At 66.9% G+C, this 115,343-nt stretch carries 100 protein-coding genes and 1 pseudogene (2 of these 101 cut by a window edge); 53 read left to right on the top strand and 48 right to left on the bottom strand.

What is annotated here, in order from left to right; all coding sequences use genetic code 11:
- From NS1_RS05070 to NS1_RS05045, 6 genes are all read right to left on the bottom strand, one after another.
- Positions 1-22 carry the start of an oxygenase MpaB family protein gene (locus tag NS1_RS05070; protein WP_062982080.1) on the bottom strand. The gene continues 1,220 nt to the left of window position 1, outside the view, so the window shows 22 of its 1,242 coding nt (coding positions 1-22); its start codon is at positions 20-22; its stop codon lies off the left edge, out of view.
- Between the two features lie 458 nt (positions 23-480).
- Positions 481-1,770: a PucR family transcriptional regulator gene (locus tag NS1_RS05065; protein ID WP_063816072.1), complete on the bottom strand. Its 1,290-nt coding sequence runs from the start codon at positions 1,768-1,770 to the stop codon at positions 481-483.
- Positions 1,771-2,084: 314 nt separating this feature from the next.
- Positions 2,085-3,374 (bottom strand): serine hydrolase domain-containing protein, encoded by a 1,290-nt coding sequence (locus tag NS1_RS05060; RefSeq protein WP_255284424.1) that lies wholly within the window; start codon positions 3,372-3,374, stop codon positions 2,085-2,087.
- 130 nt (positions 3,375-3,504) lie between these two features.
- A complete protein-coding gene (locus tag NS1_RS05055; protein ID WP_062982347.1) occupies positions 3,505-3,972 on the bottom strand; it encodes an SRPBCC family protein in 468 nt (155 codons plus the stop codon).
- A 388-nt stretch (positions 3,973-4,360) separates the two neighbouring features.
- On the bottom strand, positions 4,361-5,035 hold the full coding sequence (locus tag NS1_RS38840) for a hypothetical protein (RefSeq protein ID WP_062982076.1): 675 nt from the start codon (positions 5,033-5,035) through the stop codon (positions 4,361-4,363).
- Complete coding sequence (locus tag NS1_RS05045) at positions 5,032-5,589, bottom strand: hypothetical protein (RefSeq protein WP_062982074.1); 558 nt, start codon at positions 5,587-5,589, stop codon at positions 5,032-5,034. The genes NS1_RS38840 and NS1_RS05045 overlap by 4 nt, the downstream gene beginning before the upstream one ends.
- A 72-nt stretch (positions 5,590-5,661) precedes the next feature.
- Between NS1_RS05045 and NS1_RS05040 the strand changes: the two genes are divergently transcribed.
- Complete coding sequence (locus NS1_RS05040) at positions 5,662-6,924, top strand: acyl-CoA dehydrogenase family protein (RefSeq protein WP_084503503.1); 1,263 nt, start codon at positions 5,662-5,664, stop codon at positions 6,922-6,924.
- 21 nt (positions 6,925-6,945) lie between these two features.
- Here NS1_RS05040 and NS1_RS05035 read toward each other — a convergent pair whose 3' ends face one another.
- Positions 6,946-8,079 (bottom strand): helix-turn-helix domain-containing protein, encoded by a 1,134-nt coding sequence (locus NS1_RS05035; protein ID WP_062982059.1) that lies wholly within the window; start codon positions 8,077-8,079, stop codon positions 6,946-6,948.
- Positions 8,080-8,577: 498 nt separating this feature from the next.
- On the opposite strand from NS1_RS05035, the gene NS1_RS05030 reads away from it, so the two are divergent.
- The 6 genes from NS1_RS05030 to NS1_RS05010 all read left to right on the top strand — a co-directional run bounded on the left by NS1_RS05030 (position 8,578) and on the right by NS1_RS05010 (position 16,686).
- Complete coding sequence (locus NS1_RS05030; RefSeq protein ID WP_056820785.1) at positions 8,578-9,330, top strand: bestrophin-like domain; 753 nt, start codon at positions 8,578-8,580, stop codon at positions 9,328-9,330.
- Between the two features lie 773 nt (positions 9,331-10,103).
- A complete protein-coding gene (locus NS1_RS39855; RefSeq protein ID WP_157125099.1) occupies positions 10,104-10,250 on the top strand; it encodes a hypothetical protein in 147 nt (48 codons plus the stop codon).
- A gap of 260 nt (positions 10,251-10,510) precedes the next feature.
- Positions 10,511-11,932, top strand: coding sequence for a family 2B encapsulin nanocompartment shell protein (locus NS1_RS05025; protein ID WP_062982056.1), 1,422 nt, complete (start codon positions 10,511-10,513; stop codon positions 11,930-11,932).
- A gap of 4 nt (positions 11,933-11,936) precedes the next feature.
- Entirely contained in the window at positions 11,937-14,213 is a 2,277-nt protein-coding gene (locus NS1_RS05020; RefSeq protein WP_062982054.1) for a terpene synthase family protein, read from the top strand.
- Positions 14,210-15,601 carry a family 2B encapsulin nanocompartment shell protein gene (locus NS1_RS05015; RefSeq protein ID WP_062982052.1) on the top strand — a complete coding sequence of 464 codons (1,392 nt, stop codon included), beginning with the start codon at positions 14,210-14,212 and terminating at the stop codon, positions 15,599-15,601. The genes NS1_RS05020 and NS1_RS05015 overlap by 4 nt, the downstream gene beginning before the upstream one ends.
- A complete protein-coding gene (locus NS1_RS05010; RefSeq protein ID WP_084503499.1) occupies positions 15,598-16,686 on the top strand; it encodes a family 2 encapsulin nanocompartment cargo protein polyprenyl transferase in 1,089 nt (362 codons plus the stop codon). The genes NS1_RS05015 and NS1_RS05010 overlap by 4 nt, the downstream gene beginning before the upstream one ends.
- 210 nt (positions 16,687-16,896) lie before the next feature.
- On the opposite strand, the gene NS1_RS05005 is transcribed toward NS1_RS05010, so the two are convergent.
- The 3 genes from NS1_RS05005 to NS1_RS04995 form a co-directional block, all read right to left on the bottom strand.
- Entirely contained in the window at positions 16,897-17,325 is a 429-nt protein-coding gene (locus NS1_RS05005) for a YybH family protein (RefSeq protein WP_062982049.1), read from the bottom strand.
- A gap of 107 nt (positions 17,326-17,432) precedes the next feature.
- Positions 17,433-18,374 (bottom strand): RNA polymerase subunit sigma-70, encoded by a 942-nt coding sequence (locus tag NS1_RS05000; protein ID WP_218019897.1) that lies wholly within the window; start codon positions 18,372-18,374, stop codon positions 17,433-17,435.
- 83 nt (positions 18,375-18,457) lie between these two features.
- On the bottom strand, positions 18,458-19,129 hold the full coding sequence (locus tag NS1_RS04995) for a TetR/AcrR family transcriptional regulator (RefSeq protein WP_062982045.1): 672 nt from the start codon (positions 19,127-19,129) through the stop codon (positions 18,458-18,460).
- Positions 19,130-19,193: 64 nt separating this feature from the next.
- On the opposite strand from NS1_RS04995, the gene NS1_RS04990 reads away from it, so the two are divergent.
- Positions 19,194-19,496 (top strand): hypothetical protein, encoded by a 303-nt coding sequence (locus NS1_RS04990; RefSeq protein ID WP_062982043.1) that lies wholly within the window; start codon positions 19,194-19,196, stop codon positions 19,494-19,496.
- A 409-nt stretch (positions 19,497-19,905) separates the two neighbouring features.
- On the opposite strand, the gene NS1_RS41505 is transcribed toward NS1_RS04990, so the two are convergent.
- Together NS1_RS41505 and NS1_RS04980 are read right to left on the bottom strand one after the other, a co-directional pair.
- The gene (locus NS1_RS41505) at positions 19,906-20,151 is read right to left on the bottom strand and encodes a helix-turn-helix domain-containing protein (RefSeq protein WP_255284423.1); all 246 of its coding nucleotides are present in this window, start codon (positions 20,149-20,151) and stop codon (positions 19,906-19,908) included.
- Between the two features lie 24 nt (positions 20,152-20,175).
- Complete coding sequence (locus NS1_RS04980) at positions 20,176-21,144, bottom strand: RsbRD N-terminal domain-containing protein (RefSeq protein WP_255284422.1); 969 nt, start codon at positions 21,142-21,144, stop codon at positions 20,176-20,178.
- Positions 21,145-21,306: 162 nt separating this feature from the next.
- Between NS1_RS04980 and NS1_RS04975 the strand changes: the two genes are divergently transcribed.
- From NS1_RS04975 to NS1_RS04965, 3 genes are all read left to right on the top strand, one after another.
- On the top strand, positions 21,307-22,749 hold the full coding sequence (locus NS1_RS04975) for a class I adenylate-forming enzyme family protein (RefSeq protein ID WP_062982039.1): 1,443 nt from the start codon (positions 21,307-21,309) through the stop codon (positions 22,747-22,749).
- 90 nt (positions 22,750-22,839) lie between these two features.
- A complete protein-coding gene (locus NS1_RS04970) occupies positions 22,840-24,651 on the top strand; it encodes a DUF3556 domain-containing protein (protein ID WP_062982037.1) in 1,812 nt (603 codons plus the stop codon).
- Positions 24,652-24,693: 42 nt separating this feature from the next.
- Positions 24,694-26,106, top strand: a complete 1,413-nt coding sequence (locus NS1_RS04965; RefSeq protein ID WP_062982035.1) for a phytoene desaturase family protein — start codon at positions 24,694-24,696, stop codon at positions 26,104-26,106.
- 85 nt (positions 26,107-26,191) lie between these two features.
- Here NS1_RS04965 and NS1_RS04960 read toward each other — a convergent pair whose 3' ends face one another.
- Positions 26,192-26,794: a TetR/AcrR family transcriptional regulator gene (locus tag NS1_RS04960; protein WP_062982033.1), complete on the bottom strand. Its 603-nt coding sequence runs from the start codon at positions 26,792-26,794 to the stop codon at positions 26,192-26,194.
- Between the two features lie 149 nt (positions 26,795-26,943).
- On the opposite strand from NS1_RS04960, the gene NS1_RS04955 reads away from it, so the two are divergent.
- From NS1_RS04955 to NS1_RS04940, 4 genes are all read left to right on the top strand, one after another.
- The gene (locus NS1_RS04955; RefSeq protein WP_062982031.1) at positions 26,944-27,795 is read left to right on the top strand and encodes an alpha/beta fold hydrolase; all 852 of its coding nucleotides are present in this window, start codon (positions 26,944-26,946) and stop codon (positions 27,793-27,795) included.
- Positions 27,792-30,173 (top strand): beta-glucosidase family protein, encoded by a 2,382-nt coding sequence (locus tag NS1_RS04950; protein WP_062982029.1) that lies wholly within the window; start codon positions 27,792-27,794, stop codon positions 30,171-30,173. The genes NS1_RS04955 and NS1_RS04950 overlap by 4 nt, the downstream gene beginning before the upstream one ends.
- 228 nt (positions 30,174-30,401) lie before the next feature.
- Positions 30,402-31,574 (top strand): MFS transporter, encoded by a 1,173-nt coding sequence (locus NS1_RS04945; protein ID WP_218019896.1) that lies wholly within the window; start codon positions 30,402-30,404, stop codon positions 31,572-31,574.
- A 163-nt stretch (positions 31,575-31,737) separates the two neighbouring features.
- Positions 31,738-32,901, top strand: a complete 1,164-nt coding sequence (locus NS1_RS04940) for a serine hydrolase domain-containing protein (protein WP_062982026.1) — start codon at positions 31,738-31,740, stop codon at positions 32,899-32,901.
- An 85-nt stretch (positions 32,902-32,986) separates the two neighbouring features.
- On the opposite strand, the gene NS1_RS38530 is transcribed toward NS1_RS04940, so the two are convergent.
- The 5 genes and pseudogenes from NS1_RS38530 to NS1_RS04920 form a co-directional block, all read right to left on the bottom strand.
- A complete protein-coding gene (locus NS1_RS38530) occupies positions 32,987-35,476 on the bottom strand; it encodes an FAD-dependent monooxygenase (RefSeq protein ID WP_169812744.1) in 2,490 nt (829 codons plus the stop codon).
- Positions 35,477-35,511: 35 nt separating this feature from the next.
- Positions 35,512-42,663, bottom strand: a complete 7,152-nt coding sequence (locus tag NS1_RS04930; RefSeq protein ID WP_063816070.1) for a non-ribosomal peptide synthetase — start codon at positions 42,661-42,663, stop codon at positions 35,512-35,514.
- 310 nt (positions 42,664-42,973) lie between these two features.
- Positions 42,974-43,699, bottom strand: coding sequence for an MMPL family transporter (locus tag NS1_RS42610; protein ID WP_444980718.1), 726 nt, complete (start codon positions 43,697-43,699; stop codon positions 42,974-42,976).
- Between the two features lie 546 nt (positions 43,700-44,245).
- Positions 44,246-44,665 (bottom strand): annotated as a pseudogene (locus NS1_RS42605) (MMPL family transporter); the annotation flags it as partial.
- A 249-nt stretch (positions 44,666-44,914) separates the two neighbouring features.
- Positions 44,915-45,583 (bottom strand): hypothetical protein, encoded by a 669-nt coding sequence (locus tag NS1_RS04920; protein WP_062982022.1) that lies wholly within the window; start codon positions 45,581-45,583, stop codon positions 44,915-44,917.
- A gap of 97 nt (positions 45,584-45,680) precedes the next feature.
- Between NS1_RS04920 and NS1_RS04915 the strand changes: the two genes are divergently transcribed.
- From NS1_RS04915 to NS1_RS04895, 5 genes are all read left to right on the top strand, one after another.
- Entirely contained in the window at positions 45,681-46,880 is a 1,200-nt protein-coding gene (locus NS1_RS04915; RefSeq protein WP_062982020.1) for a PucR family transcriptional regulator, read from the top strand.
- Between the two features lie 160 nt (positions 46,881-47,040).
- Positions 47,041-48,489: a dihydrolipoyl dehydrogenase gene (lpdA, locus tag NS1_RS04910; protein ID WP_062982018.1), complete on the top strand. Its 1,449-nt coding sequence runs from the start codon at positions 47,041-47,043 to the stop codon at positions 48,487-48,489.
- Between the two features lie 11 nt (positions 48,490-48,500).
- On the top strand, positions 48,501-49,589 hold the full coding sequence (pdhA, locus tag NS1_RS04905) for a pyruvate dehydrogenase (acetyl-transferring) E1 component subunit alpha (protein WP_082844215.1): 1,089 nt from the start codon (positions 48,501-48,503) through the stop codon (positions 49,587-49,589).
- A 20-nt stretch (positions 49,590-49,609) separates the two neighbouring features.
- Positions 49,610-50,593, top strand: a complete 984-nt coding sequence (locus tag NS1_RS04900; RefSeq protein WP_200950501.1) for an alpha-ketoacid dehydrogenase subunit beta — start codon at positions 49,610-49,612, stop codon at positions 50,591-50,593.
- A 26-nt stretch (positions 50,594-50,619) separates the two neighbouring features.
- A complete protein-coding gene (locus tag NS1_RS04895) occupies positions 50,620-51,861 on the top strand; it encodes a dihydrolipoamide acetyltransferase family protein (RefSeq protein WP_174562623.1) in 1,242 nt (413 codons plus the stop codon).
- On the opposite strand, the gene NS1_RS04890 is transcribed toward NS1_RS04895, so the two are convergent.
- Together NS1_RS04890 and NS1_RS04885 are read right to left on the bottom strand one after the other, a co-directional pair.
- Entirely contained in the window at positions 51,845-52,501 is a 657-nt protein-coding gene (locus NS1_RS04890) for a CoA transferase subunit B (protein ID WP_062982016.1), read from the bottom strand. The genes NS1_RS04895 and NS1_RS04890 overlap by 17 nt on opposite strands.
- Positions 52,498-53,259, bottom strand: a complete 762-nt coding sequence (locus NS1_RS04885) for a CoA transferase subunit A (RefSeq protein WP_062982013.1) — start codon at positions 53,257-53,259, stop codon at positions 52,498-52,500. The genes NS1_RS04890 and NS1_RS04885 overlap by 4 nt, the downstream gene beginning before the upstream one ends.
- A gap of 173 nt (positions 53,260-53,432) precedes the next feature.
- On the opposite strand from NS1_RS04885, the gene NS1_RS04880 reads away from it, so the two are divergent.
- Together NS1_RS04880 and NS1_RS04875 are read left to right on the top strand one after the other, a co-directional pair.
- Positions 53,433-54,221 carry an IclR family transcriptional regulator gene (locus tag NS1_RS04880; RefSeq protein WP_255284421.1) on the top strand — a complete coding sequence of 263 codons (789 nt, stop codon included), beginning with the start codon at positions 53,433-53,435 and terminating at the stop codon, positions 54,219-54,221.
- 177 nt (positions 54,222-54,398) lie between these two features.
- The gene (locus tag NS1_RS04875) at positions 54,399-56,102 is read left to right on the top strand and encodes a hypothetical protein (RefSeq protein ID WP_255284420.1); all 1,704 of its coding nucleotides are present in this window, start codon (positions 54,399-54,401) and stop codon (positions 56,100-56,102) included.
- Positions 56,103-56,147: 45 nt separating this feature from the next.
- On the opposite strand, the gene NS1_RS04870 is transcribed toward NS1_RS04875, so the two are convergent.
- The 4 genes from NS1_RS04870 to NS1_RS04855 are packed head-to-tail and all read right to left on the bottom strand — an operon-like array spanning position 56,148 to position 60,642.
- Positions 56,148-57,074 (bottom strand): TAXI family TRAP transporter solute-binding subunit, encoded by a 927-nt coding sequence (locus NS1_RS04870; protein WP_062982010.1) that lies wholly within the window; start codon positions 57,072-57,074, stop codon positions 56,148-56,150.
- Positions 57,071-58,555: a sensor histidine kinase gene (locus NS1_RS04865; protein ID WP_062982008.1), complete on the bottom strand. Its 1,485-nt coding sequence runs from the start codon at positions 58,553-58,555 to the stop codon at positions 57,071-57,073. Before NS1_RS04865 ends, NS1_RS04870 begins: the two co-directional genes overlap by 4 nt.
- A gap of 16 nt (positions 58,556-58,571) precedes the next feature.
- On the bottom strand, positions 58,572-59,231 hold the full coding sequence (locus NS1_RS04860) for a response regulator transcription factor (RefSeq protein ID WP_056820966.1): 660 nt from the start codon (positions 59,229-59,231) through the stop codon (positions 58,572-58,574).
- Positions 59,232-59,277: 46 nt separating this feature from the next.
- Entirely contained in the window at positions 59,278-60,642 is a 1,365-nt protein-coding gene (locus NS1_RS04855; RefSeq protein ID WP_062982006.1) for an MFS transporter, read from the bottom strand.
- 202 nt (positions 60,643-60,844) lie between these two features.
- Here NS1_RS04855 and NS1_RS04850 point away from each other — a divergent pair, with 202 nt between their 5' ends.
- The 3 genes from NS1_RS04850 (at position 60,845) to NS1_RS04840 (ending at position 63,612) form a co-directional block, all read left to right on the top strand.
- Complete coding sequence (locus NS1_RS04850; protein WP_062982004.1) at positions 60,845-61,411, top strand: hemerythrin domain-containing protein; 567 nt, start codon at positions 60,845-60,847, stop codon at positions 61,409-61,411.
- 73 nt (positions 61,412-61,484) lie between these two features.
- The gene (gene hpnE / locus NS1_RS04845) at positions 61,485-62,849 is read left to right on the top strand and encodes a hydroxysqualene dehydroxylase HpnE (RefSeq protein WP_062982002.1); all 1,365 of its coding nucleotides are present in this window, start codon (positions 61,485-61,487) and stop codon (positions 62,847-62,849) included.
- 217 nt (positions 62,850-63,066) lie between these two features.
- Complete coding sequence (locus NS1_RS04840; protein WP_062982000.1) at positions 63,067-63,612, top strand: DUF2637 domain-containing protein; 546 nt, start codon at positions 63,067-63,069, stop codon at positions 63,610-63,612.
- Between the two features lie 12 nt (positions 63,613-63,624).
- Here the strand turns inward: NS1_RS04840 and NS1_RS04835 are convergent, their stop codons facing one another.
- The 4 genes from NS1_RS04835 to NS1_RS04820 form a co-directional block, all read right to left on the bottom strand.
- Positions 63,625-64,725 carry a saccharopine dehydrogenase family protein gene (locus NS1_RS04835; RefSeq protein ID WP_062982332.1) on the bottom strand — a complete coding sequence of 367 codons (1,101 nt, stop codon included), beginning with the start codon at positions 64,723-64,725 and terminating at the stop codon, positions 63,625-63,627.
- A 102-nt stretch (positions 64,726-64,827) separates the two neighbouring features.
- Positions 64,828-65,700 (bottom strand): sugar phosphate isomerase/epimerase family protein, encoded by an 873-nt coding sequence (locus NS1_RS04830; RefSeq protein ID WP_084503495.1) that lies wholly within the window; start codon positions 65,698-65,700, stop codon positions 64,828-64,830.
- The gene (locus NS1_RS04825) at positions 65,697-66,887 is read right to left on the bottom strand and encodes a dihydrodipicolinate synthase family protein (protein ID WP_062981996.1); all 1,191 of its coding nucleotides are present in this window, start codon (positions 66,885-66,887) and stop codon (positions 65,697-65,699) included. The genes NS1_RS04830 and NS1_RS04825 overlap by 4 nt, the downstream gene beginning before the upstream one ends.
- On the bottom strand, positions 66,884-68,050 hold the full coding sequence (locus NS1_RS04820) for a Gfo/Idh/MocA family protein (RefSeq protein WP_062981993.1): 1,167 nt from the start codon (positions 68,048-68,050) through the stop codon (positions 66,884-66,886). The genes NS1_RS04825 and NS1_RS04820 overlap by 4 nt, the downstream gene beginning before the upstream one ends.
- A 174-nt stretch (positions 68,051-68,224) precedes the next feature.
- Here NS1_RS04820 and NS1_RS04815 point away from each other — a divergent pair, with 174 nt between their 5' ends.
- The 6 genes from NS1_RS04815 to NS1_RS04790 all read left to right on the top strand — a co-directional run bounded on the left by NS1_RS04815 (position 68,225) and on the right by NS1_RS04790 (position 73,553).
- Complete coding sequence (locus tag NS1_RS04815; protein ID WP_062981991.1) at positions 68,225-69,265, top strand: LacI family DNA-binding transcriptional regulator; 1,041 nt, start codon at positions 68,225-68,227, stop codon at positions 69,263-69,265.
- Between the two features lie 126 nt (positions 69,266-69,391).
- Positions 69,392-70,264, top strand: a complete 873-nt coding sequence (locus NS1_RS04810; protein ID WP_062981989.1) for an ABC transporter permease — start codon at positions 69,392-69,394, stop codon at positions 70,262-70,264.
- 17 nt (positions 70,265-70,281) lie between these two features.
- On the top strand, positions 70,282-71,322 hold the full coding sequence (locus tag NS1_RS04805; protein ID WP_174562622.1) for an ABC transporter substrate-binding protein: 1,041 nt from the start codon (positions 70,282-70,284) through the stop codon (positions 71,320-71,322).
- A gap of 17 nt (positions 71,323-71,339) precedes the next feature.
- Positions 71,340-72,143, top strand: a complete 804-nt coding sequence (locus NS1_RS04800) for an ABC transporter ATP-binding protein (RefSeq protein ID WP_062982328.1) — start codon at positions 71,340-71,342, stop codon at positions 72,141-72,143.
- Between the two features lie 15 nt (positions 72,144-72,158).
- Positions 72,159-73,337 (top strand): glycerate kinase, encoded by a 1,179-nt coding sequence (locus tag NS1_RS04795; RefSeq protein WP_062981987.1) that lies wholly within the window; start codon positions 72,159-72,161, stop codon positions 73,335-73,337.
- Positions 73,338-73,340: 3 nt separating this feature from the next.
- Complete coding sequence (locus tag NS1_RS04790; protein WP_056820737.1) at positions 73,341-73,553, top strand: hypothetical protein; 213 nt, start codon at positions 73,341-73,343, stop codon at positions 73,551-73,553.
- Positions 73,554-73,580: 27 nt separating this feature from the next.
- Here NS1_RS04790 and NS1_RS04785 read toward each other — a convergent pair whose 3' ends face one another.
- Positions 73,581-74,294, bottom strand: a complete 714-nt coding sequence (locus tag NS1_RS04785; protein ID WP_062981985.1) for a cutinase family protein — start codon at positions 74,292-74,294, stop codon at positions 73,581-73,583.
- Positions 74,295-74,618: 324 nt separating this feature from the next.
- Between NS1_RS04785 and NS1_RS04780 the strand changes: the two genes are divergently transcribed.
- Entirely contained in the window at positions 74,619-76,985 is a 2,367-nt protein-coding gene (locus tag NS1_RS04780) for an arylsulfatase (RefSeq protein ID WP_062981983.1), read from the top strand.
- A gap of 81 nt (positions 76,986-77,066) precedes the next feature.
- Entirely contained in the window at positions 77,067-78,437 is a 1,371-nt protein-coding gene (locus NS1_RS04775; RefSeq protein WP_255284419.1) for a hypothetical protein, read from the top strand.
- Positions 78,438-78,449: 12 nt separating this feature from the next.
- On the opposite strand, the gene NS1_RS04770 is transcribed toward NS1_RS04775, so the two are convergent.
- Positions 78,450-78,869 (bottom strand): SRPBCC family protein, encoded by a 420-nt coding sequence (locus tag NS1_RS04770; protein WP_062981981.1) that lies wholly within the window; start codon positions 78,867-78,869, stop codon positions 78,450-78,452.
- Between the two features lie 119 nt (positions 78,870-78,988).
- Between NS1_RS04770 and NS1_RS04765 the strand changes: the two genes are divergently transcribed.
- Genes NS1_RS04765 through NS1_RS04755 form a run of 3 tightly spaced genes read left to right on the top strand, consistent with a single transcriptional unit; the run spans position 78,989 to position 82,057 of the window.
- The gene (locus tag NS1_RS04765; protein WP_062981979.1) at positions 78,989-79,783 is read left to right on the top strand and encodes a helix-turn-helix domain-containing protein; all 795 of its coding nucleotides are present in this window, start codon (positions 78,989-78,991) and stop codon (positions 79,781-79,783) included.
- A gap of 43 nt (positions 79,784-79,826) precedes the next feature.
- Complete coding sequence (locus NS1_RS04760) at positions 79,827-80,468, top strand: TetR/AcrR family transcriptional regulator (RefSeq protein WP_062981977.1); 642 nt, start codon at positions 79,827-79,829, stop codon at positions 80,466-80,468.
- Positions 80,465-82,057: an MDR family MFS transporter gene (locus NS1_RS04755; RefSeq protein WP_056820725.1), complete on the top strand. Its 1,593-nt coding sequence runs from the start codon at positions 80,465-80,467 to the stop codon at positions 82,055-82,057. The genes NS1_RS04760 and NS1_RS04755 overlap by 4 nt, the downstream gene beginning before the upstream one ends.
- Before the next feature lie 66 nt (positions 82,058-82,123).
- Here NS1_RS04755 and NS1_RS04750 read toward each other — a convergent pair whose 3' ends face one another.
- Positions 82,124-82,960, bottom strand: a complete 837-nt coding sequence (locus tag NS1_RS04750) for an SDR family oxidoreductase (RefSeq protein WP_062981975.1) — start codon at positions 82,958-82,960, stop codon at positions 82,124-82,126.
- 125 nt (positions 82,961-83,085) lie between these two features.
- Between NS1_RS04750 and NS1_RS04745 the strand changes: the two genes are divergently transcribed.
- Entirely contained in the window at positions 83,086-83,559 is a 474-nt protein-coding gene (locus tag NS1_RS04745; RefSeq protein WP_062981973.1) for a MarR family winged helix-turn-helix transcriptional regulator, read from the top strand.
- 71 nt (positions 83,560-83,630) lie between these two features.
- On the opposite strand, the gene fadD11 is transcribed toward NS1_RS04745, so the two are convergent.
- From fadD11 to NS1_RS04710, 7 genes are read right to left on the bottom strand one after another with little or no spacing between them, the layout of a single operon-like run.
- On the bottom strand, positions 83,631-85,430 hold the full coding sequence (fadD11, locus tag NS1_RS04740; protein WP_062981971.1) for a fatty acid--CoA ligase FadD11: 1,800 nt from the start codon (positions 85,428-85,430) through the stop codon (positions 83,631-83,633).
- The gene (locus tag NS1_RS04735) at positions 85,427-86,377 is read right to left on the bottom strand and encodes an alpha/beta hydrolase (RefSeq protein ID WP_062981968.1); all 951 of its coding nucleotides are present in this window, start codon (positions 86,375-86,377) and stop codon (positions 85,427-85,429) included. Before NS1_RS04735 ends, fadD11 begins: the two co-directional genes overlap by 4 nt.
- Positions 86,374-87,246: a short-chain dehydrogenase/reductase gene (locus NS1_RS04730; protein ID WP_062982324.1), complete on the bottom strand. Its 873-nt coding sequence runs from the start codon at positions 87,244-87,246 to the stop codon at positions 86,374-86,376. The genes NS1_RS04735 and NS1_RS04730 overlap by 4 nt, the downstream gene beginning before the upstream one ends.
- The gene (locus NS1_RS04725) at positions 87,246-88,703 is read right to left on the bottom strand and encodes a flavin-containing monooxygenase (RefSeq protein WP_062981966.1); all 1,458 of its coding nucleotides are present in this window, start codon (positions 88,701-88,703) and stop codon (positions 87,246-87,248) included. The genes NS1_RS04730 and NS1_RS04725 overlap by 1 nt, the downstream gene beginning before the upstream one ends.
- A 3-nt stretch (positions 88,704-88,706) precedes the next feature.
- Positions 88,707-90,179 carry an aldehyde dehydrogenase family protein gene (locus NS1_RS04720; RefSeq protein ID WP_062981964.1) on the bottom strand — a complete coding sequence of 491 codons (1,473 nt, stop codon included), beginning with the start codon at positions 90,177-90,179 and terminating at the stop codon, positions 88,707-88,709.
- Between the two features lie 19 nt (positions 90,180-90,198).
- Positions 90,199-91,230: a PDR/VanB family oxidoreductase gene (locus NS1_RS04715; protein WP_062981962.1), complete on the bottom strand. Its 1,032-nt coding sequence runs from the start codon at positions 91,228-91,230 to the stop codon at positions 90,199-90,201.
- Positions 91,227-92,108, bottom strand: coding sequence for a metal-dependent hydrolase (locus tag NS1_RS04710; protein ID WP_062981960.1), 882 nt, complete (start codon positions 92,106-92,108; stop codon positions 91,227-91,229). The genes NS1_RS04715 and NS1_RS04710 overlap by 4 nt, the downstream gene beginning before the upstream one ends.
- A gap of 99 nt (positions 92,109-92,207) precedes the next feature.
- On the opposite strand from NS1_RS04710, the gene NS1_RS04705 reads away from it, so the two are divergent.
- Positions 92,208-92,825, top strand: coding sequence for a TetR/AcrR family transcriptional regulator (locus NS1_RS04705; RefSeq protein ID WP_062981958.1), 618 nt, complete (start codon positions 92,208-92,210; stop codon positions 92,823-92,825).
- A gap of 7 nt (positions 92,826-92,832) precedes the next feature.
- Here NS1_RS04705 and NS1_RS04700 read toward each other — a convergent pair whose 3' ends face one another.
- Positions 92,833-93,981, bottom strand: coding sequence for an acyl-CoA dehydrogenase family protein (locus NS1_RS04700; RefSeq protein WP_062981956.1), 1,149 nt, complete (start codon positions 93,979-93,981; stop codon positions 92,833-92,835).
- A 189-nt stretch (positions 93,982-94,170) separates the two neighbouring features.
- On the opposite strand from NS1_RS04700, the gene NS1_RS04695 reads away from it, so the two are divergent.
- From NS1_RS04695 to NS1_RS04665, 7 genes are read left to right on the top strand one after another with little or no spacing between them, the layout of a single operon-like run.
- Positions 94,171-95,670: a CoA-acylating methylmalonate-semialdehyde dehydrogenase gene (locus NS1_RS04695; RefSeq protein ID WP_062981954.1), complete on the top strand. Its 1,500-nt coding sequence runs from the start codon at positions 94,171-94,173 to the stop codon at positions 95,668-95,670.
- Positions 95,671-95,677: 7 nt separating this feature from the next.
- Positions 95,678-96,817, top strand: coding sequence for an acyl-CoA dehydrogenase family protein (locus tag NS1_RS04690; RefSeq protein WP_062981952.1), 1,140 nt, complete (start codon positions 95,678-95,680; stop codon positions 96,815-96,817).
- Complete coding sequence (locus tag NS1_RS04685; protein ID WP_062981950.1) at positions 96,814-97,884, top strand: enoyl-CoA hydratase/isomerase family protein; 1,071 nt, start codon at positions 96,814-96,816, stop codon at positions 97,882-97,884. Before NS1_RS04690 ends, NS1_RS04685 begins: the two co-directional genes overlap by 4 nt.
- Entirely contained in the window at positions 97,881-98,780 is a 900-nt protein-coding gene (mmsB, locus tag NS1_RS04680; protein ID WP_062981948.1) for a 3-hydroxyisobutyrate dehydrogenase, read from the top strand. The genes NS1_RS04685 and mmsB overlap by 4 nt, the downstream gene beginning before the upstream one ends.
- Positions 98,777-99,553 carry an enoyl-CoA hydratase gene (locus NS1_RS04675; RefSeq protein WP_062981946.1) on the top strand — a complete coding sequence of 259 codons (777 nt, stop codon included), beginning with the start codon at positions 98,777-98,779 and terminating at the stop codon, positions 99,551-99,553. Before mmsB ends, NS1_RS04675 begins: the two co-directional genes overlap by 4 nt.
- Before the next feature lie 13 nt (positions 99,554-99,566).
- Positions 99,567-100,244: a TetR/AcrR family transcriptional regulator gene (locus NS1_RS04670; RefSeq protein WP_084503489.1), complete on the top strand. Its 678-nt coding sequence runs from the start codon at positions 99,567-99,569 to the stop codon at positions 100,242-100,244.
- Between the two features lie 2 nt (positions 100,245-100,246).
- Positions 100,247-100,756, top strand: a complete 510-nt coding sequence (locus tag NS1_RS04665; RefSeq protein WP_062981944.1) for an SRPBCC family protein — start codon at positions 100,247-100,249, stop codon at positions 100,754-100,756.
- Between the two features lie 27 nt (positions 100,757-100,783).
- Here NS1_RS04665 and NS1_RS04660 read toward each other — a convergent pair whose 3' ends face one another.
- Together NS1_RS04660 and NS1_RS04655 are read right to left on the bottom strand one after the other, a co-directional pair.
- On the bottom strand, positions 100,784-101,425 hold the full coding sequence (locus tag NS1_RS04660; protein ID WP_062982318.1) for a response regulator transcription factor: 642 nt from the start codon (positions 101,423-101,425) through the stop codon (positions 100,784-100,786).
- A gap of 26 nt (positions 101,426-101,451) precedes the next feature.
- Positions 101,452-102,849: a sensor histidine kinase gene (locus NS1_RS04655; RefSeq protein WP_062982320.1), complete on the bottom strand. Its 1,398-nt coding sequence runs from the start codon at positions 102,847-102,849 to the stop codon at positions 101,452-101,454.
- Positions 102,850-102,966: 117 nt separating this feature from the next.
- Between NS1_RS04655 and NS1_RS04650 the strand changes: the two genes are divergently transcribed.
- Positions 102,967-104,073: an alpha/beta hydrolase gene (locus NS1_RS04650; protein ID WP_062982316.1), complete on the top strand. Its 1,107-nt coding sequence runs from the start codon at positions 102,967-102,969 to the stop codon at positions 104,071-104,073.
- Between the two features lie 80 nt (positions 104,074-104,153).
- Complete coding sequence (locus tag NS1_RS04645) at positions 104,154-104,783, top strand: hypothetical protein (RefSeq protein ID WP_062981942.1); 630 nt, start codon at positions 104,154-104,156, stop codon at positions 104,781-104,783.
- Positions 104,784-104,787: 4 nt separating this feature from the next.
- Here the strand turns inward: NS1_RS04645 and NS1_RS04640 are convergent, their stop codons facing one another.
- The gene (locus tag NS1_RS04640; protein WP_157125097.1) at positions 104,788-105,048 is read right to left on the bottom strand and encodes a hypothetical protein; all 261 of its coding nucleotides are present in this window, start codon (positions 105,046-105,048) and stop codon (positions 104,788-104,790) included.
- Between the two features lie 227 nt (positions 105,049-105,275).
- Here NS1_RS04640 and NS1_RS04635 point away from each other — a divergent pair, with 227 nt between their 5' ends.
- Positions 105,276-106,349 (top strand): fatty acid desaturase family protein, encoded by a 1,074-nt coding sequence (locus NS1_RS04635; protein WP_062981938.1) that lies wholly within the window; start codon positions 105,276-105,278, stop codon positions 106,347-106,349.
- 12 nt (positions 106,350-106,361) lie between these two features.
- Here NS1_RS04635 and NS1_RS04630 read toward each other — a convergent pair whose 3' ends face one another.
- Positions 106,362-108,602 carry a molybdopterin-dependent oxidoreductase gene (locus tag NS1_RS04630; protein ID WP_255284418.1) on the bottom strand — a complete coding sequence of 747 codons (2,241 nt, stop codon included), beginning with the start codon at positions 108,600-108,602 and terminating at the stop codon, positions 106,362-106,364.
- A gap of 33 nt (positions 108,603-108,635) precedes the next feature.
- Complete coding sequence (locus NS1_RS04625) at positions 108,636-109,097, bottom strand: PaaI family thioesterase (RefSeq protein WP_082844275.1); 462 nt, start codon at positions 109,095-109,097, stop codon at positions 108,636-108,638.
- 89 nt (positions 109,098-109,186) lie between these two features.
- On the opposite strand from NS1_RS04625, the gene NS1_RS04620 reads away from it, so the two are divergent.
- Positions 109,187-109,753: a TetR/AcrR family transcriptional regulator gene (locus tag NS1_RS04620; protein WP_062982315.1), complete on the top strand. Its 567-nt coding sequence runs from the start codon at positions 109,187-109,189 to the stop codon at positions 109,751-109,753.
- A 36-nt stretch (positions 109,754-109,789) separates the two neighbouring features.
- A complete protein-coding gene (locus NS1_RS04615; protein ID WP_062981934.1) occupies positions 109,790-110,248 on the top strand; it encodes a nitroreductase family deazaflavin-dependent oxidoreductase in 459 nt (152 codons plus the stop codon).
- Positions 110,249-110,272: 24 nt separating this feature from the next.
- On the opposite strand, the gene NS1_RS04610 is transcribed toward NS1_RS04615, so the two are convergent.
- Positions 110,273-110,968: an LmeA family phospholipid-binding protein gene (locus tag NS1_RS04610; RefSeq protein WP_062981933.1), complete on the bottom strand. Its 696-nt coding sequence runs from the start codon at positions 110,966-110,968 to the stop codon at positions 110,273-110,275.
- Between the two features lie 27 nt (positions 110,969-110,995).
- Entirely contained in the window at positions 110,996-111,700 is a 705-nt protein-coding gene (locus NS1_RS04605) for a hypothetical protein (RefSeq protein WP_062981931.1), read from the bottom strand.
- 202 nt (positions 111,701-111,902) lie between these two features.
- On the opposite strand from NS1_RS04605, the gene NS1_RS04600 reads away from it, so the two are divergent.
- Positions 111,903-113,033, top strand: coding sequence for a metallophosphoesterase (locus NS1_RS04600; protein WP_307618687.1), 1,131 nt, complete (start codon positions 111,903-111,905; stop codon positions 113,031-113,033).
- On the opposite strand, the gene NS1_RS04595 is transcribed toward NS1_RS04600, so the two are convergent.
- Positions 113,002-114,096, bottom strand: coding sequence for a PQQ-dependent sugar dehydrogenase (locus NS1_RS04595; RefSeq protein ID WP_062981929.1), 1,095 nt, complete (start codon positions 114,094-114,096; stop codon positions 113,002-113,004). The genes NS1_RS04600 and NS1_RS04595 overlap by 32 nt on opposite strands.
- A gap of 32 nt (positions 114,097-114,128) precedes the next feature.
- Positions 114,129-114,560 carry a PaaI family thioesterase gene (locus tag NS1_RS04590; RefSeq protein WP_062981926.1) on the bottom strand — a complete coding sequence of 144 codons (432 nt, stop codon included), beginning with the start codon at positions 114,558-114,560 and terminating at the stop codon, positions 114,129-114,131.
- 55 nt (positions 114,561-114,615) lie between these two features.
- Here NS1_RS04590 and NS1_RS04585 point away from each other — a divergent pair, with 55 nt between their 5' ends.
- Complete coding sequence (locus NS1_RS04585) at positions 114,616-115,233, top strand: TetR/AcrR family transcriptional regulator (protein ID WP_062981924.1); 618 nt, start codon at positions 114,616-114,618, stop codon at positions 115,231-115,233.
- On the top strand, positions 115,217-115,343 hold the beginning of the coding sequence (locus NS1_RS04580) for an HD domain-containing protein (protein WP_062981922.1). Its footprint extends 596 nt past the window's final position; only the first 127 of its 723 coding nucleotides appear in the window; it begins with the start codon at positions 115,217-115,219; its stop codon lies beyond the right edge, outside the window. The genes NS1_RS04585 and NS1_RS04580 overlap by 17 nt, the downstream gene beginning before the upstream one ends.

Here is a 115,343-nt window from a genome sequence, read left to right as displayed (position 1 = left end):
TGCGTCTATTCAGGCCGTCCATGAAATTACTCCTCATTGAGTATGCGCAGGCCCGGCGGTGTGATGAAACTATCCCGTGTCTCAGCTGGTCGAGCCTCAGAATAGATAGTAACTTAGCAAGGTTTATGGATGCGGTCGAGGTTTTTGCCGAACCCGCTGGGCTTCGCTGCTCATGCCGGCGGCATCGTCGCTGGTTGGCAGGAAACTGACTGGACAGCGTATTATTAAGTCCCCTTGTCATCCGCTGTCATCCGCTCACGTACGCGGCGCGCGTGTGACCATCGAAGCGATTCGTTGGAGAGTGTCGGCAAAATGATGAGTAACTTACAAGCTGTCCGCCGCGTGGTTGTGGACGGCGCAGCGTGTCCGTTTGTTGTTGCTGCAGAGGTCGCCGGTGGGTCGCGACGAGCTCGCCCGCCGGGGAGCGATCGGCGTCAGCGCTTGTTCGAGGTCACGATGCGCACCCTCGGTCGCGCGCTGTCAGTGCTTTCCGAACGCCGGCGGCTGTATCCGTTCGAGTCGTACCTGGCGGGAATGCGCCGCCGCCGTGCCCTCGATCGGTCGCTGGTGTGATGACCGTGCCAGCTCGAATGCGCGGGCGATCACCGCGGACTTCAGCTGCCACAGACCGGAAGCGTGCATCGCGTCGAGCCCGGTCAGGCTCGCGATGCGGTGCAGTCGGTAGATGATGGTGTTCGTATGGATGTGCAGGAGTCGGGCGGTGCGCTGGCGGTTCATGTCATTGGCGATGAGGATCTGCAGTGTCTGATAGAGATCGGGATGGTTGTCCAGCGGCGCGAGTAGCTCGCCGAGCTTGGTCAGGCCGGGGCCGGGCCGCGTGAGCTGGTATTCGAGCGCCAGGTCTTCGAATCGATAGAGGCGCGGGGCGTAGCCGAGCCTCGCGATGATGTCGAGAAGGTCATGAGCGACCTGTGTGGTGTCCGGGATCTGGCCCGTTGTGGTCGTTATCAGGGTCGCCGTGATGTCGACCCTGGCGGCGCGGGAGAGCGCCTCGATCAGGATGTCGAGTCGGGTGTCGTCGATATCGGCACCGGGAATCAGGATGGTCCCGCCGTCGACCGACAGCATGGCGAGAGCGTCGTCGCAGTGCTCCGCGAGTGCGGTGTGGACTCTGCGGAGCTTTCGCCGTGCGACGATGTCGTCGTCGATCTGCGGGTGTTGATCGTCGGGGTCCCGGGGGATCGACACTGCCATCACCGCATAGGTGTCGGCGACGCTGACGCCGCAGTCACGGGCCATGCTGGTCGTGGCGCGGCCTGCGAGGAGGGCGGCGGTCAATGCGCGCGTCGCGGTGAGGTGTTCGCTGACCACCCCGCGGTACTCGCGGAGGTAGGCATTGATCATCGTGGTGGACATGAGGTTCGAAATCGCCATGGTGGTGCGGAGTCTGTCGATCAACGCGTCGCGATCGTAGGTCGCGTCGGAAGTGCAGATCCGGTCGACGCTCACGCGCAGCGATTCGTAGAAGGCATCCAAGATGGTGTCGATCGGCACGGCTTCGCGGGCCCAGCCCGCTGCGGCAGCCGAGAACCAGTCCAGCTGGTCGGAGACGTTGCGGCCGGCGATGACACCGTCGCCGATCTCCAGGCACTTCTTCGTCACCGTGGCGATGTCTTCGTGGATCGCGTCGCCCAATTGAGTGTCGCGGGTGGCCACATTGTCGATGAAGTGGCTGACGAGCTGGCCTGCGAGGCTTGCCGTATCAGGCAACGGCGCCCGCATCGGCGAGCAGTCCAGTTCGATCGACATCGTGGCTCCTTCGGGTCGCGACCCACACGGCATCGGTCGTCGACCGCCTGCCCCGAGAGCGGCCGTCCGCAGCATCCTTCTTCGTCGAGAGCCCACGGACCCCGATCGTGCGGTCGACGACCTCGTCGGCCGTTGTGCGTGGATCTAGAATGGATAGTAACTTATCAAGCCTGCTTGTGATTTGCCCCCTGTTCGTCGATCTGAGTACAGTTCGTATCAAGGGTCTAACCCGGTAAGTGCTCGCCATGCCTGCTGGCTGCTAGTCTTTGCGAAGAAGAACCACAAGTAACTTCTGTTCGTCCTGCAGTGTAACCTCAGCGGCTCGTAGTGGTCGGTCCGGCAGGGCTGGTGGGCGAGGTCGTCGCGCCGGTGCTCGGTGCGGCGGGATTGCCCGGCACCGCCTCGGGACCGTAGAAGGTCGGCAGCATGCCCTTGACCAGCACCAGCGCCGACCCCTCGCCCGACGGCACCGTCGCGAGGTTCGTGGCGACCACGATCGTGAGGTCCGAGGCGGGGTCATGGCCCATGAAGGTCATGAATCCCGGCATCTGACCGTCGTGCCCGAACAGATGCAGACCGAATCGGACGATTCCCAGACCGTATCCGGCGACGTCGGGAGCGGCGGGATCGATCGGCTGGATGCTGTCCATGCGAACCCGCTGCATCTGTTCATCCAGGAGGTCGCCCTCGACGAGTGCCCGCACATACGTGGCCACATCATCGACGGTCGATATCGCGGCGCCCGCGGTCCAGGTCCACGACGGGCTCTCGTCGGTCGCGTTGCTGGGTTGCAGCGTGCCCGCGAGCGCGGCTGCCTGTTCTTCGGGCGGCAGGGCATAGGTGTCGATGGTGGAGACATTGGTGCCGAACGCGTACCCCTGCGGGTGCGGATCGGGGATCGAGGGGTCCGCCGCCGCGGGCAGCGAGGTGTGCTTCAGGCCCAGCGGCTCGAAGATCCGCTTCTGGAAATTCTCGGCGGCCGACATCTTCGTGATCTTCTCGATGACGAGGCCGAGCAGGATGATGTTGGTATTGCAGTAATCGAATTTCTCACCCGGCGCGAAATCGACGGGGTGCGAGAAGGCGATCGCGAGCAATTCCTCTGGCGTCCACACCTTGTTCGGGTCACTGTCGAGCAAGGCGTTGAATTGCGGGTCGAACGTGTAACTGTATAGGCCGCTTCGCATTTCGGAGAGCTGAGCGATGGTGATGCGATCGCCGTTCGGAACACCGGGCCAGTATTTGTCGATCGGGTCATCGAGCGCGAGCTTGCCCTCCTGTACCAACTGGAGGATGACCGTCGACGTCATGGTCTTGGTGTTACTGGCGATGCGGAAGTAGTCGTCCACCGACATGGGGTCGTCGGCCCCGATGACGCGGGTGCCGAATGTCTCGGTCCAGTTCCCCTTCGTCGGCGATTTGACGACCACGACGGCGCCTGGAATGACATTGTCCTTCATCAGCTGGGTGATCATCGGCCGGAGAGTGGCGGCGTACGCGGGCTCGGCCTGTGAGGGGGCCGGCGTGCTCGTGGCGCTGCCGCCGGAGTCCGACGACGTGCCGCAGCCCGTGGCGATCAACAAACCCGCGGTCGCGACCAACACTGCGATACTCGTCCGGTGTCCCATGATTCTCCGATCGGCGTTTGCTCAGGAGGGGAAATGCCGCGCGGTGCAACTCTAACTCGGCTCATGGGAATTCAGAGGTAATGGGCGCTGAGGTGAAAGGTGCACTTCATCCGTTTTTACTGACGGCCCTCGCGTCCGCGTACCCGCCCTCGGCGAGATCGGCGAGCCGTGACAACGACTCGCGATTACGTGGCGCGAGTAGCAGCGCCTGCGCCGCATGCGGAATGAATCGACTCGGTCCGCGAACGGCTCGCTCGGTCATCACGACCTCACACGAAGTGGGGCCGAGGGTGCGTAGCTCCAGCCGAACAACTGCGCTGCCGAATGGCCAGAGCCTGGCATCGAGTTCGATGCTGTGCGGCGAATCGACGGCGCGAACCGCGGTCGTGTCCTGGATCGTGCCCGGCCACGGCCCGACGCTGTGATGAATGTGAGCTCCCGCGGCCGGCCACGCGTCGTCCACTCCGCGGATATGCGAGGCACCGACGACCCAACTCGCATAGGACCATCCGTCGGCGAGCACAGCGAACACTTCGTCCACCGGAGCCTTGATCGTGCGCGTCACCTGAACCATGTCGTGGATCGTCTCCTCGGTTCGGTCATCCTCGCTGGTCACATCGGCGCTTACCCGGTCCCGCGACTCCGAACCGGCAATCGATCACTGACCTCGCACAGTGCGGGCTCGCCGCGGATCACGGCTGTCCACGGGCGCGGCCCATCGCGCACCCTATTCCGGGTCGTTTTCCCTTGACGACGGACGGTCCGGCGGCTTTTTGGTGCGGTTGCTTCTCAGCAGGACAACCGCTACGAACACGACCAGGGCGACGATCACGAGGAGTTCCATACGGCGCGCGTACCCACGCTGGGGGAGGTCAATCTCGCGTAGTCCGCAGAAGACGACAGAACCGTACGAGCGCTGCGGTGTATCGAGCGCTCGTACGGTTCTGTGGCAGATACCGAGGTCAGGCGGTGGGGGTCAGCAACTGGTCGAAGAACGCGCGGTAGCTGCGCAGCGCGCGCCGCAACGACTCGGTGTCCGGGCTCTCCGACCACCGGCCCGCGATGATCTTCTGGCGTTCGGCATAGGTGCTGGTCAGCTCATGGATCAGTTCGGCGACCAGCGTGTCGGCCTGGGACACGGCATCACGGGGATCGTCGACGAAGGAGCCCTGCAGATCGCGCCAGCGACCGCGCAGATGTTCCAGGGACTTTTCGTCGAACAGCGGAACGACGTCGTCCTCCACCTCGGTAGCCGGGCTCTTCTGCGTTACTGCCGGCTGCCCCGCGTGAACGGAGTCGGTCTCATCGGCGACCGCGTCGCGTTCGGTGCCGACCTCTGGCCGGGTACCGGTGAGATCCGCATCGGCCTCCCCTGAGGTGGCGGCCGCCACGGGAGCGTGCTTGCCGTCTGCGCGCTTCCCGGCGGCGGTTTCGTCGGGACGGCGATCCGGCCGCGTCTCGTCCACGGTGCCGGAGGCCTTCGGATCCCGTCCGGAATCCGGATCGATGACCTCGGCGTCGATCACCTGGTGATCGACGTGCTTGCCTGCCGTGAGGCGATCGCGTTCGCCGAGAGGGGCATGCTCGACGTCGTCGGTGCGCGCATCGGTCTTGATTCGGTTGTGTTCGGTGCTCATGACACTGTGTCCTTCTTGTGCGTGGTGTGGCCGTTCGTCAGATCGAGGAACAGCGCGCGGTAATGCACGAGGGCGGTCCGAAGGTCTTCGGTGCTCGCCTTTCCGTCCGCGTGCTTGATCGCGATGGCGTGGGCGTCGCGGTAGTGACCGAGGGTCGCGGCATGCTCGACGGAGAGGTCGGCGGCCTGCTGATCGAAACCCTCGGTGGGATAGCCGCGTTCGGCCATCACGGTCGTGACGAGCCGGTCGGCCTCGCTGACAGCGTCGGCGGGCTTGTCGACGAAGCGTTCCTGCACGTTCGTCCAGGCCGCGGTGAGCTCCTGCTTGCGTTCGGAGGGCAGTTCACGCAGCTCGAGCGAGTGGTGCCTGCGCTCACGTTCCACCAGTTCGCGTTCGGCGGCGCGGCGATCGTCGGTCTGTTCGAGCGTCCGGTCGTATTCGGACCCGAAGCGGCCTCGCAGACGCCTCCGGCGTAGGTACGGCTGGGCCAGAAAAGCCGCACCGGCGAGTACGACCACGATGACAATGACAGCTACCAGAATTCCGGAAGTCACAAGTTCTCCTTCTACGAGCCTCTTGTCCCGGAATGCCTCGACAATCGAATCTCAAACAGGCCGAGCATCCGGATGATCACGGAGAGCAGCAGATTCGGGCTCGCCGCCGAAATCTCCGCGGACCGAGATCCCGATCTAGCGGCGGGGTGCGGCGCGCTGCGTATCCTGGTCGAAACCCTTTCGAGCGGAGGACAATTCGTGATCAGCGCGCAGGTCGGATCGTCGCCGGAGTCGGGCGAGCAGGAGATCCTGGATCGGGTGGCCGAACTGGCGGTGGGTTTCGCCGCCGACGCGGCCGACTACGACGAGCGGGCCGAGATTCCGGTCGAGGAGCTGACCGCGCTGCATGATGCTCAGGTCGATCGGGCGGTGCTGCCTCGCCGACTGGGTGGGCTCGGATTGAGCTATCAGTCGTTCGGGACAGTGGTCCGGATACTGGCGAAGGCCGATCCGTCCATCGCCACGATCTGGGTGATGCATGCTGGTGCGGGCGTCGCGTTGGCGGAGTTGACCGGCGATTCGGCGGGGTCGTTCTTCGCCGACGAGTTCCTCGCGGGTAAACGGTTCGCCAACGCCTTGTCCGAACCGGGCAGCGGGAACCGCTTTCTGCAGCCGCAGCAGGTGGCCGAACCCGCGGTGGGCGGCTGGTCGCTCTCCGGTGCGAAACGGTTTGTCTCCGGTAGCGAGATCGCGGACTACTTGCTGGTGAACGCGCTGGTCTCGGGAGTGCCGACGTTCTTCGGGGTGATACCGGACGAGTCCGTATCGATCATCCCGATCTGGGACACCCTCGGTTTGCGAGCGACCCGCAGTCAGCTGCTGGCCTTCGACAACACCGTGTTGCGCGCAGAATATCGCGGTCGCGCACCGGGACCGGGCGATTTCGCGGTGATCCCGGCCGGGTTGCCTGCCATCTCCCTCGGTATCGCCGACGCGGCGCTTGCCGCGTTGGTCGCGCACGCGCGCTCGCGACTGATCCTCGGCAATCCGCTGGCCGACCAACAGTGGGTGCAGCACGAGGTCGCCGACGTGCAGATCCGGCTCGCCGCCGCGCACGCCCTCTATGACCAGGGTCTGCGCGAAGCCGACAGTGCGAACCCCGCCTTTTTCGCCACTCTGTCGCGGGCGAAGTACCTGGCGAACAAGGTGGCCGTGGACGTCGCGCAATTGGGTGTGCGCGTGGGTGGAGCGTCGGGCTATCTGCGCGGGTCGCCGATCCAGCGACACCTACGCGACGCCGAGGCCGGGCAGCTCATGGCGTACTCGACGGAGGTACTGGCCGGCGAGATCGGCCGGGAGGTGCTCGGCGTCGCTTCGTCGTCGCCGAGCCCTTGATCGACGTCGAGCTATCGGCGGTCACCAGCCCGCCATCGCATCCCTGCGCCGTGCGGTGCGGTAGGCGGCGGGGGTTACCCCGTACTTGGCGCGGAAGGCTCGCGAGAGTTGGTCGACCGTGCGGAAACCACAGCTGTCGGCGATATCGCGGAGCCCGCGGGTGTCGTCACCGAGCGCGCTCGCCGCGGCAGCCAGTCTGCGGGTGCGGATGAGCCGTCCGACGGACATGCCCTGGAGTTCGAACGCCCGGAACAGGGTTCGCCTGCTCACGTGCAACCGAACCGCGACCGCATCCGGGTTCACTGCCGGGTCGGCGAAGTTGCGGTCGATGAAGTCGGCCGCGCGGCGGCGCAGCACATCCTCGGCGGTGAGTTCCTTTGTCGCATCGGCGAGATCCCGTTCCAGCAGAGCGACGACCGCCGCCCGGAACAGGATCTCGTCGATGCGCGCGACTATCCGCAAGCTGCCGGGAATCGTTGCGCCACAGGCTATATCGCGAGCAACCATCAGGGCAGACACTGCCGCCCGCGACAGCGGCCACGACCTGCCGCCCGCCGCGGCGGCGTTCAGACCCCAAGCGGTCAGCGAATCCGCCGGGAGGTAGAGGTACAGCACGTCGGTGGCAGGGGTTTCGCATCGGGTGAGAGTCGAGCGGAACGGGCTGTCGAGGCACAGCGCGAAAGCCTCCCCGGCTACCGCGGTCGATCGATGGCCCCGTTGCTCGAGCGTGGCTCGTCCGGCCAAAACCAAACCCAGTTGCAGGTACTGGCTGTAGTGGTCGTCATCGACACCGATACCGCGCTCGGCGGTGATGTCCGAGGACCGCAGCCGGGCAACCAATACCGACCCGGTGCTCGAGGTCCACAGTGTGGCAGCGAAATCCTCCCGGGCACGTAGGTCGCAGCCGAACCCCACCCGCTGGAGATCGCGCGATCCACGCAGGGCCACGCCCTGGTCATCGGCGGGGCCGGGACGTTCCAGCGGACAGATTGTTTCCGGTCGGATCAATTCGCTCGTCGATTGCCCCAATTCGAGCAAAACGGACTTCTTTCGGGTCGAGGTCGTCGGATCGACCTTCGCCCGGGCCGAGCGCTGTCCGCCGGCTTCGGTCCGCCGTCCGGCCTCGATCTCGTACGCGTCCGTCTCGCTGTGCATATCCCACCTCCGCGCAGGGGTGCGCGGTCGCCGGAAACGGGTAGGACGCGGATCCGTCACCGGTTGCCTGCACCTGTCGACAATCTGGAATCGCTCTCGAAATATCAACGATAACAGCGTAATTCGGTGACCCGATGCGGTCGGGTCGATCTCGGTATCGACGCGTGGACGACACTCGCATTCCGTGCCAGGTTCGCCGGGATGTCGTGCCAGGACCGTCTGCGAGAGCCGCGCGGTCGACTGCCTCGAAGGAGGGTCCCGCCTGCCGATTTCGGTTATCCGGCGGTCGGTGCGGGACCTCGTCGACGGTTTGCTTGGTCATTGCGGCACCCGTGCCCGCGGCCTAATCTCGACACCGTTGGCCCCCTTGCTATTCCGTGGTTGTCGGTCGCAGGATTCTTCAGCGTGTCCTCCCTTCCTCGGAGGTGGTCCACACAAATCTTCAGTGATTTCCGGCGCGCATCATCGCCCACCTCGACGACAAAGGACTACCGAGACATGCTCTGGGAAGCACTGCTGTGGGTAATCGTGGCCGCCGGACTGGCCGGGACCGCCGCCTACTTGCTGCGCAGGCGCGGCAAGGGCCGCGACGGCGAGGCCACCAACGAGTCGGTGGGACAGGTCTTCACCCTCGTCGGCGGTCTGCAGGTGGTGCTGGCGTCGTTCCTGCTCATCGGCGTGCTCGATACCAACGCGAGCGCGGCGAAGGCCGCGTCCGACGAAGCGGACCGATTGCTCGCCCTGCAGTGGGCGGGCGACGCGTTGTCCGAACCTGCCCGCGGCACCGTCACCAGGGCCGTGCATGCCTACACCGGCCAGGTGATCGAGGTCGAGTGGCCCGCCATGACCTCCGGCGAAGATGTCGACGACAAGGCGTGGAACCAGCTGTCGACGGTGCGCACCGCCATTGCCGCCACCCCCGCCGCCGACGAATGGCAACGTTCGCGCCAGATCGCGGCGGCCGATCGGCTGTGGGAGGTCTACGAGGCCAGGCAGTCCAGGATCGAGGCCGCGGGCAGCGCGTTGTCGCCGATGATGTGGCTGGCGCTGGCGCTCGGGGCGATTCTGTCGGTGGGTTTGTCACTGCTGTTCTCCGGCACCAGCGCGCGCATTCATGTCGTCGTGGTGGCCAGTTTCGCGGCGGTGGTGACGTTCATGATCTTCACCATCTTCGAGCTGCAGAATCCCTACGGCCGCGCCGCTGCGGTCGCACCGACGGCCTTCGACGCCGTGCTGGCGCAGCTGAGGTGAAAATGACTGTGCGGAGGGGGATCTGGGCTGCCCTGCTGTCGGGGGTCGGCCTGTTCGCGCCGGGGTCGGTCGGTGCGACTCCGATGTCCCCGTCGGTCGAGCCGCCGAGTGTCGTCCTACCCCGAAGCACGCCGCGAGCTGGAACGCTCACCACCGCCCCGGCGGAACCCGTTGATACGCCTCGCGTGCCACCCGGCGCCACGACCGTGCGACCGACGCCGGGCGGGATCCCTCGATCGGTGCCTCGGTTCGAGGAACCGGATGCCCCTGACACCCGGCGACCGTTCGCGGAACCCCTGCTCCCCGGCCAGAGTGAACGGCCCGATCGACCGGAGACAACCACGCCGAGAAGGGCATTCGAGAAGCCGGTCGTTCCGCCGTTCGGCGGGCCGGAGATACCCGTTCCCGAACGCTCGTACGAGGTGCCGGTTGCTCCGGAGCGGGTACCGCCCCACGGGGGTCTGGAGTTGCCGGCTCCGGCCCGCCCGTTCGATGGACCGGAAGTGCATGTTCCGGCGCCCCGGCCTCCGCTCCCGCTGCCTGTTCCGGCGCCCCCACCCTTTCCGTTGCCTTCTCCGGCGCCGGCGCCGCTGCCCGTACCGATGCCATTGCCCTCGGCCCCGCCGCCGATAGTGCCGCCTGCACCTGAACCGTCACCGGTCCGAGAACCACCTCCGCCGCCACCACCACCGAGCGTGTCGGTCAGTCCCACGCCGCCGCTTCCGTCACCCGCGCAAGAGGCGCCGAGCCCACCCGTCCTGGTCTCCACGCCGATGAGGTTCCTTTCGCGCCCCGAGCAGGAACCAGACGCGGTGGTTGCCCAGCCGGTGGCCGTCGAACAGCGGCGCTGGGCGCTGACCGCCCTGGTGCTGATCATGGGAAGCGCGGGTGCGGCCAGGGCGGCATTGCGACGTTCGTGAGCGGTGACAGCAACTATTTCGCATCCTCGTGGCAGTGCCACGAGGGCTGATCCGACCTGGGTTGTCGCATGCCGAGATTGACTCAATGACCTTGAATATGATTAGCGCACAACAGAATTCGACTCAATCGCCCTCGAACATCGCATGCTTTCCGCTACAGTCATTTTGCCGCTATCGATAGCCGGTGGATAACTGATTCATTCGTTCCCCCGTGGTGTGTCATCTCGTTTCTCCCATGTCTCTAGAAGCAGGAAGAACTCATGACTGAACTGGCTGAACCATTCTCTGGAACCATTGCCGCCGCCCAGCTGAGCCTCAGCACTGTGGCCGCGCGAAATCTGGCAACCACCACCAAATCCGTGCCGCAGATGCAAGGCATCACCTCTCGGTGGCTGCTGAAACTGCTGCCGTGGGTGCAGGCCGACGGTGGTGTGTACCGCGTCAACCGTCGCCTCACCTACACGGTCGGTGACGGCTTGATCACCTGCTACGACACCGCGGGCCAGGCGCGGGTACTCGCACCCGATCTGCGTGAGCTGCGTCATCTGCGCCAGTACTCCGATGACGCTGCCCTGCAGGTGCTTGCGGACTCCTTCGTCGAACGGCAGTACGCGCCCGGCGACGTCATCGCCGAAGCCGGTCAGCCGGCCGAAGAGCTGGTGGTGCTCGCCCACGGCAAGGCCGACAAGCTCGGCACCGGCGCCTACGACGAGTCGACCGTTCTCGAGATCATGACCGACGGCCGGTTCATCGGAGAGCGGATCCTCGGTGCCGACGCGCAGCCGTGGGACTTCACCGTCAAAGCCGTCACCGCGTGCACCTGCCTGGTCCTCACCTCCCGCGCTCTGGCCGAGGTCAGCGCACGGATCGAAGGATTGCGCGAGCACGTGCGGGTGGCCCAGCTCGACGACGCCGTCGCCGATGAGCGGGCAAATCCCTACGGCGAGAGTTCGATCGAGCTCGCCTCCGGTCACGACGGTGAGCCGCAGTTGCAGGGCACCTTCGTCGACTACGACCTGTCGCCGCGCGAATACGAGTTGAGCATCGCGCAGACCGTGCTGCGGGTCCACAGCCGAGTCGCCGACCTCTACAACAAGCCGATGGACCAGATCGAACAGCAGTTGCGGCTGACCATCGAGGCCCTGCGCGAGCGCCAAGAAGACGAGATGGTCAACAACCGCGACTTCGGTCTGCTGCACAACGCGACACCCCGTCAGCGGATCAGCACCCGCACCGGTCCGCCGACACCGGACGACCTGGACGAATTGCTGGCCCTGGTCTGGAAGGAACCCACGTTCTTCCTGGCCAATCCGAAGGCCATCGCCGCCTTCGGCGCCGAGTGCAGCCGCCGCGGCATCTACCCGACGAGCACCGAGCTGAACGGGCATCGGGTGCCGTCGTGGCGCGGCATACCGATCCTGCCGTGCAACAAGATCGGCACCTCGGCCAGCCGCACCACCTCGATCATGCTGATGCGCACCGGTGAAGCGGCCCAGGGCGTGATCGGCCTGCGCCAGATCGGGATTCCCGACGAGTACGAGCCCGGACTGAACGTGCGCTTCATGGGCATCGACGACAAGGCGATCATCTCCTACCTGGTCAGCACCTACTACTCGGGCGCCGTGCTGGTGCCCGATGCCCTCGCCATTCTCGAGAACGTGCAGCTCGGCGCCGAGGCCTGACATCGTGCAGCCCTTCGAGCTGCCCGAGTTCTACGTCGCTCATCCCGCGCGGCTGAACGCGCACGTGGAACAAGCACGGGCACATACCAAACAGTGGGCCTACGAGATGGGAATGCTCGGCGACACCGTCGGTGGCGACGTGGTGTGGGAGGAGGCGAGTTTCGACGGCATGGACTATGCCGGCCTGTGCGCCTATACCCATCCGGAGGCGAGCGCACCGGTGCTCGACACCGTCACCGACTGGTACACCTGGGTTTTCTACTTCGACGACCACTTCCTCGATGCCTTCAAACGCACCGGTGACATGGACGGCGCACGGCGATATCTCGACCGCCTGGCCACGTTCATGCCGCCCGATGGTGCCGCGATGCCCGAACCGACCAACCCCGATGAACGTGGTCTCGCCGACCTGTGGACGCGGACAGTGCCGTCGATGTCGCAGGGCTGGCAGGAACGGTTCCGCGAAAGCACCCGGAACCTGCTGCTCGACTGCGTATGGGAGATCGGCAACATCAATACCGCCCGGATTCCCAACCCCATCGACTACATCGAGATGCGGCGCAGAGTCGGCGGCGCACCGTGGTCGGCTGATCTGGTGGAGTACGCCCGCGGCACCGAGATTCCCGAAGCCGTCGTCGGCACCCGGCCGATGCGCGTGCTCAAGGACACCTTCTCCGACGCGGTGCACCTGCGCAACGACATCTTCTCGTATCAGCGCGAGACCGAGGAAGAAGGCGAGGTGAACAACGGAGTCCTGGTGGTGGAGCGGTTCTTCGACTGTTCGCCCCAGCAGGCCGCCGACATCGTCAACGACCAGCTCACCTCGCGGATCCACCAGTTCGAGAACACCGTGCTCACCGAGCTGCCCCTGCTGTTCGACGAGCACAGGCTGGACGCGGTGCAGTGCGCGGCGACGCTGTCGTATGCGCAAGGTCTGCAGGACTGGCAGTCGGGTGGCCACGAATGGCATCTGCGGTCCAATCGGTACATGAACCGCTCCGCGGCGGCGGGACCGATGTCGTTCGGTCCCGCGGGGCTCGGCACCGAACTGGCCAGACCCGGGTTCTGGAAGGGTCTGGCCGGGCCGGGCGGAGCGCGTAGTCACCGCCAGATTCCGTTGCGCCGCACCGGGCAGTTGCCGCTGCCGGACTTCGATGTGCCGTTCGAACTGAGTCTGTCGCCGCACCTGCCCGTGGCGCGCGCGGCCAGCATCGAGTGGGCGCAACAGGTCGGATTCCACGATCCGCTGCCCGAGCTCGGTGGGCGGCAGTTGTGGGCTCGCGAGGACACGGTCGGGTTCGATTTCGCGCTGTGCTCAGCCGGTTTGGATCCCGACGCCGATATCGAGGCGCTGACGCTGTCGGCCGAATGGCTCACCTGGGGGACCTGGGGCGACGACTACTTTCCCACCGTCTTCCCACCCACCCAGGGTGCTGCCGCGATGGCCGGGGCGAAAGCCTGCAACGCCAGACTGTCGACGTTCATGCCATTGGACTTGAAAGTGGTTGGTACACCGGTCAATCCGTTGGAACGGTCACTGGTGGACCTGTGGTCGCGCACCGCGCGGCCGATGTCGCCGGCAGCGCGGCGTACGTTCCGGCAAGCGGTGGAATCCATGACCGAAAGCTGGTTGTGGGAGCTGGCCAACCACATCCAGCATCGGGTCCCCGACCCGGTCGACTACCTGGAGATGCGCCGTCGCACCTTCGGCTCGGATCTGACGATCGCGCTGTCGAAGATCGCCCGCGGCGGCCTGATACCCGATGCGGTGTTCGAGTCCACCACCATGCGCGGCATCGAACACGCCGCGCATGACTACGGCTGTTTGATCAACGACTTCTTCTCCTATCAGAAGGAGATCGAGTACGAAGCCGAGTTGCACAACGCGATCCTGGTGGTCGAGTCGTTCTTCGATTGCGACCGCGACATCGCCGCCAAGGTCGTCGACGACCTGATGCGGGCCAGAATGCGACAGTTCCAGCGACTCGTCGACGACGAATTGCCCGTCCTGTTCGAACACCACGGGCTCGACGCCACCGCTCGCGCGGCGCTGACCAGTTACATCGACGAACTGCGTGATTGGATCGCGGGCATCTTGCACTGGCATCGCGGCACCAGCCGCTACAGCCCGGAGAACCTGCACTACCCGGTCGGCAGGCAACCGCACACTGCCGCCCGCCCGGTCCACACGTGGGGACCCTCGGGTATCGGCACCGCCGCCGCCCGCATTCGTCCGCGCGTCGCCACCCATGCCACCTCGCCGGGAAGGACTTCCTCGTGACAAGCACCGCCCAGAATCCACCGACCGCCTTCGGTGTCGCCGCCGCCCGTACGCTGGCGACCACCACCAAATCTGTTCCGCAGATGCAAGGAATCACGCCCCGCTGGCTGCTGCGCATGCTGCCCTGGGTAGAGGTCGACGGCGGAACCTACCGAGTCAACCGGCGCCTGACCTACACCGTCGGGGACGGCTACGTCACCTGCACGCTGGCTAACGGCCGCTATCAAGTGATTCCGGCCGAACTGCGCGAATTGCGGGCGCTGCGCGATTTCGACGACGACGACACCTTGGTCGAGCTCGCCCGCCTGTTCACTCAGCAGGAGTTCGCGGCGGGGGAGACGATCTGCGAGTTCGGCAACGAAATCGATGCGGCCTATGTGCTCGCCCACGGCCGGGTCGTGCTGACCGGCCCCGGCGAATACGGCCAGCAGGTACAGCTCGACGTGCTCGACGACGGCAGCCACCTCGGCGCCGCCACTCTTCTCGGTGGACAAGCCATTTGGGAATACACGGCTACCGCGAACACCGCCTGCACGGTATTGGCGTTGCCGCGCGCGGTATTCGACGCATTGTGTGCCCGTGAACCCCGTCTGGCCGCCCACGTCGCCGACCTCGGAACCGCGGTCGCCGCCGAACGAACCGGTGCCGACAAATACGGTCAGGCGGCGATCGGACTGCTGTCGGGCCAGCAGGGCGAGCCGACCCTGCCCGGGACCTACGTCGACTACGACCAGCAACCGCGCGAACTCGAGCTCAGTATCGCGCAACTGCTGCTGCGCGTACACACCAGGGTCACCGACCTGTACAACAAGCCGATGAACCAGCTCGACCAGCAGCTGCGCCTGTCGATAGCAGCGTTGCGGGAACGCCAGGAACTCGACCTGCTGACCCACCACGACTACGGCCTGCTGCACAACGTCGACCCGAGTCAGCGGTTGTGTTCTGCCACCGGCCGCCCGACACCCGATGACCTCGATCGCCTGCTGGCTCGCCGTCGTAAGACCGCGTTCTTCCTCGCCCACCCCCGTGTGATCGCTCAGTTCGGCCACGAGTGCACGGCCCGGGGCATCTACCCGGATCCCACTGAAATCGAGGGAAAGCGGGTGCACGCGTGGCGCAATGTGCCGCTACTGCCCTCGGACAAGATCCCGATCTCGCCGAGCGGGACCAGCACGATATTGGCGATGCGGATCGGTGAATCCGACGACGGGGTGATCGGCCTGCGCCAGACCGGCCTGCCCGACGAAGTCGAGCCGGGCATCAACGTCCGCTTCACCGGCATCGATGATCGGGCGATCGCCTCCTACCTCATCAGCGCCAATCACGCTGCGGCCGTTCTTGTTCCGGACGCTCTCGGTGCACTGACCGAAGTGCAGGTGAATCGATGAGCACTCCGCAGGCCGCGAGCACGCCGATCCTGGCGCAGACACCCGTGACAGCACCCGCGGTGTCACCGAGCCCACGCACGGCCGCCGAGGTACTCGATCAATGTCGCGAGGCATGCTCCGCCACCCTGCACGCCGCCGTGCAGATGATGCCTGCCACGGTTCGCACTATCGTCGGCTACCACTTCGGCTGGTGGGACCCGACAGGGCGGCCGGAAAAGCACGACGGTGGCAAGGCGATTCGCCCCGCGCTTGTTCTGTCGGCCGCCCGGTTGACCGGCGGTGACGTGGCAGGTGCCGTGCGTGCGGCCGTCGCGGTCGAACTGGTGCACAACTTCTCGTTGCTCCACGACGATGTGATGGACCGAGACACCACCCGACGGCACCGCCCGACCGCGTGGACCGCTTTCGGTATCGGTCCTGCCATCCTCGCCGGCGACGCGCTGGTCGCCCAGGCCTATTCCCTGCTCGCCGCGGAGCCGAACACACCGATCGTCGAAGCGACGAACCTGATGAGCCGCTCGGTGCTGCACCTCGTCGAGGGCCAGTGCGCCGACCTGGGATTCGAGCGGCGCACCGATGTCGAGGTCGACGAATGCCTCACCATGGTCGACCAGAAAACCGGGGCGCTGTTCGGATGTTCGGCCGCCCTCGGTGGCCTGTTCGGAAACGCGGACTCCGGTGAGCTCCTGCACCTGCAAGAGTTCGGCAGGCGCCTCGGCCGTGCCTTCCAGCACACCGACGACCTGCTCGGCATCTGGGGCGACCCGCACGTCACCGGCAAATCGGTGTTCTCCGACCTGCGCAGCCGCAAGAAGTCGCTGCCGGTGGTGTTCGCACTGCGCTCGAACACCCCCGAAGCGGGTGCGCTCGCCGACCTCTACCTCCGCGAAAAGCCGCTCGACGACAGCGAATTGGTTCGCGCCGCCGAGCTGATCGAAGCCGCAGGCGGGCGGGAATGGAGTCGCCTGCAAGCGCGACAGCTGTACGAGGAAGCGATGTCGGCGATCTCGCAGGTCGGGTCCGACGCCGGAGCCCTGGCAGACCTGGACCTGCTCGCGGCGCTGGTCGCGGACCGAGACTGCTGACGCCAACGCGCGATCGGGACTCATGCCACGGCCCGGCGACTGCCCGGCCGGGCCGTGGCAGGTCCGGTAGACCGCCGTAGAACTGACGGAAGTCTTCGATGGTGCCGGTGTAGGACTCAGTGTGGCGACGAGCTTCGCTCGGGTGATTCCGTCGGGCTGCCCGCCGCCGCAACAGCGATCAGGCCGTTTGCCGTGGCTTCGACATTCGGGTTATCCGTTCAGACGCGGCTGGGGGTCTGTGACGGTTGTGTCCGGGAACGAGTGGTGTTCGTGCGCGATAACCCAGCGTCCGTGGTCCTTGCGAAGGCCAAGAGTGAGACGCAAGCGCGTATCCGGCTGTGCGGCAACGTCTTCTGGAGTACCGCAGCGCAGCAGAGCGTTCGCGTAGGCGACGTCGGCTCCCGCGGTCACGTCGAGTTCGACGATGTCGAACTGCGCGCCGCGCGCCAGCCAGGTGAAGAAGGGCGGCCAGGTTTCCCGGTAGGCGTCGATGCCGCGGACCCCGTTCTGTGGCGGCGGAACATCGAACATGACGATGTCGGCGGTGTGGTCGGCCAGTACGCGGTCGAGGTCGCGGTCACGGATAGCGCTCGCCCACGCGTGTACCAGTGTGCGGATCTGGGCCTGGTCTTCCGACATGTCGGTCTCCCTTCGATGTGCCGAGGCGCTCGGGTCTCGGCCGGTGGGGACGTCCCACTGCCCATATGACCCTGCGATGGGTGCCGAAATAATCGTCGGGCGGGAATTCAGTCGGACACGGTGCCCGGAAGTGCGAAACGGGGGAAAAGCGTCGGATCGAGGAACGACACCACGTCGGTGATCGCGCCGTCGCGCACCACCAGCACATCGAGCGCCATGGCAGTGAAAACGCGGCTGTCGGCATCCCACGAATAGGTGCCGAAGGCTGGTTGGCCATTGGCCACGGTGGGCAGGAAACGCCAGCGCCAGCGCAACGGCTCGGCCACCAGGAAGTCTCGGATGGCTGCCTGCCCGGCATACCATTCGGGCAGCGGTGGCATGGCGTACCTCGCGTCGGCGGCGAGCAGTTCGACGATGCCGTCCACGTCGGCGGCCTCCCACGCGGCCGCGTAGCGCTGGGCGAGGTGACGAGTCCGCGGATCACCCGGGTCTTGTGACGAAGTGGAAGCGTTCTGTTCGGCGTGCGCTCGAGCGCGCTGCAAGGCACTGTTGGCCGACGCGACGGTCACGTCGAGCAATTCGGCTGTCTCGTGTGCCGTAAAGCCGAGGACATCGCGCAGGATCAAGACGCCGCGCTGGAGTCCTGGCAGCTGCTGGATCATCGCCACAAAAGCTAGTTCCACGGCCTCCCTCGCTGTATAGCGAGCCTCCGGTCCCGGCTCGCCCGCACCGATACCTGGCAAGGGGTCAAGCCAGATCCGTTCGGCCGCAGGCTCATTCGGTGCGCTGTCCATCGGCAGTTCGCGGCGTCCGCGCTGCTCGAGCATGGTCAGGCACCGGTTCGTAGCGATCTTGTACAGCCAGGGCCGGAACTTCTGCGGGTCGGTGAGATTCGCACGGGAACGCCAGGCGCGCAGCATCGCCTCCTGCAAGGCGTCGTCGGCGTCGTGCACCGAGCCGAGGAGTCGATAGCAGTGCACATGCAACTCCGCGCGCAGCGAGCCGACGAGCTGATCGAACCCGGCTCGATCGAATGCGGAATCGCCCACATTGTTCACCCTGCCGATCATGGCACACCGCCGCCACCTCGACAGTCCCCGAACGTGGGCTCGGTACAGGCGGCAGTACCGGCTCAGGCGTGGGGCGCTTCGGGGTCGGTCAACAGCGAGCGGGTCCATGCGTCGATAATCCAGTCGCGGAAGCGCTCTGCCGTCCAACGGCGTTCGCCGACAAGGAGCACCCAATATTCGGTCGCGTTCATGCTCCAGAGGATGTCGGCTACCTCGTCGTCGGACAGATCCTTGCGCAGCTGCCCCGTGCTGCGCAGGTCGGCCGCGAAATCGCGCATGTTGGCGGCCCGCCGATCGCCGATTTCCGCCCATACCCGGGCGCAGGACGCGTCGCTCGTCGCGGCATCGCGCAGGGCGAGGAAGATCGGCGCGAGCCGTTGCTGGATCGCGGCCAGCGCGTGGGCGTAGATCGCGATCTTGTCTTCGGCCGATGTCGCCTGGCCGATCGCGCGAACGTACTCCCGCTGCCGGGCCGGAATCGCTTGGTCCGTGCCGGAGAGGGCGGTCTCGACGAGCTCTCGGAGCAGCACCGGCTTGCGACCGATGGACGCATAGACAGTGTCGACGGAAACGCCGGCCTCCGTGGCGATCTCGCTGACAGTGGTGGCGGCGTACCCGTTCTGAACGAACAAGCGCCGCGCGGCGTCGAGGATCGCACGACGCGTATCCGCCGCCTGCGCGGCGCGCCGCGGAGCGTTGTATCGACGCTTGCCGACCTTGACGTTCTCGTCCATGGACGCTTATCCTACCCACTATTGATCCGAACCGTATTCGGATCAATTCAGAAGGGATACGGCCATGGTCTACGCCTACATTCAAGACGTCCCTATCGGTGAGGAGCTCTACCGCCGGATCATCGAAGAGCTCGGCCCCGAGCCGCTCGACGGCTCGCTCCTCCACCTGTGCGTGCGCCGGGCCGACGGCGGGCTGCGCTACATCGACGTGTGGGAATCCGAGGCGCACTGCACTCGTGCCTTCGAAGATCGCATCCATCCCGCCGTCGACACCGCCTTCGCCGGCCACCGCCCGGGCGAGCCGGTGGTAGAGCATCTCGATGTCGTACACGCGACCGGCGCGCTCATCGACGCGCAGACTATGTGATGAGCAGCTCCTGCGATGCGTTGCGCTGGTTCGCTGTCTGTGCGGCACTGGGCATCTCGGCCGCGTGCGCGAGCACATCGGACACCTCGACCGGGGTACCGGCATCAGCGTCATCTCCTGCGAGTCTCCAGCCGACCGGCGACGGGTGCGGCGATGTCGATCAGATCAGGAACGCCGTTTCCGAGTTCGCCATCACCCGAGTCTCGATAACTGGCCAATGCACCGCCGTCACCATCGAGACTGATCTGGCCGACGGTCCGACCGGTGCTCAGACCGCACTCCGAATCTGTACTGCGGCAGCGACTGTCGCCTACACCGAGGACGTGAACAGCGTCTCCGTTGTCTCCGCCGACGGGTCCGAACTTGCCGTCGGTATCAAAGGAGCACGCTGCATCGGAGATTGATCAGCTCATCGAGGAGGGCTGTGGGGAGCGTCGGGGATGCCCAGTTGGGCGCAGGTCAGCAGAGCCACTTCGATATCGAGTCTGCGCTCGCCGAGTGGGTGTCCGAGCAGCTCCTCGGCTTTGCGCACCCGGTAGTGGACGGTGTTCTTGTGGACGTGCAGGCGGGCGGCGGCGTCGGTGTAGCTACCGCGGGCGTCGAGGAAGGCGCGGAGGGTCTCGCGTAGTCGTGCGGCCGTCTCGTCGGGGCCCATCAGCGCGCCGAGGACGCGCCCGGCTCATACCTGCATCTCGGGCACCCGGTCGGCGAACAGGGCGGTCAATGCCACGTCGGAATGGACGGTGAGTCCGTGCTCTCGCCTGGTCAGCGCGACCGCCCTGGCCCGCTGCGCGTCGCGGAAGGTCTCGCGGAACCCCTCCAGTCCGGAGGCCGGATCACCCAGGGTGATGGACAGATTCGGATGGGCGCGCAGATCGTGGGCGAGCTGTTCGGTATCGAGCACTGGTCGTGCCACCGAGGAGATCCACACCCACCGATTGTGATCGTCGACCTCCACGGTCATCGGCGTCTTGCCGGTCGCGGCAGCCAGCAAGGCGGTGCCCGCGCGCAAGGACGCGCGAGGATCGCGGGTTCCCTGGGGTGTCCACAGCATCGCGAACTGGTGCCAGCCGCGCAGGGAAGCCGACAGCATCTGCTCGGCCGAACCCACATCCAGGTCATCGGCCTCCACGACAGCGCGCACCTGCGCGGCGCGGGCGGCGTCGGTGCGCGCGTCCCAGCGGCGGCGCTCGCTCTCGTAGATGTCGATCAAGCCCTCGATCACCTGGTCGATGTAGCCGTTGACCAGGTGGGCGATGCGAGCTGCGGTGGCCATCGCCACGTCGGTAGCCGGGTTCAACTCGGCCAGCAGCGCGATCGTCCACTGGATGAACATGTTCTCGCCGAGTCGATAGGCGCGCAGCAGCGCTTCGAGCGACAGGTCGTGCTGGGCGAAGCGACGGGCGTACTCGGCGGCGGCCGGTGGGACGGTGACGTCGTCGAGGCCGATAGCCAGGGTGAGCATGTCCAGGATCGCGGAGAGGTTGGACTCGGTGCTGGCCACCATCAGCCTTCGCACTTCGTCGTCGTGCCGGAATTCGGGGATGACCTCGGTGAACATGGTGATCATCGTCGGTGACAGGTGGTTCAGGTCGGCCTTGATCCGGCCCGCCACCGCACGCACCAGTTGATCGTTGTCGTCGGCCATGGCCGCAGACAGTACCCCCCGGGGCACGGGTGCGTGGCGCTGTTTGTGCTCGTGGCACAACACGGCGACGCAACGCTGGGCTGCGGGCCCGTAGTCGGAGTCGAATGCGCGCCCTACCGTGAGTGATGTAACCCAGATCACATTCGTCACCGGTAAGGAATCATGCGACACATCGCCGAATTGCCCGAGGTCAGAGCCGTTGCCGACCCGAACGGGCACTGCATCGCCGACGACACCGACACACTGTCGAACGCGCAGTTCAGCGCTCGGGTGGACACCGCTGCCGCCGTCCTGCACCAGGCGGGCGTGCGGCCCGACGACGTCGTCGCGGTCGTGCTGCCCAACCGGGTGGACCTCGTGGTCGTCCTGTTCGCGGCCTGGCGGCTCGGCGCCGCGGTCACCCCCGTGAATCCCGGGCTCACCGACGACGACATCCGATACCAGATCGAGGACTCGGGCGCCGTGGTCGTCATCGGCGAACCGGGCAGGCCCGCGGTCACGCTCGACGTCGCGGCGCTGGCCCAGCGTGCCGATCCGGTCCCAGCCGCCGCGCCGATCGACGATCTGGCCCTGATCATCTACACCAGCGGTACCACCGGCAGGCCGAAGGGCGTGCTGCTCGGTCACGAGAACCTCGCCGCCATGTGCGCGATGATCGTCGAGTCGATCGGCCTGAACGAGACCGACCACAGCCTGCTGATCCTGCCGCTGTTCCACGTCAACGGCATCGTAACCGGCGTGCTGTCGCCGCTGCTGGCGGGCGGACGCACCACCATCGCCGGAAAGTTCTCCGCCTCAGGCTTTTTCGACACGGTCGAAGGGGTACGACCCACCTATTTCTCGGCGGTGCCCGCCATCTACGCGATGCTGGTGGCCCAGCCCGAAGGTCCTCGTCCCGACAGTTCCTCGTTGCGCTTGGCGATCTGCGGTGCCGCGCCCATGCCCGCCGAGCTCATCGCGCGGTTCGAGCAGCGCTTCAGTGTGCCGATCGTCGAGGGTTACGGGCTGTCCGAGGGAACCTGCGCATCGACCCTCAATCCCGTAGTGGGCCAACGGAAGCCGGGCACCGTCGGGCTTCCGCTGGCCGGTCAGACCGTGGCGATCATGGATGTCGACGGCGTGTTGTCGGCGCCCGGTGAACCCGGCGAAGTCGTCATTCGCGGTGCGAACGTGATGCGCGGCTACCTCGGCAAGCCGACAGAAACGGCCGCGACCGTCGTAGACGGCTGGCTGCACACCGGCGACGTCGGCTACTTCGACGCCGACGGCTACCTGGTTCTGGTCGACCGGATCAAGGACATGATCATCCGGGCCGGCGAGAACCTGTACCCCAAGGAGATCGAGAACGCGCTCTACCGGCATCCCGCTGTCCACGAAGCCGCGGTAGTCGGTGTGCCCGACGCTGTGCTGGGCGAGGTACCGGTCGCCCATGTGGTCACGGCGCCCCAGGCCACGGTCACCGTCGAAGAGCTGGCCGAGCACTGCCGTGCGGAACTCGCGGCATTCAAGGTCCCCGCCTCGATCGTGTTGACAGCGGAGATGCCACGCAATCCGGTCGGCAAGATCGACAAGAAGCAGCTGCGGGTCATGGCCGCGCGCACCTGAGCGGTTTCTCGCCGCAATGCAATTCGAACGAAAGACAGCCTTTCGGTCGCGGTCACTCGCGCCCGGAAGCAGGAAGAAAGGGATCGAGTCATGGGATTCAAGACGGGAGATTTCCCGCCGGTGGACACCGAGACATTCTTGGAATTGCCACTGCGCGAACGTATTCGAACATTGGCACTGCACTGGGCGGAATACGGATTCGGCACGCCGAAGATGATCCATACCGTGTATCTCGCGAAAGTGCTTCTGCTCTACATCATCGGCGGTGTCGCGATCGCGACGGCGACGTCGGGCACCGGCCCGTTCTGGGATGTGGCGCAGTGGTGGAACCAGCCGGTCGTCTATCAGAAGCTGGTCCTGTGGACGGTGCTGGTCGAAGCTGTCGGCGTCGCGGGCTCCTGGGGTCCGCTGGCGGGCAAGTTCAAGCCGATGACCGGCGGCATTCTGTACTTCGCCCGACGGGGAAGCATCCGATTGCGGCCCTGGTATCGGGTGCCGTTCACCAATGGTGATTCACGCACGACGGTCGATGTGGTGCTGTACCTCGGCTTTCTCGCCTCGCTGGTGATCGCTGTCGTCGCGCCGGGGCGGACCACCGCCGCACTGTTGGAAGCATTGCCGGACAACACTTCCGGGCTGGTCCGGCCGGTGCTGTTGATCGCGCCGATCGTGCTCTACATCCTGTGCGGTCTGCGGGACAAGACGATCTTCCTGGCGGCTCGCGGCGAGCAGTATCTGCCCGCGCTGCTGTTCTTCGCGGTGCTGCCGTTCACCGACATGATCATCGCGGCCAAACTGCTGATCGTGATCGTGTGGGTCGGCGCGGGAGTCTCCAAGTTCGGCAAGCACTTCACCAATGTGGTGCCCCCGATGGTGTCCAACAGCCCGTCGATGCCGTTCCGGTCGATCAAGCGGGCGCACTACCGCGATTTCCCCCGCGATATCCGACCCTCACGCGTCGCCTCGTTCATGGCCCATGTCGGTGGTACCACTGTGGAAGTGCTCATCCCGATCGTGTTGCTGTTCTCGACGAACCTCTGGCTGACCCTGGCCGGTGTCGCGATCATGGTGATCTTCCACCTGTTCATCACCTCCACCTTCCCGCTGGCCGTGCCGCTGGAGTGGAACATCCTATTCGCCTACCTCACCGTTTTCCTCTTTCTCGGCTTCCCGAATTCGGCCGGGTACGGCGTCTTCGACATGTCGTCTCCGTGGTTGACGGTCGCGATCGCGGCGGGGCTCGCCTTCTTCCCCGTGCTGGGTAATCTGCGCCCCGACCTGGTGTCTTTCCTGCCGTCCATGCGTCAGTACGCCGGCAACTGGGCCTCGGCGCTGTGGGCTTTCGCGCCGGGAGCGGAAGCCGAGCTCAACACCATCGCGCACCGCCCCGCCGACAACCAGGTCGACCAGCTGCTGGCCATGGGCTACCCGCCTGCGGTCGCCGAGATCACCATGCAGCAGACCATCGCCTGGCGTTCCATGCACAGTCAGGGCCGCGGCTTGTTCTCGCTGCTGTACAAGCACCTTCCCGACATCGATCGCTGGACCGTGCGTGAAGCCGAGTTCGCCTGCAACTCGTTGATCGGCTTCAACTTCGGCGACGGTCACCTGCACAACCTCGACCTGATCGACGCGGTCCAGGCCAGGGTCGGGTTCGCGCCGGGAGAATGGATCGTAGTGTGGGTGGAGTCGCAACCGGTCCACAAGAGCACCCAGGAGTACATGGTGGTCGACGCGGCGCTCGGTGTCATCGAACGCGGGACATGGGAGGTCGCCGACGCGGTCGAGGCGATGCCGTGGCTGCCGGACGGGCCGATTCCGCACACCGTGACCTGGCGGCGTGAAGACGTTACCGGCGCGATCGCCGTACCGCACCAGGGCGTGGTTGCTCCGGCCGAATAGCCGAGTACCGGAAACTATCTCGAGCAAGAGAAAGGCAAGTCGATGACAACGGCGACAGTGGTCGGCAGCGGCCCCAACGGACTGGCCGCGGCCATCACCCTGGCCCGCGCGGGCGTGGAGGTGACGGTGCTCGAAGCGGCCGACACGATCGGCGGCGGCACCCGCTCGAGCGAGGCGATCGTGCCGGGTCTGCTGCACGACCACTGTTCGGCCATTCATCCGATGGCCGTGGGCTCGCCGTTTCTGCGGCGCATCGACCTGGAACGCTACGGATTGCGATGGGCGTGGGCGGAACTCGACTGCGTCCACCCCCTCGATGACGATACTGCCGCAGTGCTGCACCGTTCGGTCGTCGAGACCGCCAAGGGCCTTGGCGCCGACGAACGGCTGTGGCGCACGTTGTTCGAACGCCCGGTCGCGAACTACGACGAGTTCGGCGACGACATCATGCGCCCACTGCTGCGGATTCCCCGGCATCCGATCCGTTTGGCGCGCTTCGGTATTCCGGCGACCGCACCCGCCACGCTGCTGGCGCGAGCCTTCCGCACCGAAGCGGGACGGGCACTGTTCGGCGGCGTCGCCGCACACGCTTTCCATCCCCTCGAGCATCCGTTTAGCGCCAGCATCGGGCTCGGCATCTTGACGGCGGGGCACCGATACGGCTGGGCGGTCGCGGTCGGCGGATCCCAGCAGATCGCCGACAGCATGGTCGCGGTACTGGCCGACCACGGCGGAAAGGTCGAGACCGGCGTCCGCGTACGCTCTGTCGCCGACCTACCACCCTCCGACATCACCATCTGGGATCTCGCCCCGACTGCGGTCGCGGAGATCCTCGGTGACCAGCTCCCCACACGAATTGCGCGGGCCTACCGCCGATTCCGGTACGGCCCCGGCGCTTTCAAGGTCGACTTCGCCGTAGACGGCGGCGTCCCGTGGACCAGCGAGGCTGCCCGCAGCGCGGGCACAGTGCACCTCGGCGGCTCCTTCGCCGAGGTCGCCGCGGGCGAACGCGACATCCACGCCGGCCGAATGCCACAGCGCCCCTTCGTCCTGGTCGGCCAGCAATACCTCGCCGACCCTCGGCGATCCGCGGGATCGGTGCATCCCGTGTGGACCTACGCCCACGTCCCCAACGGTTACACCGGCGACGCCACCGAAGCGATCATCGCCCAGATCGAACGCTTCGCACCAGGCTTCCGCGACCGCGTCGTCGGCCTGACCGCCCGCACCACAGCAGAATTCGCCGACTACAACCCCAATTACGTCGGCGGCAACATCATGACCGGTGCCAAGAACATCCCCCAGCTGGTCTTCGGCCCCCGAAAAACCCTGCAGCCCTACGACACCGGCCTCCCTGGCCACTATCTGTGCTCGGCAGCGACCCCGCCCGGCCCCGGCGCGCACGGCATGTGCGGGGCCAACGCCGCAGAACGAGCGATGCGACGGCTGCGATGATCGGGGCCGCCCGGCTGCGGTGTGCTTGCCCTGTAGCCAACGCGGCCTGAGCCCGACCGCACTGCAACGCCGCGTGGCAACAGGACTACGTCGACAGCCGGGTGGTCAGGTCGTCGATGTAGGTGCGGAAGAGCTCTGCCATGTCGACGCGCTCGGGGTCGAGGAGCCATTGCAGTTGCAGGCCGTCCATCATGGCCGAGATCTGACGGGCTACGGCGCGGGTATCGATGTCGGGGCGGAAGGTGCCGTCGGTGACGCCGCCATCGAGGGCACCGGCCAGGTAGGTCTCCAGGATGCGGTAGCGATTGACCACCCAGGCGCGGGCGGGGTGGTCGCTGGTGACTGCTTCGCTGGTGACGACGGTGAAGAGTTGGACGAGGCCGGGGACGTGCATGTTGTGCTCGACCAGCCGGACCAGTTGTTGCAGGGCGTCTTTGCCGAGCAGTTGGCGGTTCATGCCGAGGCGGTCGTAGTCGAGGCGATCGCGGTAGTCCAGGACCGCGGCCAGCAGGGCCGCCTTGTTCGGGAAGTAGTGCAGCAGGCCGGGCTGGGAAAGTCCGCAGCGCGTGGCGATATCGGCGATGGAGGAGTTGTGGTAGCCGTTTTCGGCGAAGCTCCCGAGCGCCTGGTCGATGATCTGCTCGCGGCGGTCCTCACCCCGTCTCCGGCGTTGGGGATGCGGCGTCATGAGCAGCGACAGTAGTCGAACGGGGGGACTCGTAAAACCGGACAGATAACAAACGGGTAACATTACCGAGTGGTCACTCGGTAGACTGGTTGTCCGCTGGCACACTCGTGCCAGCCGTACCTGGACGGGCGTGCGAGGAAGGACAGCCGATGACTCAGGGCACCGAGATGCCGATCGAATCGATCACGTTGCGAGGAGGTGCGGGTCTGCTCGCCGGGTGGGAGGTCAACCCGCCCCTCGGTACGCCGAACCTCGGCACCGTGGTGCTGGTGCCGGGCTTCACCGGTTCCAAGGAAGACTTCGAACTCATGCTCCCGCTGCTCGCGGCGGCCGGTTATCGCGCGATCGCCTACGACCAGCGCGGGCAATGGCAGTCCGAGGGGCCCGACGATATCGCCGGCTACACGATGGCCGATTTCGTCGCCGACCTGCGCGGTGTCGTCGATCAGGTCTCGCCGGACGCGCCCGTGCACCTGGTGGGGCACTCCTTCGGCGGTTACGTCTCCCGTGTCAGCGTGGTCGACGAGCCCACGCGATTCCGCAGCCTTACGCTGCTGGCCTCGGGCCCCTCCTCGGTCGAGGACATCAAGTTCTCGCCGCCACAGCTCGTGGCGCAGGTGGTGGAGTCCGCCGGCCAGGAATTTCTCTGGCAGCAGATGAGCGATGCCATGGCTGCCGCCGGGCAGGCGCCCTCGCCCGAGCGCGCCGAATTCCTGCACAGCCGCCTCGTGCAGACCAAGAAGGCGAACATTCTCGGCATTCTGAAATGCATGGAGACCCCTCCGCTGGCTGATCCCGCCGCGCTGCGCGATGCCGGCGTGCCGTTGCTCATCGCCTATGGCGACACGAACGATCTGTGGGATCCCGAGGTCCACGAAAACTTCGCTCGCCAGCTGCGGGCCGAGACCGCGGTGTACCCGGGTATCGGACATGTGCCGAACGAGGACGTCCCCGCACAGGTGGCCGCCGATCTGGTGAACTTCTGGAAAGAGCTGGCATGAGCGACAACCTCGAAGAGCTGCTGGAAAAGCTGGACCTGGAGGCCAAGATCCGGCTCATCTCCGGATCCAATGTCTTCCGCTTCGCCGGTGACGAGAGCATCGGCCTGACCGAGATGCCTGTGTCCGACGGTCCCTCCGGTGTGCGCGGCGAGACCTGGGACGAGCGCGACCCCTCGGTGAGCCTGCCGTCCGGTTCGGCGCTGGGCGCCACCTGGGATCGCGAGCTGCTCGCCGAGATCGGTGGGCTCATCGCCGCCGAGGCGCGCCGCAAGAATGTGTACGCGGTGCTCGGCCCGACCATCAACCTGCACCGATCCCCGCTCGGCGGACGGCATTTCGAATGCTTCTCCGAGGATCCGATGCTCACCGCAGAGATGGCCGCCGCCTATGTGACCGGCGTCCAGGATCACGGCGTCAGCGCGTGCCCGAAGCACTACGTGGCCAACGACTCCGAAACCGAGCGCTTCACCGCCGACGTGATCGTCGACGATCGCACCCTGCGCGAGCTGTACCTGTACCCGTTCGAACGGTCCGTGGATGCGGGCGCGTGGATGATCATGGACGGTTACAACTCCGTCAACGGTGTCACTATGACCGAAAACCCCTTGCTTGACGAGCCTTTGAAGGGCGAGTGGGGCTTCGACGGCGTGGTGGTCTCGGACTGGATCGCCGTGCGCTCCACCGAGGGCGCCGCCATGGGTACTGACCTGGCCATGCCGGGCCCGTGGGAACTCTGGGCCGCGCCGCTGATCGAGGCCGTGCGCAACGGTACGGTGCCCGAGACCGCGATCGACGAAAAAGTCCGCCGCATACTGCGATTCGCGCAGCGAGTGGGCGCGCTGAACGGAACCCCGCGGCAAACACCGGCTTTCACCGATGAAGCGGCGCGCCGGTTGGTTCGAGACGCCGCCGCCAAAGCGATGGTGCTCGCCACCAACGACGGTGTACTGCCGATGAGCGAGCCCGCCCAGGTCGCCCTGCTGGGCGCGGCCGCCGCGGAGCCGCGCTTCGGTGGCGGCGGCAGCTCGACAGTCGTTCCATCACACACGAGTTCGCCGCTACAGGGCCTGCGCGAGGTGCTGCCGGTGGTCTACACGCCGGGCGTTCACCTCAACGAGAACATGATCGCGGTGCCGTTGGATCTGGTCACCGATCCGGAGACCGGCACGGCGGGCGTGAACCTGCGCTTCCTCGACGGTGAGACGGTCCTGAATTCCGAGCACCGCACCGCGGGCAATCTCATGCTCTTCGGCACACTCTTCGCCGTGCAGGCCAAGTCTTTCGAGATCCGTGGTCGCCTGCGCGCCGATGTGGCGGGGGAGTGGCGGATCGGCTACGCGGGTGTCGGCACGCTGCGTCTGGAGCTCGACGGTGAGACCGTGCACAGTGAGACCGTCTTCCCCGAGGGCGGCGATCCGGTCGAGATGTTGCTGAATCCGCCGCAGCGCTGGGTCGGCCGCACCCTCGCCGAGGGCGAAGAAGTCGATGTGCTCATCGAACTGGTTCCCGCGCTCGACAAGGGTCTGCCCGCCATGGGTCTCACCTTCGGCATCGGTCGCCCGCGCCGCTCCGCCGACGAAGAGTTCGCTGCCGCAGTGGAACTGGCGCGCACCTCCGACGTCGCTGTGGTCGTGGTCGGAACCACCGAGGCGATCGAATCCGAAGGTTACGACCGCAAGGATCTGTCGCTGCCCGGCCGCCAGAACGAACTGGTGGCGGCGGTGGCCGCGGTGAACCCGCGCACGGTCGTGGTCGTCAATTCCGGTGCGCCGGTGGAGATGCCGTGGCGCGACGATGTCGCCGCCGTCCTGCTTTCGTGGTTCCCGGGCCAGGAATTCGGTGATGCGCTCGCCGATGTCCTCACCGGTGCGACCGAGCCCGGCGGCCGTCTGCCCACCACCTGGCCCAAGGTCATGACCGACGTGCCGGTTCTGGACACCAAGCCCGCCGCCGACAACTCCCTGCCCTACACCGAGGGCATTCACATCGGCTATCGCGCCTGGCTGAAATCCGGGGTGGCTCCGGCCTATCCGTTCGGGCACGGGCTCGGCTACACCAGCTGGGAACTGGTGGACCTGACCGTGAGCGGTCACACCGCCACCGTCACCGTGCGCAATATCGGCGAGCGTTCGGGCCGCCAGGTGGTGCAGGCGTACCTGTCGCGCGCGGACAGTGCCATCGACCGTCCGGTGCGGTGGCTCGCGGGCTTCGCCGCGGTCGAGGCCGGTGCGGGCGAAACCGTCACAGCCACCATCGAATTGCCGCAGCGGGCCTTCGAGCACTGGACCGACCAGGGCTGGGACGTCGAACCGGGTGCATTCACCCTGCACGTCGGCACGTCGGTATCCGTACTCCCGCTCACCGCTGAAATCAGCTGATACACCCCCTCGTCTCTGTGGCGAGCCACCTCGTCGTCCCGGCCGCGCAATCCCGGGACGACGAGGTGGGCTGAGGCGAGGGACCTTCGCGTCGATCGTTCTCGATGAAGCCGCGGCGAACTTCCTGTTCACGCTTTCTCTCACACCCTGGATTTCACCGTGGCGAACACTGATGCCAAATTCTCTGTCGACGAAACACCTTCTACTGCAAACGCTCCCACCAAGGGCTTGCTGCCTCTTCTCTTCGTCGGCAATGCCGCGATGTACGCGCTGTACTCCGGTGTCGGTGGGGTGCTGCTGCCCCTGCAGATCGAGCACATCGACCCGGCGAACAAGATCGCCAACCTCGGACTGGTCGCCGGTGTCGCCGCGGTCTTCGCCACCGTGTTCAACCCGGTCGCGGGTGCGCTGTCGGATCGCTCCGGCCGGCGCAATCCGTGGATTCTCGCCGGTGGCCTCGGCACGATCGCCGCCATGGCACTGCTCGGCAACATGCACACCGTGCTGCTGGTAGCCATCGCCTGGTGCGTGGGGCAGGCGGTCATGAATATCTATCAGGCCGCCATCACCTCGGTCGTCCCGGATCGAGTGCCCCTCGAACGCCGTGGAACGGCCTCGGCAGCGGTCGGCCTCGGCGTCCCGCTGGGGTCGGTGATCGGCGTGGTGCTGGCCTCGGTCGTCGCCGACCGTTACAGCGCCGGTTATCTCGCTCTCGGCGTGCTGGTCGCCGTGGCCGCGGTGATATTCACCGCCGGAGCGCGTGAACAACGAATGCCGCCCAAAAAGGCTGTGCCCCTGCGTACTCAGGCGGCGGCGTTCCTGAGTGTGTTGCGCGAGCAGGACTTCCGCTGGGCGTTCATCGGCCGTGCGCTGCTCGTACTCGGCTACTTCTGTGTGGTCGGCTATCAGCTCTATATCCTGCAGGACCACATCCGGCTGCCGGAGGGAATGAAACCCGCTACCGCGGTGGCTGTTCTCACGCCCATTTCCGCGGTGGGAATGACGCTGTCGACGATCCTCGGCGGCATTCTGTCCGACCGACTCGACCGCCGTAAACCATTCGTGGCGATCTCGTCGCTGCTGGCGGCGGTGGCGCTGCTGATCCCGGTGTTCAGTCCGACCTGGGGCGGCATGCTCACCTTTTCCCTGTTGAACGGCTTGGCGTTCGGATGCTTCATGGCGGTGGACACCGCCCTGGTCACGATGGTGCTGCCCAAGGCCGAGGACGCCGCCCGCGATATGGGCGTGCTGAATATCGCCAGCGCGGGCCCGCAGATTCTCGCGCCGTTCGTGGCGTCGGCGGTGGTCAGCCTGGTCGGCTACGCACCGCTGTTCGTTCTCGGTGGTTTGCTCTCGGTACTGGGGGCACTCGCCGTCGTGCCGATCCACTCAGTGCGCTGATCAGCGCACGGACGTTCCGTCGACGCTGCACGGTTCCGATCTCGTGGTGGGCACGTTCGGCGGCGTCGAACAGCTCGCGAGTCTGAGCCGATTGAGCTCCGTGGAGGCGTAGATTCGGCATCGCTGCTGATCGTGAGCGTTCCTCGACGAAGGGATCTCTGTCATGAGCAAGTCGCCCAGGCATCGCCGATGCCGCAGAGCAGGTGCGGTGCTCGCGGTCGTGCTCGCCATCGCCGCGGGCGGCTGCACTACGCAGGAGAAGTCCGACGGCTCCTCGCCGGTCGACAGCGCCGAAGCGGCGAAGATCGCCGACATCGTGCGCACCAAGATGAGCGAACTCGACCTCAGTTCCGTGGTCTACGGCGCATGGCGAGGTGAGGATCGGATCGCTCTCGGGGCGCTGGGCGGATCACCGCTCGGTGTACCCGCGACCACGGATATGCGATTGCGGGTCGGCCAGCCGATGGAACCCATGCTGTCCACGGTCCTGTGGCGACTCGACGGACACGGCGTGCTGAAACTCGACGAACCCATCGCTCGCTGGCTGCCCGATTTCCCCCGCGCCGACAAGATCACCCCGCGAATGCTCGCCGACAGCACCTCCGGGATTTCCGACTATGTGACCGAACCGGAGTTCCTGAAGATCTTCGGTGAGAACCCGATCCGCGAATGGACCGCACCGCAACTGCTCGAGCGCGCTAACGCCCGCCCACCACTGTTCGAGCCGGGCACCAGCTTCGCCTACGCCCACAGCGACCTGGTCGTGCTCGGCGAAGTCCTGCAGAAGGCGGCAGGCAAGCCACTGAGCGAGCTGATCGCCGAACACATCACCGTCCCGCTGGGGATGCACGCCAGCACAGTAGTACTCAACCCACAGATCGACGAACCGATCCTGCACGGCTACACCAACGAACGAAACTTCTTCGAAGACTCCACCTTCTGGAACCCCACCGCCTTCCTGCACAGCGGCAACATGAACTCCACCGTCGCCGATGTCGGCCGCTGGGTCCGCGCCCTCGGCACGGGCGAACGACTCACTCCCGACCAGTTCCAGCAGATGATGGGCCCGTCGACCGCGGGCCTCGGCCCCTTCACCACAGAGAAATACTTCGCCTTCGGGGTGGTCCATCTCGCCGACTGGCTGTTCATGAACCCGTCCTACGGCGGCTACGACGGCGTCGCCTTCTACGACACGAAAACCGAGACGACCGTCGTCGTCTACGCCACCCTGGGCCCGACGTCCAACTCGAACCAGAACAACGCCGTCGGCATCGGCACGGCGATCAGTACCCTCTTGGTCCCCGAGCGCCCACCGGCGGTTCCCTGAGCAGTCACCTGCTCGGATCCACACGCACGGTAGCCAGTATCTTCCACGCCCGTAATGCGGACCGAGATCGCGGTTCGCGCGGAACTCAGTGCACGGCAGCGACTTCCGGCGCGGAAACCAGGCTGAGCAGAGCGTCGACGAGGGTGTCGATCAAGGCGTCCGCGCGTTCGGGCGACAGCAGTCCCTCGATATAGCCGAGGTTCAACGACAATTCGTCGGTGCTGTGGCCGACGGTCAGCATCATCAGACCGCTGATCGACATACCGGAAACGACTTCGGCGCCGGAGACCTCCCACGCACCGATGCGGGCGGGAAAGTCGCGGGTGTCGACGAAGGTCAGGCACAGGTTGCCCGGCCCGCGAGCGTCCAGCAGGTTCACCACCTTCTCCGGTTGTGCCGGTGTCTTGGGCAGCATGAACCCGATTCCACCCAGGTTGGCCAGGTGCTGGCGCTGTTCGATACGACTCGCGAAGTCGGTGGCGAACGCGGCGGCGGTCTTCCAGAGTGGCTGTCCTGCCGGTGTCGGCAGCGCGATCATCGCCTGGTAGGCGCCGGTGTGGGTGGCGTCGAGCGGTCGCTCGAGTTGCTCGCGGAACAGCACCGAGACACCGACCGGGAAGTGGGCTTCCGGCGCACCGGCATCGTTTCCCGCCGCGCGGGCGAGTGCGGCGGCGACCACACTCGACAGCGGTACGTTGTGTTCATCGCAGGCGGCCAGGAGCGCTCGGTACTCGGTCCCGTCCACTACCCGGTGCGTCAGCTTGGTGAAACGCTGCGTGGGCGCGACTTCGGCCCCGGCACTGACTCGCACCGGTTTGACCCGCAGGTCGCGCAACCCATCAGCCGCCAGCCGGGCGATGGCCTTGCGCTTGCCCCGCCAACCTTGGAATGGCCGGGGGAACAAGGCTTCCGGGGAGGGTGGCGCGGGCACCTCGGCGACCCAGCCGCCGGCTTCGGCGGCGAGCTCGAGCACCTGCCGGGCGAACGACAGCACGGTCACCGCGTCGGCGATGGTGTAGGTGGAGGTCAGCACCAGGTCGTGGATGCCGGGCGCGGCGGTGATCAAGGTGGCGCGCAGAAGTGGCGCCGCCGGGTCGAATCGTGTCCGCAACTCGGTGTCGACCTCGGCGGTCCAGTCCCCGGATGTCGCCTCGCGCAACGGAATCGGCCGCATCGCGATCGGAACGAAGCGAGGCCGACGGCCGTCTTCGCTGCGCACCACAGCGTGCAGCATCGGATGCCGCCGAGTCAGGGCGGCCAGCCCGGCGCGGACCGCGTCCGCGTCGAGATCGCCGGTGACGCGCACCCGCGACACGATGTGCAGCGGCGCTACCTGGTCCACGGTCCAATGCCAGCGTTCGAGGGTGGACAACGGACGGGGCAGCGCGGCGACCGGTTCGGGATCGCCCAGACCTGGCCAGGTCATCGGTTCGGCCAGACTGGCCTGCAGCTTCGCCTCGTTGCCCTTGGCGATGAAGCCGTCGCGAACGACGATCAGCGCGCGATTGCGGGTCTGTTCGAGGCGGCCCAGCTTGCGGGATCCGTCGACGAGCATCGTGGTGCGCGGAATCCGCCGTTGTTCGTAGACCCGCAGCGCGGTGTGGGCGTCGTCGTGGGTGGCCAGCGCGTGCGCGAGCACCACCGCGTCCTCGATCGCCGAGTTCGCGCCTTGGCCCAGGCTGGGCAGCATCGGGTGGGCGGCGTCGCCGAGCAGGGTCACCCGACCGCTGCCCCACTCGGTCAGCGGCGGCCGGTCCTGAGCAGGCAGCGCGAGGATGTCGGATTCCGGCGTGGCGGTGATGATTTCGATGATTTCCGGTGCCCAGCCCGCGAATCTGCTGAGCAGATCGTCCTTGCCGTGCTGCCAGTCGGCGGCTTGCTCGGCGGTGGTGGTCAGGGTGGCCCACCAGTAGACATTGCCGTGCCCGATGTCGTGGATGCCGAAGCGCATGCCCCTGCCCCAGTAGTGGATCGAGGCGCCCGGCTCGATCGCCGGGTGCGCGAACGGCACCAGCGCCAGCCAGCACACGAACTTGCCCGGCCGTGGCGCCTCGGTGCCGTGCAGCTGGGCGCGGATCGCGGAGTTGATGCCGTCGGCGCCGATGAGTACATCGGCGCCGAGGGTGCGGCCGTCGGCGAACTCGACCTGCACCGCGTCGGCGGTCTCGGTGAAGCCGACCGCCTCGGCGCCGAGTTCGACCCGCAGATCGTCGCCGCATGCCGCCAGCAGCACATCGTGGAGGTCCTTGCGGGCGAGTGCGACTGCGGGAGCGCCCAATTCGGCGTCGATCGCGGTCACGTCGACCCGTCGCATGTCCGAACCGTCGGGTCGGCGGAAGGTGAACGATCGAGCCTGTCCGCCGACGCGCAGCAGTTCCTCGTCGATGCCGAGGTCGAGCGTGCGCAGTGCGTTCATGGCGTTGGACTGCACCGACAGGCCGAATCCGGCCGCGCGCAGTTCCGGGCCGCGCTCGCACAACACGACATCGATTCCGGCCCTGCGCAGGGCCGCGACGGCCGTGAGACCGCCGATGCCTGCGCCGACCACCAGTGCCGATTTCACGGGAGAGTTCACTGAAATTCCTTGCTGTATAGCGGGATTCGACAGGGTCATGATGCGGTCGCCGCCGCTTGTTCGAGCAATCGCGTGAGTCGGGCGGCTACCTCGGCGACATGGGGGGACTGGATCAACGTCAGGTGATCACCCGGCACCTCGATCACCTCGAGATGGCCTGTCGCGTAGGCGTCCCAGCCGTTGGTGGGATCGCGATGCAGGGTGCCCGCCCGGTCGTGGGCGGGACGAAGCACCTGCGGCAGTGGCTCCGCGGCGCGCAGCAGGGTGATGTCACCGTCGTAGGCCTGCGGCCGGTAGGCGTCGATCGCTCGCCACCCTGCCACGAACACCTCGAACAATCGCCGGACCAGCGCACGGGACCCGGTCGGCGGTAGCACGCCTGCTTCGACGGCGGTGGCGAGGATGAAATCGAAGACGGCATCGTCGGTGTCGAGCTCCTGCGGGATCTCGATCACGGCGGTGTCGGCGCCGCGCGCCAGCCACAGCAACTCCCACAGGAAGAACTCGTAGAGCGCGTGCTCGGGCACCGGCATGCCGTCGCCGTGGCGCACGGTCATCGTGTCGATGAGTGCCAGCGTGCCCACCTCGTGACCGGCCTCGGCCAGTTGGCGGGCCATTTCGAAGGCGACCATCCCGCCCAGCGACCAGCCGCCCAGATGGTAGGGCCCCGCCGGTTGGACGCGGCGCAGCGCGGCGATGTAGTTGCTCGCCATCTCCGCGATGGACTCGGCCGGGGTGCTTCCCGTCTCCAGACCCGCGGCCTGGAGGCCGTACAGCGGCTGGTCACCGGGCAGGTATCGGCTCAATTCGAGGTAGCAGAGCACATTTCCGCCGATCGGGTGCACGAGGAACAGCGGCGTCCCGGCACCCGGTCGCAGGGGCACCAGCGGATCGAATCCCACCTCGGCCCGTTCGTCGAGCTGCTCGGCCAGCGCGGCCACCGTGGGACCGGTGGCCAAGGTGGAGACCGGCAGGGACACCCCGTAGCGCTGTTCGATGGACACGATCAGCCGCATCGCGGTGAGGGAGGTGCCCCCGAGAGCGAAGAAGTCGTCGTGCACGCCGATCTCGGGCAGGCCGAGAGCCTCGGCCATCAGTGCCGCCAGCCCCGATTCGGCGGGTGTGCGCGGGCGAACCCGACCCGCCGAGGTAGCGGCGGGCAGCGCCATGCCGGCCAGGACGGCGTCGGCTCGCTTGCCGCTCGGTGTCAGCGGCATCGCGTCGAGCCAGACCAGACGACTGGGAATCATGTAGTCCGGCAACCATTCCCGCAGCGCGGCAGCGATCTCCGATTCGTCGACATCGCCGCGGGAGCCGACCAGGAAGGCCACCAGCAGCGTCTGTGCGCTGGAAGTCCCCGCGGCGGTGTGCGCCACTACGGCGACCTCGCTGACGCCGGGCACATCCGCGGTGACGCGGTGCAGCGCCAGCTCTACCTCCATCGGCTCCACTCGATGCCCGCGAATCTTGACCTGGCCGCCGCGCCGGCCGTCGCTGATCACCGCACCGCTGGGCAGCCTGCGGCCGATATCGCCGGTGCGATAGAGCCGATTCCCCGGCGCGAACGGGTGTGGCACGAAGGCCGCCTCGGTGAGATCGGGCCGGTGCTCGTAGCCGTCGGCGAGTGCGGCGCCACCGAGATAGATCTCGCCGGGCACGTTGTCGGGCACCGGGCGCAGTCGGTCGTCGAGGACGAGGATCTCCACCCCGTCGATGGCGGTGCCGATCGGTGGCAGCGCCGGGAACAGCGCCGGGTCGCCGGTCATCGTGTACCGGGTGGCGACATGGGTTTCGGTGGGACCGTACTGGTTCTCCAGCAGCACCTCGGTACCAGCCGCGCACAGTGCCCGGATCTCGTCGGTGACGCGCAGTTGCTCGCCGGCGGAGATGATCACCCGCAGCCCGGCCGGTGCCGTGCCGAGCCGGATCGCGGCCTCGGCCAGCTGCTGCAAGGCCACGTAAGGAAGGAAGATCCGTTCGGCGCCGGTGCTCGCCAGCAGTCGTGCCAGCGCGGGCAGATCGCGGCGCTGCTCCTCGCTCAGCAAGATGAGGCGTCCGCCGCCACACAGCGTCGAATAGATCTCCTGGAACGACACATCGAACGACAACGGAGCGAATTGTGTTGTCGCCGGTGCGGGCAGAGCGCCGCTGGCGGTCGAGAGCTGCCAGCGGATCAGATTGGCCAGCGCGCGATGTGGCATGGCCACGCCCTTCGGCGTTCCCGTGGAGCCGGAGGTGAACAACACGTACGCGGTGGCGTCGAGATCGCCCGTCGGCAGCGCGACGGTGTCACCCGGAGCGATCAGTTCGTCGACGGTGAGTCGCGAATACCGTGGTGGCACCAGGGTTTCGTGGCCCGCGCCGGTGATCACCGCGAACGGCCGCGCCTGTTCGAGCATCGCGTGCAGACGCGAGGGCGGATAACTGACATCGAGCGGTACGCAGGCCGCGCCCGCCTTGGCGATGCCGAGCACCGTTGCGATCTGTTCGGGCGATCGGTCCAGTGCCATCGCGATGCGATCGCCCCGGCGCGCCCCGCGTGCCACCAGGCTCGCCGCGATGCGGTCGGCGATCGACAGCAATTCCGCGTAAGTCATGGTCCAGCCGCAGAACTCGACGGCGACCGCATCGGGTGTGCGGGCCGCGCAGGCATCGAACAGCTCGATCACCGTGCCGGGTGCGGGCGCGGCGACCAGTGGTTGCGGGGCGGAGCCGAGCGAGCCGAAGTCCACCGTGGCCGAGGGATCGCCGGTGAGCAGGTCGAGGACCCGCAGGTAGGTCTCGCCGACGCTGACCAGCTGATCGCGGGTATAGGACGCGGGGTCGCCGTCGACGCGCAGCGCCAGCGTTCCGTCGAGCGGGTTGCGGACGGCGTTGATCAGCAGAGCGAAATTGGTGTCCTCGCGAATGTCGATGCCGAGCAGGGTCACGTCCAGCGCGTTCATGGCCGCGCCCGCGGCATGGAAGTGCACGTAGTTGAACGCGGTGTCGAGGACGACGCCCACCTCACGCTGGATGTCGGTGAGCGGGAACCGCTTGTGCTGTGCGCTGTTGCGCTCGCGCTCGAAGACGCCTGTCAGCACCTCGCGCCCGCTGCGGCCGGTGAAGTTCAGCCGCAGTGGCATCGTGTTCAGGAACAGCCCGGCCATGCGCTCGGCATCGATGCGCTCGGGCCGCCCGTGGGTGACGACGCCGGTGGTCACATCCGTGCGACCGGACAGGAGGCCGACGGTGCACAGGTGCGCGGCCAGCAGGACCGCCTTGACCGGGATATGCGCGGCGGCGGCCACCGCGTCGGCGCGGGCCAGCAGATCGGCGCCGACCGGAACCGACACCGAAACGCGCGCCTGCGGCGGACCCACGGGCAGCGTCGCATCGACGGAAACATGGGGACGCGATCCGGGGACACGGATCGTCTCCGCGCCTTCCAGTTCCCTTGTCCAGTATTTGCGGTCGGCCGGATCGTCCAGCGAATCACGCTCGGCGCGAACGTATTCGGCGAAGGACGGTAGTTCGGCGGGGTAGGTGCCCGCGCCCCGATAGTCGGCCAGCAGTTCCGAGATCAGCGTCGCCACACTCCAGCCGTCGAGGATGGCGTGGTGGAACGAGAGCACCAGCTCGATCCGGTCGGCGAGCCGGAACACCGCGAGGTCGAAAAGGCCCGGCTGCTCGAAGACGTACCGGCGCAGGCGTCGTTGCTCGACATGGTCGCGAATCGAGGCGCCGGCCTCGTCGGTGTCGGTCGTGCGCAGGTCGATGATCGTCAGTGGCGGATCGAGGTGGGCGTGCACGAGTTGTAGTGGCTCGGAGTAGCCGGCGAGCTCGAAGGAGGTGCGCAGCATCGGGTGCCGGGCGACCGATCGCCGCAGTGCGGCGCGCAGGGCGGCTTCGTCCCACGGCATCCGCAGCGAATACCGGAAAACATCGTGGTAGAGCGATGACTCGGCACGTTCGCGGCTGTGGAACAGCATGCCCAGCTGCAACCTGGTCAACGGGTACGCGTCCACCACGTGCGGTAAGCGTGCCCGGTCGATGCCGGCCACCAGCTCGAACGGTGCGAGGGCCGCGGCGGCGACAGCGCCGGTGCCCGCCCGCTCGGCCAGTTCGGCGATGGTGGGGCATTCGGCGATGTCACGGGCGCTGATCACCAGCCCCCTGGCCTCGGCCCTGGCTCGTACGCGCAGCAGCAGGATCGAGTCGCCACCGAGGTCGTAGAAGTTGTCGAACACCGAGACCGACTCGCGGTCGAGCACCTCGCGCCAGATGAGCGCCAACTGTTCCTCGACCGGTGTCCGTGGCGCGGTGTGCCCGACGGTCGGGTTCTCGGCGGTGATCGCGGCGAGTGCGGCGCGGTCGGCCTTCCCGCTCGGGGTCAGCGGAATCGCGTCGACCCGAACGAACAGCGACGGAATCATGAACTCCGGCAAGGTCTTCGCCAAGGCAGCACGCAGCGCGGCGGGCTCCATTGCGGATGCCGCCACACAATAGGCGGCCAGATAGGTGGCACGCTCGGGCGACTGACGGTCGATGACCGTGGCAGCGGTGATGCCGGGCAGTGCGGCCAGCGCGTTCTCGACCTCGCCCAGCTCGACCCGGTTCCCGCGGATCTTCACCTGCCGGTCGATGCGGCCGAGATACTCCAGTTCTCCGTCGGCGAGGCGGCGAGCCAGATCACCGGTGCGATACATCCGCTCGCCCGGATGGAACGGGTCGGCGACGAACTTCTCCGCTGTCAGTTCCGGGCGGTCGCGGTAGCCGCGCGCCAGACCGGCTCCGGCGATGCACAATTCGCCCGCGACGCCGACCGGCTGGGGCTGGTCGGCGGGGCCGAGCACATACAGGCGGGTGTTGTCGATCGGTCGGCCGATCGGCACCCGGGTCACCGTCTGGGCCGGGTCGACGGGGCAGTCGTAGTAGGACACGTCCACGGTGGCCTCGGTCGGGCCGTACAGGTTGACCAGGCGGGGCGCGGTGGCACCCAGTCCGGCGAAAGTCCGATTCCATCGGTTGACCTGATGGGGGAGTAGCGCTTCACCGCTGCAGAACACCGTCCGCAGTCCGGCGGCCCTGTCCACCGCGGCCGGGTCGGATTCCAGCAGATCCAGAAAAGGCGTCAGCATCGACGGCACGAAATGCATGACCGTGACCCCGAAGTCGGCGACAGCGGCGAGTAGTTCGCGGGGATCCTTCTCGCCACCGGGCCGCAGCAACGCCACCTGGGCGCCTTCGACCGCCCACCAGAACAGCTCCCACACCGACACATCGAACGAGGAGGGCGTCTTCTGCAAGATCACATCCGTGGGGCCGAGCGGATACTGCCGCTGCATCCAGCCGATGCGATTGATAGCCGAATGATGCTCGACCACCACGCCTTTGGGGCGACCAGTGGAGCCTGACGTGTAGATCACGTAGGCCGGGTCCGAGCCCGTGGGGACCGGAGTCCGCGCCGGTGTGTCCGTCGACCAGTTCTCCGGTGACAGCACGACTGCTCCGCTGGACAGCTCGGCGTCGGTCAGCACCACCTTGGCGGCGCTGTCGGCCAACAGGTAGGCGATCCGGTCGGCCGGATAGCCGGGGTCGATCGGGACGTAGGCGGCTCCGGCGTGCAGGGCGGCCAGGATCGCGACGAGCATGTCGGGACCGCGCTCGAGCAGCACCGCGACCAGATCGCCCGCCTCGACCCCGGCATCGCGGAGCACACCGGACAGGGCGGCGGCGCGGTCGGTGAGCGCGCGGTAGGTGATCGTGGCTCCGGTCGCGGTGTGTACCGCGACCGCGTCCGGCGTGCGCTCGGCCTGGGCCGTGATCCGGGCGATGACGGTGCTCTGGTCCGGGTAGGGATGCGCCGTCGCGCGAGCGCGGTCGACCAGCAGGTCGTGCTCGGGCGCCGACAACATCGGCAGCAGCGACGGATCGGTGTCGATGGCGTCTATCCCGGCCTCCAACAACGCGATCAGGTGATCGGCGACGGACTCGATCGGGTAGTCGACATCGAAGATGTCGGCGGCGTGATCGAGCCGGATCAGCAGCGGTCCGTCGTCATCGATCTCGGAGATCGTCCAGGCCATGGCCAGTGGGCTGTACCCCTGCGAGGGTTGCTGCACCTCCTCGAGCCCGTCGATCAAACCGGCGGCCGAGGGCAGGCGCGGATAGGCGACCGTCACATCGAACAGCTGTCTCGCCGGGTTGCCGAGGCGACGCAACTCGCCCATGAGATCGCCGAGCGGATAACGCTCGTGCTGCTTCAGGCGGCGCACATCGGCTTTCACCGTGGACACCAATTCGCGCAGGGTGCGCTGGCCCGCTGTGCGGATGGGCAGCGGAAGAGTGTTGGCGAAGTTACCGATGGTGGCCTGCTCGGTGGGGTTGACACGATTGCCGAAGGGGATGCCGATGGCGATCTCTTCGGCGCGCAGGGCCCGCGACAGGTAGAGGCCGAGCATCGCACAGAAATACGGGTACAGCGACAGGCCGGCCTCGCGAATTCGGTTGACCAGCACGCGATCCAACGTGAACTCGTAGGCTGTGACCGGTGCCAGCCCATCGGTGGCGCGGGGCCGGTCGAACAGCGCGGGGGTGAAGGCGTTCAGCCCACCGGCCACAGCGTCGCGGTCGAGGAGGTACTGATCGCCGGCCCGATAGTCACGTTCGAACGGCAGGCACCCCAGAAACGACGACCCCGGCAGCTCGATCGGATTCCCCGCCATCGTGGTGGCGTAGTCGGTGAGGATCTGGGCTCCGATGTGGAACAGCCCGGTCGCGTCGGCGGCGACGTGGTGGGTGGTCAAGACGAGGTAGGAGGACGCCGCGCCGGCACGGATGACGTGCGCCCGGAAGGGCACCGCCCCGGTGAGGTCGATCGCCGAACCGGTGAGCAGCTCGATCCGTCGCTGCGCCTCGGCTCGCGGATCGGGGGCGTCGCCGACGTCGATCACCTGGACCGGCGGCATCGGGTCGGTCGAGAGTTCCTGGTAGGGAACACCGTCGAGGACGCGGTACCGCAGTCGGAGGCCGTCGTTGCGTGCCCAGGTCCGCTCGATCGCGGCGACCATCGCGGCGACATCGACGGCGAGGGAGAAGCGGCCGACCACGCTGGAGAGATAGCTGGGCAGACCGGGAAAATGTTCCACGATCGTCCAGATGTCGCGCTGATAGGCGGTAAGTGGATAGCGCATGGAAACGGACATGGATGTACCCCTGAGGTGAAGAGCTGAAATGTGCTCGATCGCGCGGCGCTGCTGCGATCCGAATTCCGTCCGGTGGCGATCTTCGCCCGGCTGATCGGGCGATTTCACGAGTGGTCCGTGCGCCGAAAAGGCGCTCCGATCACTGTGTCATTCTGGCTATTCGATAGCCAATATTGTTGTGCCGTAATGGAAGTCACTTACGCGAATAATCGACCGGCCCGACGTCGAATTGTCCGGATAATTGGTTCCGTGAAACGAATACGACGACGAAGAACTGCATCGGGAACCAAACCGTCGCGCAGGCGATGAGTCAGTTCTCACGCACCGCGATGTGACGGTGGACTCGTCGCAGAAATGCCGGTGCCCACCAGTTCGCGGTTCCCAGCAGGCGCATGAAGGCGGGTACCAACACGCCACGGACCACCGTGGCATCCATCAGCACCGCCAGCGTCAGGCCCACGCCCATCAATTTTGTGAAGGCAACCTCTGAAAATGCCAGTCCCACACAGACAATCGCCATCAGCGCGGCCGCAGCGGTGACGATGCGGCCGGTGCGCTCCAGCCCGTAGGCGACCGCGTCGGCCGTCACGCCCCGCGCCCGGTGCTCCTCGGCGATCCGGGACAACAAGAACACCTCGTAGTCCATCGACAGCCCGAAGGCCAAGCAGAAGACGAGCACCGGCACCGGGGCGGCCAGGTAACCGGTTTCGGTGAAATCGCCGACCAGCCATTTCAGGTGCCCGTCCTGGAAGATGTAGACCATCGCGCCGAAGGTCGCCGACAAGCTCAACGTGTTGAGCAGCACCGCCTTCAGCGGGATCACCACGCTGCCGGTGAACGCGAACAACAGCACGAGCATCGCGACCACGATGAGGGCGACGACCAAGGGAAGGCGCCCCGCCAAGCCGGATTTGGTATCGGCGTTCTCGGCCGTGGCGCCGCCGACCAGCAGCGGAGCGGGCGAGTCCGTTCGCCGGATGTCGTCGAGCAAGGTTTCGGCGGCCAGCGAGTACGGGTCGAGGTCGGGGATCACCATCAGATGCGCGCCCTCGGGCCCGGGCAGGCTACGAACCAGCCGTACATGGTCCAGGTGCTGGATGCGCTGTGTCAGCTCGGTCAGTTCGGGCAGCATCGCCAGCATCGCGATGACGATCGTCGCGGCGGAGAACAGTACGGTGCGCCCGGCGGTCGTCACCGTCACCCGCACCGCGGTCGGCACGTCGCGGGCCCCGTGCCGTTCCTCCCGGAATCGGCTGACCAGGAACAGGCTGTAGTCGATGCCGAGCCCGAGACCGAGCACGGTGGTCAGATTCAGCGCATAGCTGGAAACCTGGGTGAACTCGGTGAGCAACCGAAGGATTTCCAGCGTACCGATGATCGAGACCAGGCCGAGTACCAACGGCAGTCCCGCGGCGACCAGACTGCCGAAGATCAACACCAGCAGTACCAGCAGGATCGGAATCGTCACCGCCTCAGTGACTTTCATATCGTGCGAGAGTTGCTCGGTCACGTCGTGATAGCTCACCGCGGCCCCACCCAGGCGCAGGTGGAACTCGCCGTAGTCCCGATCCCGGTAGCTGTCGATCAGTCGCGACACCACCGCGTCCACCACGATCTCGTCACCGGGAACATCCACGGCGACCAGCGCCTTGCCGCGATCGGCACTGCGCAGGAACTCCGGCGATCCGGTGGACCAGTACGAGCTCACCGAGCGCACGCCCGCCACCGTGGCCAGCTCGGTGGTCAGCCGCAGGCCGGTGGTGGCGACCGAGGGCGTATCGACGGTTCCCGACGCGGCCGCGACATCCACCAGCACGATGACGTTCGGTGTTCCGGTGGTGTACTTCTCCGCCAGTACTCGGGCGGAGCGCGCGGATTCGGCGTCCGCGTTCCAGAACCCGCCGCCGGACAGTCGCTGCTGCAGCGAGGCCCCGCCCGCGCCCGCGAGGACGAGCACCAGCGCGATCACCGCGACCACGGTTTTCGGTCGACCCGCAGCCATCCGCGCGAGTACTCGCACCGCCCTCATCTCATTGCGGGCACCGCACGTGCACTCCGGCGCCGTTTCGGCGCGACGGACATCTCCACCGGCGCCGCTCGGGCCGGTAGGGTCGGCGCCGGTGCCATCCCGCAACCCGGGTCGGTGCAAGTATCGGTGCCACGAATGGCTTGTGTCACTGCATCATTCGGAGAATCTTCCCCTTCGAATTTGTCTCGCGGACAGAACGCCTCGGCCTTGCGGACGGCGTGATCACCGGTGGCGCCGGACCTCGAGCCGACCGTTGATCGGTACCAGGCTGCACCCGGCCCTGCTACCGAGCAGCAGGACGTTGGCGACTTGGAGCAGCAGAACGAGGTACGGCTTGCCCGGATGGGCCTCTCGGGGCCATTCGTGCCAGTAATGCGGTGGGTCGAGGCGGCTGTCGGGTCCGGTGGGGAGCCGTAGCCGATCGCCGGGCGCGAGGACGGTGACGTGGAGATCGGCGAGGACTCCGGTGGCTTCGTCGGACAGGGGCGCGGTCCTGGTGAGCATCGCCCACCGGTGCAGCGGAACATACGGTGGCGCCGTGGCGAGGGTGGGGACCGCCAACGCGTTGTGGTCGTAGGTCGCGGCGGCGAGTCCGGCGGGGACGAGCAAAGCGGTGACGGTGTCGTCGCATACCAGCTCGACCCCGGATCCGTCGGCGGTGATGTCGGTAGGTAGACCTCGCTGTCGATAGGCATCCATCCAGTCCCGGGGGTTCTGGAGGTGGGCTGCGTGCGGCCACGGGATGCCACGGGATCCGGTCAGGATCTCCCACGCGGCGGCGCCGAGATCGCAATCGTGGCGGCTGTGCTCGAACCAATACCGGCGGGCCTGGTCGGGGGAGATCGCCAATGGTGGGCTGTCACAATCGAACTCCTCGTTTTCGAAACCCATCGGTGTTCCTTCGGTGTCGGGCCGAGCGGCTAGGCGAGCGTCGACTACACGGTAAGCGTGCGGATCAGCGGCGCGCCCGGGCGTAGCGTCTGGCGTTATGGCTGCGAGAACCAAGCACACCCCGATCTCAGCGGGTACGAGGCGGTTGGTGGCTGCGTGCCGAACCGATATCCCGGTGCTCACTCGGCAGCTGATCGCCGCGATCTTCACCGACATCCCGGAGTGGACGGATTACTCGCCGGTCAGCCGGGAGGATCTGCACACCGCGTGTTGCCGCTATCTGACCAGGGTGCTGGATCTGGTCGCCGGTGAGGTGAGCGTCCCCGGTCGTGATGATGTCGCCGCTGCCATCGGCCGCAATCGTGCGGCGCAGGGCGTGCCGCTGGAGGTGATGTTGCGGACGTTCCGGCTCGGCGGTCAGATCGTGTGGGAGGCGCTACTCGACAAGGCAGGCGAACTCCCGCCCGCCGAGGTTCGCAAGATCGGTGTGGCCACGTGGTCGGCTATCGACGGCATGTCGTCGGCGCTGGTCACCTCCTATCGCAGCACCGAATTGGAGCAGGTACGTCGCGACGAGCGTCGTCGGCACGGCTTGATCGAGGATCTGCTGGCGGGCAGTGCCCGCGACGCGACATTCGCCGCGCGTGCCGCGCGGGAGCTGAACGTGCCCGCCCACGGCGGGTACCTGGTGGTCGCCGTGCGGGGAGAGCGCCCGAACGTGGAGATAGGTACCGAGGCCGCGTTGGCGGCCTTGGGCATCCGGTCGGTCTGGCACGACCGCGTCGAGACTGTGGTGGGGCTGGTCTCGCTCGAGCAGCGGGACGGTTCCGCGGTGCTGGACCAGGTACGGAATCGCATCCGTGGTCGAGCAGCGGCGTCACCCGTGGTGCAGGGGCTGGCGCAGATCGAGACCGGGCACGCGTTGGCGATGCTCGGCTTGGAGACCTTGCCGGACACGGAGCGGGGGTTGGTGTCGTTGGAGCAGCGCTACCCGGAAGCGCTGTTGCTGCGCTCGCCCGACCTGACCGCGCTGATGGTCACTCGCACCCTCGGCCCCGTGCTGGAACTGCCGACGAAAGAGCACCAGATCTTGTTGCGCACGCTGGCGGTCTGGCTGGAGGAGAACTGTTCGGCGGCGAATGCCGCGCCCCGACTGCACTGCCATCGCAACACCGTGATCAACCGGCTACAGCGGATCTCCGCCCTGTTGGGTCGACGACTCGAAGGACAACGGTCCTACCTGGAGCTTTCCCTCGCCTTGGCCGCGCTGGAGATGGGCGCGCGGACACCGGGCTGAGTGCCACACCGCCAGGACAGATTGGGCGCTGCGCCCATTTTCGAGCCCCTAATTCTGGGCTGTCGGTAGATTGTTTGTGCATTTGTGGACCGTGAGACTCGACAGATGATCCAAGCCACGACCGTGGATGGGTCGATCGTCGAGCTGAGGAGCACCACGAGTGCCGGAATTCGATCTATTGGTGATCGGTGGTGGACCGGGCGGATATGTGGCCGCCATCCGCGCCGCGCAACGTGGCCTGAAGGTCTGCGTGGTGGAGAAGGAGCGCCCCGGCGGTGTCTGCCTGAACTGGGGTTGTATCCCCACCAAGGCGATGCTCCGCTCGGCGGAGGTCTTCCACACCCTCGCGAGCGCAGCTGAATTCGGGGTCTACGCCGACAATGTGCGCTACGACTTCGCCGCGGTCCGGCAACGCAAGGACTCCATCGTCAAAGAACTGACCGACGGTGTGGCGGGTCTGCTGAAGGCCAACGGGGTGACGGTGATCGAGGGTCACGCCCGGTTCGTCGAGCCGACCGTGGTGGAGGTGCACGAGGTCGGCGCCTCGCCGATCTTCGACGACGGCCCCCGCTACGCCGCCGCCGCGGGAGCCGCGATTCGCCGGGTGAGCGCGCGCGACGTGATCATCGCGACCGGTTCGGTGCCGGTTCAGCCGCCGATTCCGGGCGCTGAGTTGCCCGGCGTCGTCACCTCCGACGGCGCGTTCGGGCTGACCGAGGTGCCGCAACGGTTGGTCATCATCGGCGGCAGTGCGGTCGGGGCGGAATGGGCCAGCCTGTTCGCCACGTTCGGCAGTCAGGTCACCGTCGTGGAAATGCAGGATCGCCTGGTTCCGTTGGAGGACAAGGAGATCGGCGACGCGCTCGGGCGCTCGTTCCGCAAGCGCGGCATCACCGTCCTGACCGGGGCCACGGTCACCGCTATCACCGAGGGCGACGTACTGCGGGTCTCGGTCGGCGGTCCGGCGGCAGCCGACCTGGATGCCGACGTGGTGCTCGTCGGAGTCGGGCGAGCACCCAATACCGCGGAACTCGGGCTCGATGTAGCCGGAATCGCTACGGACGCACGCGGTTTCATCGAAGTCGACGATCGACTGCGGACCGGGGTCGAGCACGTGTACGCCATCGGCGACGTGACCGGTCGGGCGTTGCTCGCCCACGTCGCCTCGCACCAGGGCATCACCGCGGCCGAGGTGATCACCGGGCACGAGGCCCACATCGATTACTCGGTCATCCCGGCCGCGACCTTCACCCACCCGGAGATCGCGAGCGTCGGGCTCACCGAAGAAGCCGCCCGCGCCGCCGGACACGAGGTGATCACCGCCAAGTTCCCGTTCGCGGCGCTCGGCCGGGCCAAGACCTTCGGCGAGACCGACGGCTTCATCAAAATCGTTGCGGGGCAAGCGCATCAGGAAGTGCTCGGCGTGCACATCATCGGCCCGTCCGCCAGCGATCTGATCGCCGAGGGCGCACTGGCGATCTCACTGGAAGCCACGCTCGACGAGCTGGCCGACACCATTCACGCCCACCCCACACTCGGCGAGATCGGTATGGAGGCGGCCATGGCCGGACTCGGACTGCCGGTGCACATCGCGCCACGCAAGCGTTGAGGAGCTAGACCATGACCACGACCACCGCGCGGAGCACGCCCGCCCGCGAGCAGACCGAGACCGCTTCGGATATCGACTCCGCCGTCGCGGCCGAGAATCCCGAGATCCTGCGTGGTCTCTACCGCGACATGCTGTTCATCCGGCGCTTCGAGGAACGCACCGCGCAGAGCTACCAGCAGGCCAAGATCGGCGGCTACTGCCATCTCAACCTCGGCGAAGAAGCCACCGTGGTCGGCCTCGGCGCCGCGATGCGCCCCACCGACTACCTGTTCACCAACTACCGCGAACACGGCTACGCACTGGCCAAGGGCATCGAACCCGGTCGAGTGATGGCCGAACTGTACGGGCGCTCCACCGGCACCTCGAAGGGCTGGGGCGGCTCGATGCACATGTACGACACCGCGACCCGGCTGCTGGGCGGCTACGCCATCGTGGGCGGACAGGTTCCGCTGGCCATCGGTGCGGCGCTGGCCATCGACTACCGCGACGGCGACGACGTCGTGGTATGTCAGATGGGGGAGGGCACCACCAACATCGGCGCCTTCCACGAGTCGCTCAATATCGCGGCGCTGTGGCGGCTGCCGGTGGTGTTCCTGGTGATCAACAACCAGACCGGCATGGGCACCACAGTCGAGAAGTCCTCGGCCGAACCGGATCTGTGGAAGCGCGCCGCCGCGTACCGCATGCGGGGCGAGCGGGTCGACGGCACCGATGTGCTGGCCGTGCGCGACCTGGCGAGCGAGCTCATCGAAGACGCCCGCCGCGATGGCAAACCCGCGCTGCTCGAAGCGGTGAGCTACCGGCTCAAGGGCCACTCGGTGGTCGACCCGGCCAAGTACCGCAGCACCGATACCGTCGCCGCGGCACGCGAGCACGATCCGATCGAGCTGTGGCAGCGCCGATTGCTCGCCGCCGGGGTGCTGACCGAACAGGCGCTGGCCGATGTCGACCGCGAGGTGGCCGACGGAGTTGCCGCCGCCGTCGAATTCGCCGATTCGAGCCCGCATCCGGAGCCGTCGAGCCTGTTCGACTACACCTACGCCACTCCCGTGCCGGGCGATTCCCGCCGTCTGCCCGCCGATCCGCTCTTCACCCACTGAGGACATTCACTGTGCCTGTCATGACCTATCGCGAAGCGCTGCGCGAAACCCTGCGCGAAGAAATGCGCCGCGATGACGATGTTTTTCTGATCGGTGAGGAGATCGGCGTCTTCGAAGGCTCCTACAAGATCACCGCCGGTCTGCTCGAGGAGTTCGGCGAGAAGCGGGTGCGCGACACCCCCATCGCCGAGGAAGGGTTCGTCGGTGCGGCGATCGGCGCCGCGATGCTCGGTTTGCGCCCGGTCGTGGAGATCATGACGATCAACTTCTCGCTGCTGGCGCTGGATCAGATCGTCAACCATGCCGCGAAGATCTACGGCATGTTCGGCGGGCAGACCAATGTGCCCATGGTGATCCGGACGCCCGGTGGCGGCGGCCAGCAACTCGGGGCGACGCATTCGCAGAATATCGAGTTGTACTACGCCTTCGTGCCCGGCCTGAAGGTCGTGGCGCCCAGCACTCCCGCTGATGCGCGGGCGTTGCTCAAGGCGGCGATCTCCGATGACGATCCGGTGTTGTTCCTGGAGAACCTGTCGCTGTACAACACCAAAGGCGAAGTCCCCGAGGATCTTCCGCCTGTCCAGATCGGCAAAGCGGCGGTCACCCGGGAGGGCACCGACATCACGCTGATCGGCTATTCGCGGATGGCCACCGTCGCGACCGAGGTCGCGCAACGCCTTGCGGGCGAGGGTATTTCGGTGGAGGTGATCGACCTGCGCAGCCTGCGTCCGCTGGACCGCGACACCATCGTGGCATCGGTGCGCAAGACCGGTTGCGCGGTGATCGGCGAGGACGACTGGCTCACCTACGGCATCGGCGCGGAGATCGCGGCGTCCATCTCCGACGGTGCGTTCGATTACCTCGACGCGCCGGTCCGTCGCGTCGCCATGGCCGAGGTTCCGCTGCCCTACGCCAAGCCGCTGGAGAAACTCGCCTTGCCGTCCGCGGAATCGCTTTACACCGCGGTGACGGAAACTCTGGCGGCCGTCGGCCGGCGGCGCTGAGAACCAGGAACAGGACGGACGCAATCATGCCCGAAATCGTCATGCCCCGGCTCTCCGACACCATGGAGGACGGCGTCGTCTCCGCCTGGCTCAAGCAGGTCGGCGACCAGATCACCCGCGGCGAGATCGTCGCCGAAATCGAGACCGACAAAGCCCTGATGGAACTCGAGGCCTACGACGACGGGGTTCTCGAGAAGATCCTCGCCGAGCCGGGTGTTCGTGTCCCGATCGGCGAACCGATCGCGATCGTGGGCGATGGCACCACATCGACTGCGGCACCCGCGGATCCGAAAAGTGTTGCGGTGACGCCCTCGACTGCCCCGACCGCTGCGCCACAGCCCGGTGCGCACGCGGGCCTGCGCCGGACCGGGGTGGTCAAGTCCTCGCCGTTGGCCCGCAAGATCGCACGTGAGATGCGGGTCGATATCGACGCTGTCGTCGGCACCGGTCCGGGTGGGCGGATCACCGCACGTGACGTGGAGGCGGCCCACAGCGCCGTCACCGCGGCACCCGCTGAGATCGCGACGCCGTCACGTGACGCGAGTGTGGCTGCTGTGCAACCTGTTCCGGCCTCAGGGGAGTTCGAGGAGGTTGCGCTGACGAACATTCAGCGCGTCTCCGCGGTCCGGCTCACCGAGAGCAAGCAGCAGGCGCCGCACTTCTATCTGACCAGCGCGATCGACGTGACCGAGTTGTTCGCCTTCCGGGCGCAGATCAACGCGACGTTGGACGCGGCGGGCGAGAGCAAGGTCAGCGTGAACGACCTGCTCGTCAAGGCGGTCGCCGTCGCGCTGCGAAAGGACGGCTCGGTCAATGTCAGCTTCGCGGGCGACAAACTGTTGCGTCACAAGGGAATCCACCTCGGTGTAGCGGTAGCGACCCCGGCCGGGCTGCTCGTGCCGGTGATTCGGGACGCGGACCGCAAGAGCGTGTCCGAGATCGCGACCGAGAGTCGGGACAAGGCGATTCGCGCCCGTGATCGCAAGCTGCGCGCGGAGGAGATGTCGGGCGGTACCTTCACCATCTCCAACCTCGGCATGTTCGGCATCGAGCAATTCACCGCGGTCATCAACTCGCCCGAGTCCGCGATTCTCGCGGTCGGGGCGGCGGCCGACGAGCTACGCCTCGACGGCGAGAAGGTGGTTGCCCGCAAGATCCTGCGCGTGACCCTGTCCGCGGACCACCGCGCCATCGACGGCGCGGTGGCAGCCCAATTCCTGGCGAACCTGAAGACCCTTCTCGAGAGCCCGCTCAGAATTGTGGCGTGAGCGGCTGGGTACCGATGGTCAGTGGCGTTCCGGTGGCGCGGCACACCTGCTCGACGCTCACACCGGGCGCGGTCTCGCGCAGGATCACCTGGCCGTCGGCGATATCGAGGACAGCGAGGTCGGTGATCACCCGCTGCACAACAGCTTGGCCGGTCAGCGGCAGGGTGCACGCATCGACGATCTTGGGTGCGCCGTCGCGGGTGGTGTGCTCCATGAGCACGATCACCCGGCGGGCGCCGTGGACGAGGTCCATCGCGCCGCCCATGCCTTTGACCATCGCGCCGGGCACCATCCAGTTCGCCAGATCACCGTGACGCGAGACCTGCATCCCGCCCAGGACCGCGGTGTCGATGTGTCCGCCCCTGATCATGCCGAACGAGAGCGCCGAGTCGAAGAACGAGGCACCGGGTTCGACCGTCACGGTCTCTTTGCCCGCGTTGATCAGATCAGGGTCGACGTCGCCGTCGTTGGGGTAGGGGCCGGTGCCGAGGATGCCGTTCTCGCTGTGCAGCACCACCGCTACGCCGTCGGGCAGGTGGTTCGGGATCAGGGTGGGCAGGCCGATGCCGAGGTTGACGTACTCCCCGGGCGAGAGTTCCCGCGCCGCGCGGGCGGCCATTTCTGTGCGTGTCCAGCTCATCGGGTGGTCTCCTGTCGAACGGTCCGCTTCTCGATGCGTTTGTCCTGGGCGCCGGTGTGCACGATGCGCTGGACGAACACCCCCGGCAGATGAATGTGTGCCGGGTCGAGTTCACCGGCGGGGACGAGCCGCTCGACCTGGGCGATGGTGATCCGACCGGCCATCGCGACCAGGGGGTTGAAGTTCAGGGCCGACTTCTCGAAGACCAGGTTTCCCTCGGTGTCGCCGACGGCGGCGTGCACGAGGGCGAAATCGGCGACGATGCATTCTTCGAGGACGTAGCGGCGGTGTCCGAACTGCCGGACTTCCTTCGGTGGTGAGGCCAGTGCCACCGACCCGTCCGGTGCGTAGCGCCATGGGAGGCCGCCGTCGCTGATCGGGGTCCCGACCCCGGCCGGGGTGTAGAAGGCGGGTATGCCCGCACCGCCGGCCCGCAGTCGCTCGGCGAGGGTGCCTTGCGGGATCAGTTCCACTTCGAGTTCGCCGCCGAGGTACTGGCGCGCGAACTCTTTGTTCTCACCTACATAGGAGGCGGTCACCCGTCCGATCCGTCCGGCCGACAACAAGATTCCCAGGCCGTAGTCGTCGACGCCGCAGTTGTTGGAGAACACCGCGAGGTCGGTGGCCCCGCTCTCGGTGATCGCCGCGATCAGCGCGTCCGGGACACCGCACAACCCGAACCCGCCGACTGCCAACGTCGCCCCCGAGCCGATATCGGCGACGGCGGCGACTGCCGTATCCACCACTTTCGAGTTCATTCCTGAGGTGCCTTTCGTCTGACCGTTCATTCCTTGGACGCATGTTTGTGTCGTGCTCACAGAACACTCCAGCGGCTCGAACTGGCAAGATAGAAATCCATGGGAGCCGAAATTGCTCGGCGAGTGGACAGGTTGGGGTCATGTCGTCCATTGAGTGGACGTAGGATGCGGGCGTGAGTGGAGAGCCGAATCCATCTGTGCTCGGGCGCGCGGCGTCGCTGCTGCGTGCGGTTGCCGCCGGTGGCGATGTGGGAGCGTCGACCAGTGATCTGGCACGTCGGGCCGATCTCGCGCGGCCTACCGCGCATCGGTTGCTCTCGTCGCTGGCCGAGGAGGGCTTTCTCGACCGCGACGCGGGCTCGGGTCTGTGGTTTCTCGGACCGGAACTGTTCCTCATGGGTTCGCTCGCCGCCGAGCGCTACGACATCACCGATGTGGCGCGTCCCGTGCTGCGTGAGCTCGCCCGTGAGACCGGGGAGAGTGTGTTCCTGTCCGCCCGGCGCGGCGACGAGACGGTGTGCCTGGCGGGCGAGGAAGGCAGCTTTCCGCTGCGCTCGCACGTGCTGCACGTCGGCATCCGCTTTCCGCTCGGTGTCGCCTCGGCAGGCCTGGCGATCCTCGCCCACCTACCCGACCGCGATATCGAGGACTATCTCGGCCGCACCGATCTGAGTGCGCAGTGGGGTGCGAGTCATACCCGTGACGAGCTCGTGCCGCGTATGGACGCGACCCGACAAACAGGCTGGTGCGTGAATCCGGGTCTGCTGGTCGAGGGAAGCTGGGGAATGGCAGCGGCGGTGTTCGACCGCCGCGACGAGCCGCGGTGGGCCTTGAGCCTGAACGGGGTCGAGAGCCGTTTCCGCGCCGAGCGTCACGAGGTGCTGGGTACGCTGTTGCTCCGCCACGCTCACGAACTCTCTCTGACGCTGAAACGTCGTGGCTCCGGACCCTTCACTCGATGAACGCATGTCATGCCATTCTGCGACCGGATAAGTGGGCCCGGACCCGGGTGTTCGTTGTGATGCCGCTGCGCTTCGTTCGGCTCGCCGTTGTGATCGAAAACAGGCGCGGGCCTATTCCTGTTACCCCACAGTGGGACAGGGTTCGATATCGATGACCGTGAATGAAGGAATGTTCGTATGCGACTTCGGCGAAACAGCGTCTCGGCATTGGTGACAGCAGTGGCGATGGCCGCGATCGGGGTGTCTGCCGCGACACCGGTCGCGAGTGGTGAGGTGCCCGGCCGCACGGAAACGGTGTACTCGACTTCGTCGCCGGTGACGTCGGTCGTCGCATCGAAAGTCACTCTCGCGGTGCCGTTGCCGCCGGGCAGCCTGCCGCATCCGCAGGCGTGCGACACCCTGTCGTATCTGCGGTGGCGAGCGGTCGACGGACCGCGGGCCTCAGCCGACGCCGAGCGTGTCCTGGTCGCGCAACCCGGCGTCTTCGAGGGTGCGGGCGCCTTCGACAGCGTGGCGCGCAATACCGTCGCGCGGGCCGCCGACTCGGGACGATATATCGAATTCTGGGCACTGGATCGGCGGTCGAACTGCTTGGAGGACCACACCGGGGTCGCCGCGGCCTTACAAACCGGATCGTTCGATACCGCGGCGGACTACTATTTCGGCGGCGCCGAGGCCGACGGTCGCCGGTTCAGCGGGTACGCCGAAGGCGCGGAAACAGCGTGGTTGCGCGAGCAGGGACTCGCGCAAACCCTGCGCGACGAATACGACGTGCTGCGGATCGAATTCCCCGACCAAGCGGTGCGCCAGCGAAAGGTACTGTGCGGCGGGCATTCGCTGGGCGGCTTCGTCACCGGCTATTTCGCGGAGTGGGACTTCGACGGGAATCCGGCAACCACCGAGGACGCCGGATACAACCAGTGCTCCGGCTATTTCGCGCTCGACACCACCATTCAAGCCGGACTGAGCCTGCGTGGCCTTCAGGTCCCCGAGCTTCCCGCACCGATCGCCGGAGTGGTGGAAGCCGTTTCGCTGCAACTCGATACCGCGCTGCCGGTCTTACGCCTGCCCGCGGTGATCAACCCCGAAACCACCAACCTCCTCGCCCTGGCGGGCCTCGCGGCCCGACTGAGTCCCGATGGCGTCAACGACCTCGTCCGACGACTACCAGACAATCCCAACATCGCCGCGACCCTGCGAACCCTGCTCTCCCAGGACGCCGCCATGTTCGCCACCGGACAACCGGATGTGCGTGACCTGAACGCCACCAACGAAGCCGTGCTCGGGGCGATCCTCGACGACAATTCCCAACCACTCGGATTCCTCCAAGCGAGTGTGGGTTTCCCCACCGGCGGCCCGATCGGCCGCAAATCCTTTCCGCTCCCGGACTCGATCGCGCTGAGTCCACTGGCGATGGGCATGTTCGGCGACGCACCGAAGGTCTCGCCGACCGTCTACCACCCCGACACCCTCTACCGCTGGGCGGATTACGACGACACAGCGGAACTGACCGCCCCCTACACATCCCCGACCAGCGAAGTGACCGCCATCGGTGAACTGGCCCGCAGTCTCTGCGAACCGCCCCTCGACTTCACCGAATGGTATTTCCCGACCCGTCTCAGCCTCGACCTCCAACAGACGACTGCACCGTCGTTCGCCGGTCATCGCATCCACCTCGACGGCGTGGACCGCAACCCCATCCTGACTTTCCGCAGCAGCGGCGGTATCCCGGTCGCCGACTCGGGAAGCCCCCGCGACGAAGTGATCCACCTCCCGGGCTACAACCACATCGACGTCCTCACCGCCGCGGCTCATCAGAACGACGGCCGCCCCGAAGTGGTCTCCACTCGTCTCGCCGAATTCGCCACCGGGGCTTCCTGATACAGGTATGAACGAGGACGCTGCTGATCTGGGTCGCTGGCGCGTTCAACCGTGCCAGCGCCGGTAGACCTCGACCGCGCCCGGATGTAGCGGGACGGTTCCGGTGCCGATCAGGGATCGACCGTCGAGGAACTGGGTGCCCGCGGCCTCGTCGGGGACGAGGGTGTCCGCGTGCCGGACCAGCAGTTCGACGATGGCGGCCGCTGTGTCGTCGGGCAGAGTCGCGGCGGCGAGGAGCAGGTTGGCCACGCCGATGGTGTGGATCGCCGGGCCCGCGGGATAGGCGTCGGCGGGGACGGCGACCCGGTCGTAGACGGGTCCGTATTGTTCTCGCATCGGTGCGGCGAGGGCGCCCAGGTCGATCAGTCGCATCGGGTCTGGCACGGTGAGTGCGGCGGTCGGCACGCCACCGGCCCACAGCAACGCATCGATGGTGCCGTCCGTCAGCGCCTGCGCGGCCTCGCGCAGGGGACGGTGCTCGACCACGACATCGACGGCGGGATCGAGACCGGCTGTCGCCAGCAGCCGCCGACCGGTGACCGCGGCTCCCGAGCCCGCGGCGCCGAGATTGACGCGGCGTCCACGCAAGTCGGCGACCTCGTCGACCGGGCTCTCGGTGCGGACCGCCAGCTGTAGGTAGTTCTCGTACACACGGCCGAGCGCCACGACTCGACCCCCGAAGTCGCTCGCCGAATCCGCCAGCGCCAATGCGGTTTCGACATCACCGTCGGCGACCATCCGCAGATTCTGTTGCGAGCCCGCGGTTTCCACCGTTTCGATGCGCAGGGTGTCGGTTTCGCGCGCGGCCGCCGCGGACAGGAGTCGACCGAAGGCGTAGTAGAAGCCGCCGTCCTCGCCCGAGGCCAGCCGCACTGTCGCCGAGCCGTTCGTGCCACATCCGAATACGCCCGCCGACACGAGCGCGGCGAAGGTCAGCATCCGGCGACGCGACATCGGCGCACCGCCCCTCATCGTGACACCGTGGGCACCCGGACCGCCACCGCGAGGCCGTGCGGCGGTATTGCCTCGACCGCCAATGTCGCACCCCATGCCTTGGCCAATGCCTGCGCGATCGACAGTCCCAGCCCTGTGCCGCCGGAGGCCGCAGTCGACCCGCGGAAGAACCGGGCGGTGAGTTTGTCGAGTTCATCCGGTGGGACGCCTGTCCCGTCATCGGCGACGCGGATCGTCACCCATCTCGGCTCGACCGTCACACCGACCACCGTGCATGCGCCGGATCCCGCATACCGGCACGAATTGCTCAGCGCCACATCGAGAATCTGGGCGAGCGCCGCCGAGCTGATCGCGGCCTGGGCGCGAGGGCCGGAAACCGCACCTTCGCCGGGCGGGGGAGTACGAATACGCGTCGCCGAGCCGTCCTCGCCGGACCGCGGTGTGTGGTCGGCGGGTGCTGTGGTCAGCTGTACTCCTGCCTCGTCGAATGCCGATGCCCAGGCATCGATCCGGTCGGCCGCGACCTGTGTCGGGTCACAGTGTTCCTCGGCGGATGCCGCGGCACCGAAGGATGCGGGTGCTTGTGCCACGGCCAGCTCGAGCAGATCGTCGAGGAGAGCGGTCAGCCGCTCCACTTCCGCGCTCGCACCGCGGAAGGTCGCCGATGCGCTCTCGGAGACGGCCGATTCCAGCGAATCGAGTCGAATCATCAAGGCGGCGAGGGGATTGCGCATGGCGTGCGCGGTATCGGCGACTAGTTGGTGTTGCGCGTCGGTGGAATCGGCTACAGCGGTGGCCATGGCGTCGACGGATTCGGCGAGGGCTCGGATTTCGGGCGGCCCGCCGTATTTTCGGGTGATCGCCGCCGGGGTGCGACCCCGTGGCTTCGGCAGTGTCGCGGTGAGTTCGGCGACCGCGCCCGACATCGCGGCCAGTGGGCGCAGCACCCATCGGCTGAGGACCAGCGCCAACAGCACGAAGACGACCATCGCACCGAGCGCGCCCAGCACGATCACCGCCCACGTCCTAGCGATCGCCGAGCGTGCCGCCGTGGTCGACGCCTCGATCACGACCGCGCCGTTCACCTGCACGCCGGTGCCCACAGGACGCGCGATGAGCATGATCGGTGCGCTCCACGGCGTCAGCCGATCCACCTGCTGCGGGCGCTGGTTGCGGCGAGCCGCGGCCACCGCGGCCCTGATCCGCGGATCGCTCACCTCGACCCCGGCATTGACGATCGGCGCCCCGCGAGCATCGACGACCAGGACGTTCTCCCCGTACAGCTCGTGATAGCGGCCGACCTCGTCGGCCAGTGCCCGCACGCCGCTCGCCGACCCGGCCGCGTCGGCGAGGGTCGCGAAGCGGTCGGCGTCACCGGAACGGCCGAGCACGAACTGCTGCGTACGGCTGGTGGCGGCGGTCAGCGACAACGGAACCGCGAAGGCCAGCACCGCGAGTGCCGCGAAAATGGTGAGCGCTGTCAGCAGTCTGCGGCGCATGCCCGTGCTCCGACCCTCACGCGCCCCACCGATATCCGTAGCCGCGGATGGTGGTGATGAGTCCGGGCCGGTTCAGTTTGGCGCGCAGCCCGGTCATGTGGACATCGAGCGATCGGGAGACCGCCACGAACGCGTCGCCCCAGATGCGGTCCATGAGCTGTTGCCTGCTCACGGCGGCGCCGGGCCGTTCCACCAGCACCTCGACGAGCTCGAATTCCTTCTGGGTGAGCGAGATCGGGCTGCCTGCCACCTCGACGGACCGGGCGCGCAGATCCACCCGGACATCACCGGTGACGACTTCGGTCCTCGCCTGCTCGGCGGCGGCCGCCGAGCGTCGTAGCACGGTCTCCAGCCGTGCCATCAGCTCGGCGATTCGTGGTGGCTTCACCACATAGTCGTCGGCTCCGCCACGCAGGCCTCGCACGATGGAGCGTTCGTCACTGCGGGCGGTCAGGATCAGCACCGGGATGGTGCTGATCTCGCGCAGCTGTCGCAGGATCTGCAGCCCGTCGGCATCGGGCAGGCCGAGGTCGAGCAGCACGGCGTCGAAGTCGCGGTGGGCGATGAGCAAGTCGGCCCCACGGCGGAAGCGCTCGGCTCGGTAGCCGCGCGCGGTGAGCGCCTCTACCAGGGCGTCGCCCACTCCGTCGTCGTCCTCGACCACCGCCAGCCGCACGCGCCGATCCTCCCATAGCCCGAGGACCGGCGCGTGCTCCGGAGGGTCAGCCACGCACGGTGGCCATCGTCGGCTCCGGCTCGACCGCATCGACGACGGCTTCGGCATCGATGGTCGACTCGGCCGACGTCTCCCGCATGAAGTAGTAGGTGACCAGCGAGACGGCGATACATCCGGCGACGTAGAAGAAGTACAGGGACTCGAGGTCGGCCTTCTTCAGAGCGAGGGCGATCATCTCGGCGGTACCACCGAACACGGCGACGGTCAGCGCGTACGGCAGGCCCACACCGAGCGCACGGATCTTGGTGGGAAACAGCTCGGCTTTCACGATCGAGTTGATCGAGGTGTAGCCGGTGACGATCACCAGCGCGACCATCATCAGGCCGAAGGCCGCGAGCGCGTTGGAGGTATGCGCGAGGGCAGTCATGATCGGCACCGTCAGCAGCGTGCCCGCGACACCGAAGAAGATAAGCAGTTTGCGGCGCCCGATCCGGTCCGACAGACCTCCCGCGATCGGCTGGAGCACTACGAACACCAGCAGCGCGACGAAGTTGATCCAGGCCACGGTGTCCTTGGAGATGCCCGCGGTATTGATCATGAACTTCTGCATGTAGGTCGTGTAGGTGTAGAAGGCCACGGTTCCGCCCATGGTCAGGCCCACCACCAGCAGACATTCCCTGGGGTATTGCAGCAGCACCCGCAGCGAACCGCGGGAGCTGCTCGCGGTCGCCTCGCCGGTCGTGCTCGTGTTCTCCATGGCCTTGAACGAGTCCGATTCGTCCATGCCGCGCCGCAGCAGCATCACCACGATCGCGCCACCGGAGCCGATCAGGAACGGAATGCGCCAACCCCAGCTGTACATCTGCTCGGACGAGAGCACCTGCTGCAGCACGATCTGCACCCCGAGCGCGACGAGCTGGCCCGCGACCAGCGTCACGTACTGGAAGCTCGAGTAGAAACCACGTCGACCCGGCGACGCGACCTCGGACAGATACGTCGCGCTGGTGGCGTATTCGCCACCCACGGACAGTCCCTGTAGCAGCCGGGCCATGAGCAGCAACACCGGCGCCGCGATGCCGATGGTCTGGAATCCGGGTGTCACCGCGATCATCAGCGAACCCGCGGCCATCACCGTCACCGAGAGCGTGAGGGCGGCGCGGCGGCCGAACCGGTCGGCGTAGCGCCCGAGCGCCCAACCGCCGATCGGGCGCATGATGAACCCGACCGCGAACACCGCCGCGGTCGACAGCAGTTGCGCCGTGGGGTCGCCGTCAGGGAAGAACGCCTTCGCGAAGTACACGCTGAACGCGGCATAGACGTACCAGTCGTACCATTCGACGAGATTGCCGATCGAGCCGCGCAGCACGTTCGCCACTACTCGCCGTTCACCACCGGCCTGTGTCGTTGTCACCTTGGACCTCCTCTATCGGCGCGGCATTGCGCCGTCGGAGACCACTGTGTCGGCTGTCACAAGTCGAAGGAAGCCACACGGGCGGTTCCTAACCTTCCCTTAGGACGATCGCCGCGCCGGAGACTCGGGCTGGTGCGGACCACACACGGCGGCGGTGCGTTAACGTCGGCGCTGACCTGGCAAGCCGTATCAGGGAGGAATCGTGGACATTACCGAGCTGATCCTTGACGACCACCGCGAGCAGCGCCGACTGTTCGCGATCTTGGAACAGATCAACCGCAGGGACACCGGCGCTCTGTCGGCGATCTGGGACAGGCTCGCGGCCTTTCTGGAGCTCCATGCGCAGGCAGAGGAGGAGATCTTCTACCCCGCGTTGCTGCAAACGGGGATCGCGGCGAAACGCACGAGCGCGGTGGAGGACGAGACTCTCGACGCCATCCATGACCACAACGACATCAGGGACGCGGTGGCCGACGTAGCGCGTCATGGAGTCGGTACCGACGACTGGTACGCCGCCGTGGCGGCAGCCAACCTCGCCAACAGCGACCACATGGCCGAGGAGGAACGCGAGGGCCTCACCGACTTCCGGCGACTGGCCGGACTGTCGCAGCGCCATCAGCTCGCCGTCACCTTCGCCACCTACGAAGCCCGCAACTATGCCGGCGTGCGGGCCGTCGACAAGGATCCCGACAGCTACGTCCGCGCGGCAGAGAAAGGACAGATGCCGGCGAGCGGATCGCTCACGGTGGGCAGCCTGAAACAGAACTGACCGACGGAGAGGGAGGCCGATCCGAACCAGCCATTCCGTGATGCAAAGAGAGAGTTAGCGATACATTGCATCAATGGTGGATGCACATGACCCTCGTCGGTTCGTCGTCATCGGGGGAGGCCTGGCGGGCCTGGCCGCCGCGGTGTGGCTGGCGGAGGCAGGCAAACAAGTGACCCTGCTGGAGCGGCGCGCCCGATTGGGTGGACGCACGCAGGCTATGCACGTCGCCGAGGTGAACGATCTCCCCGACAACGGCCAGCACGTGGTGGCCAGCGGATATCGCAGCCTGTGGCGGTACCTGGACAGCGTCGGCACCCGCCAGTACGTGGAGTTTCCCGGCGCGGGGAGTCTGCGCTGGCCGGGTGGGCGCGCGGTGATGTTGTACACCAAGGGGTTCAGGGCCTGGCGCACGCTGATGGGCGCCCACCCCGACGCGAGCCCGCTCGAGAAGCTGCGCGCGTTGCGGTCGGCGCTGCGGTTGGTTCGTCAGGCGCTGTGGCAGCCGAAGGACCTCGCCGACATCACCACCGAGCAGTGGTTCCAGCGCGTCGGCATGCCCGCGAAAGCCCGTGAGGCCCTGTGGGATTGGCTCGCACTCGGCATCGCGGCGGAGCCGGTGCACATCGAGTCGGCGAAGGTGTTCGCCGACGTGCTGGCCACCGGGGTTCGGATCGGGATGCAGGACCGGGCGGGGGTCACGATCGGCTATCCCACCGTGGACCTGGACACCCTCTACATCGACGGGGCGAAGCAGGTCTTCGAGCGCTATGGGGTCGACGTGCGCTACCGGGCGGTGGCCCGCAAGGTCGTCATCGCCGACGGTAAGGCGACCGGTGTGCAGCTGGCGGACGGCTCGGTGATCGAGGCCGACGCGGTGATCTGTGCCGTCCCGAACTCCAATATCGGCGGCCTCCTCGACGACCTGCCCGAACATGCCGAAATCTACGCCGCCGCAGACAAACTGGGCGTCACCCCGATCGTGAGCACGAACCTGTATCTGGACCGGCCGCTGAAGACGAAGTCGGCCATGGAGGCGCTCATCGGCGGCACCGGCGTAATCGATCAGGTCTTCGACCGTCAGCGCATGCACAACCTCACCCCCGACGGAACCTGGCTGTACTGCCTGACCACCAGTGGCGCCTACGAGCAGATCCACAAGAGCAACGACGAGATCGTCACCGAGCAGATGGATCTCATCCGCCGCTACTACCCGGAAGCCGCCGACGCGAAAGTCGTGACCGGCCATGTGGTGAAGATGCCGAAGGCGACTTTCTCGCAGGTTCTCGGCACCGACGACCTGCGCCCCGGGCAGCGCACCTCGGTCCCGAATCTGATGCTCGCCGGCGACTGGACTCGCACCGACTGGTCGGCCACGATGGAAAGCGCCGTCCAGAGCGCCGAACGTGCCGTCGAAGCGCTTCTGGGGCAGTCGAAGTAGACCCTGTGGGTATCGGGGGAGGGGTGTGCGGCGGTAGGTGACCGCCCCCGTGACGGTTTTCTACGGCGTCTGGCGCCGCGGGTGCCCGTACTCTGTTGAGTGCGTGCATGTTTGGTGACCGTAGACCGTAGGATGGAGCCTGATGGACCACACGGACCCTTTCCCCCGCCCTATTCCAGTCACGGTGCCGAAGCTGCTAGTGGGCTTAGGGTCAGCGTTGGTTGTCGCTGCCGCGATCGCATCCTTCACCTTCACCTCCACCCTCGCGCGGGTGGCGGGCGTCGCCGAGCACCTGACCTGGCTGTGGCCGGTGGTGGTCGGTCTCACCGTCGCGCTGGTCGCCTGCACCTTCATCACGCTGGTAGGCATCCGCGACGAGAAGGCCACCTCCCTGGTTCGGGTCTACGAGTTGCTGCTCGTCGCCGCCGTGCTGTCCAGTATCTGCGGAAACCTCCTCGCCATCTCCCGTGATCCGATCGAGATGGGAACCCTCGGGACCGCGATCGTGGTTTCCATTCCGCCGATCTGTCTGATGATCTGCGTGGGTAACTACCTGCTGCTCACGGCAGTCGTTCCCGTCCGGATCGTGGCCGCGATCCGTGAGGACGACTGGCGACTGCGGGTCCTGGGCATACCGAGCACGTCGATGCCGCCGAAGGACCCGAACCCCTCCCACGATGACGGCCCCTCCTGGTGGGACCAGCATCGCAGCGAGGCACGGACTCCGTCGGCGACACCTACGGCACCGAGAACCCGGCAATAGCGGAACTGTCTGTCAGCTCGCAGAGGTGACTGGGTGGCGGGTCCAGCCCGCGTCGAGGGCGGCGGTGTAGAGCGCGTCGAGGCCGAACGCGTCGATCGGGCCCAATGCGCCGGAATGGAGCAAACCGCCACCCAGCGCCGTATCGGCGGCCCAGCCCAGGATCGCCGCGGTGAACTCATAGGGGTCGCCACCCTCCAGGGTGACGCTCGCCAGAGTTTTCCCGGCATCGTCGCGCGCTTCGGCGACCACCCAGGTGCGGTTGCGGCCGCGAGTCTCGGCGCCGGGACCGCCGGTGGAGCCCTTGACGATTCGGGCCAGGGCTTCGTCGAGTCCTCGCTTGAGCGGCGGCACCTTCGCGACGACCGCGGTCAGTCGCGAGCTCGCGCGCAACCCCTGTGCGGCAAGTGGAGGCAGGCCGAGGAAGACGTCGACCTCACGCAGGTTCGGGTAGGAGCGAGTCAGCGCGAAATGCTCCGAGCCCGGGATCGAGGTACCGGTCAGGCTCTTTCCCGCCACGTCGAAGGAGCGCAGACGTGCGCCGGTGCGCTGCGCGACGACCTGACCGGCGCGCAGGGCGAAGCCGGGTTCGAACAGCATTCCCGCCATGGACGCGCGGGTACCGCCACTGGTACTCGGCTTCTCCATGAAGTAGCCGACGTCGACACGAACAGCGGTCGGCGCCTCACGCAAGGCCAGCCCGGCGGCCAGGTTGCCCGGCACGTAGTCGAACCCGAACGCGCTCAGCAGACCTGACCCGGCCGCGCGGGCTTGCTCGTCGTGCTCGAACACGGTGCGGATGAAGGGACCTTCGCCGGTGGAGTCGAAGTAGTGCGCGCCGGCGGCGATCGCCGCGTCCAGCGCGGGACGGCCGTGGCGCAGGAACGGGCCGACCGTCGTCACCAGAACATCGCCGCGACCGAGCAGAGCCCGCACGGAAGCAGGATCGGTGACGTCGGCGACCGCGGTCCGCGCCCCGCCGAGGTCGGCGGCGAGCTTGTCGAGTGCGGCCCCGTTGCGTCCCGCCAGCACGGGCGAAGCGCCGCGTGCGATGAGGGCTTCGGCTGTCAGGCGTCCGGTGTACCCGGTTGCCCCGAACAAAACAATCTTCGGCATCGCCGTCGTCTCCTCGTAGTTGGCCACTTGCCAACATTATCGACCTCACCGTGTCGATGGGAGTTTCCAGCCGACCCAAATGTCCCGAGGGCCCCGCCCGGTTCAGCCGACCAGGGCCGGAAGGACCAGATCTCGGTAGCGCTGCTTCATCGTCTCGATCACGTCATGGCCGTCGGCGGCCCAGACCGCGGCATTGAAGATTTCGACCTCGACGTCGCCGCGGTACCCGGCGCTGCGAACCCACCGACCGATAGTCGCGAAGTCGATGACGCCCTCGCCCATCATGCCCCGCGACAACAGCGGATCGGCGGTCATCGGGTTCAACCAGTCACACACCTGATACGAGCTGATCCGCCCGGACGCGCCGGCGTGGGCGATCTGTTGTTCCAGGGTCGGATCCCACCAGAGATGGAAGGTGTCGACCACGACACCCACGGTCTGCGCCGAATACGGCTGCGCCATCGACAATGCCTGTGCCAGTGTGGAAATCACCGCACGGTCCGCGCAGAACATCGGGTGCAGCGGCTCCAGGGCGATGCGGACGCCGCGTTCGGCGGCATACGGAACCAGCACGGCGAGCCGCTCTTCGACCCGTGCCCGTGCGGCGGCGAGGTCGCGGTCGGGAATGCCGCCCATCACCATGACCAGTTCGCGCGTGGCCAGCGTCGCGGCGTCGTCGATGGCGCGGCGGTTGTCGTCGAGTGCCGCCTGGCCGTCGCCCGGTTCGGTCAGGAAGCCGCCGCGGCACAGACTGGACACACGCAACCCCGCGTCGGCGACGATCTTCGCCGCCGTGGCGACACCGATCTCGTCGACGCGGTCGCGCCACAGTCCGACCGCGCCGAGTCCGGCGCGGGCTGCCCCGTCCACCGCCTCGGTGAGGGTCCACCTCTTGGTCGTCGCCGTGTTCAACGACAGCGACCGATACGGATCGGCCAGGTCGTAGGGCATGTGCTGTGCCGCAACCGATGTCATGAGCCCAGTCCGTTCAGTTCGAGGTAGATCCGCATGCGGTGCGCGGCCAGTTCCGGGTCCGACAGCAGCCCGGTCTTGTCCGCGAGCCGGAACAATTCGGCCAGATGCGGCACGGATCGACCGGTGGACAGTCCCGCCACCATCGAGAACCCCGCTTGCTTACCGTTGAGCCATGACAGGAACGCGATGCCCGTCTTGTAGTAGTACGTCGGTGCGGCGAAGATGTGGCGCCCGAGTTCCTGTGTGGCGCCGAGGATCTGCGACGCCCGTGCCGCATTGCCGTTGTCGAGTTCCTGCAACGCGGTGGACGCGGCCGGGTAGATCGCCGCGAAGATGCCGAGCAGGGCATCCGAATGTCCTTGCGCGTCACCGATGATCAGCTCGGGATAGTTGAAATCGTCGCCGGTGTACAGCCGTACCCCGTCGGGCAGCGCGCGTCGCAGTGCGACCTCGTGGGCCGCGTCCAGCAGGGAGACCTTGACCCCGTCGATCTTCGACCTGTTGTTCTCGATGAGCGTGCGGAAGGTCTCGGTGGCGGTGTCGATATCAGCGCTGCCCCAATAGCCGTGCAGCGCGGGATCGAACATGGTGCCGAGCCAGTGCAGGATCACCGGACGATCGACACCGGCCAGCAGTTTCTCGTAGACGGAGAGGTAGTCGGCCCTCGACCGCGCGACCTGCACGAGTGCCCGCGAGGCCATCAGGATCACCTGCGCGCCTGCCTCGGTCACCACGTCGATCTGCTCGCGGTAGGCATCGACGATCCTGGCCAGCCCCGCTGATCCTGACGGGAGTCCGGCGAGGTCGAGTTGATCGGTTCCCGCGCCGCAGGCGAGTCTGCCGCCCACCGATGCCGCCTCGCCGCCCGATCGGCGGATCAATTCCGCGGTCGCCCGCCAGTCCAGGCCCATCCCGCGCTGTGCGGTGTCCATGGCATCGGCGACACCGAGTCCGTAGGACCACAATTCGTGCCGGTAGGCCAGCGTCGCTTCCCAGTCGACGGCAGCGGGCGCACCCGGCGTGTTGTTGCCCGCCGCACGCGGAATCACATGCGCGGCAGCGAAAGCCACGCGGGAGACGATCGCTTGCTTCGGCCGCGTCCACACACCCGGCGCACCGAGAACGTACGGTTCGAGCCTGCCGTCGATGGGCAGCACCACCGACACGCCCGTGGATGTCGCGGTCACAGGGTGACCTCCGGGATCTCGATCCGACGGCCTTCGGCGGAGCTGCGCAGTCCCAGTTCGGCCAGCTGAACCCCACGCGCGGCCGACAGCAGCCCGTAGCGGTGCGGCCGTTCGTTCACCACGTCGGCGAGGAACTCCTCCCACTGCAGCTTGAAACCGTTGTCCAGCTCCGCGTTCGCAGGGACCTCCAGCCACTGATCGCGGAACGGCTCGGTGACCGGGAGATCGGGATTCCAGACCGGCTTGGGCGTATGCGAGCGGTGCTGGGCAACGCATTTACGCAGGCCGGCGACGGCGGAGCCGTGTGTTCCGTCGATCTGGAACTCGACGAGCTCATCGCGGTACACGCGCACCGCCCACGACGAATTGATCTGGGCGACAACGCCGTTCTCCATCTCGAAGATCCCGTAGGCGGCGTCGTCGGCGGTGGCCGGATAGGGCTCGTGCTGTTCGTCCCATCGGGTGGGGATGTGGGTCGTCGCCTTCGCGGTGACCGCCTCGACCTTGCCGAGTAGGCCCTCGAGCACGTAGTTCCAGTGGCAGAACATGTCCACGACGATGCCGCCGCCGTCTTCGGCCCGATAGTTCCAGCTGGGTCGCTGGGCGGGTTGGCCGTCGCCCTCGAAGACCCAGTAACCGAATTCGCCGCGCAGCGAGAGGATTCGACCGAAGAAGCCTTCGTCGACGAGCCTGCGCAATTTCACCAGGCCGGGCAGGTAGAGCTTGTCGTGCACGACCCCCGCGGTGATGCCCGCGTTCGCGGCGACCCTGGCGAGTTCGACGGCCTCGGCCAGCGTCTCGGCGGTCGGCTTCTCGGTGAAGACGTGCTTGCCCGCCTTCATCGCCGCGGTGAGTGCCTCGGCGCGACGCGAGGTGACCTGCGCGTCGAAGTAGATATCGATCGACGGGTCGGCGATGACCGCGGCGGCGTCGGTGCTCCATTCGGCGATGCCGTGCTCTTCGGCGAGTTCGGCCAGCTTGGCGGCGTTGCGGCCGACCAGGATCGGCTCGACCTGGACGCGGGTACCGTCCGCGAGCAGCAGGCCACCGCCGTCGCGGATCGGCAGGATCGACCGCATCAGGTGCTGGCGGTAGCCCATGCGACCGGTGACGCCGTTCATAGCGATGCGGAGCGTGCGCGGGGGAGTGGTGGAATCGGGCATTGGTATGTGCCTCTTCTGATTTGCGTGGCTGACGACCGCAGAATGGGTCGTGGACGGTGCGGATGGACCCGCACACATCGAGTGGACAAGTCAGCGTCGGAATGCGCTTTCCAAGCTATGCTAGTCACGAAGTTCGGTCAACCCCCGCGCACCGAGAGAACGAGGCACCAAGCCATGGCGGCTGTGAGATTGCAAGACGTCGCGACCCGGGCGGGCGTCTCCCAGGCGACGGCGTCCCGCGTGCTCAACGGATCGTCGCGGGTGCCCGGCGAAGGCGTCGCCGACCGGGTTCGCGCGGCCGCCGCCGAATTGGGTTATGTGGCAAACGCCCAGGCCCAGGCGCTCGCGCGGTCGTCGACCGGGCTCATCGGACTGGTCGTGCACGATATCGCCGATCCCTACTTCTCCTCGATCGTGCAGGGTGTGCAGACGGCGGCGCGCCGGGCGGGCAAACTCGTCCTGCTGGCCAGCACGCAACGCGATTTCGATATCGAACGCGAATCCGTGAGCACCTTCATCTCGCACCGCGCCGATGCGATCATCCTGGCCGGTTCACGCCAGAGCGGCGATCTCGACCGCGATCTCGAGAAGGAATGCGCGCGGTATCTGGACAACTGCGGCAAGGTGGTCGTGATCGGTCAGCCGCTGTCCTTCGGTGCGGCCGTGGAGCCCGAAAACCGGGTGGCATCAGCGGAATTGGCGCATGCGCTGCTCGCGCAGGGGCACCGGGACTTCGCCCTCATCGGCGGGCCCGGCCACATCAGAACCGCTGTCGACCGGCGCAACGGCTTCGTCGAAGCGCTCGCGACGCAGGGCGTGACGCCGCTGGTGGAGATCGCGGGCGACTTCTCCCGTGACGGTGGTTTCAGCGCCGCTCGTCGCCTTTCCGCGGCGTTGGAGCTGCGTCCCGGCCAGGTCGACACCGCCGCGCCGTGCGTCTTCGCTGTGAGCGACGTGATGGCGATCGGGGCGATCGCGGCATGGCGTGAGCTCGGCCTCGCGGTCCCCGATGACGTCTGCGTTGCCGGGTTCGACGATATCCCGACGCTGCGTGACCACGTGCCCGGCCTGTCGACCGTTGCGCTGTCGCTGGTCGACATCGGCGAGCGCGCCGTCGCGCTCGCGCTCGACGACTCGGCAACGGCCTCGCAGGCACACGAATTCGCGCCCGGTCGCGTGATCCTGCGCGACAGCACCGTTTTTCGGCCCGCCTGACCTGCGACAATTCGAAACCCTTGACACTGTGCGGCCGGTCACACTAGCCTCGGTCCCAGCTTCGGAAAGCGCATTCCCGGCGGGTGCAGTTCGAACCCCGCTCCACTACTAGCTTTAGGACTCCAGATGGCGGTAATCACGTCCGTCGAGGCCAGTTCCTCCGCGCCGAAAGCGACGCAACCCGTCCGCACTCGGCGCCGAAAGCTCCCATCCCTCGCCACTCTGTGGTCGACCGTGTGGCGGCCGCTCGCGCTGGTGGTAGCGCTCATCGCCGCATGGTGGGCCGTCACGAAATTCGAGCTCGTCGAGCCCTACATCCTGCCGTCGCCGGCGGATACCTGGCGCACCACCGTCGACAACTCGACCTACCTGCTCGAGAACACCTGGGTCACCACCTACGAGACCGTGGTCGGTTTCGTCATCGCCGCGCTGATCGGCGAAGCCGTCGCCTTGGTGATGATCTACTCGCGCGGCATCGAGCGAACGATGTATCCGCTCATCCTCTTCGCGCAGGTGATCCCGAAAATCGCGATCGCACCGCTGTTCATCGTCTGGCTCGGCTTCGGCACCAGCCCCAAGATCCTGGTGGCCGTGCTGATGGCGTTCTTCCCGATCGTCATCTCCGGCATGGCCGGGCTTCGCTCGGTGGATCCGGAAATCCTCGAACTCACCTCCACCATGGGCGCGAGCAATTGGAAGACCTTCGTGAAGGTGCGCTTTCCCGCATCGCTGCCGCAACTGATGTCCGGGCTCAAGATCGCCGCCACCCTCGCGGTCACCGGCGCCGTTGTCGGCGAATTCGTCGGCGCCAACGAGGGACTCGGCTACGTGATCCTGCAAGCCAACGGAAATATCGACACGGCGATGCTGTTCGCCGCCCTGATCATCATGTCCATGCTGGGCATCATCCTGTTCGCGATCATCGAAATCGCCGAGCAGTTCCTCATCCCATGGCACGCCTCCCGTCGATCCACGGCCTCGGTCGTCGGTGGCGCATGAGCAACTGGAGAACTCGCATGAAATTCCGAACTCGCACACTCACGATGATCGGCGCCGCCGCGGTGGCCTCGATGGTGGTATTGACCGGCTGCGGAGGCGGCGGCAACGAGGCCAAGGATCCCGGGACCGACGGGAAGACCACCGCGGTGTCGCTGATGCTCAACTGGTACCCCTACGGCGAGCACGCCCCGTTCTATTACGGGGTGCAAGAAGGCATCTTCGCCAAGCACGGCATCGACCTGAAGATCTCGGCCGGGCAGGGCTCGACCAAGACCGCGCAGGCCACCGGTTCCAAGCAGACCGATTTCGGCTGGGCCGATACCCCGGCCGTCCTCAGCAATATCGACAAGGGCGTCAAGATCAAGAGCGTCGGCGTCTTCCTGCAGACCACGCCGTCGGCGGTGCAGGTGTTCGCCGATTCGAATATTCGGACACCGGCCGATCTGGCGGGCAAGACCATCGCCGTCTCCGCGGGCGATGCGCCGACCACCACCTTCCCGGTCTATCTGGACAAGGCGGGCGTCCCGGCTGATCAGGTGACCCAGCAGAGCCTCGACTCGGCGGGCAAGATGTCGGCGATGCTCTCGGGTCGCGTCGACGGGCTGATCGGCTTCGCGCACGACCAGGGCCCCACCATCGCGAACAAGAGCGGCAAAGAGGTTCGCTACCTTCGGTATTCGGACCAGGGGCTGAACTTCTTCAGCAACGGCCTGATCGCCAACCAGGCCACCATCGAGTCCTCGCCCAAGCTGGTACAGGCCATGGTGGACGCGACGAGTGAGGCTTTCGCGGCCGCGGTCGCGAAGCCTGAGGCCGCCGTCGCCGCGATGGAAGGCAAGGATCCGCAACTGCCGCCGCAGCAGGTACTGCTGCAGCAGTGGCAGCAGACCATCCCGCTGCTGAGCACTTCGGAAACCGCCGGAAAGGCGCCGGGAACCAATGTCGAAGCGAATTGGCGCGCCACTGTCGATGTTCTCAGCCAGGCGAAGCTCCTCGACAAAGCCGAGGACCCGGCCAAGTACTGGGACTCGAAATTCACGCCGACCAGCAAGCCGTGACCGGAACAGGTGACGATATGAGCACATCCACCGATACCATCGCCCCCACCGATACCGCAGTCGCGGTCGATGACCTGACCGTGCGGTTCGCGTCCAAACGCGGCGAGGTCACCGCCCTGCACAATGTGGATCTCCAGGTCCGCCCCGGCGAATTCGTGTCGATCGTCGGCCCGTCGGGCTGCGGCAAATCGACGCTGCTGAAAGTCGTTGCCGGTCTCACCGAAGCGAGCGGGGGCAGCGTCGAACTCCGCGGCGCCCCCGTGCGCGGGCCGCAGCGCAATATCGGCTACGTCTTCCAGCGAGCCGCACTGCTGGAATGGCGGACCGTCCGCAAGAACATCCTGCTCCAAGCCGAGATGCGGGGCATGAACAAGCGAGCCGCCGAGGCCGAATGCGCGCGTCTGATCGAGATGACCGGACTCAGCGGGTTCGAGAACGCCCTACCGCACGAACTCTCCGGCGGTATGCAGCAACGGGTTTCGCTGTGCCGGGCTCTGCTGCACGAACCGGAAGTGCTGCTGATGGACGAGCCGTTCGGCGCACTCGACGCGCTCACCAGGGAACGGATGAACGTCGAGCTGCATCGGATCTGGCGGGAAACGGGCACCACGGTTCTGTTGGTCACCCATTCGGTGGCCGAGGCCGTGTACCTCGCCAACCGCGTGGTGGTGATGAGTCCGCGCCCGGGCCGGATCATCGAATTGCTCGACGTCGACCTGCCCGCGCACCGGGATTACGCCACGACGATGGAGACGCCGGAATTCATCACGGTCGCCAACCGGGTCCGGGATCTGCTCGGCTCGGTGGCACAAGCGGACTGATAGGAAGTCATTCGCGTGAGGGTTCTGGTTGCCCCGGACAAATTCAAAGGAAGCCTGACCGCCGCGGAGGTGGCCGACAGGTTGGCGGAGGGCTTGGCGTCGGCGGGCGTCGACAGTCATCGAATGCCGCTGGCCGACGGCGGTGACGGGAGCGTCGACGCCGCGGTAGCGGCCGGTTTCGCTGCTCATCCGGTGACGGTGGCCGGGGCCGCTGGTACCCCGAGGTACGGGCGGATCGCGGTCGCCGGCGGCACCGCTGTGGTCGAGGTCGCCAGTACCTGCGGCTTCGCAACCCTGCCGAGCGGTCGCCTGCTGCCGTTGGATGCGAGCAGTCTCGGGATGGGACAGGCCATCTCGCAAGCTCTGCGGTTTCGGCCGCGGCGGCTGGTACTGGCCCTCGGTGGCAGTGCCAGTACCGACGGTGGAATGGGACTGCTCGCCGCACTCGGCTTCACCTTCGCCGATGCCAACGGTCGGCAACTGCGCGCGTGCGGTCGGAATGCGGCCCGCGTCCACACCGTCGACTGCTCCCGGGCGGTGAGGCTGACCGGGGTCGACATCGTGATCGCCAGTGATGTCACCAATCCCTTGCTGGGACCGGACGGTGCGGCGGCCGTATACGGGCCGCAGAAGGGGGCGACCGACGCCGAAGTGGCGTTCCTCGACACCGCTCTGACGAATCTCGTCCGAGCGTTCGGCCGGAGTGGCTACCCGGACGCGACGGCTGTCGCGGCCGCCGCCGGGGCGGGCAGCGCGGGCGGGATCGGTTTCGCCGCGCTCTTGCTCGGCGGCAGGATCGTGTCCGGTGCCGAGTTCTTCCTCGAGTTGTTCGAGTTCGATCGGCACCTGCCCGGTTTCGACCTGGTGATCACCGGGGAGGGAAGTATCGACGAGCAGACAGCGAACGGCAAACTGCCTGCGGTTCTGGCCCGGCGCGCCCACCCTGTTCCGGTGGTCGCCGTAGCGGGTCGGAGCACGTTGTCCCCGGATCGATGGGACGCGGCGGGATTCGCCGGCATCTATTCCCTCGGTGACTACACCATCAGGGATACCGCCGGTGACCCCGAACTGACTCGACAGCTGCTGACCCGGATCGGCCGCCAGATCGGCTGCGCCACAGCTGTGTCGGCGGTTCCCGTTGTGCGCCCCAGCAATTCGGGGCGTGCGCGGCGCGAGGATGCACGGCACGGTTGAGCCATGAACAAGCTCGCGGCGTCGTCCGCCCTCGCTCTCTTCCTGCTCGCATCCGCCGTCGGCGCGAGCTCCGCGCATGCCCAGCAGCCGGTGGCAGACAGCGGCTCGTCGAGTCTGGACGTGCTCTGCAGCCCGGTCGGCGGCCTGTTGGTCGCGGCGGGCAGTGCCGAGAATCGGTATGGTCCGTTGCTCGTCATGGTGTGCCTGAACCGATAACCCGGACTCGGTGACGGCGCGGCCGGGCTATCCGCCGAGCTGTCCGACGACGAATGCCGCGGCTTGGTCGCGGGTGTCGTTGAGGAAGTACGCGACATGGCCGTAGCTCGCGGCGTTTCCGAACCCGGCGGCCGGGTCGCCGCCCTGGCATACGCGGTCACCGGCATTGCAGAAGTCGCGCAGGCGGTCGGCGAATTCGGTGAGCGCGCCTCCGCGCAGCGCACCGGTCCCGGACAGGGCGGGATCGAAGTTGCCACGGTTATAGGGCTCTGCGCCGTTGAACAGTGGGCTGCCGAACAGGGCGATGGCGTCGATTCGTTCGGCCGCCTGGTCTGTCAACGCGGTTCGCGCGGCGAGGGAGTTGCCGATAACGCGCGCGCCTTGCGAGTAGCCGAGAAGGACGAGCCGCTGGTCAGGGCACGCGGCGGCGGTCTGGTTCAGCAGCGCGGTCAGATTCCCGACACCGCGCACGGCGCTGTCGGGGGCCATCGAGGCCGGATACTCGAGTTCGGTCACTGTGGCGCGGCGGCCGGATTCCTGGGCGATCCGCCCGCCCAGCGGAGTGAGCAGCAGGCTGCCGAACTGCGGTTCGAGGGTGCCCCGCACGGTGACGACCCGGACCTCCGCGCAGCCGTCGGGCTGGGGGGCCGGCTCGGCTGCCGCAGTCGGGAGGGTAGGCAGCGCTAGTGCTGCGGTGACTGCTGCGGTCGAACACAGCAGAATTCGAAATTGTCCACGCACCCGGCCACTGTATTGCGCCCACAGGCCGCATTCAGTGGTTTCGAACTGTTCGGACAGGACACGGTTTCGCCGACGGCGTCGAGCTTTCCGTATCGGGTGATCGGTAGCGGGCGTCACTATCAACCCCTCGGGGATCTCATCCCAAAGGGGTGAGGACTTCGGGTTAGTGCCGGTTGAGACTCGAAACGAGCATCGCTGGGGTCAAGGACTGGTCGCACTCCACGAGGTTTGTCGGCACGGCGGTTCGGCGCTCACCGAAGGTCCTCGGCATCGCAGCTGGAGTGGAGTACCCCCGAATCTACCGAGCAGAACCAGGAGCCGACCATGGCGGAAGAACTGAGAGCGGGTCGAGAGAACCTACCTGTACCCGATCGCCAGCACCTGGGTTTGGTGACTTATGACGCCAAAGATCCCCAGACGTCCTTTCCGCCGATCGAGACCCTGCTGCCGCCGGAAGGTGCACCGAATGTGCTGGTGATCCTGCTCGACGATGTCGGGTACGGTGCCAGCAGCGCGTTCGGCGGGCCGGCGGCGACACCGACGGCCGAACGCCTGCAGAACGGTGGCTTGACCTACAACCGCTTCCACACCACAGCGCTGTGTGCCCCGACCCGCGCGGCGCTGCTCAGTGGCCGCAACCATCATTCGGTCGGCATGGGCATGATCACCGAGACCGCGACCGCGGCACCCGGTTCCTCGGGTCTGCGACCGAATACCAAGGCCGCGCTGCCGATGACGTTGAAACTCAACGGCTACTCGACTGCCCAGTTCGGCAAGTGCCACGAGGTACCGCCATGGCAGACCTCACCGGTCGGCCCCTTCGACTCGTGGCCCACCGGCGGTGGTGGCTTCGAGCACTTCTACGGATTCATCGGTGGCGAGAACAACCAGTACTACCCGGCCCTCTATGAGGGAGTCACCCCGGTCGAACCGCCCGGGACGCCAGAAGAGGGCTACCACCTCACCGAAGACCTCGCCGATCGCGCCATCGACTGGATACGTACCCAGAAGGCGCTGGCGCCGGAGAAGCCGTTCTTCGTCTACTTCGCCCCGGGCGCCACCCACGCGCCTCACCATGTCCCCGCCGAATGGGCCGATAAATATGTCGGCAAGTTCGCCGACGGCTGGGATGCCCAGCGCGAAGCGATCATCGCCCGGCAAAAGGAACTCGGGGTGGTTCCGGCTGATGCCGAGTTGACGCCCCGACCAGACGTGATCCCGTCGTGGGCGGAGATGAGCGACGAGCTCAAGCCCGTCCTGGAACGGCAGATGGAGGTCTACGCTGGATTCCTCGAGCACACCGACTTTCACATCGGCCGTGTCATCGATGCGGTGGAATCCGTCGGTGCCCTCGACAACACGCTGATCTACTACATCATCGGCGACAACGGTGCTTCGGCAGAAGGCACTGTCAACGGTGCCTTCAACGAAATGGCCAACTTCAACGGGCTGGCCGCTATCGAAACTCCGGAGTTCATGGCCGAGGTCAAGGACAAACTCGGCGGGGCCGATGCCTACAACCACTATTCAGTGGGTTGGGCGTGGGCGATGTGCACGCCCTTCCAATGGACCAAACAAGTCGCCTCACACTGGGGCGGCACCCGTAACGGCACCATCGTGCACTGGCCCGACGGGATCACCGGCAAAGGTGAGATCCGCTCTCAGTTCACCCATGTCATCGACGTGGCGCCCACGATTCTCGAAGCGGCGCGGATTCCTGAGCCGATGTTCGTCATGGGCGTTCAGCAATCGCCGATCGAGGGCGTCAGCATGAACTACAGCTTCGATGACCCCGACGCCCCGGAACGGCACGACCTGCAGTATTTCGAAATGGCCGGTAACCGGGGCATCTACTTCCAGGGTTGGAGCGCGGTCACTCGACACAGCACACCGTGGCTCCCCGACGAAGAACTCCCGGCTCTCGACGACGACGTCTGGGAACTCTACGACGGGAACGTCGACTGGACTCAGGCCAGGGACCTCGCTGAACAAGACCCGGAGAAGCTCGCCTACCTCCAGCGATTGTGGTTGATCGAGGCCGTCAAATACAACGTCCTACCCATCGACGACCGTCGGTTCGAACGGCTGAATCCGACCATCGCCGGACGCCCGGAGCTGATCAAAGGCACCACGCAGGTGCTGTTCCCTGGGATGAAGCGACTCAGCGAGCACAGCGTCATCAATATCAAGAACAGGTCCTTCAGCGTCACCGCCTCGATCGAAATACCCCGAGAGGGTGTCACCAGCGGTGTGATCATCGCCCAAGGTGGCCGATTCGGTGGTTGGGCGCTGTATTTCACAGACGGACATGCGGCGTTCGTCTACAACCTACTCGGCATGACCGAGTTCACCACTGTCGCAACCGAACCCGTCACCCCCGGGGCCCATCAAGTTCGCGCCGAGTTCGCCTACGACGGAGGTGGGCTGGCGAAAGGTGGTGACCTGACTTTGTTCCATGACGGCGTTCCGGTCGGGAACGGCCGAATCGAGCAGACTCAGCCGATGATTTTCTCCGCGGACGAGACCACCGATATCGGCGAGGACTACGGGATGCCCGTCAGTGCCGCCTATGCCGGTGCCAGCAAGTTCACCGGCCGAATCGATGTCGTCCAGATCGACGTCGGCGACGACGACCATTCCCACCTCATCGATCCCGCTGATATCTCCCGGGTCGCGATTTCGCGGCAGTAGTCCACTGATCTCACCTTTCGCTCTCACCTTTCGCACAGTGGGGATTCGTCCGTGGACGGGACGCCACATCGAAGGAGCATCGTGAATGCCTCATCCGGAGCTGATGAACCTCTGAACGCTTCCGAGCGCGAGGAACTCGAGCGTCTGCGGCGGGAGCGTGCGGAGCTACTCGGCAACGAAACCTCGGCCGCGGGCCGCACACAAGCGTCCGGCCACCGGAAGTTGCGGTGGACGGGTGCGGCGATCCTGCTGGTGCTGGTCGTCGTCCTGTCTTTTTTCGCGGTCCTGGCCCGCTACACCCACAACGAGGTCCTCGATTCCGACCGTTATGTCCAGAAGATGGCGTCGCTGGGATCGAATCCGGTGCTGCAGGGCGAACTCACCGATCGGATCACCAAGGAGATCGTGACCCGCCTCGACGTCGAGGCCGTCACCGCCGACGCACTGCGGTCGATCGCCGAAGAGGCTCCTCGGGTGCCGCCCGCCGTGGTCGGGCTGGCGCCGGTGATCGCCGATCAGGCCGAGACGTTGGTGCACCGGACGGTGGAATCGTTCGTGGCCTCCGACCGATTCGAAGCCCTGTGGATCGAGGCCAATCGGAAGGCGCATCAGCGGGTGGTCGCGGTGTTGACCGGGGATACCCGACCCGGCGTCGAGATCAGTGACGAGGGCGTGGTCAGCATCTCGCTGGCCCCGATCATCGACCGGGTCCGCGCCGCGTTGATCGATCGCGGGTTCGCGTTCGCGAACGAGATCCCCACGATCGACAAGTCGTTCGTGCTGTTCGAATCGTCCGAACTCGCTACGGCACAGCGGGCGACCTCAGCGTTGGACAAGGCCTCCTCGGTACTGCCCTGGTTGGTGCTGTTGGTTGCCGCGGCCGCGGTGTGGGTGTCACCGAAAGGCGCACGCCGACGGGCCATTTCGCTGGTGGGAGTCAGTATCGCGGTGGCGATGGCACTGCTGGCCGTGGCGATCGCTCTCGGCCGGTCGCTGTATATGGGGGCCATCCCGGCGGAGGCTCTGTCCCCGCAGAGTGCCGCGGTGTTGATCGACACGATGCTGGTCCCGCTGCGCACCATGCTGCGGGCGGTTTTCGTGCTGGCGGTGGTGGTCGCTGTCGTCGGTTATCTCACCGGATCGTCGGGATCGGCGGTCGCGGTCCGTGGCGCGGGTGCAAAGGCACTCGACGCGCTGCGTGTGCCGAAGAACGGTCGGGCACCGTATCCGGTCGAGTCCGCGGTCGCGCGGTTCCGGGTTCCGCTGCGGGTGATCATCATCGTGATCGCGGTGGCAACCCTGGTGTTCTGGCCGTACCCGTCGGGCGTGGTCGTGGTGGTGACCGTGCTGGTCGCGGTAGCGGCCCTGGTGGTGGTGGAGTTGATCGCTCGACCGGCGCTGGTGGAACACGACACACCGGATGCGTCGGTGGTGCTCACCCGCAACGAGTGAGCACCACCGACGTCACGAGATCGGCTTCATCGCCCCCGCCTCCAATGCCGAACGGATCACCGTGGCTCCGTGCTCGACGGATTCGGCGATCGGTGCGGCGAGCGCTTCGGGAAGAACATCGGTGTGCCAGATGAATCGCGTCTTGCCGTCGGCCTCCGGTACGGCCTGCATCCAAGCATGGTGATGCGAGGGGTGCAGACTCCCGCCGACCACGGTGTAGGCGACACGCCTGCTCACCGGATCGAGGTCGACGAGCCGTTCGGCGACGACGGTCCCGTCGGCGAAGGTGACTGTGCGGGTGTCGGCGTCGAGCCGGGTATCGGTGACGAAGCCCGGAGCGAGTCGTTGATGGACAGCGCCGAAGTCGCGCAGTACATCCCAGACCTCGTCCGGTGCGGCGTCGACGAGAAATTCTCGGTGAACAGATGCCATGGTGTCCTCCAGGTCAGGCCGCGGGGTTCGTGCCCACTCAGCATTCAGTCCCGACCGGTCCCCGGTCTTGAAGATCTTTGCGGGGTCGATGTGTCGTAGCCTCGGCGTACGGTCAGCCCATGCTGTGCGCCGTACCCCTTGCCGCCCGGCCGGATTTCACCGTGACCACGGTGACCTGCCACGCCGACCACACCCGATGGTCGGTGCCGGAGGCTTGCGGGGAGCACCGCCTCGTTCTCGTGCGGCGCGGTAGATTCCGGCGTCGAGCCGACGGGGTCGAGGCAGACCTGGATCCGACTTTCGGTTACCTGGGCGCACCCGGGGAGGAAGAACGGTTCGCCCATCCGGCAGGTGGGGACGTCTGCACCTCGGTGAGCATCGCGCCCGAGTTCTGGGAGGGACCGACGGCCGCCCGAGCGGTGTACATCGACGCGCGTGTCGAGCTGGCCCATCGCAGGTTGCTCGGTGCCGCCACCCTCGGCGATATCGATTACGCGCTGACCGAGGAACTGCTCCGGCTCGTCGCTGTCGCCACCGGCCGGTCGGCCCCGCGTCCCCGGCCTGCCGACCAGGCGATGGTCGCCGCCGCGCGCCACGCGATCCTCGCCGGTGCGCCCGAAGCCGCTGGGTTGCGGTCGCTGGCCGGACTGCTGATGGTCTCGCCGTACCGGCTGAGCCGGGTGTTCTCCCACCACATGGGTGTCTCACTGACCCACTACCGCAACCGGGTACGCGTCGGCCAGGCCCTCGATCGGCTCACCCACGGCGACACCGGCCTCGCCGATCTCGCCGCCGACCTCGGTTTCGCGGACCAACCCCACCTGACCCGAACTGTCCGCGAGCACCTCGGCCACACCCCGGTCGCGCTGCGCCGGCTACTGACTCGGCAAGCGGCCGGACTTAGCGGGCAATGATTTGCAGTTTCTGAAATATTGCAGTTTGTGCTAATTTATTGACGTGACTCAGGAGCCGGCCAAACAGGCCTCGATCGGGCTGCGCGAACAGAAGAAGCAACGGACTCTGCTCGATCTGTGCCTGGCCGCACGGCGGTTGGCGGTCGAGCACGGGCTGGATGCGACGAACGTCGACGACATCGCCAAGTCGGTGGGTGTCTCCTCGCGCACCTTCTTCAACTACTACGACACCAAACTCGACGCGGTGGTCGGCCCGATCGAGGAGATCGGCACGCCCGAAGCCAGGCGCCAATTCGTCGCAGGCGGTCCGACCGGTGTGCTCATCGAAGACCTCACCTGGCTGCACGCTGCGGGCTTTCAGCCGGAAGACGAAGTGCGCGAGGGTATCTCGCTGATCACCAAGCTGGTGATGGCCGAGCCGAGGGTGCTCGCCGCGTTCATCGCCTCCGGCGCTCGGATGGAGGCCGCCACGGCCGAACTCCTCTCGGCCAGGCTCGGGGCCGACATCGCACCCGAATTCGCCTCGCTCACAGCGGGAATCATGACCACCATCACCACGCGGGCGGCGATGTCGCTGGCCGCGGACCCGAACGGGTCGCTGGCGGCAGCGCTGCACGAGCACTGCGCCATGGCCGCCCGGCTGTTCGATCGGCCGGACGACAGCACAAGGGAGACGCTCCGATGACCACGACGGCCGACTCGCCGCCCACCCCGATCGTCCTGACGCAGAAGCGGATCTGGCTGATCTTCTCCGCTCTGATCGCGGGCATGTTCCTGGCCAGCCTCGATCAGATGATCGTCGGCACCGCGATGCCGACGATCGTCGGCGAACTCGGTGGGGTCTCCCACATGGCCTGGACCGCTACCTCGTATCTGCTCGCCACCACCATCGTGATGCCGATCTACGGAAAACTCGGCGACATGTTCGGCAGGCGCTGGCTGTTCTTGTTCGCGATCGCCGTGTTCACCGCCGCGTCCATCGGCGCCGCCGCGTCGACCGGGTTCTGGGAATTCATCGCCTTCCGCGGCCTGCAGGGCGTCGGCGGCGGTGGTCTGATGATCCTGGCGCAGGCCATCATCGCCGATGTGGTGCCCGCCAAGGATCGCGGCAAGTACATGGCTCCGATGGGTGCGGTTTTCGGTATCACCTCGGTCGCCGGACCGCTGCTCGGTGGTCTGTTCGCCGACCACCTCGACTGGCGATGGTGCTTCTGGATCAATGTGCCGATCGGCTTGGCCGCGCTGTTCATCGCCTTCCGCTACCTGAACATCCCCAGCCATCGGCCCAAGTCCCGGCCCGACTACCTCGGCATCGTGCTCATGTCGAGCGCGACCACCTTGCTGATCCTGATCACCGACTGGGGCGGCAAGCAGTACGACTGGGGCTCGACGGTGATGGTGTCGATGATCGCCGCCTTCGTCGTGGTGGTTGGGGCCTTCGTGTTCGTCGAGTCGAGGGCCGCGGAGCCGATGCTGCCGCTGTGGCTGTTCCGCAATCGGACCTTCGTGCTGACCTCGCTGATCGGTTTCCTTGTCGGTCTGGTGATGTTCGCGGCGATCGGCTTCATCCCGACCTACCTGCAGATGGCCAGCGGTACCTCCGCCTCGGTGTCGGGCCTGTTGCTGATCCCGATGATGATCGGCATGATGCTCACGCTGATCACCTCGATGAACGCGATCACCAAAACCGGTCGCTACCGGGTGTATCCGCCGATCGGCGCCGCGCTCATCGCGATCGACATGCTGTGGCTGACGCGTCTGGACGCCAACACCTCGATGTGGCTGGTCTCGGCCATGCTGTTCGTCATGGGCGCGGGCCTGGGCCTGATCATGCAGATCATCGTGCTCGTGGTGCAGAACGCGGTGGCGCCCGACCAGATCGGCACTGCGACCAGCGCGAACAACTACTTCCGCGAGATGGGTGGCGCACTGGGCATCGCGATCTTCGGCTCCATCTTCACCAGCAGGCTGACCGAGAATCTCACCGGCGCGTTCCAGGCGAACTGGCAGGAGGCGATGGCGGCGAAAATCGACCCGAGCGCGCTGATCCCCTCGGTGGTCAAGAACCTGCCGGACAAGCTCCACGACGCGATCGTCGGCGCCTACGTCGACGCGCTGGTCCCCGGATTCTGGTACCTGATCCCCGGCGCGGTGCTCGCCTTCGGACTCGCATTGTTCATCCCACACCTGACCCTGTCCGACGAGGCGGGCATGGTCGCGCGCGGTGAAGCGGTGATGGAAGAGCCGGAGCCGGAACTGGTCAAAGAGGGCTGAGCAAGCCGAAAAGCGCCCGCCACACCACCTGGTGTGACGGGCGCTTTTCGTGGGTGAGGTCGGTGATCAGGAACCCTGATGTGCGGCATCGAGGAGCGGCTGCCCGATGACGCCCATCGCTTGCGATGCGCCACCGAGCACCCAGCCGCCGTCGGCGGGCAGCACGACGCCGGAGATGAAGTCGGCGAGCGGAGAGGCGAGGAATCGGCAGACGTTGGCGACGTCGCGGGGGGTGCCGTAGCGGCGCAGCGGGACGCTGTCGGTGACCAGGGCCCGATCCTGCTCGGTCGGCGCCAGGCGGGCCATACCCTCGGTTCCGTCGATCGGGCCGGGGATCACGCCGTTGACGCGGACTCCGTGCGGACCCCATTCCAGCGCCAGGACCTTGGTGAGCATGTCGACGCCTGCCTTGGCGGCACATACGTGCGCCTGGGTGATCGTCGGCAACTCCGACTGCGGTGCCGAGATGTTGATGACCGAGGCGCCCGGCTTGCGCAGGAAGGGGTAGCTCGCGCGCAGAACGTTGAACGTGCCGAGCAGGTCGATGTCGACCACCGACTTGAACCCGTTGGCGGACATGCCGAGGGCGGCGGCGGGGAAGTTGCCCGCCGCGCCGGAGATCATCACGTCGAAGTCGCCGAACTGCTGATGCACCGATTCCAGGACCGCTTCGGTCGCGCTGTAATCGCGGACATCGGCGCTCCCGCCGATCGCCTCTGCGCCGAGCGCGCGCAGCCGTTCGACGGCCGCGTCGACCTTGTCCGCGGAGCGACTGAGCACCGCGACCCGAGCGCCCGCTCGCGCGAAGTCCTCGGCCACACCGAGATTGATGCCGCTGGTCCCGCCCGCGACGACGACGACCTTGTCGGTCAGGTCGATCTTCTGGATGAATTCTGACTCCATGCGAGGCAGACTATCAGTAGTACGAACTATTACTTGTCGCGATTATCGGCTGTGGTGGCCGAGGCAGGGGCTCGTCCCGACTACTATCGGTCTGCTGTCCAGTCCAGAAATCGAGGTTTCCACCAGTGACCGAACCGTTGCTCCCGGATATGGTCGCCGACCACACCACCTGCCTGCTGATCAAGCTCGGACAGGTGATGTTCCGAGTCAGCGAGGATCGGCTCGCCACGCTGGGGCTGCGGACGAGGCACTTCATGATCTTGAAGGTGCTGGCCGGCGACAAGGCCAGCTCGCAGCTCGAACTGGGCACGCGCTTGCGCATCGACTCGACCACGATGGTCGCCGCGATCGACCACCTGGAGGCAGCCGGGCTCGCCGCCAGGATTCGCGATCACCGCGACCGCCGACGGTTTCTCATCGAGATCACCGAGGAGGGGAAGCGCACGGTCGAGCAGGCCGACGAGCTGGTCGGCACGCTGAACAACGACCTGCTCGACGGCCTCGATCCCGATGAGCGCACCAACCTGCACCGAGCGTTGCTGGCGCTGAATTCCGGCGATGCGCTGCCGCTGGCCTACGACGCCGTCCGGCAACGCTGACATCCGCCAGACGCCGACAGCCCCCAGCCGGAATCGGCTGGGGCTGTCGGCTTTTCGGCTGAGGTTGCCGACTACCCGACGTTGACGATGTCGGCGGACGGGTGCTCGGCGTAGAGCTCGTCGATCTGCGCGGTGTACTTCTCGGCGATCACCTTGCGCTTGAGCTTCAAGGTGAGCGTGACCTCGTCGCCGCCCGCCTCCCAGAACGTGGGCAGAATGCGGAAGCGCTTGACCTGCTCGACGCGCGAGAGCTTGCTGTTTCCCGCTGCCACACCGGCTTCGATCGCGGCGAGCACCGTGGCGTCGACAGCCAGCGCGGCGGCGGAGGCATCGGGCAGCCCGTGTTCGCGCGCGTAGGGCTCGACGGATTCGGCGTCGAGCACGATCAACGCGGTGTTGTAGGACCTGCCGTCGCCGAGGACGGCCATGGCGCCGATCAGTGGGGTGGCGGCCTTGATCGCGTTCTCGATATTGGTGGGAGACATGTTCTTGCCCGCCGCGTTGATGATCATCTCTTTCTTGCGGTCGACGACCCGGAGGTAGCCCTCGTCATCGATGCTGACGATGTCACCGGTGTGCAGCCAGCCCGCGGCATCGATCGCCTCGGCGGTCTGCGTGGGCAGCCCGCGGTAGCCCTTCATCACCAGCGGTCCGCGCACGTGCAGTTCACCGTCGTCGGACAGCCGTGATTCCATGCCGGGCAACAGCTTTCCGACCGCACCGAGCTTGGCGTCGCGGGGATGGCTGACGCTGCAGATACACGACAGCTCCGACATGCCCCAGATCTCGGCGATCGGAATGCCGAGTCCGGCGAAGAAGGCCAGCGTCTGGGGTGGGATCGGGGCCGCGCCCGACATGGCCCACCGCACCCGGTCCAGACCGAGGGTCGCGCGCAGCTTGCTCAGTACCAGTTCGTCGGCGCGCGCCCATTCGGCGGCGAGCTCGGCGGGCACCGGTTCGTCCGCCAGTTGATGGGCGCTGCGGGCCGCGGCGACCGACAGCGCCCAGGTCATGGCTTGGCGGCGGGTCTCGTCGGGTTCGGCCGCGACCTTGAATTCGATGGCGGCCTTGAGCTTTTCCCACACCCGCGGCACCGCGCCCCAGATCGTCGGATGCAGGTCGGCGAGAGCGGCGGCGATCAGCTTGGGGTCGCCGACGCTGGTCACCTGGGTGCCGAGCACCTCCTGGACGTAGAGCCCGGTCAGGCGGTCGGCGATGTGTGCGGTGGGCATGAACGAGGTAATGGTGTCACCGAATTCGATGCCGAGGATCTCGGCGATGCCGTACACCTGGAACAGCAGTGCGGCATGGGTGGTCTCGACACCCTTGGGCGCGCCGGTGGTGCCCGAGGTGTAGATCAGCGTCGCGACATCGTCGCCGCGCACCGCACGCCAGGCGGCGTCGAAATCGAAATCGTCACGGCCCGCCGCCAGCAGTTCGGCCACCGACAGGGTGCCCTCGGGCGCCTCGTCCACGCACACGATGTGGTCGAGGTCGACACCGGAGGAGGCGATCAGCTTGGCGTACTGCGGCTCGCAGATCACCACGCGCGCCGCGGCATTGCCGAGGACATAGGCGAGCTGGTCGGGGGAGAGGGTGTTGTACACCGAGAACGAGGTGGCGCCCAGATGCTGTGCGCCGACCTCGAGGGGATAGAACTCCACCCGGTTGCTCATCATCAACGCGACGGTGTCGCCGCGGCGCACCCCGAGACCGGCCAGCCCGGCGGCGACCGCGCGAACCTGGGCCGCGTACTCGCCCCAGGTGATGGTCTTGGTATCACCGGGGGTGCGCAGAGCGACCGCGTCGGGATAGCGCGACGCGGTGTGCTGGAACGCTGCGGGCAGGGTATCGAAACGGGAAATGCTCACGAGGCAGGAACTTTCTGGGTCATGACCGCGGGGGCGGTGTCGAGATGGGCGGCGACGAAACGGGCCGCCGCGCGATAGGCCGTCCTTGACTCGGGGACGACGGCGGGGAGCGTCTGGAACGCATGCATCTGATCCGGCCACACCTGCAGCTCGCAGTGCGCCCCGGTGGCCCGCCAGCGCCGCGCCAGTTCGGTCGCGTCGGCGCCGAAATACTCGGTGTCGCTGGCGTGGATCAGGGTGGGCGGCAACCGCATTCCGTGGACGGGCTGTAGCTCGAACGGTTCGGCGGTGAAGGCGGCGATCGCCTGCCTGGCGATCTGGGTGGACAGTAGACCGTCGCGGTGCTCGTGCTTCTCGTGGTCGACCGCGATGGCCAGACTCAGGTCGACCATCGGGGAGAACAACACCAGCGCACCCGGTTCGGGCCGCCCCGCGCGGGCGTTCTCGACGGTCAGGTGAGCCGCGAGGAAGCCGCCGGCCGAATCTCCGGCGACGACGATCCGGTCGGCGCTGTAACGCCGGGTCAGCCACTGGAACGCCGCGGCGACATCGGACGGCGCGGCGGGGTAGGGGTGCTCGGGGGCGAGCCGGTAGTCCAGGGTGAACACCGGAAGCTTTGTCGCGGTGGACAATCGGGACGCGACGCCGCGATACCCGAGGGCCGAGCCCGCGACGAACCCACCACCGTGGACGTAGAGGACGACCGCGTCGGTGCGGTCGGCTCGCGGCCCACGCACCCACTCGCCGCGGATCCCGTCGGTGTCCACGCGCTCGGTGGTCGTCGCGCGCAACGGCGGCGCGCCCGCCCGCATGGCCTGCTCGATGAGCAGCCGCGACGCTGGCAGCGTGTAGGCGTTCACCGGCGCGAGCGCGGCCAACTGTCCCACGGTGAACGCCGACATCTGCCGAAGCGTGCGAGCCCGCAGCGAGCCGCGTTCGGCGCTCATCGACGACGCTCGATCGCCCGGATCAGCTCGTGCACCGTGGTGTCGGCAGCGAGCCGGTGGTCGAGGACGACATTGATCGCCCCACGCAGCAGGGCGTAGGGCTCCCACCCGCTGGGCGCGATGGTGCGCGGCGCCCGGCGGCCGATACCGTCGGCGATCGTGCGGGCCGCGTACTCGGCGGTGATCCGCACATTGAGCGGCCACGGCAGCATCCCGTCGAGCTCTTTGCCCAGATCGTCGGAATCGAGCATGTCGTGGGTCATCGCGGTGTCGACGATGCCGAAGTAGGCCACGCCCGCACTGGCCCCGCTCGCGGCGAGTTCCACGCGCAGTGCCCGTCCCAACTGCTCGACCGCGGCCTTGCTCACCATGTACGGCGACCCGCCCATCCCCGGCGCGAAGGCCGCGCACGAGGACACGACCACGACGTGTCCGCGCGCGGACACGATGTGGTCCAGCGCCGGATGCACGGTGTTGAACACGCCGGTGAGGTTGATCCCGATCACCCGGTCGAAGTCCGCGGGGTCCATCGTGCGCACGGTGGCGGGCACGGGAGTCACGCCCGCGTTGGCGACGACCACGTCGAGGGTGCCGAACAGCCGCACCACCTCGTCGACCGCCGCTGACATCTGTGCCCGGTCGGCGACGTCGGCGCCGATGCCGTGGGCGTCCAGCCCCAACTCGTCGGCGGCGCGGCGGGCCGCGACCGCATCGATGTCGACCACGACGACCCGCGCACCACGGCGGGACAGGATCGCGGCCAGCTCTCGGCCGATACCCTGAGCCGCACCGGTGATCAGGACGACCTTGCCCGTCACGTCATAGGAGGGCGCGAACCAGCTGGACGGCGCGAGATCGGGCAGGCGCATCATGCCGACACCTCGTAGGACTCGATGTCGAATCGACGGGTGCGGCGGCGGTATTCGAAACTCCAGTTCGGATAGAGCCCGGCGTTGCCGCCTTCGGCGGTGGTGTAGTAGCTCTCGCAGCCGCCGGTGAGCCAGACGGTGTCGGCGCTGCGTTTGCCCATCTCCTCCACGAAATCGCGCTGCACCTGCGGACGGACCTCGACCCTGGTCTCGCCGCGGGCGCGCAGCGTGCTCAGCGCGTCGACGATGTAGGCGATCTGCGACTCGATCATGAAGACCGCCGATTGGTTGCCCGCCGCACCGAACGGACCGAGCGTGCAGAAGAAATTGGGGAATCCGGCCACCGCGGCGCCCAGATAGGTCTGCGGCCGCTGCTGGAAGACCTGCGCGATCGAGCGCCCGTCGTGGCCGACGATGCGGTCGAAAACGCTGGGCGTGGTGGTGAATCCGGTGCCGTAGATGATGGTGTCCACGGGGATCTCGTCCCCGGCGCGGGTAATGATGGAATGCGCGCGCACCTCGGCGATGCCGTCGGTCACCACCGCGACATTGTCCTTGTCGAGGGCGGGGAGATAGGCGTCGGAGAAGATCGCCCGCTTACAGCCGATCATGTAGTCCGGCGTCACCTTGGCGCGCAGTTCCGGGTCGCGGATCTGACGCCGCAACTGGATTCGGCCGAGCAGCTCGAAGGGATGACGGAACCGGTTGTCGACGAACCCGACCAGGCCGAATCCCTCGATCAACGAATACCAGGTACCGCGAACGGCTTTCTGCGCCAACGGGATCTGCCGCAACAGTCGACGTTCCAGGCCGATGGTGGCCCGGTCCATCCGCGGCACGATCCACGGCGCCGATCGCTGGAACACCGTCAGCGCGTCGACCTTCGGCTGGATCTCCGGCACGAACTGGACCGCGGAGGCGCCGGTACCGATCACCGCGACCCGCTTGCCGGTCAGATCGTGGCCGTGATCCCAGTGCAGGGAGTGGAAGGCCGTGCCCTCGAAGTTCTCGATGCCGGGCAGCGACGGGTACTTAGCCTCGGCGAAAATGCCCGCCGCGGAGAGGAAGTAGTCCGCGGTGAGCTCGCCACGCGAGGTCTCGATCCGCCACACCGACTGCTCGTCGTCCCAGCGCGCGTCCAGCAGTTCGGTGCCGAGGCGCACGTGCCGGATCACGTCGTTGTCCTGGGCGACCGAGCGCAGGTAGTCGAGGATCTCGGGCTGCTTGCCGTAGGTGCGCGACCAGTCCGCGTTGGGCGCGAAGGAGTAGCTGTAGAGCTGGGAGGGGACATCGCACGCACAGCCGGGGTAGGTGTTCGCCTGCCAGGTGCCGCCGAGGTCATCGGCGCGTTCGAGCACGACGATGTCGTCGAACCCCGCTTCGCGCAGCTTGATCGTCAGCCCGATTCCGCCGAATCCGGCGCCGAGCACGACGATGTGCGTGTGTTCTGTGGGCATGGGTCAGCCGATCCTTCCGTGCAGCACCGACACCAGGCGATCGACGACGGTGTCGATCCGGGTGCTGCGGGTGAACGTCGTGAGCGCCAGCGGCGAGGAGAACCGTTGCCGGGTAGTCGCTTTGGCGTAGGTGAACTCGCGCAGGCCGTCGGGGCCGTGCACGCGGCCGAAGCCGGAGGCGCCGACCCCGCCCAGCGGCAGCGCGGGGATGGTGGCGTGCGCGACGAACGCGTTGATCGAGGTGGCGCCCGCCTCGATGCGGTCGGCGATCGCGTCGCCGTCGCGCTGGGCGAACACGGTGGCGCCGAGTCCGTATTCGGAATCGTTGACCAGCTCGATCGCCTCGTCCATGGACGCGACCCGGGTCACGACCAGCGTCGGGCCGAAGGTCTCCTCGGTGACCGCCGTGCTGTCGTGCGGCACGTCGACCAGGATGGTCGGCTGCACGAACTGGCCGTCGATGGCGTCGGGCCCGCCGAGCAGTGCCCGGCCGCCGCGCGCGAGGGCGTCCTCGATATGGCGCCGGATCACCGCGAGCTGCTTGGGCATGGTGATCGGACCGATCTTCGCCGCGCCCGTCCCGGCGCGCAGGTCGGCCGCGCGGTCGAGCAATTCGGTGAGGAACGCGTCGTAGACATCGGTGTGGACGTAGATCCGTTCCACCCCGAGGCAGGTCTGCCCGGCATTGGACATGCCGCCCCACAGTGCCGCGTCGGCCGCGGCGCCGAGGTCGGCGTCGGCGTCGACGACGAGTGCGTCCTTGCCGCCGCATTCCATGAGTACCGGGGTGAGCCGTTGCGCGCAGGCGGCCATCACGCGCTTGCCGGTCTCGGTGGAACCGGTGAACCCGATCTTGCCGACTCGGCTGCGGCACAGCGCCGCGCCGGTCTCACCGCCGCCGGTGATCACCTGCAGGACAGGCTGTTCGGGGACGGCGCGGGCGAAGGCCTCGGCGAGCCAGATGCCGACCCCCGGGGTGTATTCGCTGGGCTTGAACACGACCGCGTTGCCGGCGGCCAGGGCGAACGAGATCGAGCCGAGCGGGGTGAACACCGGGTAGTTCCACGGGCCGATCACCCCGACCACGCCGAAGGGGCGGTATTCGACCCGGCAGGCCTGGTTGACGGTCAACAGACTGGGTGCGACCGAACGCGAGCCGAGCACGTCTTTCGCGTTGTGCGCGGCCCATTTCAGGTGTTCGAGCGCCATCACGATCTCGAGCGCGGCATCGGCGTGCGGCTTGCCCATCTCCTGGCTCATGATGCGGGCCAGTTCGTCACGGCCGCGGGTGATCTCGGTTCGCCAGCGATCGAGGCGACGGGCGCGCTCGTCGAAACCCGCTGCCCGCCACCAGGTCGCGGCACCGCGGGCCCGGTCGACGGCCGCCTCGACGGCGCTCTCGTCGTGGCTGGGATAGGAACCGACCAGGGCGCCGGTCGCCGGACTGTGGACGTCGAAGGTGAGGGTGGTGGTCATGGGACCATGCCTTTCGCGGTCAGAGATCCAGCGTGAGCGCGCCACCGGCGGAACGGGACACGCAGGTGAGCATCTGGTCGGCGCGCTCGCCCGCCGGGAGCAGTCGGTCGCGGTGATCGATCTCGCCCGCGACGACCTTGGTCTTGCAGCTGCCGCAGAAGCCCTGCCGGCAGGAGTAGGCGACGTCGGGGCGGGCCCGGCGGATCGCGTCGAGCGCGGTCTCGGTGCTGCCGACGCGCAGGGTCTCGCCGCTTCGGGCGAGGGTGACGTCGAATTCCTCGCCGTCGGTCACCGGCCGCGCCGAGAACAGTTCGGTATGCAGCGAGGCGGTCGGATTCAACGCGAACAGGCTGCGCTGGGCGGCGTCGAGCACCGGGGGAGGTCCGCACACGTAGACCGCGGCGCCACGAGCGGCGGTGGCGAGCAGCGCGGGCAGGTCGGGTGTGCCGAACTCGTCGTCGGGGCGCACGTCGGTGCCCGCGGGGAGCTCGCCGAGGAACGGCATGGTCGCCCGGGATCGGCCCAGGTAGACCAGCCGTCCGCGACCACCGGCGGCGCGCGCCATCGGCAGGATCGGGGTGATCCCGATACCCCCGGCGATGAACAGGTACGACGGGGCGGTCTCGACGAAGGTGAACGCGTTGCGCGGACCGCGGATGCGCAGCCGATCACCCGAGCGAAGGGTGTGCATCTCCCGCGACCCACCGTCGCCGTCGTCCAGGCGTCGCACCGCGATGCGGTAGCGGTGACGGTCGCGCGGATCGCCGCACAGGGAGTACTGGCGCTGGCGACCCGAGGCGAGGAAGACGTCGATGTGGGAACCCGGCCGCCACGACGGCAGAGACCCGCCTTCGACGCCGGCCAGGGTCAGGCTCACCACGTCGGCGGCCTCGGCGTGTACCGCTTCTACCCGGACGTCGAGGTCGAAGCCGTTGTGTCGCACCGGACGTGGCGGTGACAGCGTGGGCTGGGTGAACACCTTCTTGTAGACGTCGACGGCGGCACCGATGACCCGCAGGCTCGGTGTCGCGGCCGCGGTGGAAGGGTTCACGCGCGCGCCGCCGGCGAATGCGCCAGGTACCGCAGGGCGTTGTCCATCGAACCCAGTTGGGAGGGATGGAAACTCGGCCGTAGGTAGCGTGGCATCTCGGTGACGAAGGTCGTGAAGCTCGGGATCACTCCGCGCACTGTCGCGCTCACGAACTGCCTGGCCCAGGAACGGCCCTTGTCCTTGCTCGGATCCTGGCGATACAGGTACGCGGTCGAGATGATGAACAGCGGCAGCAGGGTGCCGCTGGCGAGCAGCCCGGTGCGCAGTCGCCGGGCGTAGCCGCCGTCGACGTGCATGTAGGCGTCGAACACCACGCTGCGGTGCTCGACCTCTTCGGCGCCGTGCCAGCGCACCAGATCGAGCATGGTCGGATCCATCCCGAGCTCGGCCAGCACATCCGATTCCAGCAGCCACTCGCCGATGACGGCGGTGAAGTGCTCCATCCCGGCGAACAGGCCGAGGCGTTCCTTGAGCCATTCCTCCTTGGCGCGGCCGGTGAGTCCCTGGTCGCCCAGGGCTCGGTCGACCAGCCAGCCGATCTTGGCGACGAAGGACTCGACATCGAGTCCGATCGACTGCAGATGCCGTCGCGCGCCTTCATGGCTGCTGGCGTGCATCGATTCCTGGCCGATGAACCCGGTGACCTCCTCCCGCAGCCGCTCGTCCTCGATATAGGGCAGGGCCTCGGCGAGGCAGGTCGCCATCGCTCGTTCGCCTTCGGGAAGTACGAGATGCATCACATTGGTGACATGTGTCGCGAGTACTTCGCCCGGGATGTAGTGCATGGGCACCGACGAGAAGTCGAAATGCACATCCCGCGCGTGAATTGCGTGCGCTTCTTCCTGATAGGAGCGCGCCGTTGCACTGTTATCAGCCATACCGGAACCGTACAGTGCAACAAATAGTATCGCAATGTTGCAGACGAATCCGGTCTGTGGTTGTGATCGGTACCCCGCCGCGCCTGCTACCGTCGAAGCGTGCTCTCCACCGCCGCGACCTCGGGGAATTCGCCCACCGCCGACTCGGTCGAAGAACGAATTCTCGATGCCGCCCTCGTGCAGTTCGAGCGGGTCGGCGTGCGCAAAACGACGATCGAGGACATCGCCAAGGCCGCCGACGTCGACCGCGCCACCGTCTACCGGCGCATCGGGTCGCGCGACGATGTCGTGAGCGCGGCCTTCGAGCGGGAGGTGCGCAGGCTGCTCGTCGACCTGGGGGAGATCCCGGCACGCCACGACACCTTCGACGACATCGTCGTCGACGTTTTCACCACCGTGATCACACGTTGGCGGGCGCACCCGCTGGTCGAGCGGCTGCTGACGCTGGAGGCCGACCGCCTGCTGCCCCAACTCACCGTCGACGGCGCGTCGTTCTTCCTGCTCTCGGTCGCCGCGTCCACCGAGATCATCCGAAAGGTGCTCGCGGACAATCGATTCCCCGATATCCCCGATCTCGGCGCCCGGGTGGAAGTGGTCTGCCGGGTGGTGCACTCGCTGATCCTGCAGCCGGTCGGCACCATCGATACCGGCTCGGAGCAGGCCCTGGCGTCGTTCGCCCGCACCTACGTGCTCCCGATTCTGGTCCCCGGGTCGTAGACACAGGTCAGAGGAAGCGGGCGATCAGGTCCTTCATGACCTCGTTGGCGCCGGCGTAGATGCGGGAGATGCGCCCGTCGGCCCACATGCGCGCGATCGGGTACTCCTCCATGTAGCCGTAGCCGCCGTGCAGCTGGACGCACCGATCGATCACCTGGGATTGCTGGTCGGTGGTCCAGTACTTGATCATCGCGGCGGTCTTCACATCCAGCGCGCCGCGCAGGTGCTTGGCCACCGCGTCGTCGACGAAGGTACGCACGACGGTCGCGATCGTCGCGCAGTCGGCCAGCTCGAAGCGGGTGTTCTGCATGGCGAACAGCGGCTTGCCGAAGGCGTTGCGCTGCTTGACATAAGCCAAGGTCTCGTCCACCGCGGCCTCGATCGCGGCCGCGGCCGCGACCCCGCAGATCAGTCGTTCCTGCGGCAACTGCTGCATGAGCTGGATGAAGCCCTGGCCCTCGGCGGTGCCGAGCAGGTTCGCCTGCGGCACCCGTAGCCCGTCGAAGAACAGTTCGGTGGTGTCCTGGCCCTTCTGGCCGATCTTCTTCAGCAGTCTGCCGCGCTCGAATCCAGGGGTGTCGTCGGAGACTTCGGCGACCACCAGGGACACGCCCTTGGCGCCCAGGCTGGGGTCGGTCTTGACGGCGATGATCAGCAGATCGCAGTTGCGGCCGTTGGAGATGAAGGTCTTGGCGCCGCTGATCACGTAGTCGTCGCCGTCCTTCACCGCCTTGGTCGCGATGTTCTGCAGGTCCGAGCCGGTACCGGGCTCGGTCATGGCGATGGCGCCGATCCACTCGCCGGAGGCCAGCTTGGGCAGCCAGCGCAACTTGTTCTCCTGCGAGGCGTACGACAGCAGGTAGTGCGGCACGATGCCGGTGTGCACCCCCAGCTGCATCGAGGAGTCGCCGCCCTTGACCTGCTCGGTGAACAGCACCGCCTCGTGCGCGAAAGTGCCACCGCCGCCACCGTATTCCTCGGGAATCGACATGCACAGCAGGCCGAGATCGCCGGCCTGGCGGTAGACCTCGCGGCTCGGAAATCCCTGCGCGGCGAACTCCTCGCGGTGGGGCGCGACGGTGTTGACGAAGAAGCCGCGGGCCAGCTCGGACAGGCCCTGTAGTTCGGACTCGGTATCGGTGTCGACGGTGCTCATCGAGTTCCTCTTCTCGTTTCGATGGACTGTGCACCAGAGTGAACACCTTGTTGGCGTTATGTCAATAGTGGGATCCGCTGTTGACAAAGGGGCAACGGTCCTGCGATCGTACTAATTGCTTGGACGTCCAACTATTGGACAACCTTCCACTGTGCGCGGCGCGCACCGACCTCAACGACTAGGACTGGCATGGCTCGCGAACTCACGCACTTCATCGGCGGTAAGCACGTCACCGGCACTTCCGGCGCCTTCGGCGACGTCTTCGATCCGAATCTCGGGCAGGTGCAGGCCAGGGTTCCGCTGGCGAACACCGCCGAGGTGACCGCGGTGATCGACAACGCGGCCGCGGCTCAGCCGGTGTGGGCGGCGTTCAACGCGCAGAAGCGCGCCAGGGTGCTGATGAAGTTCGTGACCCTGGTCAACGACGAGATCGACAGCCTGGCCGCGCTGCTCTCGTCCGAGCACGGCAAGACCATCGCCGACGCCAAGGGCGACATCCAGCGTGGCCTCGAGGTCATCGAGTTCGCCATCGGCATCCCGCACCTGCTCAAGGGCGAGTACAGCGACAGCGCCGGCACCGGCATCGACGTGTACTCGATGCGGCAGCCGCTGGGTGTCGTCGCGGGCATCACGCCGTTCAACTTCCCGGCGATGATCCCGTTGTGGAAGGCCGGACCGGCGCTGGCCTGCGGCAACGCCTTCGTGCTCAAGCCCTCCGAGCGTGATCCCTCGGTACCGCTGCGCCTGGCCGAGCTGTTCCTCGAGGCCGGTCTGCCGCCGGGTGTGTTCAACGTGGTCAACGGTGGCAAGGAAGCCGTCGACGCGATCCTGCACGATCGTCGGATCAAGGCGGTCGGCTTCGTCGGCTCGACCCCGATCGCCCAGTACATCTACGAGACCGCCACCGCCAACGGCAAGCGCGCGCAGTGCTTCGGCGGGGCCAAGAACCACGCGGTGGTCATGCCCGATGCCGATCTCGACGATGTCGCCGATCAGCTCATCGGCGCGGCGTACGGCTCCGCGGGAGAGCGCTGCATGGCGCTGTCGGTGGCGGTGCCGGTGGGGCCCGAGACCGCGGACCGGCTGGTCGCGAAGCTCACCGAGCGCGTGCACAAGCTCAATGTCGGCCGCTCCGACGACCCGGGCGCCGATTTCGGTCCGCTGGTCGGACTCGATGGCGTCAACCGGGTCAACGACTACGTCCAGATCGGTGTCGACGAGGGCGCGCAGCTGCTGGTCGACGGCCGCGGACTGTCCGTGGACGGCGCCGAGGACGGGTTCTTCGTGGGCGCGAGCCTGTTCGACAACGTCACCGCCGATATGCGGATCTACCAGGAAGAGATCTTCGGTCCGGTGCTGACCGTGGTGCGCGCGGGCGACTACGAGGAGGCGCTGCGGTTGGTCGACGAGCACGAATACGGCAACGGCGTCGCGATCTTCACCCGCGACGGTGACACCGCCCGTGATTTCTCTTCCCGCGTGCAGGTCGGCATGGTCGGGGTCAATGTGCCGATCCCGGTGCCGATCGCGTACTTCACCTTCGGTGGCTGGAAGGGTTCGGGCTTCGGCGATCTCAACCAGCACGGCCCGGATTCGATCCGGTTCTACACCAAGACCAAGACGGTGACCCAGCGTTGGCCTGCCGGGCTCAAGGAGTCCAACGCGTTCGTGATTCCGACGATGGACTGAGGCGGCGATGTTCACTCTCGATGCGGACGAGCGCGCGATCGGTGAGACCGCGCGCCAATTCGCCGACGAGTTCTTGGCGCCCGACGCGCTGGATTGGGATGAGCGCAAACACTTTCCGGTCGATGTGCTGCGCAAGGCAGGCCCGCTCGGACTCGGCGGCATCTCGGTACGCGCCGATGTGGGCGGCTCCGAACTGCGCAGGCTCGACGCGGTGCGGATCTTCGAACAGCTCTCCACCGGGTGCCCCTCGGTGTCGGCGTACATCTCGATCCACAACATGGCGACCTGGATGATCGATGCCTACGGCACCGAGCAGCAGCGTCACCGGTGGGTGCCGGGGATGGCGTCGTTGGAGCTGCTCGGCAGTTATGCCCTCACCGAGCCGGGCATCGGCTCCGACGCGGCGGCCCTGGGCACCAAGGCCGTTCGCGACGGCGAGGACTACATCCTCACCGGCGCCAAGCAATTCATCTCCGGCGCGGGCTCCAACGACGTGTACGTGATGATGGTGCGCACCGGTGGGGAAGGCCCGCGCGGCATCTCGGCGCTGATCGTCCCGGCTGATACACCGGGTCTGACAGTGGGACCGAACGAACGGAAGATGGGCTGGAATGCCCAGCCGACCCGCCAGGTCCTGCTCGACGGCGCCAGGGTGCCGGTCGCCAATCGCCTCGGCGAGGAAGGCGAGGGCTTCTCGATCGCGATGAACGGCCTCAACGGCGGCCGACTCAATATCGCCGCGTGCTCGCTCGGCGGTGCGCAGGCCGCGCTCGACAAGACGGTCCGCTACCTCACCGAACGCCACGCCTTCGGTAAACCCCTGGTGCGCAACGAGGCACTGCAGTTCCAGCTCGCCGATATGGCCACCGAACTGGAGGCGGCGCGGACACTGCTGTGGCGGGCCGCGGCCGCGCTCGACGCGGACGCGCCCGACAAGGTCACCCTGTGCGCGATGGCGAAGCGATTCGCCACCGACACCGGTTTCGAGGTGGCCAACAAGGCGCTGCAATTGCACGGCGGCTATGGCTACCTGCACGAATACGGCCTGGAGAAGATCGTGCGCGACCTGCGGGTGCACCAGATCCTCGAGGGCACCAACGAAATCATGCGGGTGGTCGTCGCCCGCTCGCTGATCGGAGCAGCATGACCGACGAACCCGAAGTGCTGATCGCTGTGCGTGAGGGCCTCGGCCTGATCACCCTGAACCGGCCCAAGGCCATCAACGCGCTCAATCACGCGATGACGCTGGCGATCACCGACGCGCTGCGGTCCTGGGCCGAGGACGACGCGGTGCGCACCGTCGTGGTCACCGGCGCGGGCGAGCGCGGGCTCTGCGCGGGCGGCGACATCGTCGCCATCCACGCCGACGCGAAAGGTGGTACGGCGGGCGCCGATTCGCCGACCGGGCGGTTCTGGCGTGACGAGTACCTACTCAACGCGCTGATCGGCAGCTATCCCAAGCCGTACGTGGTGATCATGGACGGCATCGTGATGGGCGGCGGCGTCGGCCTGGCCGGGCACGGCAGTCACCGCATCGTCACCGAACGGTCCAAGATCGGGATGCCCGAGGTCGGCATCGGTTTCGTCCCCGACGTCGGCGGCACCTACCTGCTCTCGCGGGCGCCGGGCGAGATCGGCACCCACGTGGCGCTGACCACCGCGCGGATGAACGCGGGCGACGCGATCGCAACCGGTTTCGCCGACTACTACGTGCCCTCCGGCGACATCGAGGCCCTGCTCGACGCCCTGCGCACGGCAGGCGCCGACGAGGCGATCGCACAGTTCACCGCGGCCGCGCCCGCGTCGGAGTTGCTCGCGCAGCAGAGCTGGATCGACGCCTGCTACCGCGCGGACACCGTGGAGGAGATCGTGGCAGGGTTGCGCGCCGACGAATCACCCGATGCCGCCAAGGCCGCCGAGGACCTGCTGGCCAAATCGCCGGTGGCGCTGAAGGTCACGCTTCGTTCGCTGCGGGCGGCACGTGCACTGACGAGCCTCGAGGCGGTGCTCGACCAGGAATACCGGGTCTCGGTCGCCGCGCTCAGCTCCAACGACCTGGTCGAGGGCATCCGCGCCCAGGTGATCGACAAGGACCGCAATCCCCAGTGGCGGCCGGCAACCCTCGCCGAGGTGACCGATGATCAGGTGGCGGCCTACTTCGCTGATCTCGGTGCGGCGGAACTGGATTCGACGACAGCGAAGGCACAGCGATGACGAAGAAGATCGGTTTCCTCGGGCTCGGACACATGGGCGGCCCGATGGCGGCGAACCTGGTGCGCGCGGGGTACGACGTGCTCGCCTTCGACCCGGTGCCCGCCGCACAGGAGCAGGCGCGCACCGACGGCGCGAGGGTGGTGGCCACCGCCGCCGAGGCCGCCGTCGACCGTGACGTGGTGATCACCATGCTGCCCAACGGCAAGCTCGTGCTCGACGTCTACGCCGAGCTGCTGCCCGCCGCCCCGGCCGGCACGCTGTTCATCGACTGTTCGACCATCGATGTTGCCGATGCGAAAGCGGTTGCCGCTTTGGCCGTTACGGCCGGTCACCGCCCGCTGGACGCGCCGGTCTCCGGTGGCGTCGCCGGTGCCACCGCGGGCACCCTCACCTTCATGGTGGGCGGCGCGGCCGCCGACTTCGCCGACGCGGGTGATGTGCTCGCGGTGATGGGCGGCAAGGTGGTGCACTGCGGTGGCGCCGGTGTGGGTCAGGCCGCCAAGATCTGCAACAACATGCTGCTCGGGATCTCCATGATCGGGCTGTCGGAGGCGCTGGTGCTCGGTGAGCGGCTCGGCCTGAGTCATCAGTCGTTCTTCGACGTGGTGTCCACCGCGTCGGGCCAGAGCTGGGCGCTGACCAGCTACTGCCCCGTGCCGGGTCCGGTGCCCGCCAGTCCGGCCAACAACGACTACCAGCCCGGCTTCGCCACCGCGCTGATGTCGAAAGATCTCACGCTTGCCGCGAACGCGTTGCAGGCCAACGGGATCGACGGTCAGCTCGGCGAACTCGCCGCCGCGATCTACGCGCGGTTCAACCAGACCGACGGCGGGCGGGACTTCTCCGCCATCGTCACCGACATCCGCGAACGCTCCGACGGAGGCGATATCGAATGACCGTCTACGAGACCATCCTGGTCGAGACCAAGAACCGCGTCGGCTGGATCACGCTGAATCGGCCAAAGGCGCTCAACGCGCTCAACAGCGCGGTGCTCGACGACATCGTCGCCGCGCTCGACGCGTTGGGTCGTGATGACGAGGTCGGCGCGGTCGTGATCACCGGCTCCGCCAAGGCTTTCGCGGCGGGCGCCGACATCAAGGAGATGGCGCCCAAGTCGTATATGGACATGTTCATGGACGACTACTTCGCTCGCTGGGACCGGCTCGCGCAGTTCCGCAAGCCGACCATCGCCGCGGTCGCGGGCTACGCGCTGGGCGGTGGCTGTGAGCTGGCCATGCTCTGCGACATCCTGATCGCCGCCGACACCGCGCAATTCGGCCAGCCCGAGATCAAGCTGGGCGTGATCCCCGGCATCGGCGGCTCGCAACGGCTGACCCGCGCGGTGGGCAAGGCCAAGGCGATGGACATGGTGCTGACCGGTCGCACGATCGGCGCCGAGGAAGCCGAACGCGCCGGACTCGTCTCGCGCATCGTGGCCGCCGACGACCTGCTCGATGTCGCCGCCGAGGTGGCCGAGACCATCGCGGCCAAGTCGCTGCCGGTCGCGATGATCGCCAAGGAAGCGGTGAACCGGTCCTTCGAGACCACCCTCGCGGAGGGAATCCGGTTCGAACGCCGCGTCTTCCACTCGCTGTTCGCGATCGAGGACCAGACCGAAGGCATGAACGCCTTCGTCGACAAACGGCCACCGAACTTCACCCATCGCTAGTGAGCGGTCTGCGATGACGACGATGCGCGGCGACACCCGGCACCCGGTGACCCCGGGTGCCGGGGGAGCGGCCACGTCGGCGGCAGGGCTTCGGGGGCCCGCGGCACGGGCCCACCGGCGGCAGACGATGTTGGACGCGGCGCAAGAGGTGTTCGTCGCCCACGGATATCACGGCGCCAAGATGGACGAGATCAGCGCGCGGTCCGGGATCAGCAAGCCGGTGCTCTACGATCATTTCGCGAGCAAGCTGGATCTGTATCTGGTTGTGCTGCAACTCAATCTGGACCGGATGGTCGACGGCGTCCGGGTGGCCGTCACGGCGGACACCGAGCCGCGCCGCCGGGTACGCGGGGCGGTGCAGGCCTATTTCGACTTCGTCGAATACGACCTCGGCGGGTATGTGCTGGTGTTCGAATCGCCGGTGCCCAGCGAACCGTGCGTCGAATGGCGGGTGCGCAACGCGATGCGTGACTGTGCCGTCCTGGTGAGCGCCGAACTGCGGGCGGTGGGCATGGATGCGACCAGGGCCGACATCCACGCCTGGGGACTGGTCGGTCTCAGCCGCCTCGCGGCCAGCCACTGGCTGGAAGCGGGACGGCCCATCTCGAAAAAGGACGCGGTCGACACCGCGTCCGCCCTGTGCTGGAACGGACTATCGACAGTCGATCGACAACAGGAAGAACACCGATAGCTATGGCTCAGGCATTCGCATTGACCGAATCCGACGACGAATTCCTCGCGAGCGCGTCGAACCGCTACGTCCACGTCCTCGATATTCCCGCGCCGCCGTCGGAGGTCTGGGCGGCCCTGGTCGCCGACGACGCGCTGGTGTCGTGGTCCGGGCTTGTCACCGGCATGCGGTGGACCACGCCGCGACCGTTCGGCGTCGGCTCCGGCCGCATCGTCACACTCGGGCGCATCGCCGCGCTCACCGAACGGTTCTACCGCTGGGACGACCAGCGGCGCATGACCTTCACCGTCGACTTCGCCTCGATCCCGGGACTGCGTCGCTTCGCCGAGGACATCGAGCTGACGTCGACCGCCACCGGAACCAGGCTGACGTGGACCTTCGCCGTGGAGGGCAAGCCCGCCCTGCAACTGCTGTTGCGCTCGACGAGTGTGGTGACCGAACGGATCACCGGCTCCATCGCCAAGGGCATCGTGGGCCGTGTCGCCGCGACGGCACCAACCGGAGGCGAGTGACGGCCGACATGTAGGAGGTTGCGCGGTTCACCCTTTGAGCCGCAGAACCGCCAGCACCCTGCGGTGGCGGGTATCCGACGGCGGCAGATCGAGTTTGGTGAAGATATTGCCGATGTGCTTCTCGACGGCCCGCTCGGTGACGGTGAGCGAGGCGGCGATGGCGTTGTTGGTGAGTCCCTGGGCCATCAGCTCGAGCACCTCGCGCTCGCGCGGGGTGAGCCGGGCCAGCGAATCCTGTTGCCGGGACGCGCCCATCAGCTGACTCACCACCTCGGGGTCGAGGGCGGTGCCGCCGGTGGCGACCCGACGCAGTGCGTCGACGAAATCACCCACGTCGGCGACGCGGTCCTTGAGGAGATAGCCGACGCCGCTGGCTCCGGCGGCGAGAAGTTCTGTCGCGTACCGGGTTTCGATCCACTGGGAGAACACGAGCACGCCGGTGCCCGGATGTTTCCTGCGCAGTTCGATGGCGGCCAGCAGGCCCTCGTCGGTGAAGGTGGGCGGCATCCGCACATCCACCACCGCGACGTCGGGCCGGTGGGTCTCGACGATCTCGCTCAGCGACGTCGCGTCGCCGACCATCGCCACCACCTCGTGTCCGCGTTCGGTGAGCAGCCCGGCCAACCCGTCGCGCAGGATGGCGCTGTCCTCGGCGATCACCACCCGCAGGGGTGCGTGCGATGCACTGCCCGCGGTCACTGCGGGCCCTCGTTCGGCAGGATCATGGTCACCACGGTAGGCCCGCCGACCGGACTGTCGACGGTGAGCGTGCCGTCGACGGCCAGCGCACGCGCGGCGAGCCCGGCCAACCCGCTACCGGTCACGGTCGGCGTGCCGGGGTGGGGCGCACCACCGATTCCATTGTCGTGCACGGTGACCGCGATGCGGCGCTGGCTCTCGGGCAGCACCGACACGGTGGCCCGATTCGCGTGCGCGTGTTTGACGACGTTGGTGAGTAGCTCGGCGACGGAGAAGTAGGCGATCGCCTCGATGGCCGGGCTCGGCCGGTGGGGGAGCTGCACCCGCAGGTCGACCGGCACCGCGCAGCGGGCGGTGAGCGTCTCCAACGCCGGGCCGAGGCCGAGCTCGAGCGCGGGGGGATGGATACCACGGACGAGTTCGCGCAGTTCGGTCAACGCCTCCTTGGAGTTGGCGCGTGCCTCGGCGAGGAGGTCGCGGGCGTCGCCGCCCGCGGCCATGCGTTCTTCGGCCCTGCCCAGCGCCATGGCGATGGTGACCAGCCGAGCCTGCGTGCCGTCGTGCAGGTCGCGTTCGACCCGGCGCAGTGTGGCGGTCGCATCGTCCACCGCGGCCCGTCTGCTGGCCCGCAGTTCTACCAGTTGCCGGTCGCGCGGTGTCGCCGCCAACAGGCCGACGATCAGCATGCGATGCAACCAGCAGACGCTACGGATCAGCCACGGCAGTGCGAAACACAGCAGGACGCCGATCCCGGACAGAGCGAGCGCGCGCGGCCAGGTGTCGATGTAGAACGTGCCGAATTGCGCCAGACTGTGGTGCTCGACGCCGTTGTCGTCCACCTGGACCGGATCCAGCAGCACCCACGGGATGGGCGAGAGCGCCGTGAACCCGACCATCGCGATCACCACGAGCACGACGTAGCCGACCGCGACACCGAGCACCGACTGCGCGATCAGGAACAACACGACCCGCCAGCTCGGCCGATCGGTGAACGCGCTCTTCAGGAAGCCGAACAGGCCGTTCGCCCTGGTGAAATCCGGTGGCGAGTCGACCCGGGTCCCGAGCAGTGCGCCGCCGAGGAACCGATAGATCCTGCCCCATACCCGCCCGCCGAGCAGCACGGTCGCCAGCAACGGAATGCCGATGAGCAGGATCGACGCGTACAGTCCGCCGCCGAACCCGAAGAACAGGTAGCACACGGCCACACAGCCGAGCACGAACGACAGGACCAGATAGGCGAGTTCCTTCCAGGTCCTGGCTTCGATCGGCGCGCGCAGTACGGCGGTCAACGGTCCGGTGCGGCGACGCGGGTCATCCTGTGGTGCGTCGAGCGCGACGGTCGGCTCGTCGGCGAGGTCGATCACGAGGGTCGACTCGGCTGGTGTCTCGGTCATGACCCCATGGTTGTCGTCGCGACGCGGAAATTCGATCGAGCTGCCCACCGAGTCGATGGTGTGGTGAGCTACACCATGAATGCGGCGCAACCACATTCACAGCTGGAGGAGGGCGCTATGGGCCAGGACGTCGACTTTCCGGGGCTGGCGGACGGAGTCAGATCCCGCTTCCTCGACGATGTCAACGGGTTGCGCGTTCATATCCTCGAGTCCGGTCACGTCGGTTCCGGTCGTCCGCTGGTATTGCTGCTGCACGGATTTCCCGAACTGGCGTACTCCTGGCGCAAGGTCTTGGCGCCGCTGGCCGACGCCGGATTCCACGTGGTGGCCCCTGACCAACGCGGCTACGGCCGGACCACCGGCAGCGATGTCGCCGACCTCGCATCCTTCCGAACCGACAACCTGGCCGGGGACGCCCTCGAGCTCATTCGCGCGCTCGGCTACGACCGGGCTCATCTGGTCGGGCACGACTTCGGCTCGGTCGTCGCGGGCTGGGCCACGCTCGGCGACCAATGTGTCATCCGATCGTTGACGTTGATGAGCGCGCCGTTCGCCGGCGCGGGCGTCCCCAAGTCGTCGGCCGAACTCGACACCGCGCTGCGGGCGCTGTCACCGCCACGCAGGCATTACCAGCACTACTTCGCGGGAACGGCGAGTGCCTCCGATATCGCCGACGCCCCGCAAGGGATCGCCGACTTCTTGCGCGCGTATTTCCACATGAAGAGCGCGGACTGGCCGGGAAACGCGGACGCCGGGGAACTGCCGGGATCTACCGCGCCGGACTTGGCGCTTCTGCCGCGCTACTACGTCATGGACGCAGGCGTCAGCATGCCGGAAACTGTAGCGCCGCACTTCCCTTCCTCGCAGCAGCGGGCCACGTGTGAATGGCTGACCGAGGAAGAACTGAATTTCTACGCACGGGAATTCGGTCGAACCGGATTTCAGGGCGCCCTCAATTGGTACGCGGCCCTGACGCTGCCCAACCCCGCAGCGCAGCGCGACTCGCGAATAGAAGTGCCCACGCAATTCATCGCCGGACGGTCTGATTGGGGTGTGTGGCAATCGCCCGGTGCGCTGCGCACGATGGCGGACGTCGTCTGCACCCGATTCTCCGGCTCCGTGTTGATACCCGATGCCGGTCACTGGGTCCAACAAGAGCAGCCATTGCCCGTCATCGAACAGATCTCGAGATTTCTCGGCGACAGCGAGATCGGCCGAAGCTGATTCCGTTTTCGGCGCAAGTGCGTAATCGGGACTAGGCGGGGTAAGCGCTACCTAGTTCTGTTCTCCGATGATGGAGGCTCATGATGGATGCCGACGAGAAAGTCTCGACCAGGAACGGCGGACGATTTCATATTCCGCGTAGCCGGGGCGCGCTGGGCGGGCTGGTGGTGCTGCTTCTCGGCATCTGGGGCGCGCTCATCCCGTTTGTCGGCCCCTATTTCGATTTCGCGTACACCCCGGACGAGGCGTGGGTCTGGACGTCGGCTCGTGGCTGGCTCGAGGTCCTGCCGGGCGCCGTCGCGATCGTCGGTGGGCTGCTCATGCTGATGAGCCGGAACCGGCTGGTCGCCAGTTTCGGTGGCTGGTTGGCGGTGGCGGCGGGCGTGTGGTTCGTGATCGGGCCGTTCCTGGCCGCGCTGCTGCGACTCGGGGACATCGGCGAACCGGTCGCCACCTCGGATCTCAAGCGTGCGCTGCTGGAGCTGACATATTTCTACGGACTCGGCGCGCTGATCCTGTTCTTCGCCGCGAGCTCACTGGGACGCCTGTCGGTGCGCAGTGCGCGGGATATCGCCTTCGCCGAACGCACGCGTGGCGTCGATCAGCGCCGTGTGGTCGAGGAAGAAGAAGTGGTGGTTCCCGCCGACGGGAAGCAATCGACTACCCGCCGCTTTCCTCCCCCCACCGACGTCCGGCACCGGCCGGTCTGACGGACTACGCCGCTTTGACGGTGACCATCGTGTCGGCGCTGGGGAAATCGAGCACGCGCAGACGGCCGGTGACCAGGTCGACCGTGTCGGCGACCACACGGCCCGCGCGACGCGCGTCGTCGGCGAAGCTCGTGCTGACCACCCGGTAGCTGCGCTTGGCGGTGAGCACGACATCGCCTGCCCGCAGCGACCCGGCCGCGGTGGGGGGCTCGGTCGAAATCGTCGACTGCGCCGGTCTGCGTATGAGCTCGAGCAAATTCAGCAACCTGGTCTCCACACTGTGAAACGCCTGCTAAGACGTCCCGTTCGCCCGATTCGCGAACGGTATCGACATCTTTTTACCCAGGGATGTCGTGTTCGAACCCTCGGTTTCGAGCACGGACTCGACTGCCGGTGCTGCGGAGTTGCCCCGCGATATCACCCCGCAGTCCGATTCCGTCTCATACCAAGGGATTACGGCCGACGAGAACCTCAGCGATAGCTTCGGGATCTATGACAACACCTGCTCTGGTCCCCGAATCATCTCCACGGTCACCGCGGCGGGGCGCCGACGGTGACTACGCCCGCCTGCTGCGCCGAATCTCCGAGGCGGGGCTGATGGACCGACGTCCTTTCTACTACGCCGTGCGGCTCAGCCTCGTCGGGATCGCGTTCGTCGGCGGGTGGGCGGCGTTCGTCCTCGTCGGCGATTCGTGGTGGACGCTGCTGGTCGCGGCGTTCACGGCCGTGACGTTCGCGCAAGTCGCACTCGTGATGCACGACGTCGCGCACCGTCAAGTCTTCCGGCTACGACAGCCGACCGAGCTCGTGGGAAGACTCGTCGGCAACGCGGGCATCGGCCTCGGCTACGGCTGGTGGCAGGACAAGCACACCCGTCATCATGCCAATCCGAACCACGAGGAACTCGACCCCGATGTCGCGCCCGACATCCTGGTCTGGTCACAGCGGCAGGCCCGGTCCAGCCGCGGTCTGCCCCGGCTCATCGGACGGGCCCAGGCGTTCCTGTTCTTTCCCCTGTTGCTGCTCGAGGGCCTGAACCTCCATGTGGCCGGCGTTCGGGCGCTGCGCAATCAGTCGGTCAAACACCGCGGATGGGAGGGCGCGCTGCTGTTCGGCCACTTCGCCCTCTACCTGAGCGCACTGTTCGCGGTTCTGCCCGCCGACAAAGCCCTCGTGTTCCTTGCCGTCCACCAGGGCCTTTTCGGCCTGTACATGGGCTGCATCTTCGCCCCGAACCACAAGGGCATGCCGACCTCGACCGGCGACGACCGCCCCGACTACCTCCGTCGCCAGGTCCTGACCTCCCGCAATGTGCGCGGTGGCGCGGTGACCGATCTCGCCCTGGGCGGACTCAACTATCAGATCGAACACCACCTGTTCCCGAGTATGCCGACGCCGAACCTGCGTCACGCCCGGGTGATCGTCCGCGACTACTGCGCCGAGATCGGTGTGCCGTACCACGAAACCGGACTCGTCTCCTCCTACCGCGAGGCACTGACGCACCTGCACCACGTCGGCGCCCCGCTGCGTCACTCCGATACCGAAGCGCCACAACGTAATCAGTGAAACGTGCCTGGGTCAGGCTGTCGGGAGGGGTTCGACCCGGGCGGGTACGTGTTTGTGCCAGGGGGTGGCGGAGTACTCGTCGCGTCGTCGCAGATCGGTGAGATCGTTGGGCGCCACACCGGTGCGCTGGTCAGTTCCGGGAAGGTCGAGCCCGAGACCGTTGGGGAGGGAGATGTGGCCGTCTTGCATTCGGTCGTTGAGTTCGACAGTCGCGGTCGCGGAGCCGCGGTTGGTGGTGATCAGTGCCCGACCGCCGTCGGCCAATCCGAGGCGCTCGGCATCGGCAGGGCTGATCCGCAGTGCGCCGGTGGTGTCGCGGCGGCGCCAACTGTCGTCACGGAAGATCGTGTTCGCGGTGAACGCGCGGCGCTCGCCGGCGGAGAGGACGAAGGGGTATTCGTCGCTGGTGTGTGCCCATTCCCTGCGGTCGAGACCTCGCAGGGATGCGAGCAGGGGCGTGATGGTCAGGTTGATCGGCAGATTGCGTGCGGGCACGTAGGTCCAGCAGCCGCCGTCGAGTTCGTCGACGGTCACCGCGACGCCGGATCGTTCGGTGAGCATCGCGGAAAACAGGGCCTCGGCGTTCCGGTGGCCGGCGCGGCGCATGGATTTCGGATGCAGATGCGCGACTCGCTGGGCGAGCGCCCACAGCACTGCTGCTGACCGTGCGCCGCCGGGCAGAGTCGGGCCGAGCGTTTCGTACAGCAGGAACGGTGCCAAGCCAGCGGCCTTCTTGTCGAGTGCGAGCAGCGCGAGAAACGTCAGACCATAGACTTTGCGGCCGAAGCGCAGCGCGCCGTTGAGCACCGACAATGCCAGCGGGCGGGCGACACCGAGCTCGCGGACGAGGCGGGCATAGATTTCGGGCTCGGCCAAGGTACCGGGCAGCGGCTCGAGCAGCGGGGCGCGGAGCTGGAAGGTGTTGATCGGGAATTCGAGGTTGAAGAAGGTCGCTTCCCACTTCTCGAACTGACTCGCCGCCGGAAGGACATAGTGGGCGCGACGAGCGGTCTCGGTCATCGCGACATCGATCACGACGCTGAGTTCGAGGGAATCGAACGCCTCGCGGAAGCGCTGTGAATCCGCCAGCGAATGCGCCGGGTTCGAGGATTCGACGATCATCGCGCGGAACCGCTGCGGATGGTCGGTGAGAATCTCCTCTGCGATGACATTGGCGGGCACGAGACCGCCGGGCATCGGCACCCCGGTCACCGGCGTGGTCTTTCTCTTCACCGAGTAGTTGATCAGCGGGACGACCCAGGAGTGCATCTGCATGGCGCCGCGGGTGGCGAAGTTTCCGGTGAGCAACCAGGTCAGCTTGTTCAGGTACGACACCAGGGTGCTGTTCGGGCTCTGCTGCACACCCAGATCCTCGTAGGTCGACACACTCTCCGCGGTCCCGATCAACTGCGCGGCCCTGCGGACCGAGGCGGGATCGACGCCGCTCAGGTGGGCATATGCGTCGACATCGATGGTGCGCAGGGCGGCGAGCACCGGCTCGGCCTCGGTCGTGTGTGCGGCCAGGAACTCGTGGTCGAGCAGATCCTGCTGAACGATCACACCGAGGATCGCGGCCAGGCACCACGCGTCGGTGCCCGGTCTGATCTGCAGGTGGATGTCGGCCATATCGGCGGTCTCGGTGCGCACCGGGTCGAGCACGATCATGGTGCGGGCGGGGTCCTTGGCGATGTTCTGGAGCACGGTGCGGGCGCGCGAAACGCCGTGCGACTGCCACGGATTCTTACCGACGAACACGCTGACCTGCGCGTGTTCGAAGTCGCCGTGGGTGTGTCCGCCGGTCAGATGGGCATCGACCCAGGCCTCGCCGAGTTTTTCCTGAGCGAGCGCGTTGGAGCGATAGCGTCCGCCGACGGCCCGCAGCAACGCGCTGCTGTACGCGCCGCCCAGGTGGTTGCCCTGTCCGCCGCCACCGTAGAAGAAGATCGATTCCCCACCGTGGGTGTCGCGCACCGCGCGCAGCCGGTCGGCGATCTCGGTGATCGCGACATCCCAGCTGATCTCTGTGTAGGTGCCGTCGTTCTCGCGCCGCAGCGGTGAGGTGATTCGGGTGCCGCCGTTTTGATAATGGTCCAGCCGCAACGCCTTGTTGCAGGTGTAGCCGGCAGACCCGGGATGGGCCTTGTCGCCGCGGATTTTCGCGAACCGCCGTCCTTCGACCTTGACGGTTATTCCGCAGTTGTTCTCACACAGAATGCACGCGCTGGCCTGCCATTCCCCGCTGTCGTTCGTCACGTGAGCCTCCTCGACCGGCATCGACTTCCCCCGTCAGCGATGGATGATGCAGGTGGTGGTGGCGTGGGCGACGAGTTTGCCCGCTTCATCGTGCACCTTGCCTTCCGCTGTCGCCGTGGTGCGGCCGACGTGCAGCGTCGAGCCGGTGGCGATGAGGCGGCGGCCGTGGATCGGCACCGACCGGATGTAGTTGACCTTCAGCTCCAACGTGCCGTACCCGACCCCCGCGTCCAGCGCGGAATGAATCGCGCAACCCATCACCGAGTCCAGCAAGGTCGCGCAGATACCGCCGTGGGTGGTGCCGAGGGGGTTCGCGAAATCGGGGCGGGTGACGAGGCTGAACGACACCCGGCCGAACTCGAGTTCCTCGATCGTCATTCCGAGCAGCGAGCCGATTCCTACGCGATCGGGCATGGCGGCCGCGGCGCGGAGCAGGTCGAGGCCGCTCATGGTGGCGAAATCCGGCGTTTCGGGGTGGTGCGTTGTGGTGGTCATGGCGCCCTCTCTCTTGATAGACCGATCGTTCTATCGATGGTGACGATACCGTATGATGAACTGATCGGTCTATGGCGAAAGGGGTGCCGATGAACCCGGTGACGGGACCACGAGAACGCCTCATCCGCAGCGCGATTCTCATGATGCGCGAACACGGAGTCGCGGCGACCGGACTGACCGATCTGCTCGCCCACAGCAAGACCGCCCGAGGCTCGATATATCTGCACTTCCCCGGCGGCAAGAGCGAGCTCATGGAGCAGGCGACCCTGCACGCCGGGCAGCAGATCACCGCGATGATCGAGGCGCTGATCGCCGCGTCGTCGTCACCGGCGGAGGTGGTCGTCGGACTCGTGGAAGGCTGGAAGCAGATCCTCGAGACCTCGTCGTTCACCGCCGGATGCCCGATCGTGGCCGCCGCGCAGAGCGGTAGCGACTCGCCGACCGTGCAAGCGGCGTCGGCCACTGTGTTCGGCGACTGGACCGGTCGGCTGGCCGAGTTCCTGAGATCGGCGGGGATGGACTCCGCTGCGGCCGCCTCGATCGGCAGCGTCATCATCAGCACGGTCGAAGGCGCGATCATCCAATGCCGAAGCACGAAATCCCTGCAGCCGCTCGATGACGCGGGCACCAACCTCGTCAAACTTCTCGAACTCTGAAAGCTCACCTCACCTGGAACAGAGAGGTCGACAACGATGACCGAGCAGATCGACCAGCGCGCCCGGCGCAAGTTTCTCTTCGAGCGCGGCGTGGGTCGCTACGTCGCCAACCCCGCCGTGCGCGCGCTGCGCCGTCTAGGGATAGACACCGCGCTCGCCACCGAATTGGAAACGATCGGACGAAAGAGCGGCGCACTGCGTCTGGTCCCGATCGCGGCGGCCTTCGACGAGTCCGGCGCGTGGGTGATCTCCCAGCACGGCACCCGCTCGGGGTGGACCGCCAACATCACCGCCGACCCGCAGGTGCGAATTCGGCAACGGGGCGCCTGGCGCACCGGTACCGCGCAGTTGGTGCCCGACGACGATGTCGACGCGCGGGCGCGCACCTTCGCGTCGCATCCCGCGTTCGCCGGCTTGACCGCCGCCACCTTCCGGGCGCTGCAGAGTGCGCCGATCTCGGTCCGGATCACCTTCACCGATACCGATCGGCACTGACCCGGGGCAGGCGCTGCGAGATTCTCACGGCAGGCTGTCGAGCCGAACGTCGTGAGCTACGGCGGTGACGTGCAGGCCGTCCGCGCCGGGTTGGATGGCGGTCAGGCGCGCGCCGAGTGGTAATTCCTGGAGCGGCACGACGAAGGTCAGTGACTGGCGAATCAGGGCAAGGGAGATCGTCGGTCCGCCTGCCGCGGACTGGACCGAGACCGGGGTGACCTCGATGCCCGCTTCGGTCGGTGCGACGGTGACGAACACCGTTGCCGGCACCGAGATGCCCGCCACCGAGAACCTCCCGGTCACGCGCAGTCCGTCCGGGCTGTCGGAGATCGAATCCACTTGCGACGGCGCGAAACCCAGCACCACATCGTAGGGGACCACGGCAGTCGCGGTCGCCGTGGCCGCGACGAGGTTCGAGCTGCGGTTGTTGAGCACGTCGGTCAGCGGTGCGGAGACGTCGGCCAGTGCGACATCGAGGTTGTGGACGGAGATGTCGTACCCACTCCAGTCGCCGATCCGGATATCGATGTCGTGATAGGTGCCGTTCACGGCCTGGGTCAGGAACGGAAAGCCGCCGATTTCGACCTCGGGCTGGTGCGCGAGGTCGTACTCGGCGGCGATCTGGCGTCCGATCTCGTTCTGCGCCATGACGACCCCGACTCGATCGCCGACGATCAGTGCGATCATCAGCACGACGATCAGTATCAGCAGTGCGCGCATGCATTCATCATCTCGGCCATCCCACCATCATGCTGCGGATCGTGGCCGGTGGGTAGTTTCGACCCGCTCGGTGGGGGTGTGGTCCCGCACCATCTCGGCGGTGAGCCAGATGGTCGCGACCGCCACCATTGCGCCCCAGGCGATTCGGCCGGTGTGGGGCAGGAAGTACTGCGGCAGCATCGTCGCCAGTAGTACCGCGAGCGGGACGGCGCTCCAGCGGTGCAGAGTGCCCGAACGCCACACCGCCACCGCGGCCAGTACCGCCGCGACCGTGATCAGCATGAGGCCGATCGCGAAGACGCTCATCGCGGTCGGGTCGTACCGGAAGGCGTTGCCGACCTCGGTCAGCGTGGCGTCCCCGTCGGCAACGGCGCGCTGTCCGATTGCTTTGAGGCCGTAGACCTCCGCGCCGTAGTACGAGATCGTCAGCGCCGATCCGATGTAGCCGATCGTCGCGGCTGCAGCGGCCGTGCCCTCGTGGGGAGTGCCTCGGAGCCGACCGCGCAATGCGTTGTATCCGAGCGGGATGAGGATGAGCCCGGCGATCGCGGCGATATGTGCCAGGGACCAGCCAAGGCTTGTCCACGACTCGGCACCGGCGAGCGTGGTCTGGTCGGAAACGCGGGGAGCGGCAGCCTCGTAGATCACGAACAGGATGCCCGCGAGTGCGAAGGCGAAGGCGCCCTGGCGGGCGCGGTTGTCGGGACGCGATGCGAGCGAGGGAACGGACATGACACTCCTTTGGGGGCGCACCGCCCAGATTCGAGAGCGGTGCTCTTTCTCGAGATCGATGGTCACACAGTCGCGTCGATAAAGCAAGAGCAGTGCTCTTGTTTCGGCGAGGGAGATGGGTCGCGTCCGGGCCGAAAGTGACCTGAGATGATCTGCTGTGGTGCGGCCCGACCGGGGGCGGCCTTGTTGAGGACGGGATCTCGTGACCTCGGTGGTGCTGGTGATAGTGGTCCTGCTGGTTCCGGCGGTGATGTTCGCGGTTCCGTGGTGGACCCTGGTTGCCGCGCCGACGGGGCGAAGCGGGACTCTGTTTCGGGTCGGCACCGCGGCCTGTGTGGTCGGGTATCTGTGTTTGCTCGTCGCGCTGTTCCTCGGGCACGGGCCGCCGCAGTTCGATCCGGCGGCGATCGTCGGTGACGTTCTGCTCGGGGTCTTGTGGGTGGTGTTCGTCTGGTCGCTGATCGGATCGATCGTCCGGGGCGTGCTGCGCGCCGCCGGGATCGATCGGATGCGCGCGAGTCGGGGCGTGGCGCTCACTGTGGTGGTGGTCTCGGCGGTGCTCACCGGGTACGGGGTGTACGAGGCGCGGCGGGTGCCGCAGGTTCGTACCGTCGACGTCGCGATCCCGGGCCTCGCCGAGGGTCTCGACGGGCTGCGCGTCGTGGTGCTCACCGACACCCACTTCGCCGCGATCGACCGGGAGCAGTGGTCGCGAGACGTTGTCGACGTGGTCAACGCGCAGCGGCCCGACATCGTGGGTCTCGCCGGGGATCTCGTCGACGGTTCGGTGGCGAAGCGAGCCGATCAGGTCGCCCCGCTCGCACGCGTCGAAGCGCCGCTCGGCCGGTTCTACATCACCGGCAATCACGAGTACCTCGACGATGCCCAGAGCTGGATCGACTACATGGCCTCGATCGGCTGGCAGCCGCTGCACAATGCGCACCGCACCGTCGAGCGCGACGGTGACCGGCTGGTTGTCGCCGGAATCGACGACCCCACCGCCGACGTGCCCGGCCACGGTCCCGACCTGTCCGCCGCGCTCGCCGGCACCGACCCCGAACTGCCGGTCGTCCTGCTGGCCCACCAGCCCAAACAGGTCGCCGACAGCTCCGCGGCCGGGGTGGAACTACAGATCTCCGGGCACACGCACGGCGGTCAGATCTGGCCGTTCCACTACCTGGTCCGGCTCGACCAGCCGGTGATCGCGGGACTGAGCAGACACGCGAACGGCACCCAGCTCTACACCAGCCGCGGCACCGGCTATTGGGGTCCGCCGATGCGGGTGTTCGCGCCCAGTGAGATCACCGTGTTGGTGTTGCATCCGGAGCGGTGAACGCGGTCGGCTCGAGCCGGACGATGCGGTCGTCACCAGCGGCGGGTTCGCCGCGACCATCGGTGTTGTTCGTCAGTACCCACAGCGATCCGTCAGGGGCGACGGCGATGTCGCGGAGGCGCCCGTACTCGCCGACCAGCGACTCGGTCGACTGGGTGAGATCGTCGAGCGGGATTCGACGCAGTCGCTCGCCACGCAGATTCGCGACGTAGAGGGACCCACCGACATTCGTCATCCCGCTCGGGCTGGCCTCGGACGGTTTCCACTGTTGCAGGGGATCGATGAGACCGGCTTTGCCTGCGATGCCTTCGACCTCCGGCCAGCCGTAATTGCCGCCGGGTTCGATGAGATTGAGTTCGTCCCAGGTGTTCTGGCCGAACTCACTGGCGAACATCCTGCCGTCCGCTGTCCAGGTGATGCCCTGCGGGTTCCGGTGGCCGTAGCTGTAGACGAGTGAGCCCGGAACGGGGTTGTCGGCGGGTGCCTGCCCGTCCGGTGTCATGCGCAGGATCTTTCCGGCGAGGGCCGCGCGATCCTGGGCCGCGGGCCGGTTGCCCGCGTCGCCGACGGTGGCATACAGCATCCCGTCGGGACCGAAGGCGATCCGGCCGCCGTTGTGGTTGGCCGCGGCGGGCAGCCCGGTGAGGATTGTTCTGCCGCCGCCGAGCGTGAGGTTGCCCGGTTCTCCGGTGAGGTCGAATCGTTCGATGCGGTTGTCGTCGTCGGCGGTGTAGTAGGCGAACAACTGCGCCCCGCGTACGGCGATGCCGAGGAGGCCGCCTTCGCCCGAGGGTTCGACATCGTCGACGGTGCCCACCTCGTGTTGTGTTCCGTCGGTACCGATTTCGAGGATGCGACCGCTGTCTCGCTCGCTCACCAGTGCGGTGGCGCCGTGGAAGGCGATCGACCACGGCGCGTCGAGCTCATCGGTGACGGGCGAATCGTGCGCTGAGGAGTGGGACGGGGTGCTCGACCGATCGGAACTCTCGCCCGGAGAGCACGCGCACAGCAGAGTGAGAGCGAAGGCGGGCGCGACGAGAAACGCTGTCTTGCGGAACTCCATGCTGTCGAGGTTAGGCCCGCCGGCCGGTGGTTTCAGCCCACTTTGTAGGTGCCCGCTCCCGCGGCGATGAGGCGACCGCCGTCGGTGGCGACGATGTCGACCCGGCAGGTGCTGAGGTGGCGCCCGGCGCGCAGGCGAGTGCCGATGATGTCGATGCTTTCGGCGTTGGCCGGCTGGATGAAATCGATGGACATCGAGACGGTCACCCCGCGCAATTGCTCGGGGAGCCGAGCTCCGGCCCAGGCCGCGGCCATGATGCCGATATCGATGCAGCCCGCGAGGGCGCCGCCGTGAACCATGTCGCCGACCGTGACGAGTTCTTCGCGGAAGGGCATCCGGAGGCGGGCCGAGCCCTCCTCGATGTCGACGAGTTCGATGCCCATGTGCCGGACGAAGGGGGATTGGGGCAGGAACAGGGCCATGGCTTCGCTGCCGGTGCGGGGGAGCTGCGGGGAGAGGGCCATCAGGAGTCCTATCGGAAGTTGACTATGATATCGGAATCAGACTACGGTATTCGATATGACGTTGGAACCCCCTGCCGACCGACGCAAACGTCGGACCCACACCGCGGTGCTCGATGCCGCGCAGGTCTTGTTCCTTCGAGAGGGCTACCGCGGCACCACCATCGACATGCTCGCCGCCGAGGCCGACGTGGCGGTGAGCTCGATCTACGCCAATTTTCGCGAGGGCAAGGCCGACGTGTACGCCGCGCTGGCCTGGCGGACAGCGACCCTGCACGCGGCGGCGATGTCCGCACCGATCGGCGCTGAATCGACCCCGCGCGCCGAGGTCGCCGCCGTGTGTGACCGCTACGTCGCCTTCCATCGAGACAACCCGCTCGCGTTGCGAATTCTCGCGCTGACCGACATCGACGTCAGCGAATCCGAACTGGCGACCGAGGCGAAGGTGCGCATCGACGCCGTTCTCGGCGGCTTGATCGAATCCTTCGCCGCCGCAGTGCGACTGGCGGGCTGTGATGTCGAACCCCATGCGCTGGTGATGGTTTCGTGGGCCACGGTGAACGGGGCGTACTCGCTGTTCCAGCGCAGGATCGTCGACGAATCAACCCTGGCGGCCATGCTCGCCATCGCCCGAGCCGATCTGCTTTCCCATGTAGGAGATGACCACGATGCGTGACGGCGAATTGAGTCTGATGCAGCAGATCCGCACCGCGGGTTCGGCATTGGGCATACAGGCCACATCCTTGCCTCATCTGGTCCGAGGGCTGCGTCGCGAGGGGGACGGCT

The organism is Nocardia salmonicida NBRC 13393, from assembly GCF_001613085.1.
GTDB lineage: Bacteria > Actinomycetota > Actinomycetes > Mycobacteriales > Mycobacteriaceae > Nocardia > Nocardia salmonicida.
Note: the sequence above shows the minus strand (reverse complement) of the source record. Positions and strands in the feature narration are given on the sequence as shown.

Bases quoted from the DNA above. Each gene is read 5' to 3' on its own strand.
- NS1_RS05065 (WP_063816072.1), bottom strand. From the start codon at position 1,770: ATGTCGATCGAACTGGACTGCTCGCCGATGCGGGCGCCGTTGCCTGAT.
- NS1_RS05055 (WP_062982347.1), bottom strand. From the start codon at position 3,972: ATGGTTCAGGTGACGCGCACGATCAAGGCTCCGGTGGACGAAGTGTTC.
- NS1_RS38840 (WP_062982076.1), bottom strand. From the start codon at position 5,035: ATGAGCACCGAACACAACCGAATCAAGACCGATGCGCGCACCGACGAC.
- NS1_RS05040 (WP_084503503.1), top strand. From the start codon at position 5,662: ATGATCACGGAGAGCAGCAGATTCGGGCTCGCCGCCGAAATCTCCGCG.
- NS1_RS05035 (WP_062982059.1), bottom strand. From the start codon at position 8,079: ATGCACAGCGAGACGGACGCGTACGAGATCGAGGCCGGACGGCGGACC.
- NS1_RS05030 (WP_056820785.1), top strand. From the start codon at position 8,578: ATGCTCTGGGAAGCACTGCTGTGGGTAATCGTGGCCGCCGGACTGGCC.
- NS1_RS39855 (WP_157125099.1), top strand. From the start codon at position 10,104: ATGAGGTTCCTTTCGCGCCCCGAGCAGGAACCAGACGCGGTGGTTGCC.
- NS1_RS05025 (WP_062982056.1), top strand. From the start codon at position 10,511: ATGACTGAACTGGCTGAACCATTCTCTGGAACCATTGCCGCCGCCCAG.
- NS1_RS05010 (WP_084503499.1), top strand. From the start codon at position 15,598: ATGAGCACTCCGCAGGCCGCGAGCACGCCGATCCTGGCGCAGACACCC.
- NS1_RS05005 (WP_062982049.1), bottom strand. From the start codon at position 17,325: ATGTCGGAAGACCAGGCCCAGATCCGCACACTGGTACACGCGTGGGCG.
- NS1_RS04995 (WP_062982045.1), bottom strand. From the start codon at position 19,129: ATGGACGAGAACGTCAAGGTCGGCAAGCGTCGATACAACGCTCCGCGG.
- NS1_RS04990 (WP_062982043.1), top strand. From the start codon at position 19,194: ATGGTCTACGCCTACATTCAAGACGTCCCTATCGGTGAGGAGCTCTAC.
- NS1_RS41505 (WP_255284423.1), bottom strand. From the start codon at position 20,151: ATGGGCCCCGACGAGACGGCCGCACGACTACGCGAGACCCTCCGCGCC.
- NS1_RS04980 (WP_255284422.1), bottom strand. From the start codon at position 21,144: ATGGCCGACGACAACGATCAACTGGTGCGTGCGGTGGCGGGCCGGATC.
- NS1_RS04975 (WP_062982039.1), top strand. From the start codon at position 21,307: ATGCGACACATCGCCGAATTGCCCGAGGTCAGAGCCGTTGCCGACCCG.
- NS1_RS04970 (WP_062982037.1), top strand. From the start codon at position 22,840: ATGGGATTCAAGACGGGAGATTTCCCGCCGGTGGACACCGAGACATTC.
- NS1_RS04965 (WP_062982035.1), top strand. From the start codon at position 24,694: ATGACAACGGCGACAGTGGTCGGCAGCGGCCCCAACGGACTGGCCGCG.
- NS1_RS04960 (WP_062982033.1), bottom strand. From the start codon at position 26,794: ATGACGCCGCATCCCCAACGCCGGAGACGGGGTGAGGACCGCCGCGAG.
- NS1_RS04955 (WP_062982031.1), top strand. From the start codon at position 26,944: ATGACTCAGGGCACCGAGATGCCGATCGAATCGATCACGTTGCGAGGA.
- NS1_RS04950 (WP_062982029.1), top strand. From the start codon at position 27,792: ATGAGCGACAACCTCGAAGAGCTGCTGGAAAAGCTGGACCTGGAGGCC.
- NS1_RS04940 (WP_062982026.1), top strand. From the start codon at position 31,738: ATGAGCAAGTCGCCCAGGCATCGCCGATGCCGCAGAGCAGGTGCGGTG.
- NS1_RS04930 (WP_063816070.1), bottom strand. From the start codon at position 42,663: ATGTCCGTTTCCATGCGCTATCCACTTACCGCCTATCAGCGCGACATC.
- NS1_RS42610 (WP_444980718.1), bottom strand. From the start codon at position 43,699: ATGGTGATCCCCGACCTCGACCCGTACTCGCTGGCCGCCGAAACCTTG.
- NS1_RS04920 (WP_062982022.1), bottom strand. From the start codon at position 45,583: ATGGGTTTCGAAAACGAGGAGTTCGATTGTGACAGCCCACCATTGGCG.
- NS1_RS04915 (WP_062982020.1), top strand. From the start codon at position 45,681: ATGGCTGCGAGAACCAAGCACACCCCGATCTCAGCGGGTACGAGGCGG.
- pdhA (WP_082844215.1), top strand. From the start codon at position 48,501: ATGACCACGACCACCGCGCGGAGCACGCCCGCCCGCGAGCAGACCGAG.
- NS1_RS04900 (WP_200950501.1), top strand. From the start codon at position 49,610: ATGACCTATCGCGAAGCGCTGCGCGAAACCCTGCGCGAAGAAATGCGC.
- NS1_RS04895 (WP_174562623.1), top strand. From the start codon at position 50,620: ATGCCCGAAATCGTCATGCCCCGGCTCTCCGACACCATGGAGGACGGC.
- NS1_RS04890 (WP_062982016.1), bottom strand. From the start codon at position 52,501: ATGAGCTGGACACGCACAGAAATGGCCGCCCGCGCGGCGCGGGAACTC.
- NS1_RS04885 (WP_062982013.1), bottom strand. From the start codon at position 53,259: ATGAACTCGAAAGTGGTGGATACGGCAGTCGCCGCCGTCGCCGATATC.
- NS1_RS04875 (WP_255284420.1), top strand. From the start codon at position 54,399: ATGCGACTTCGGCGAAACAGCGTCTCGGCATTGGTGACAGCAGTGGCG.
- NS1_RS04870 (WP_062982010.1), bottom strand. From the start codon at position 57,074: ATGAGGGGCGGTGCGCCGATGTCGCGTCGCCGGATGCTGACCTTCGCC.
- NS1_RS04865 (WP_062982008.1), bottom strand. From the start codon at position 58,555: ATGCGCCGCAGACTGCTGACAGCGCTCACCATTTTCGCGGCACTCGCG.
- hpnE (WP_062982002.1), top strand. From the start codon at position 61,485: ATGGTGGATGCACATGACCCTCGTCGGTTCGTCGTCATCGGGGGAGGC.
- NS1_RS04835 (WP_062982332.1), bottom strand. From the start codon at position 64,725: ATGCCGAAGATTGTTTTGTTCGGGGCAACCGGGTACACCGGACGCCTG.
- NS1_RS04830 (WP_084503495.1), bottom strand. From the start codon at position 65,700: ATGACATCGGTTGCGGCACAGCACATGCCCTACGACCTGGCCGATCCG.
- NS1_RS04820 (WP_062981993.1), bottom strand. From the start codon at position 68,050: ATGCCCGATTCCACCACTCCCCCGCGCACGCTCCGCATCGCTATGAAC.
- NS1_RS04815 (WP_062981991.1), top strand. From the start codon at position 68,225: ATGGCGGCTGTGAGATTGCAAGACGTCGCGACCCGGGCGGGCGTCTCC.
- NS1_RS04810 (WP_062981989.1), top strand. From the start codon at position 69,392: ATGGCGGTAATCACGTCCGTCGAGGCCAGTTCCTCCGCGCCGAAAGCG.
- NS1_RS04805 (WP_174562622.1), top strand. From the start codon at position 70,282: ATGAAATTCCGAACTCGCACACTCACGATGATCGGCGCCGCCGCGGTG.
- NS1_RS04800 (WP_062982328.1), top strand. From the start codon at position 71,340: ATGAGCACATCCACCGATACCATCGCCCCCACCGATACCGCAGTCGCG.
- NS1_RS04790 (WP_056820737.1), top strand. From the start codon at position 73,341: ATGAACAAGCTCGCGGCGTCGTCCGCCCTCGCTCTCTTCCTGCTCGCA.
- NS1_RS04780 (WP_062981983.1), top strand. From the start codon at position 74,619: ATGGCGGAAGAACTGAGAGCGGGTCGAGAGAACCTACCTGTACCCGAT.
- NS1_RS04770 (WP_062981981.1), bottom strand. From the start codon at position 78,869: ATGGCATCTGTTCACCGAGAATTTCTCGTCGACGCCGCACCGGACGAG.
- NS1_RS04765 (WP_062981979.1), top strand. From the start codon at position 78,989: ATGCTGTGCGCCGTACCCCTTGCCGCCCGGCCGGATTTCACCGTGACC.
- NS1_RS04755 (WP_056820725.1), top strand. From the start codon at position 80,465: ATGACCACGACGGCCGACTCGCCGCCCACCCCGATCGTCCTGACGCAG.
- NS1_RS04750 (WP_062981975.1), bottom strand. From the start codon at position 82,960: ATGGAGTCAGAATTCATCCAGAAGATCGACCTGACCGACAAGGTCGTC.
- NS1_RS04735 (WP_062981968.1), bottom strand. From the start codon at position 86,377: ATGAGCGCCGAACGCGGCTCGCTGCGGGCTCGCACGCTTCGGCAGATG.
- NS1_RS04730 (WP_062982324.1), bottom strand. From the start codon at position 87,246: ATGCGCCTGCCCGATCTCGCGCCGTCCAGCTGGTTCGCGCCCTCCTAT.
- NS1_RS04725 (WP_062981966.1), bottom strand. From the start codon at position 88,703: ATGCCCACAGAACACACGCACATCGTCGTGCTCGGCGCCGGATTCGGC.
- NS1_RS04720 (WP_062981964.1), bottom strand. From the start codon at position 90,179: ATGACCACCACCCTCACCTTCGACGTCCACAGTCCGGCGACCGGCGCC.
- NS1_RS04710 (WP_062981960.1), bottom strand. From the start codon at position 92,108: ATGGCTGATAACAGTGCAACGGCGCGCTCCTATCAGGAAGAAGCGCAC.
- NS1_RS04700 (WP_062981956.1), bottom strand. From the start codon at position 93,981: ATGAGCACCGTCGACACCGATACCGAGTCCGAACTACAGGGCCTGTCC.
- NS1_RS04695 (WP_062981954.1), top strand. From the start codon at position 94,171: ATGGCTCGCGAACTCACGCACTTCATCGGCGGTAAGCACGTCACCGGC.
- NS1_RS04690 (WP_062981952.1), top strand. From the start codon at position 95,678: ATGTTCACTCTCGATGCGGACGAGCGCGCGATCGGTGAGACCGCGCGC.
- NS1_RS04685 (WP_062981950.1), top strand. From the start codon at position 96,814: ATGACCGACGAACCCGAAGTGCTGATCGCTGTGCGTGAGGGCCTCGGC.
- mmsB (WP_062981948.1), top strand. From the start codon at position 97,881: ATGACGAAGAAGATCGGTTTCCTCGGGCTCGGACACATGGGCGGCCCG.
- NS1_RS04675 (WP_062981946.1), top strand. From the start codon at position 98,777: ATGACCGTCTACGAGACCATCCTGGTCGAGACCAAGAACCGCGTCGGC.
- NS1_RS04670 (WP_084503489.1), top strand. From the start codon at position 99,567: ATGACGACGATGCGCGGCGACACCCGGCACCCGGTGACCCCGGGTGCC.
- NS1_RS04665 (WP_062981944.1), top strand. From the start codon at position 100,247: ATGGCTCAGGCATTCGCATTGACCGAATCCGACGACGAATTCCTCGCG.
- NS1_RS04655 (WP_062982320.1), bottom strand. From the start codon at position 102,849: ATGACCGAGACACCAGCCGAGTCGACCCTCGTGATCGACCTCGCCGAC.
- NS1_RS04650 (WP_062982316.1), top strand. From the start codon at position 102,967: ATGGGCCAGGACGTCGACTTTCCGGGGCTGGCGGACGGAGTCAGATCC.
- NS1_RS04645 (WP_062981942.1), top strand. From the start codon at position 104,154: ATGATGGATGCCGACGAGAAAGTCTCGACCAGGAACGGCGGACGATTT.
- NS1_RS04635 (WP_062981938.1), top strand. From the start codon at position 105,276: ATGACAACACCTGCTCTGGTCCCCGAATCATCTCCACGGTCACCGCGG.
- NS1_RS04625 (WP_082844275.1), bottom strand. From the start codon at position 109,097: ATGACCACCACAACGCACCACCCCGAAACGCCGGATTTCGCCACCATG.
- NS1_RS04620 (WP_062982315.1), top strand. From the start codon at position 109,187: ATGAACCCGGTGACGGGACCACGAGAACGCCTCATCCGCAGCGCGATT.
- NS1_RS04615 (WP_062981934.1), top strand. From the start codon at position 109,790: ATGACCGAGCAGATCGACCAGCGCGCCCGGCGCAAGTTTCTCTTCGAG.
- NS1_RS04610 (WP_062981933.1), bottom strand. From the start codon at position 110,968: ATGCGCGCACTGCTGATACTGATCGTCGTGCTGATGATCGCACTGATC.
- NS1_RS04605 (WP_062981931.1), bottom strand. From the start codon at position 111,700: ATGTCCGTTCCCTCGCTCGCATCGCGTCCCGACAACCGCGCCCGCCAG.
- NS1_RS04595 (WP_062981929.1), bottom strand. From the start codon at position 114,096: ATGGAGTTCCGCAAGACAGCGTTTCTCGTCGCGCCCGCCTTCGCTCTC.
- NS1_RS04590 (WP_062981926.1), bottom strand. From the start codon at position 114,560: ATGGCCCTCTCCCCGCAGCTCCCCCGCACCGGCAGCGAAGCCATGGCC.
- NS1_RS04585 (WP_062981924.1), top strand. From the start codon at position 114,616: ATGACGTTGGAACCCCCTGCCGACCGACGCAAACGTCGGACCCACACC.